Annotated in this window: 84 protein-coding genes and 1 other RNA gene; 64 read left to right on the top strand and 21 right to left on the bottom strand. The window is 41.0% G+C overall.

The genetic code is table 11. From position 1 onward, the window contains the following. The first annotated feature begins 394 nt into the window (after positions 1 to 394). The 7 genes from A1QC_RS02805 (at position 395) to nfsA (ending at position 7,911) form a co-directional block, all read left to right on the top strand. Complete coding sequence (locus A1QC_RS02805) at positions 395 to 2,464, top strand: FUSC family protein (protein WP_241796517.1); 2,070 nt, start codon at positions 395 to 397, stop codon at positions 2,462 to 2,464. 4 nt (positions 2,465 to 2,468) lie between these two features. Further along, complete coding sequence (locus A1QC_RS02800; RefSeq protein WP_026025737.1) at positions 2,469 to 4,085, top strand: TolC family protein; 1,617 nt, start codon at positions 2,469 to 2,471, stop codon at positions 4,083 to 4,085. Then, positions 4,085 to 4,294: a DUF1656 domain-containing protein gene (locus A1QC_RS02795; protein ID WP_017024492.1), complete on the top strand. Its 210-nt coding sequence runs from the start codon at positions 4,085 to 4,087 to the stop codon at positions 4,292 to 4,294. Before A1QC_RS02800 ends, A1QC_RS02795 begins: the two co-directional genes overlap by 1 nt. A gap of 17 nt (positions 4,295 to 4,311) precedes the next feature. Beyond that, positions 4,312 to 5,214 carry an HlyD family secretion protein gene (locus A1QC_RS02790; RefSeq protein WP_026025736.1) on the top strand — a complete coding sequence of 301 codons (903 nt, stop codon included), beginning with the start codon at positions 4,312 to 4,314 and terminating at the stop codon, positions 5,212 to 5,214. A 22-nt stretch (positions 5,215 to 5,236) separates the two neighbouring features. Beyond that, the gene (locus A1QC_RS02785) at positions 5,237 to 5,905 is read left to right on the top strand and encodes a potassium channel family protein (protein ID WP_017024490.1); all 669 of its coding nucleotides are present in this window, start codon (positions 5,237 to 5,239) and stop codon (positions 5,903 to 5,905) included. Positions 5,906 to 5,924: 19 nt separating this feature from the next. Then, on the top strand, positions 5,925 to 7,037 hold the full coding sequence (locus tag A1QC_RS02780; protein ID WP_017024489.1) for an AI-2E family transporter: 1,113 nt from the start codon (positions 5,925 to 5,927) through the stop codon (positions 7,035 to 7,037). Between the two features lie 151 nt (positions 7,038 to 7,188). Then, a complete protein-coding gene (gene nfsA, locus A1QC_RS02775; RefSeq protein WP_017024488.1) occupies positions 7,189 to 7,911 on the top strand; it encodes an oxygen-insensitive NADPH nitroreductase in 723 nt (240 codons plus the stop codon). Between the two features lie 87 nt (positions 7,912 to 7,998). Here nfsA and A1QC_RS02770 read toward each other — a convergent pair whose 3' ends face one another. From A1QC_RS02770 to rdgC, 3 genes are all read right to left on the bottom strand, one after another. Then, positions 7,999 to 8,253 carry a YfhL family 4Fe-4S dicluster ferredoxin gene (locus A1QC_RS02770; protein WP_017024487.1) on the bottom strand — a complete coding sequence of 85 codons (255 nt, stop codon included), beginning with the start codon at positions 8,251 to 8,253 and terminating at the stop codon, positions 7,999 to 8,001. A 3-nt stretch (positions 8,254 to 8,256) separates the two neighbouring features. Next, the gene (gene yegQ / locus A1QC_RS02765; RefSeq protein ID WP_017024486.1) at positions 8,257 to 9,723 is read right to left on the bottom strand and encodes a tRNA 5-hydroxyuridine modification protein YegQ; all 1,467 of its coding nucleotides are present in this window, start codon (positions 9,721 to 9,723) and stop codon (positions 8,257 to 8,259) included. 191 nt (positions 9,724 to 9,914) lie between these two features. Then, positions 9,915 to 10,826, bottom strand: coding sequence for a recombination-associated protein RdgC (gene rdgC / locus A1QC_RS02760; protein WP_017024485.1), 912 nt, complete (start codon positions 10,824 to 10,826; stop codon positions 9,915 to 9,917). Between the two features lie 256 nt (positions 10,827 to 11,082). Here rdgC and phoB point away from each other — a divergent pair, with 256 nt between their 5' ends. Genes phoB through A1QC_RS02745 form a run of 3 tightly spaced genes read left to right on the top strand, consistent with a single transcriptional unit; the run spans position 11,083 to position 14,094 of the window. Further along, positions 11,083 to 11,772, top strand: a complete 690-nt coding sequence (gene phoB, locus A1QC_RS02755; RefSeq protein WP_017024484.1) for a phosphate regulon transcriptional regulator PhoB — start codon at positions 11,083 to 11,085, stop codon at positions 11,770 to 11,772. A gap of 35 nt (positions 11,773 to 11,807) precedes the next feature. Continuing rightward, complete coding sequence (gene phoR / locus A1QC_RS02750) at positions 11,808 to 13,133, top strand: phosphate regulon sensor histidine kinase PhoR (RefSeq protein ID WP_017024483.1); 1,326 nt, start codon at positions 11,808 to 11,810, stop codon at positions 13,131 to 13,133. Between the two features lie 22 nt (positions 13,134 to 13,155). Continuing rightward, on the top strand, positions 13,156 to 14,094 hold the full coding sequence (locus tag A1QC_RS02745) for a phosphate ABC transporter substrate-binding protein PstS family protein (RefSeq protein WP_241796515.1): 939 nt from the start codon (positions 13,156 to 13,158) through the stop codon (positions 14,092 to 14,094). Positions 14,095 to 14,263: 169 nt separating this feature from the next. Here A1QC_RS02745 and ppx read toward each other — a convergent pair whose 3' ends face one another. Together ppx and ppk1 are read right to left on the bottom strand one after the other, a co-directional pair. Then, positions 14,264 to 15,847 carry an exopolyphosphatase gene (gene ppx / locus A1QC_RS02740; RefSeq protein ID WP_017024481.1) on the bottom strand — a complete coding sequence of 528 codons (1,584 nt, stop codon included), beginning with the start codon at positions 15,845 to 15,847 and terminating at the stop codon, positions 14,264 to 14,266. 1 nt (position 15,848) lies between these two features. Then, positions 15,849 to 17,933: a polyphosphate kinase 1 gene (gene ppk1 / locus A1QC_RS02735; protein ID WP_017024480.1), complete on the bottom strand. Its 2,085-nt coding sequence runs from the start codon at positions 17,931 to 17,933 to the stop codon at positions 15,849 to 15,851. A 207-nt stretch (positions 17,934 to 18,140) separates the two neighbouring features. Between ppk1 and A1QC_RS02730 the strand changes: the two genes are divergently transcribed. From A1QC_RS02730 to phoU, 4 genes are all read left to right on the top strand, one after another. Continuing rightward, positions 18,141 to 20,384 carry an ABC transporter permease subunit gene (locus tag A1QC_RS02730; RefSeq protein ID WP_017024479.1) on the top strand — a complete coding sequence of 748 codons (2,244 nt, stop codon included), beginning with the start codon at positions 18,141 to 18,143 and terminating at the stop codon, positions 20,382 to 20,384. Between the two features lie 33 nt (positions 20,385 to 20,417). After that, complete coding sequence (pstA, locus tag A1QC_RS02725; RefSeq protein ID WP_017024478.1) at positions 20,418 to 22,076, top strand: phosphate ABC transporter permease PstA; 1,659 nt, start codon at positions 20,418 to 20,420, stop codon at positions 22,074 to 22,076. A gap of 1 nt (position 22,077) precedes the next feature. Further along, the gene (gene pstB, locus A1QC_RS02720) at positions 22,078 to 22,896 is read left to right on the top strand and encodes a phosphate ABC transporter ATP-binding protein PstB (RefSeq protein ID WP_017024477.1); all 819 of its coding nucleotides are present in this window, start codon (positions 22,078 to 22,080) and stop codon (positions 22,894 to 22,896) included. 78 nt (positions 22,897 to 22,974) lie between these two features. Continuing rightward, entirely contained in the window at positions 22,975 to 23,673 is a 699-nt protein-coding gene (phoU, locus tag A1QC_RS02715) for a phosphate signaling complex protein PhoU (protein WP_017024476.1), read from the top strand. Here the strand turns inward: phoU and A1QC_RS02710 are convergent, their stop codons facing one another. Together A1QC_RS02710 and A1QC_RS02705 are read right to left on the bottom strand one after the other, a co-directional pair. Further along, entirely contained in the window at positions 23,674 to 24,417 is a 744-nt protein-coding gene (locus tag A1QC_RS02710; RefSeq protein WP_017024475.1) for a copper homeostasis protein CutC, read from the bottom strand. Between the two features lie 190 nt (positions 24,418 to 24,607). Then, positions 24,608 to 25,219 (bottom strand): peroxiredoxin C, encoded by a 612-nt coding sequence (locus tag A1QC_RS02705; RefSeq protein WP_017024474.1) that lies wholly within the window; start codon positions 25,217 to 25,219, stop codon positions 24,608 to 24,610. 196 nt (positions 25,220 to 25,415) lie between these two features. On the opposite strand from A1QC_RS02705, the gene A1QC_RS02700 reads away from it, so the two are divergent. The 6 genes from A1QC_RS02700 to secF all read left to right on the top strand — a co-directional run bounded on the left by A1QC_RS02700 (position 25,416) and on the right by secF (position 32,157). Then, complete coding sequence (locus A1QC_RS02700; RefSeq protein WP_017024473.1) at positions 25,416 to 26,321, top strand: hydrogen peroxide-inducible genes activator; 906 nt, start codon at positions 25,416 to 25,418, stop codon at positions 26,319 to 26,321. A gap of 264 nt (positions 26,322 to 26,585) precedes the next feature. Continuing rightward, the gene (queA, locus tag A1QC_RS02695; RefSeq protein ID WP_017024472.1) at positions 26,586 to 27,638 is read left to right on the top strand and encodes a tRNA preQ1(34) S-adenosylmethionine ribosyltransferase-isomerase QueA; all 1,053 of its coding nucleotides are present in this window, start codon (positions 26,586 to 26,588) and stop codon (positions 27,636 to 27,638) included. Between the two features lie 79 nt (positions 27,639 to 27,717). Then, positions 27,718 to 28,863: a tRNA guanosine(34) transglycosylase Tgt gene (tgt, locus tag A1QC_RS02690; protein WP_017024471.1), complete on the top strand. Its 1,146-nt coding sequence runs from the start codon at positions 27,718 to 27,720 to the stop codon at positions 28,861 to 28,863. A gap of 112 nt (positions 28,864 to 28,975) precedes the next feature. Further along, positions 28,976 to 29,311 (top strand): preprotein translocase subunit YajC, encoded by a 336-nt coding sequence (gene yajC, locus A1QC_RS02685; protein WP_017024470.1) that lies wholly within the window; start codon positions 28,976 to 28,978, stop codon positions 29,309 to 29,311. Between the two features lie 35 nt (positions 29,312 to 29,346). Beyond that, positions 29,347 to 31,197, top strand: a complete 1,851-nt coding sequence (gene secD, locus A1QC_RS02680) for a protein translocase subunit SecD (protein ID WP_039836239.1) — start codon at positions 29,347 to 29,349, stop codon at positions 31,195 to 31,197. Positions 31,198 to 31,206: 9 nt separating this feature from the next. Then, the gene (secF, locus tag A1QC_RS02675) at positions 31,207 to 32,157 is read left to right on the top strand and encodes a protein translocase subunit SecF (protein WP_017024468.1); all 951 of its coding nucleotides are present in this window, start codon (positions 31,207 to 31,209) and stop codon (positions 32,155 to 32,157) included. Positions 32,158 to 32,388: 231 nt separating this feature from the next. On the opposite strand, the gene suhB is transcribed toward secF, so the two are convergent. Next, entirely contained in the window at positions 32,389 to 33,192 is an 804-nt protein-coding gene (gene suhB, locus A1QC_RS02670; RefSeq protein ID WP_017024467.1) for an inositol-1-monophosphatase, read from the bottom strand. 177 nt (positions 33,193 to 33,369) lie between these two features. Here suhB and trmJ point away from each other — a divergent pair, with 177 nt between their 5' ends. The 19 genes from trmJ to der all read left to right on the top strand — a co-directional run bounded on the left by trmJ (position 33,370) and on the right by der (position 51,234). Continuing rightward, positions 33,370 to 34,101, top strand: a complete 732-nt coding sequence (gene trmJ, locus A1QC_RS02665; protein ID WP_026025734.1) for a tRNA (cytosine(32)/uridine(32)-2'-O)-methyltransferase TrmJ — start codon at positions 33,370 to 33,372, stop codon at positions 34,099 to 34,101. A 102-nt stretch (positions 34,102 to 34,203) separates the two neighbouring features. Then, positions 34,204 to 34,686, top strand: coding sequence for a Fe-S cluster assembly transcriptional regulator IscR (gene iscR, locus A1QC_RS02660; protein WP_069575532.1), 483 nt, complete (start codon positions 34,204 to 34,206; stop codon positions 34,684 to 34,686). Positions 34,687 to 34,762: 76 nt separating this feature from the next. Next, positions 34,763 to 35,977 (top strand): IscS subfamily cysteine desulfurase, encoded by a 1,215-nt coding sequence (locus A1QC_RS02655; protein ID WP_017024464.1) that lies wholly within the window; start codon positions 34,763 to 34,765, stop codon positions 35,975 to 35,977. Between the two features lie 33 nt (positions 35,978 to 36,010). Further along, positions 36,011 to 36,394, top strand: a complete 384-nt coding sequence (iscU, locus tag A1QC_RS02650; protein WP_017024463.1) for a Fe-S cluster assembly scaffold IscU — start codon at positions 36,011 to 36,013, stop codon at positions 36,392 to 36,394. 97 nt (positions 36,395 to 36,491) lie between these two features. After that, positions 36,492 to 36,815: an iron-sulfur cluster assembly protein IscA gene (gene iscA / locus A1QC_RS02645; RefSeq protein ID WP_017024462.1), complete on the top strand. Its 324-nt coding sequence runs from the start codon at positions 36,492 to 36,494 to the stop codon at positions 36,813 to 36,815. 124 nt (positions 36,816 to 36,939) lie between these two features. Then, the gene (gene hscB / locus A1QC_RS02640) at positions 36,940 to 37,455 is read left to right on the top strand and encodes a co-chaperone HscB (protein ID WP_017024461.1); all 516 of its coding nucleotides are present in this window, start codon (positions 36,940 to 36,942) and stop codon (positions 37,453 to 37,455) included. A gap of 52 nt (positions 37,456 to 37,507) precedes the next feature. Then, positions 37,508 to 39,358, top strand: coding sequence for a Fe-S protein assembly chaperone HscA (gene hscA, locus A1QC_RS02635; RefSeq protein ID WP_017024460.1), 1,851 nt, complete (start codon positions 37,508 to 37,510; stop codon positions 39,356 to 39,358). Positions 39,359 to 39,431: 73 nt separating this feature from the next. Continuing rightward, positions 39,432 to 39,770, top strand: coding sequence for an ISC system 2Fe-2S type ferredoxin (gene fdx / locus A1QC_RS02630; RefSeq protein ID WP_017024459.1), 339 nt, complete (start codon positions 39,432 to 39,434; stop codon positions 39,768 to 39,770). 31 nt (positions 39,771 to 39,801) lie between these two features. Continuing rightward, positions 39,802 to 39,993, top strand: coding sequence for a Fe-S cluster assembly protein IscX (iscX, locus tag A1QC_RS02625; protein ID WP_026025733.1), 192 nt, complete (start codon positions 39,802 to 39,804; stop codon positions 39,991 to 39,993). Between the two features lie 339 nt (positions 39,994 to 40,332). After that, positions 40,333 to 41,628 (top strand): aminopeptidase PepB, encoded by a 1,296-nt coding sequence (gene pepB, locus A1QC_RS02620; RefSeq protein ID WP_017024457.1) that lies wholly within the window; start codon positions 40,333 to 40,335, stop codon positions 41,626 to 41,628. A 111-nt stretch (positions 41,629 to 41,739) separates the two neighbouring features. Next, positions 41,740 to 42,168: a nucleoside-diphosphate kinase gene (gene ndk, locus A1QC_RS02615; RefSeq protein ID WP_017024456.1), complete on the top strand. Its 429-nt coding sequence runs from the start codon at positions 41,740 to 41,742 to the stop codon at positions 42,166 to 42,168. Between the two features lie 181 nt (positions 42,169 to 42,349). Further along, the gene (locus A1QC_RS02610; protein WP_017024455.1) at positions 42,350 to 43,468 is read left to right on the top strand and encodes a bifunctional tRNA (adenosine(37)-C2)-methyltransferase TrmG/ribosomal RNA large subunit methyltransferase RlmN; all 1,119 of its coding nucleotides are present in this window, start codon (positions 42,350 to 42,352) and stop codon (positions 43,466 to 43,468) included. Between the two features lie 38 nt (positions 43,469 to 43,506). Beyond that, a complete protein-coding gene (gene pilW, locus A1QC_RS02605) occupies positions 43,507 to 44,274 on the top strand; it encodes a type IV pilus biogenesis/stability protein PilW (protein WP_017024454.1) in 768 nt (255 codons plus the stop codon). Then, a complete protein-coding gene (gene rodZ / locus A1QC_RS02600; protein WP_017024453.1) occupies positions 44,264 to 45,247 on the top strand; it encodes a cytoskeleton protein RodZ in 984 nt (327 codons plus the stop codon). Before pilW ends, rodZ begins: the two co-directional genes overlap by 11 nt. Positions 45,248 to 45,254: 7 nt before the next feature. After that, on the top strand, positions 45,255 to 46,376 hold the full coding sequence (ispG, locus tag A1QC_RS02595) for a flavodoxin-dependent (E)-4-hydroxy-3-methylbut-2-enyl-diphosphate synthase (protein WP_017024452.1): 1,122 nt from the start codon (positions 45,255 to 45,257) through the stop codon (positions 46,374 to 46,376). A 36-nt stretch (positions 46,377 to 46,412) separates the two neighbouring features. Next, positions 46,413 to 47,681 carry a histidine--tRNA ligase gene (hisS, locus tag A1QC_RS02590; RefSeq protein ID WP_017024451.1) on the top strand — a complete coding sequence of 423 codons (1,269 nt, stop codon included), beginning with the start codon at positions 46,413 to 46,415 and terminating at the stop codon, positions 47,679 to 47,681. 36 nt (positions 47,682 to 47,717) lie between these two features. Beyond that, the gene (locus tag A1QC_RS02585) at positions 47,718 to 48,335 is read left to right on the top strand and encodes a YfgM family protein (protein ID WP_017024450.1); all 618 of its coding nucleotides are present in this window, start codon (positions 47,718 to 47,720) and stop codon (positions 48,333 to 48,335) included. A 12-nt stretch (positions 48,336 to 48,347) separates the two neighbouring features. Further along, a complete protein-coding gene (gene bamB / locus A1QC_RS02580; protein WP_017024449.1) occupies positions 48,348 to 49,505 on the top strand; it encodes an outer membrane protein assembly factor BamB in 1,158 nt (385 codons plus the stop codon). A 226-nt stretch (positions 49,506 to 49,731) separates the two neighbouring features. Then, a complete protein-coding gene (der, locus tag A1QC_RS02575; protein WP_017024448.1) occupies positions 49,732 to 51,234 on the top strand; it encodes a ribosome biogenesis GTPase Der in 1,503 nt (500 codons plus the stop codon). 597 nt (positions 51,235 to 51,831) lie between these two features. On the opposite strand, the gene A1QC_RS02570 is transcribed toward der, so the two are convergent. Both A1QC_RS02570 and xseA read right to left on the bottom strand, forming a co-directional pair. After that, on the bottom strand, positions 51,832 to 53,631 hold the full coding sequence (locus A1QC_RS02570; protein WP_017024447.1) for a sensor domain-containing phosphodiesterase: 1,800 nt from the start codon (positions 53,629 to 53,631) through the stop codon (positions 51,832 to 51,834). 63 nt (positions 53,632 to 53,694) lie between these two features. Further along, positions 53,695 to 54,948, bottom strand: a complete 1,254-nt coding sequence (xseA, locus tag A1QC_RS02565; RefSeq protein ID WP_431305833.1) for an exodeoxyribonuclease VII large subunit — start codon at positions 54,946 to 54,948, stop codon at positions 53,695 to 53,697. Between the two features lie 442 nt (positions 54,949 to 55,390). Between xseA and guaB the strand changes: the two genes are divergently transcribed. The 3 genes from guaB to A1QC_RS02550 all read left to right on the top strand — a co-directional run bounded on the left by guaB (position 55,391) and on the right by A1QC_RS02550 (position 59,700). Then, positions 55,391 to 56,854 carry an IMP dehydrogenase gene (gene guaB / locus A1QC_RS02560; protein ID WP_017024445.1) on the top strand — a complete coding sequence of 488 codons (1,464 nt, stop codon included), beginning with the start codon at positions 55,391 to 55,393 and terminating at the stop codon, positions 56,852 to 56,854. Between the two features lie 207 nt (positions 56,855 to 57,061). Next, positions 57,062 to 58,639 carry a glutamine-hydrolyzing GMP synthase gene (gene guaA / locus A1QC_RS02555; RefSeq protein ID WP_017024444.1) on the top strand — a complete coding sequence of 526 codons (1,578 nt, stop codon included), beginning with the start codon at positions 57,062 to 57,064 and terminating at the stop codon, positions 58,637 to 58,639. Positions 58,640 to 58,866: 227 nt separating this feature from the next. Further along, entirely contained in the window at positions 58,867 to 59,700 is an 834-nt protein-coding gene (locus A1QC_RS02550) for an ion transporter (protein ID WP_017024443.1), read from the top strand. Here the strand turns inward: A1QC_RS02550 and A1QC_RS02545 are convergent. Further along, positions 59,697 to 60,551, bottom strand: a complete 855-nt coding sequence (locus A1QC_RS02545) for a LysR substrate-binding domain-containing protein (protein WP_017024442.1) — start codon at positions 60,549 to 60,551, stop codon at positions 59,697 to 59,699. The two genes, A1QC_RS02550 and A1QC_RS02545, sit on opposite strands and share 4 nt — an antisense overlap. A gap of 176 nt (positions 60,552 to 60,727) precedes the next feature. On the opposite strand from A1QC_RS02545, the gene A1QC_RS02540 reads away from it, so the two are divergent. The 9 genes from A1QC_RS02540 to A1QC_RS02500 all read left to right on the top strand — a co-directional run bounded on the left by A1QC_RS02540 (position 60,728) and on the right by A1QC_RS02500 (position 71,567). Continuing rightward, positions 60,728 to 61,852 (top strand): S-(hydroxymethyl)glutathione dehydrogenase/class III alcohol dehydrogenase, encoded by a 1,125-nt coding sequence (locus A1QC_RS02540; protein ID WP_017024441.1) that lies wholly within the window; start codon positions 60,728 to 60,730, stop codon positions 61,850 to 61,852. Positions 61,853 to 61,923: 71 nt separating this feature from the next. After that, complete coding sequence (fghA, locus tag A1QC_RS02535; RefSeq protein WP_026025730.1) at positions 61,924 to 62,775, top strand: S-formylglutathione hydrolase; 852 nt, start codon at positions 61,924 to 61,926, stop codon at positions 62,773 to 62,775. Positions 62,776 to 63,609: 834 nt separating this feature from the next. Beyond that, a complete protein-coding gene (cyoA, locus tag A1QC_RS02530; protein WP_050990310.1) occupies positions 63,610 to 64,542 on the top strand; it encodes a ubiquinol oxidase subunit II in 933 nt (310 codons plus the stop codon). Position 64,543: 1 nt separating this feature from the next. Beyond that, the gene (gene cyoB / locus A1QC_RS02525; protein ID WP_017024438.1) at positions 64,544 to 66,589 is read left to right on the top strand and encodes a cytochrome o ubiquinol oxidase subunit I; all 2,046 of its coding nucleotides are present in this window, start codon (positions 64,544 to 64,546) and stop codon (positions 66,587 to 66,589) included. After that, on the top strand, positions 66,579 to 67,190 hold the full coding sequence (gene cyoC / locus A1QC_RS02520; protein ID WP_017024437.1) for a cytochrome o ubiquinol oxidase subunit III: 612 nt from the start codon (positions 66,579 to 66,581) through the stop codon (positions 67,188 to 67,190). Before cyoB ends, cyoC begins: the two co-directional genes overlap by 11 nt. Continuing rightward, positions 67,190 to 67,525 carry a cytochrome o ubiquinol oxidase subunit IV gene (cyoD, locus tag A1QC_RS02515; RefSeq protein ID WP_017024436.1) on the top strand — a complete coding sequence of 112 codons (336 nt, stop codon included), beginning with the start codon at positions 67,190 to 67,192 and terminating at the stop codon, positions 67,523 to 67,525. Before cyoC ends, cyoD begins: the two co-directional genes overlap by 1 nt. A gap of 7 nt (positions 67,526 to 67,532) precedes the next feature. Further along, entirely contained in the window at positions 67,533 to 68,405 is an 873-nt protein-coding gene (gene cyoE / locus A1QC_RS02510) for a heme o synthase (RefSeq protein ID WP_017024435.1), read from the top strand. A 493-nt stretch (positions 68,406 to 68,898) separates the two neighbouring features. Then, positions 68,899 to 69,570: a 2OG-Fe(II) oxygenase gene (locus A1QC_RS02505; protein ID WP_017024434.1), complete on the top strand. Its 672-nt coding sequence runs from the start codon at positions 68,899 to 68,901 to the stop codon at positions 69,568 to 69,570. Between the two features lie 224 nt (positions 69,571 to 69,794). After that, positions 69,795 to 71,567: a SulP family inorganic anion transporter gene (locus A1QC_RS02500; protein WP_017024433.1), complete on the top strand. Its 1,773-nt coding sequence runs from the start codon at positions 69,795 to 69,797 to the stop codon at positions 71,565 to 71,567. A 122-nt stretch (positions 71,568 to 71,689) separates the two neighbouring features. Here the strand turns inward: A1QC_RS02500 and ahpF are convergent, their stop codons facing one another. Beyond that, positions 71,690 to 73,258, bottom strand: a complete 1,569-nt coding sequence (gene ahpF / locus A1QC_RS02495) for an alkyl hydroperoxide reductase subunit F (RefSeq protein ID WP_017024432.1) — start codon at positions 73,256 to 73,258, stop codon at positions 71,690 to 71,692. A gap of 183 nt (positions 73,259 to 73,441) precedes the next feature. Then, positions 73,442 to 73,999 carry an alkyl hydroperoxide reductase subunit C gene (ahpC, locus tag A1QC_RS02490; RefSeq protein ID WP_017024431.1) on the bottom strand — a complete coding sequence of 186 codons (558 nt, stop codon included), beginning with the start codon at positions 73,997 to 73,999 and terminating at the stop codon, positions 73,442 to 73,444. A 288-nt stretch (positions 74,000 to 74,287) separates the two neighbouring features. Here ahpC and A1QC_RS02485 point away from each other — a divergent pair, with 288 nt between their 5' ends. After that, entirely contained in the window at positions 74,288 to 75,142 is an 855-nt protein-coding gene (locus tag A1QC_RS02485) for a PA4780 family RIO1-like protein kinase (protein WP_026025729.1), read from the top strand. A 147-nt stretch (positions 75,143 to 75,289) separates the two neighbouring features. Here the strand turns inward: A1QC_RS02485 and ssrA are convergent. Together ssrA and smpB are read right to left on the bottom strand one after the other, a co-directional pair. Further along, positions 75,290 to 75,656, bottom strand: a transfer-messenger RNA (tmRNA) gene (gene ssrA / locus A1QC_RS02480). A 160-nt stretch (positions 75,657 to 75,816) separates the two neighbouring features. Continuing rightward, positions 75,817 to 76,302, bottom strand: a complete 486-nt coding sequence (smpB, locus tag A1QC_RS02475) for an SsrA-binding protein SmpB (RefSeq protein ID WP_017024429.1) — start codon at positions 76,300 to 76,302, stop codon at positions 75,817 to 75,819. A 112-nt stretch (positions 76,303 to 76,414) separates the two neighbouring features. On the opposite strand from smpB, the gene A1QC_RS02470 reads away from it, so the two are divergent. Beyond that, positions 76,415 to 76,849, top strand: a complete 435-nt coding sequence (locus A1QC_RS02470; protein WP_017024428.1) for an SRPBCC family protein — start codon at positions 76,415 to 76,417, stop codon at positions 76,847 to 76,849. A 24-nt stretch (positions 76,850 to 76,873) separates the two neighbouring features. Then, positions 76,874 to 77,182 (top strand): RnfH family protein, encoded by a 309-nt coding sequence (locus A1QC_RS02465; protein ID WP_017024427.1) that lies wholly within the window; start codon positions 76,874 to 76,876, stop codon positions 77,180 to 77,182. Between the two features lie 144 nt (positions 77,183 to 77,326). Here A1QC_RS02465 and bamE read toward each other — a convergent pair whose 3' ends face one another. The 3 genes from bamE to nadK form a co-directional block, all read right to left on the bottom strand. Beyond that, the gene (gene bamE, locus A1QC_RS02460) at positions 77,327 to 77,692 is read right to left on the bottom strand and encodes an outer membrane protein assembly factor BamE (RefSeq protein WP_017024426.1); all 366 of its coding nucleotides are present in this window, start codon (positions 77,690 to 77,692) and stop codon (positions 77,327 to 77,329) included. Positions 77,693 to 77,954: 262 nt separating this feature from the next. Continuing rightward, positions 77,955 to 79,619, bottom strand: coding sequence for a DNA repair protein RecN (recN, locus tag A1QC_RS02455; protein WP_017024425.1), 1,665 nt, complete (start codon positions 79,617 to 79,619; stop codon positions 77,955 to 77,957). Positions 79,620 to 79,808: 189 nt separating this feature from the next. Beyond that, a complete protein-coding gene (gene nadK, locus A1QC_RS02450; protein WP_017024424.1) occupies positions 79,809 to 80,693 on the bottom strand; it encodes an NAD(+) kinase in 885 nt (294 codons plus the stop codon). Positions 80,694 to 80,844: 151 nt separating this feature from the next. On the opposite strand from nadK, the gene grpE reads away from it, so the two are divergent. The 3 genes from grpE to dnaJ all read left to right on the top strand — a co-directional run bounded on the left by grpE (position 80,845) and on the right by dnaJ (position 85,040). Next, on the top strand, positions 80,845 to 81,459 hold the full coding sequence (gene grpE / locus A1QC_RS02445) for a nucleotide exchange factor GrpE (RefSeq protein WP_017024423.1): 615 nt from the start codon (positions 80,845 to 80,847) through the stop codon (positions 81,457 to 81,459). A gap of 240 nt (positions 81,460 to 81,699) precedes the next feature. Continuing rightward, positions 81,700 to 83,604 carry a molecular chaperone DnaK gene (gene dnaK, locus A1QC_RS02440; RefSeq protein WP_017024422.1) on the top strand — a complete coding sequence of 635 codons (1,905 nt, stop codon included), beginning with the start codon at positions 81,700 to 81,702 and terminating at the stop codon, positions 83,602 to 83,604. Between the two features lie 293 nt (positions 83,605 to 83,897). After that, a complete protein-coding gene (gene dnaJ / locus A1QC_RS02435) occupies positions 83,898 to 85,040 on the top strand; it encodes a molecular chaperone DnaJ (protein WP_017024421.1) in 1,143 nt (380 codons plus the stop codon). 274 nt (positions 85,041 to 85,314) lie between these two features. Here the strand turns inward: dnaJ and A1QC_RS02430 are convergent, their stop codons facing one another. Then, positions 85,315 to 85,779, bottom strand: a complete 465-nt coding sequence (locus tag A1QC_RS02430) for a type IV pilin protein (RefSeq protein WP_026025728.1) — start codon at positions 85,777 to 85,779, stop codon at positions 85,315 to 85,317. Between the two features lie 102 nt (positions 85,780 to 85,881). On the opposite strand from A1QC_RS02430, the gene A1QC_RS02425 reads away from it, so the two are divergent. The 6 genes from A1QC_RS02425 (at position 85,882) to tadA (ending at position 90,666) form a co-directional block, all read left to right on the top strand. After that, positions 85,882 to 86,415, top strand: coding sequence for a GspH/FimT family pseudopilin (locus A1QC_RS02425; RefSeq protein WP_017024419.1), 534 nt, complete (start codon positions 85,882 to 85,884; stop codon positions 86,413 to 86,415). Next, positions 86,396 to 86,995, top strand: a complete 600-nt coding sequence (locus A1QC_RS02420; RefSeq protein ID WP_017024418.1) for a PilW family protein — start codon at positions 86,396 to 86,398, stop codon at positions 86,993 to 86,995. Before A1QC_RS02425 ends, A1QC_RS02420 begins: the two co-directional genes overlap by 20 nt. 2 nt (positions 86,996 to 86,997) lie before the next feature. Further along, a complete protein-coding gene (locus tag A1QC_RS02415) occupies positions 86,998 to 88,263 on the top strand; it encodes a hypothetical protein (protein WP_017024417.1) in 1,266 nt (421 codons plus the stop codon). Then, on the top strand, positions 88,253 to 88,657 hold the full coding sequence (locus A1QC_RS02410; protein ID WP_017024415.1) for a type IV pilus modification PilV family protein: 405 nt from the start codon (positions 88,253 to 88,255) through the stop codon (positions 88,655 to 88,657). The genes A1QC_RS02415 and A1QC_RS02410 overlap by 11 nt, the downstream gene beginning before the upstream one ends. Positions 88,658 to 88,771: 114 nt before the next feature. Then, positions 88,772 to 90,079, top strand: coding sequence for a hypothetical protein (locus A1QC_RS02405; RefSeq protein ID WP_017024414.1), 1,308 nt, complete (start codon positions 88,772 to 88,774; stop codon positions 90,077 to 90,079). A 68-nt stretch (positions 90,080 to 90,147) separates the two neighbouring features. Continuing rightward, positions 90,148 to 90,666, top strand: a complete 519-nt coding sequence (gene tadA, locus A1QC_RS02400) for a tRNA adenosine(34) deaminase TadA (RefSeq protein WP_017024413.1) — start codon at positions 90,148 to 90,150, stop codon at positions 90,664 to 90,666. Positions 90,667 to 90,743: 77 nt separating this feature from the next. Here tadA and A1QC_RS15595 read toward each other — a convergent pair whose 3' ends face one another. Beyond that, a complete protein-coding gene (locus tag A1QC_RS15595; protein ID WP_198926402.1) occupies positions 90,744 to 90,887 on the bottom strand; it encodes a hypothetical protein in 144 nt (47 codons plus the stop codon). Between the two features lie 201 nt (positions 90,888 to 91,088). Further along, positions 91,089 to 92,585 (bottom strand): membrane-bound lytic murein transglycosylase MltF, encoded by a 1,497-nt coding sequence (gene mltF, locus A1QC_RS02395; RefSeq protein ID WP_141705959.1) that lies wholly within the window; start codon positions 92,583 to 92,585, stop codon positions 91,089 to 91,091. A gap of 345 nt (positions 92,586 to 92,930) precedes the next feature. Here mltF and purL point away from each other — a divergent pair. Next, on the top strand, positions 92,931 to 96,743 hold a 3,813-nt coding region (purL, locus tag A1QC_RS02390; protein WP_017024410.1), incomplete at its 3' end, for a phosphoribosylformylglycinamidine synthase.

The following is a 96,743-nucleotide window of genomic DNA, read 5'->3' as shown; positions in this document are numbered from 1 at the left end:
TTTAGAAAAACAATTGGATTTGTATAAATGAAATTAAAAAGAATCTGATACTAATTATTAATATGTACTATTCTTTTATTAGTGAAATATTCATGGCTAATATGGGTTAGGCTTTAGTTGTTTTTACCGTGAATTAAATTGATAATTAAATGACAAATCTATTTTAATTGTTTCATTTCAATATGTTATAATGCGCTCATAATTTAACCATTGAACTGTAAATTACAATAACCAAGCGTTCCTAATGAGTATAACGTTTATTCTCGGTACAAAACCAAAGTGACCAATTACAATGCTGACTTCGTTTAACTGGCTTTTTCCATTTCATTTAAGTGACAAATTTAAATTCGCTTTTCGAGTTGCATTGAGTCTATCGTTAGCATATTTGATACCCATGTCTATGGGATGGCCGCACGGTTCAACAGCTGCAACAACAGTTATGCTTATTGCTTCTACAGGTGGAAGAAGAGAATCTTTATCTAAAGGTAGTATGAGGGTGGTCGGCACACTTATTGGTGCTGCAATTGGTTTGTGTTTAGTTGGTCTATTTGCACAAGACCGCTTTTCATACATGCTTTCTGTATCCATCATAGTGTCATTTATTTTTTATCTACGTAAAGCATATCGAGCGGATCCCACATTATTTATGCTTATTGGTGTTGTTATTTTAATGACATCAAATGGCGGTGATACGGATGGGGCGTTTTTATATGGTATAGATCGAGCATTTATGACTGCATTTGGAGTGGTTATTTATACCTTGGTCAGTGTCTTTATTTTTCCATTCCAAGCTGAAAAGAATCTTCACCAAACAGTCGTAAAGCTGAATCAATTACAAAGCGATATCTTTTCTTTGCTAACGGCTAATGTTTCAGATAAAAGTGAAAATGAAGAGAGTGAACAGAAAAGTCGGTCTTTAACAAAAAAAGTAAAGCAATTACAACAAGCTCAAACTTTACTGGAGACTTCTTACCATAACTTAAGTAAAGAATGCAGTGATATTTCGTCATACCGAAAAGAGTGGGATCACCTTGTCTTTTACTGTCAAAAAATCACAGAACAATTAGTTCTATTGGTGAATGAGAAACAATTATCTAATGAATCGATTTCATCATATTTACCTGAGTATGAACAAGCCACTCTCAATGTTACTGCTTTATTTGAATCTCTACAGAAGGCTTGGCTTGAAGAGTCAGATGAGATATTGAAAGAAATAAAGGTTGAGTTTGAGCAACCTACGGTGACAATTTCACCGTTAGACAAAGCGTCTGCTGTGATGTTATCAAACGCGATGAATACACTTCAGGAAAAGTTAATCCGTTTATCTAATACCATTAAATGTATCGACTCGGTTACTGAAACGATTAGTTATTCTGATTTTGTCCCTAAGAAAGTATCTAAGTTTTTATTGTGGGATATGGAAAACTTTAAGACGGCAATTAAAGTTTTCATCATGTACTGGTTTTCTGGGATGCTTTGGATTAATTTTAACCCGCCAGGTGGGTACACATTTGTCATTTTCTCAACTATGTACATGATGTTACTTTCATTTTTACCTGTGCATCCAATAATGTTACTTGCTTTATTTACTTTTAGCTTTGTGATCGCAATTCCATCTTATGTATTCATATTACCTCACCTGACATTAGGGATGGAGCTGGGAATATTTATCTTTGCTTATACGTTTATTGCCTTTTATGTCTTTAAACGACCAATCACTATATTATTTATGCTTGGATTTTTTGTCATGGGGATATCTAGTCCTATGCATTTAAACTTTGCTATTTTACTTTCTACTATGACGCTGTTTTATCTTGTAGTAGCTATGATATTCATATTCTATTACGTACCATTTTCGACTAAGCCTGAGCACTTGTTTTGTGTTGTACAAGAACGTTTCTTTCGACATTCATCATCAATATTAAAGTTAACAAAAATGTCTTTTCCAGAGACATTACTCAGTAAATTGAAATTAAAGATATCAATTGAAACCATGAATGTTAGTTTGAAGAAACTGACCCTATGGGAAAGTAAGCTGAATAAAAAATACTTTAATAAGACAGAGCAATGTCGATATGACGAATTTATCTCTTCATGTGATCTTCTTAAAAATAACATGAATAGCTTAGTCAGTTATGAAGCTCAATTTAAAGATAATGAATTAGTAAGGTTGGCTAAAAAAGATTTCCAAGAGTTAAATATGGCACAGCTTATTGTTTTGAAAATAGGTGAAGAAAATTCATCCAATTTGCACTTTCAAAAATATTCTCAACCTTATGAGTCAATTGAAGCTAAGCTTAATGCATTCTTTGAATCGATTGATTTAACTCAATATAGCGATAAGAAAGTTGCTGAGTTTTACATTTTTTTGAACAGTCAAAAAAATATCTATAAGTCGATTCTTCAGTGCCAAGTGGCGCATGACGGTATTGATTGGAAACATCTACAAGAAAAAAGGTTTTAACCACATGATGTTGTCACCCTATGTACAAAAAATTTTAATCATGACGTCAGTATTAAGTCTTACTGCTTGTACAGTGCTAGGCCCTGATTTTGAAGGGCCAGAACCAGTTGCTTTACCAAGCCATTGGACAAAACAAGACACCCAGCAAGCTCAGGTTGAAACCGAACGTTGGTGGACACAATTTAATGATCCTAGCTTAAATAGCTTAATTGATACCGCTACGAAGCAAAACCTTAATTTAGAAGCAGCAGGGTTGCGCATTTTGCAATCTAGAATGGTGCTGGGGATCAGTGATTCACTTCGTTACCCTCAAGTTCAACAAGTCTCTGGTAACTTAGCTCGAACGTACAACAATGAACATTCTTTTAATTCATCCAATTTGTCATTTGATGCTGGTTGGGAAATGGATGTGTGGGGGAAATACGCCAGAGGAACGGAATCTGCACAAGCTTCATATTATGCCATGATTGCTTCTTATCGAAATGTTGCCGTTAGCATTACAGCCGAAGTAGCAAGAAATTACTTAAATTACAGAACATTCCAAGAGCGTATTTTACTTTCAGAGCGGAATATTGAGATACAAAAGCGAGTTTTGCGTATAACACAAGCTCAGTTCGATTCTGGTGATGTGACCGAACTCGATGTGCAACAAGCAAAGACTCAGCTTTATAGTACTCAAGCGTCTTTGTCTGCATTGCAAATTGGCATGATGCAATCTAAGAATGCGTTAGCAGTATTGTTAGGTTTATTACCTGAACAAGTTTCACCGTTGCTTAATTCATCAGAAATACAGCAAAAAGTCGCAAAATATAACTCAGATTATAATGCTAATCGTTCACGGGTAACGGCGGGGTATGATGACGACTCTTTGATTCCAAAACCCCCAGTATTAGCAGCTACAGTTGATGCTTCATTGGTTTTGAGAAGACCAGATCTGCAAGTGGCAGAATTACAAGCACATGCTCAAAGTGCTCAAATTGGAGCTGCTAAAACGGAGTTATATCCAAGTTTTTCACTCTTTGGCGCTATTGGTATTAATAGTACGGTACCTGCTGGAGATAGCTTTAGTTTTAGTGATTCATTAACGTTAAGTGCTGGACCTTCATTCAGTTGGAATGTTTTTCAATATGGTCGTGTAAAAAATAATGTGCGTTTACAAGATGCAAAATTACAAGAAGCTTTAGTTAACTATAATCAAGATGTTTTAGAAGCGGTTCAAGAAGTGAGTACGGCTATGTCATCTTACTCGATTTATCAAGATCAAAAGAAACTTCGTTTTGATTCGGTAGAAGCTGCTGTTCGTGCTTTTAATATCTCTATGATCCAATATCAAAATGGGCAAATAACCTTTGAGCGATTATTAAATTCAGTAACTCGAATGACTCAAAATGAAGATGCTTACGCTCAAGTTAAAGGTAATTTAGCCAATCAAGTTGTTGCGCTGTATAAAGCGTTAGGTGGTGGCTGGCAGGCGACAACTGGTATGCCTTTTGTTAGTCAGAAAAATATCGATCAAATGAAAGATAGAACAGATTGGGGAGATTATTTAGATGATGCTCCAACATTACCTGACTCTGCTACAAGCTCACCAGAATCTATACAAAAAAAGGAGTCTGAATAATGTCGGCTCCTCATGAACTTTCTATTGGTGATGTGTATTTTTCGCCAATTTTATCGGTTTTAGTTTTATCAGTAATCTTTACTTGGATAACAGTGATGATTTTGAATAGAACAAGGATCGCTCGATTTATTGCGTATCCCTCTTTAACGTTCATTGCATTTTGTACTATTTATTTAGTCATCATTGATCGATTTTTTCTACAATTTTAGGTGTTGTTTTGAAAAAGATAAAAAAACTGTCAATTATATTAATCAACCTCGTAATTTTGGGTGGCGCGATTTATCTCGGCTATTCTAAATATGAAGAGTATTTCAATAACCCTTGGACTCGCGATGGGCAAGTACGCGCTAACGTCATTAAAGTCGCACCTCGAGTATCAGGGCCAATCACGCAAGTGAGCATAAAAGACAACCAATTTGTTCACCAAGGTGACTTACTTTTTGCCATTGATCCTAGCACTTACCAAGTCGCACTTGATCAATCAAAAGTATCTGTAGAGCAAGCTAAGAACAACGCCTATGGTAAAAAAGTGGAATTTGAACGTGTTCAAGAAATGCGGGATCGCGATAAAGGCTCTGTTTCTCATAAAGATTTAATTCGTAAAGAAATTGCTTACAAACAATCTTTACTACAAATTAAATCAGCTGAAGAGCAACTTAAATCTGCTGAATTAAACCTGCAATTCACCAAAGTCTATGCATCGGTAGATGGGTATGTTTCTAATGTTGATATTCGCACTGGAACACAAGCGGTTGCTAACCAACCACTATTGGCTTTAGTTGATATTAATAGTTTTTGGGTATTTGGGTATTTTAGAGAAAATCAATTGGAAAGCATTCAACCTGGCGCTGATGCGACCGTAACATTAATGGCTCATCCAGATACTCCGCTAAAAGCTCATGTGGAATCTATCGGTTGGGGTATCGCCCCGAAGGATGGAACGGTTGGTTACAACTTATTACCTAACGTAAACCCTGTTTTTCAATGGATTCGTTTAGCACAACGTATCCCAGTAAAAGTAGTGATTGATGAACTTCCAGAAAACATACATTTACGATTTGGATTAACGGCATCGATCATGGTTCATCAAGAAGATGAAAGTAGCACTCAACAAGCAACATCGAATTAATTAGACATTAGGTAAGTAGATAATGCGTAACAAAATTAGTAAAACAAATAATTTTTATTACATGACTTTTGCCTTGGTTGGGTTTTTGGTCTTTTCATCTTTAGCACAAGCCCTACCAAGTGATTTTGGATTTTTAGAGTACACGTTGGAAGGTTTGACGGTCCTAACCTTTTTGGTTTGTTTAGTCAGTTTAAGGTTTGGGAAACGTTGGAATCAGTTTTTGGGCCTTATTGTGGTTGGCTTTATTTCTGTGATTGCTATTGGGAGTATTTTTTCAATACAAGAGATGGACATTGCCATGCTTTTTTTAATGTTTATGTTCTTTTTTGGCATGTTTAAAGCGGTTTCAAAGCAAGTGCTCTTCACTGGTAACGTCGATATGAATAAGGTCGTTGGTTCTATTTCTTTATTTTTGTTACTCGGGCTTATGTGGACGGTAGCATATTTAATTATTTTAGAATTTATGCCGAATGCATTCACGGGTGTAAATGCAGTGCCTTGGGGAGAGAACTTCTCGCACATGGCTTACTTTAGTTTCGTAACATTAACCACTTTAGGTTACGGTGATGTCAGCCCTTTGACTCCCTTTTCTGAAGTAATTGTATATTTGGAAGCAATAGCAGGGGTTTTCTACATGGCCATAGTTGTGTCCAGTTTAGTGAGCTCAAGTATCAGTAATCAGGGTAAGTAACTTTAATTAGGTAAGTATGATGGATAAGCAATTAGAAGCACATAATAGTAAAGTTTTTATTAGTAACATGATCGAGTCGTCGATAAGAATTGGTTTGTTATTTGTCCTGTTATTTTGGACATATGACATTATCAAACCTTTTATTATTCCGGTGATATGGGGGGTGGTTATTGCTGTTGCTTTGATGCCTCTTACACAGAAATTAGAAAAATTGTTAAATGGTAAGCGTGGGCTTTCAGCGACACTATTGACCATTGTGGCGATCTTGTTAATTGTAGTACCATTCTTTATTTTATCGTCATCTTTATTTTCTTTTATAACTGATTTAGTTACCTCTCTGCATTCAGGTAGTTTTGTTATTCCAGGACCATCAGAGAGAATTGCACAAATTCCATTAGTAGGACATAAGATTTATGATGCTTGGGAATTATTTGCAACTAACTTAAAAAGTGCTTTGGTTCAGTTTTTACCTCAGATTAAATCTGCAGTAACTGGTACCGCATCTTTATTGGGTAGTGGTTTAGTGACTCTGTTGATGTGTATCATTTCATTATTGATTGCTGCAGGTTTTATGACTCATGCAGAATCATCAGCCAAAATGTTACGTACAGTTGCCGTTCGCGTTGTTGGTAAGTATGGTGAAGACTGGACTGAATTAACAGCTGCGACAATCCGTAGTGTGTTACTTGGGGTTGTTGGTGTTGCTTTCATTCAATCTATTTTAGTTGGTTCAGCTTTATTTGTTTTTGGTATTCCAGGTGCTGGGATATTATCATTAGGTGTGTTGTTTTTAGCTATCGCTCAGTTGCCTGCATTAATTATTGTCGCACCGACTATTTTCTATGTGTTTGCAACGCACGATACAACAGGTGCAGTGATTTTTACTGTATGGGCTTTGTTAGCTGGACTATCTGATAACTTTCTAAAACCAATACTAATGGGACGCGGAGTTGATGTTCCTATGCCTATTATTTTGATTGGTGCGATTGGTGGTATGCTTGCTGCCGGCATTATTGGTTTGTTCTTAGGTGCAGTTATCTTAGCTATTTGGTACCAGTTATTTACGACTTGGCTAAAAATGGGCGAAAATGAATCGCCACTTGCTCAGCAACATGAGAAGAAAGAAAGTTAATTAAATCTGATCTTGTGTGAAATAAATGGCCATGGCTGGTTTTAAGCTATGGCCATTTTTATTATCCCTCCCTTTTTCTTCTGGTTTTTATTTTTCTCTATCCATGCTTTACTGTGTTTATTATCAGCTTGTTATAGCGTTAGGAGATAGAATGAATCAAGTTATCGATACGATGTTAAGCCACCGTTCAATTCGAAAGTTTACGCGTGAGGCTATCACTCCAGAGCAATTAGACACAATTTTATCTGCTGGGATCTCTGCATCATCATCAAGTTTTTTACAGACAACATCGATTATTCGCGTTACCGATCCAGAGAAACGAACCGTTTTAGCTGAGTGTGCTGGTGGGCAACAATACGTAGAAACTGCGGCTGAATTTCTTGTTTTTTGTATCGACTATCAGAGGCACTTTCAGCTTTCGCCAGAGGTGAAGCCAGAATTCACGGAACTCACTCTTATTGGTGCTATTGATGCCGGAATTATGGCGCAAAACACTTTATTAGCAGCGGAGTCTTTAGGGTTAGGTGGTGTTTATATTGGTGGGCTTCGAAACAACCCTAAAGCTGTGGATGAGTTACTAGGTTTACCTAAATATTGCGCAGTTATGTTTGGTATGTGTTTAGGTCACCCAGATCAAGATCCGAAAATAAAACCACGTTTGCCGAAAAAAGTGATGGTTCATCAAGATGGTTATCAAGCATTATCAGAGGAAGCGATTGCTGAGTATGATGATGAAACCAGTCATTATTATCAAACCCGTGGCAGTAATCAAAAAGCGGGATCTTGGTCGGATCATATTAGTGAACGTTTGAGTAAAGAATCGCGCCCTTTTATTCGTGACTACTTGAATTCAAAAGGCTTAGCGACCAAATAAACCAATAGAAAGTTTAAGATGTGGTTCATGATAAAAAAGGGCAGGAAGTAAGGTATGCTTCCAGCCCTTCATACATAGCCTGATAAGTTATGCGAGATTCTGAATCACCACAAACTTTTCAAGCAACTGATCTTCCGTTTCAACATGCTCTGGATCGATAATAATACAGTTATTGATCGGGCACACTGATTGGCAAGTTGGTTTATCGTAATGTCCTTTACACTCAGTACATAAATTATGATCGATTTCATAAATGTCATCCCCCATTGAAATTGCACCATTGGGGCATTCAGGGTCACACATATCGCAATTTATGCACTTATCGGTAATTAATAAGGCCATCTATTATGCTTCTGTAGTCGCAGTTTGAGCTGCTTGGTTTGGGTTACGTGTATTTTGCCCTGTAGACAGATTACGCATTAACAAACCAAAGCTGAGATCCAAATCTTCTGGCACTGGAATAAAGACAAAGTGACCATTACCTTTAGCATCATCGACTTCTTGGAATTTACGGTTTTCCATCGCTTCAAGCGTGAAGATGATATTTCCACGAGGCGTCATCATTTCAATGCTATCACCCACCATAAATTTATTTTTCACTTCGACTTCTGCAAGGTGACCGTGTTTTTCTGATACGCGAGTTTTACCGGTAAACTCACCCACGAATTGTTGTGAATCAGAAACAGAGTAACCATAGTCGTAGTTTTGGTATGAGTCATGAGTATGGCGGCGTAAAAAGCCTTCAGTGTAGCCACGGTGAGCAAGGCTCTCTAGAGTGCCCATTAAGCTATCATCAAAAGGACGACCTGCGACAGCATCATCAATGGCTTTTCGGTAAACCTGCGCAGTACGAGCACAGTAGTAAAAAGACTTAGTACGACCTTCAATTTTCAGGGAGTGAACACCCATTTGAGTTAAGCGTTCAACGTGTTGTACTGCGCGAAGATCTTTCGAGTTCATGATGTAAGTACCATGCTCATCTTCAAAGGCTGCCATTTTTTCTTCAGGGCGATGCGATTCAGAAAGCAGAACCACTTCATCTGTTGGTTTGCCAAGACCTAGCGTGTTATCCGGGCGTTGTTCTTGGACTTCAATGCTAGTTGCAGCATTCGGATCAAACTGTTCTACGCTGTTTGCAGGATCAGCTGAAATGATTTGACCTGTTTCATCTTCTTTGCCCTTTTCAACATTGTATTCCCAACGACAAGCATTAGTACAAGTACCTTGATTTGGATCGCGTTTATTCATATAGCCAGACAGTAAACAGCGACCAGAATAGGCCATACACAATGCACCATGAACGAATATTTCCAGCTCAGTTTCTGGGCAATGTTCATGAATTTCTTCTATTTCTTCCAGTGAGAGCTCACGAGATAAAATCACGCGCTCAATACCTTGAGTCGACCAAAACTTCACGGTCGCCCAGTTCACAGCGTTCGCCTGTACAGAAAGATGAATAGCCATATCAGGAAAAGCTTCACGAACCATCATAATTAAACCAGGATCAGACATGATCAAAGCATCTGGTCCCATTTCTACAATCGGTTTTAAGTCGCGAATGAAGGTTTTCAGCTTAGAGTTATGTGGTTGAATATTGCATACCACATACAACTTTTTACCAAGCGCATGTGCTTCATCGATACCGATTTGAAGGTTTTCGTGGTTGAATTCATTGTTACGAACGCGAAGGCTATAACGAGGTTGCCCAGCATAAACAGCATCAGCACCATAAGCAAAAGCGTAGCGCATGTTTTTTAAACTGCCAGCAGGGGACAATAGTTCTGGAACGAAGTTAGATTCAGGTTTTAACATAGTTGTTTTCTCAAGGTCTGATTTCAGGTCAGATTCATACCACCAAGCGGTATAAATTTAGGGAGCGAATTTTACGCTATGTTTAGTGCAAAAGCGAGAAAAGCACAAGAATTGTAAGGAATAAAGAAAAGGGAAATGTAGAACAATAGAATAAGAGCGAGATAAGTATTCTCGCTCTTATTGGTAGAAAATTAATCTTGTTTAGGCAAGCCACCAAGCGCATCAAATAACTGTGGGAAGAAGTTTTCAAACTCACCACACATCAATATAAAATCAGCATCAAAGCGCTGTGCAGCATCTTCACGTGGAATGTCTTCGTTGGTGTCTTTCAATTCATCACTGAATTTTAAGCGCTTAACGCTGGCATCTGCAGCTAATACAAATTCAATATGATCTTGCCAATCTAAAGCCAGTTTAGTTACCACTTTATCGGCTGCAATATGATTTTGTATTTCTTCCGCACTCAATTCTTGTTTTTTACAACGGATGATCCCGCCATCTTCTTGCAGAGAATGGAACTCAGCTTCATCTAATAATTGAAAACCTTGCGGTAATTCACCTGTTTTCACCCACTCAGTTAAGCTGGTTTCTATCGCAACCTCAGGAATGGCTGGTACTACTGGCAAACTACCAATGGTTTTGCGTAGAAGCGCTAAGGCATCTTCGGCTTTTTTAGAGCTGCTAGAATCGACCAAGATTAAACCTAATTTTGGCATGATTAAAATGGGTGTGAAGTTGTGGCGACTGAACGCACGAGGCAGTAAATCAATGAGAATTTCATCTTTCAGATCGTCTTTTTCTTTTTTCTTTAAAGGGCGACCTTCTTGCTGCTCTAATAACTCTATCTTGTCTTGCAAAGAATCTTTAATTACAGAAGCGGGTAATAATTTTTCTTCTTTCTTTGCCTTAATGAGAATGTTGTCGCCAGCGATGTGTGTTAACACGTCTGAATGTTTATTGATAACGCTGGTCCAGCCAAATTTTTGCTTATCTTGGCTGCCACAAGGAGAGAAGGTAAATTCAGCGAGTTGAGACTCTAACTTATCGACATCGAAGTTGATTTCACGGTTGAAACGGTACACTAAACAATTTTTAAACCACATAATTCTCATGCTCAAGACTAGAAAGGTGAATCACATGATAGAAGATTTGAATCTTTAGTCAAAGATTGGCCGTTTGTGAGTGGAATAATTAGCCAAGGCATAACTGTTGTTAAGCCTTTAAGTTATGACAAATTAGCATGGGTTTGTTGACACTTGCATGAAATTTAGTTTGCATTAGTCACAAAAATGTCATACTTACAACACATAATGTGCATCGAATCATCATTAAATATTAGGCGCGAAAGGTATTTCGAATATGTCGAGAAGAATTTTGGTTGTTGAAGATGAAGCCCCAATCAGGGAGATGCTTTGTTTTGTATTAGAGCAGAAAGGCTATCAAACAGTTGAAGCGGAAGATTACGATACTGCAATAAATAAATTGTGTGAACCCTATCCAGACTTAATTTTATTAGATTGGATGCTTCCTGGTGGCTCTGGTATCAATTTTATTAAACACCTTAAACGCGAAGAGCTTACTCGAAATATACCAGTGGTGATGTTAACTGCTCGTGGTGAAGAAGAAGATAAAGTCAGAGGTCTTGAAGTCGGGGCGGATGATTACATCACCAAACCATTTTCACCGAAAGAACTCGTTGCACGTTTGAAAGCAGTTATTCGCCGCGTTACCCCAACGGCTTTAGAAGATGTGATTGATGTACAAGGATTGAAATTAGATCCTGTTTCTCACCGTGTAACAGCTAATGAAGCGGCTGTGGACATGGGGCCTACCGAATTCAAAATGCTGCACTTCTTTATGACACATCAAGAACGAGTTTATAGCCGCGAACAGCTGCTCAATAACGTTTGGGGAACTAACGTTTATGTTGAAGATAGAACCGTTGATGTACACATTCGTCGTTTAAGAAAGGCGTTAGAATTGGCAGGTCACGATAAATTAGTTCAAACAGTACGTGGTGCCGGTTATCGTTTCTCTACGCGAGCATAAGAAAAATAAATCCGATGAGCGGAGTATCTGACTGAATGGTTGAAAGGTTAACCTGGAAAAAGCTAGCTTGGTCGCTGGCTTTTTTTTACCTCCCTTGGGTTTTAATTGGGTGGTTTTTTGGCTTTATGGGCTGGCTGTTACTGGCCGCTACAGCTCTACAATTATTATGGCAATTGCATAATCAAGTTCGTTTATCTGAATGGTTATGGGACGAAAAGCGCCTGAGTCCACCTTCGGGAACAGGAAGCTGGGAGCCTTTATTTAATGGCATTTACCGCTTACAACAAAAGCAACGTAGACGTCGTAAAGAGCTCGCTAACTTAATACGTCGCTTTCGCAATGGGGCGGAATCCTTGCCGGATGCGGTGGTGGTTTTTCGTAGTGAAGGAAATATAGTGTGGTGTAATAAGCTTGCACAATCTTTACTCGGCTTCCGTTGGCCCGATGATTCTGAGCAACCCATTGCGAACTTAATTCGCACCCCTGATTTTATTAAATACCTTTCTAAACAAGATTTTACCGATCCTTTGGAAATGTTATCACCATTAACACCTGATCGTGTCCTCGAGCTGCGTATCGTACCTTATACCGATGGTGAGCACTTGATGGTTGTGCGTGATATTACGCAATTAAAACAACTTGAAGGTATGCGTCGAAATTTCTTTGCTAATGTCTCTCATGAATTAAGAACACCTATGACGGTGCTGCAAGGCTATTTGGAGATGACAGAAGATCCAGAGATTTTGGCTGGGCCAATGTGGTCGAAAGCGCATGGTGTGATGACAGAACAATTATCTCGGATGAATTCTTTGGTTGAGCAACTTTTAACGTTATCAAAAATAGAAGCGGCTCCGATCCATGATCTTGATGAAATTGTTAACATTCCCTCGATGTTAGAAATTTTAGAGAAAGAAGCTGTAGCCCTTAGTGGGCAAGAGCAACATAAGATAGTGTTCGATATTGATAAACAATTGCATGTTTATGGTGATGAAGATCAATTGCGCAGTGCCATTTCCAATTTGGTTTATAACGCCGTGAAATACACACCGGCAGGTGCAGATGTCTATGTTAAATGGCATGAAACGGCCAAAGGTGCTTGTTTATCGGTTAAAGACAGTGGTGATGGTATTGAACCTCAACACATTCACCGGCTGACAGAGCGTTTTTATCGCGTGGATAAAGCGCGTTCAAGAGAGACTGGTGGCAGTGGATTGGGGCTTGCTATTGCTAAGCACGCTTTAAGTCATCATGAATCTTACTTAAACATTCAAAGTGAAGTGGGTGAAGGCAGCTGCTTTTCATTTGTGTTGCCTACAAAGTTGGTTAGTCGTACGGGAATTGAAAGGGGAGATGATGCGTAAAACTTATTTAGCAGTGTTACTTATGTCGTTTTCTTTTTTGAGTTATGCAAATCCTACCTATACCGATGAGCTTCCGAGTTATCAAAAGGTTTCTGGTGTTTCTGATACCATTTCATCGGTAGGCTCTGATACTTTAGCCACACTCATGACATTGTGGGCTCAAGAGTTTCAATCTATTTACCCTAACATTAATATGCAAGTACAAGCCTCTGGTTCTTCGACTGCACCTACCGCATTAACGGAAGGGACGTCGCAACTAGGGCCAATGAGTCGTCCGATGAAAGCTAAAGAAATCGAGGCTTTTGAAAGGCAATATGGTTACCCACCAATACAACTTAAAGTGGCGATTGATGCGATAGGGATCTTTGTTCATAAAGATAACCCAATTAAAGGACTTAACTTTGAGCAATTGGATGCCATTTTTTCATCTACTATGCAATGTGGAGCGACGCGCTCACTCGATCGTTGGCAACAATTAGGCATTCAATCCGACTGGGCTCGATTAGGGTTTCAACTATTTGGTCGAAATTCGGTTTCTGGGACTTATGGTTACTTTAAGCAACATGCTTTGTGTGGTGGTGATTTTAAGCGTGGAGTGAATGAACAACCAGGATCGGCCTCAGTGGTTCAATCGGTTGCATCATCTATAAATAGTATTGGTTATTCTGGTGTAGGTTATCAAGTTTCTAAAGCGAGACTAGTTCCTTTAGCTCAAGAAGGGAGCGATTATGTAGCACCAACCAGAGATAATATCTTAACCGGGCATTATCCACTGGCTCGGTATTTGTATGTTTATGTGAATAAAAATCCACTTAAACCTTTGCCACGTAATGAAGCAGAATTTTTAAAGTTTATTTTTTCTAAGCAAGGGCAAATCGGCGTAGAAAAAGATGGCTATGTACCACTGTCATCAGAGTTAGCGGAATCAGAACTTAAGCTAGTTGGATTAAGTCTGAAGTGATCGCAAAGCTAATTATTATCTGCTCGTCCTGATAGATAATAACAACAGATAACGGCGTGGTTTTTCTGCAGATAAGCATGAAATTTCACGGAAATACCCAACTAAAATAGCCGAATCAGTAATGATTCGGCTATTTTAGTATTTATGAATAATAACGGTTAAGTGGCGTTTAAAATTTCAAATGCCAACCTGCATTTTTCCAGTAACTTTGTTCAGTTAAAAGATCGGCATGTAATAAGCGGTTTTCCTCTAACCATTCAGAATTGGAACTGGTGAGCTTCCATTTTTGGTAGTGGGCATTGTTCTCATCTTTTTCATGGTTACCATCCCCCACATCAACAATCGAAAGAGTTAAGGGCGCAAGCTCACTACTGCCTTTACGTTGACCATTAAGCACTATCGCTAAACGTAACATGGCAATTAACGGCAAGATTTGTTTCGGTTTATAAATAGAGAGTTCCGGCATTTCTTGTAGCTTTAATGCCTTTCGCTGGAAACGTACCAACGCCGCTAAAACTTGTTGCTGCTCTTGGTTAAAGCCTGGCATGTTGGTGTGTTGTAAGATGTACGCTGAATGGCGATGGAAACCTTTATAGCTAATGCTTAAACCCACCTCATGCAATAAAGCGCCCCAACTCAGTAAACTGCAAAGCTCACTGTTTGGTTCTATATCTAAACTTTTCCCCACTTGGTTTAAAAATAGCTCAGCTTGAGTACGCACATTATTAGCATGAACGAAATCGACTTGATGCTTGGTAGCCAAGTTTTCAGTGGTTCTCATTCTAATATCGGAACGTTGAAATCGTTCTTCCATTTCATACATTAACCCTTCACGTAAAGCGCCGTCGGAAAAATGCATACAATCAATCGAGAGTGATTTGAAGATAGCGTATAAAATCGCAACGCCTGCAGCAAAGACAGGCTTTCTATCATCGGTCAAGCCGTCTAGATTTATATCTTCAATTTGATCGAGCTGACATAATTCATCGATCAATTGTTTTAGGCGTTCAAGGGTAATTAAACCATCTTCATAACCAAGACCTATCAGCACTTCTCGAATGGCTTTGATGGTACCCGATGAGCCAAGCGCTGCGTCCCAGCCAAACTTTTTATAAGGTTGGCTTAATGATTCCAGTTTTTGTTCGACAGATAAAATTGCTTTAGAAAAGTTTTTCTTAGAAAGTTTGCCGTTATGAAAATACTTATTGGTATAACTGACGCAGCCCAGTTGTTTACTATTGAGTAAGTGAGGTTCGAAACCTTCGCCAATGATCATTTCGGTACTGCCACCACCAATATCGACCACTAATTTTTTTTCCCATTCTGGTTGAGTGTGGGCGACGCCTAAATAGATAAGACGAGCTTCTTCTACTCCCGGTATAACTTCGATTGGGAAAGGCAAAACATGCTTAGAGCGCGATAAAAATATATGAGCATTATTCGCTTGGCGTAGGGTATGTGTTGCTGCAATTCGAACATTTTCTGGGGAAAAATCGAGTAGTCTTTCCGCAAACATGGCAAGGCAATCTAAGCCTCTTTGTATTGAGGCATTATCAAGATTCATATAATCGTCTAAGCCATCAGCTAAACGCACTTGCTGCTTGTGGCGGCTAACAATTTGTAAACCATTTCCGATAACTTTTGCCACCACCATATGAAAACTGTTTGATCCAAGATCGATAGCCGCAATGTGTCTTATGTTAGGCTCTGTTGTGTTTGTTTCTTCCACATTCGGTTCGGTCATTGAGTTCATATTACTCCGTAGGCTCTGTTTTCTGACGTGCTTTCTTTTCAATTTGCTTTAAATAATCATAAATAGCAATTTGTGATCGTACTTTTTTTCGGTTACCGCGCGGCACATAAGTATTGCTCATCTCTTTATCAATGACTCGAGCTTTAACGGTATCAATAAAGTGTATATTTAAAATATCGATAATGCGCTGTTTTAAACGTGGAGAGTGCACAGGTGTTGCTACTTCAATTCGGTAATCGATATTTCTCGTCATCCAGTCAGCAGAAGAAATGTAGACTTTAGGATCGCCATCATTATCGGTCACCATTACTCGTGGGTGTTCAAGGAACCGGTCAATAATACTGATGATGGTGATGTTTTCACTGACCCCAGGGATCCCTGGAACTAAAGAACACATTCCGCGTATGATCATTTTGATCTTCACTCCCGCATTGCTTGCACCATAGAGTTTATTGACCAAACCTTTATCGACTAAGTTATTCACCTTTAAGGTGATGCCAGCTTTACGCCCTTCTTTAGCAATAGCAATTTCGCTATCAATCAATTTGTAGATTTGTTGGCGTGAATTACGCGGCGAAACCATTAATTGATTGAATCTAACTGGGCGGTAAGGATTTTCGATATAACCGAAGACATTGCGAACTTCATTGGTGATCAGTGGATCGGCGGTAAGCAATGCAAAGTCAGTGTAGATACGCGCAGTTTTTTCGTGGAAGTTACCTGTTCCAACATGGGCGTAGCGTTTTAATTCATCATCTTCACGGCGAGTAATTAATAATAATTTGGAGTGTATTTTAAGACCCGGGGCACCAAAAATAACGTGGACACCCGCATCGGTTAATAATTTTGCCCATTCGATATTCGCTTCTTCATCAAAGCGAGCTTGAAGCTCGACCACAACGGTGACTTTCTTTTTATTGTGGACGGCATCCATTAAAGAATTCATTAATTTAGAATTCTTAGCAACACGATAAATGTTGATTTTAATGCTGATCACTTTGGGATCGAACGATGCTTGGCGAACCAACTCGGTGATGTGATCAAAGCTATGGTATGGGTAATACAATAAAATATCTTGCGCGTTAATCGCTTCAAAACTATTGGGATAGCCATCAAAATCGGCACACTTGAGTGGTGGCAAAGGTTTGTTTTCTAAGTAATCACGTCCGACATTCGGGAAGCTCGTGAAATCTTTAAAGTTATGATATCGACCCCCGGGGATCAGGCTGTCATAGCTGGTCATGTTGAGTTTTTCACATAAAAACTTCAACAAATGTTCCGGCATATCACGTTGATACACTAAGCGAACTGGCATAGCGGTTAAGCGTTGATTGACACCATCGGACATTTGTTCAAGTAAGCTATGCTCAACTTCATGACGCAAATCGTACTCGGCATCACGAGTCATCGTCATGGTATAGCAATTGAGCTCTTCATATTCAAAGAAGCCTTTAAAAATATCATCTAGGCAAAAACGAATGATGTTATCTAATAAAATGATGGTTTTACGACGTTTGCCTTTTTGCTCCGGTACCATAATGAAGCGAGGAAGGTGATTTGTTGGTATATCAATCAGGGCAAAATTACGTTGTTCTTTATTGGTGATTTCGACCGCCAAATAAGAATGTTCATCTTTTAGGAAGCTTAAGACGTCGGTATCAGCGTTCATAAGAAAAGGCGTGATATGGGGAAGAACTTCACGCTCAAAATATTTTTTTATCCATTTTTGTTGGTATTCTTGCAGTTGTGATTCATTAACTAAAAAAATGCGGCGGCGAGCCATTTCGAGAATCAATTCGTTATAGAGCTCATCAAATCGTTGGTTGAGCCTCAATACTTTAGATTGCATTTTCGTTAATAAGTGTTTTGGGCTATCACTGCTTCCGCTTTCTTGACTGATCAAAATTCGGCGTTTGACGTCTGCAAAACGAACTTTGTAAAACTCATCTAAATTACTTGAAAAAATACCTAAAAACCGAACTCGTTCGATTAAGGGAACCGTTTTATCGGCTGCTTCTTGCAGTACACGTTCGTTGAAAGACAACCAACTAAGTTCTTTTTCAATGTAAAGTTTTTCTGAGCTCATTTTACTATCCAACTTGTAAAAATAGAGAAAAGGGAAGTTTCTATCCTAGAGTCCTTGGAATGTAGTGCTAAATTGTGACAGTTTTATTTCAGTGAGTGAAATTCCGCCCCCTAAATGTAATAAAATCAAGCATACTGCAAAGTGTAGTAATAAAAGTGTCACATATTCGACATATTATGTCATGAATCAAAAAAGGTAATGTGGAACATGGCTCAAGTAGATACTTTCTTTAAACAACGAGATAAAAGACGCTGGGTGACTGATCGCTTGGCGAGCTCGGTGATTAGACTTGGTGGTATCAGTGTATTACTGGCGCTTGTGTTACTTATTTTTTATCTCATTATCGTGATAGCACCAATTTTTTACCCAGCAAGCATCACATCGCTTGAGCACAAAACATTGCCCACATTTCAGGCAGAAAATCCTCCTGTTGCAGTTGGCATTGATGATGAAGGCAAAACCGCATTTACGTTTAGCAAACAAGGTCAACTTAGTTTTACGTATTTAGGCGAGAAAACGGGCAAGCCCGCCAAGTCATTATTAAAAATGAATATTACCACTGAGCCTACTGCTTTTAGATCGGCAGTTACGAATAGTCGTTGGTATGCTTATGCGACCCAGCGAGGGCAGATCATTGCAGTACACCCTAAGTTTTCGAATGTATTTACTGCTGATGGAAGGCACTCTTCTCCAAGCGTGAGTACGTTTGTACAAAATCCCGTTCAATTAGATAAGTCAGGGTTACCGATTACTTCTTTCGATTTTGCCATTAATGTTAATGACGCTATTTTTGTCGGCAGAAGTAGCAATGGAGATTGGCAGGCGGTAGCTTATTCTAAACCTAGCTTATTTAATCAAGCTCGAAGTGAGCCTAAATGGATTGAAAGGCGTTTACAAATGCCGCCATTAAAGATTCAGGTCAAAGATTATCGAGTGACGCCAGATGGTAAAACCTTGTATGTTTTATCTGAAAACGCCATTACGATACTAAAACGCCAAGCTAACCAATTTGAAGTGAGAGAAACTGTTCCTTTATCGACTACGGATAAAAACCGTCAAGGCGTTAGTTTAGAATTGTTGTCAGGGGCTTACTCTCTTTTATTGACAGATCAAAGCGGCCAAGTGTCGCAATGGTTTGATGTGCTAAAAAATGGTGAACGTCATTTTACTCATATTCGAGACTTTGCTTTATCTCCTAACGTTGAATTTTTACTACCTGATTATTACCGAAAAGGTTTTTATAGTTTCCACCAAAATGGTGTGGTGGAAAACTTTTACACCACATCACATGACCGATTATTGTCTAAACGTATCGAAGACAAGACGCCGTTAGCTGCGGGCACATCATCAAGTGAGAATTATTTAATTACTGCGAACCGAAACGGTTTGAATGTGTATACGGTCAATAATCCTCATCCTGAAATTTCATTTTCATCGTTATGGCAGAAAATATGGTACGAAGGTTACCCAAAACCTGAATACATTTGGCAATCAACGGCTGCTAGTAATGACTTTGAGGCTAAATTCAGCTTAGTTCCGATTGCCTTTGGTACACTTAAATCCGCTATTTTTGCGATGATTTTTGCTGTGCCTATTTCGATCTGCGGCGCGATTTATACCGCTTACTTTATGACGGCAAGAATGCGCCGCTATGTCAAACCTACCATTGAATTGATGGAGGCTTTACCTACCGTCATTATAGGTTTTCTTGCCGGATTATGGCTTGCCCCCATTATTGAAATGAATTTATTAAGTACGATTTTATTCATGCTGTTCTTGCCTATTGTGATTCTTCTTGCCGCATTGCTTTGGCATATGGCAAGGCAATTAATGGGTATCAAGGCACATCAAGGATGGATTGCATTAATGCTAATCCCAGTGGTCATCGGTTTCGGCTTGTTTGTTGTTGGATATGGGCATCATATCGAACATTGGTTATTTGGTGGGGATGTGCGTTTATTTATGGCGAATAATGGCATTAACTTTGATCAACGTAACGCGCTTATTGTTGGCTTTGCAATGGGATTTGCGGTAATTCCAACGATCTTTACTATTGCTGAAGATGCTATTTTTTCAGTGCCAAAACATTTATCTGATGGTGCGAGTGCGTTAGGGGCAACACCCTGGCAGTGTTTAACGACAGTGGTATTAGTAACGGCTTCTCCGGGGATTTTTTCGGCGGTGATGATGGGACTAGGACGGGCTGTTGGTGAAACCATGATTGTCTTAATGGCAACCGGTAATACACCTGTGATGGATTGGAATATTTTTGAAGGAATGAGAACACTTTCAGCCAATATTGCTATTGAAATGCCAGAATCAGAAGTCGGAGGTTCGCATTTTCGTTTACTTTTCTTATCTGCATTTTTATTGTTTGTGTTTACTTTTGTGGTGAACTCGATTGCTGAGCTCGTTCGTCAACGTCTAAGAGAAAAATACAGTGCCTTGTAATGTAAAAACGTCTGTCGTGAAGGCGTGACTATTATGATAAAAAATGGATTTGATTGGATAAAATCAGGTAACCCTTGGGTGTGGCTGACCGCTGGTGCAGTCAGTATTAGCCTTATTTCTGTATTGGGGTTGTTATTGTTAATTGGTTGGAAAGGGTTGGTCTACTTTTGGCCAACCCCTGTCTATCAATGGCAAGACGATAAAGGCGCTCTTCTTTTAGGGCAGATTTATCAGCGTGATTACGTGTCTTTGGATCAACTCTCCGATCATGATCGTCAGTGGCCTGATGCTGTGATTGACAAAGGGGAAGCTGAACGATTATCGATCAAAGTAGCAAACCGAGATCTCTACCCCCAAGATTTCCTTTCTGTTTTAGCTATTGACCTACACCAGCAACAAGTACCCAAAAATGTGGCGGTATTTGAAAGAACTCACAGTGGGGATTTCTTTGGCAGACCGATTATTCTGCTTGACGGAGAAAGTCATATTGAAAAAGATTTACCAAAGCATATTAAGTTGCTGATCAACAATGCGAATGACACTCGAGAACAAATCGATGATCTCCTGCAAGGGGACATGCATCAGGTGACATTGGAGCTTAATAAGCTAAATCTGCGAGTTAATACTCAATCAAAACACAATGCACTGACAGTAAAAGAACAAGGTGATCTTGTTCAGAGAAAAAAAACATTACAAACGCAATTTACTCAATTAGAGAAAAAGATAGCATCGCTACAAAACAGTTTGTCTCAACAGTTTATTGTGGTGGAAGACATGAGAGGTGAGCGTGTTTCTTTACCGGTGAATACGGTTTTAGATGCTTGGTATCCCAACAATATGAGCTTATCTGATAAAGTTGGGCATTGGCTGAATCAAGTGAAAAAATTTCTGCTTGATAACCCAAGAGAATCAAATTCGGAAGGGGGAGTATTTCCAGCTATTTTCGGTACGGTGTTGTTGGTTATCTTGATGTCTATCATGGTGATGCCACTTGGGGTTATTGCTGCTATTTATTTGCATGAATACGCGAGAAACACTGCGTTAACAAAATTAATACGCATATCTGTGGTGAATTTGGCAGGTGTTCCGTCGATTGTTTATGGCGTTTTTGGCCTTGGCTTTTTCGTTTACACCATAGGAAGTTCAATTGATGAATTGTTTTACTCTTCATCTTTACCCACCCCAACTTTTGGAACGCCTGGCTTGCTTTGGTCAGCTTTAACCTTGGCTATTTTAACATTACCTGTGGTGATTGTTGCAACAGAGGAAGGTTTAGCGCGAGTACCAAGCGCTGTTCGTCATGGTTCATATGCTCTAGGAGCCACTAAATTTGAAACACTATGGCGCATTATTCTGCCAATGGTAAGCCCTGCCATTATGACCGGGCTTATTTTAGCGGTTGCTCGTGCTGCCGGGGAAGTGGCGCCACTGATGTTAGTGGGGGTCGTTAAGCTTGCCCCGAGCTTACCTGTGGATGGGCAATTTCCATTCCTACATTTAGACCGAAAATTCATGCACTTAGGTTTTCATATCTATGATGTAGGGTTTCAAACTCCAAATATTGAAGCCGCTCGTCCTTTGGTGTTTGCTACATCATTCCTATTGATAAGTGTGGTGGTTGGGCTCAATATTACGGCTATTATGATCCGTAATAATTTACGTGAAAAATTTAGAACCTTAGGAAGTGATTAATATGTTTTCCATTAATTCGGCGTTAGGTTATGCCGAACCTCTCGATGTTAATCAACTTACCGATAACCAAACGGCCATTTCTATTGAAGGGCTGAATTTGTATTATCATCAAGCTCAGGCTTTAAAAGATATCACCATGAGGATTCCTAAAGGTCATGTGACGGCTTTTATCGGCCCCTCGGGCTGCGGCAAATCGACGTTATTACGCTGTATCAATCGCATGAATGATTTAGTGGAAGGTTGTCGAGTGGAAGGGGCCGTGAACTTGCATGGCAGTAATATTTACCACCCTAATGTGGATGTTGCGAGTTTGCGTCGTCGCGTTGGGATGGTATTTCAACGCCCGAACCCATTTCCTAAATCCATTTATGAGAATGTGGTTTATGGGCTTAGATTACAAGGTGTTAAAGATTCCCGCACTTTAGATGATGCTGTTGAACGTTCGTTACGGGCGGCGGCATTATGGAAAGAAGTCAAAGACAGGTTACATGAAAATGCGTTTGGCCTTTCTGGTGGTCAACAGCAACGTTTAGTGATTGCGCGAGCTATTGCCATTGAGCCGGAAGTATTACTCTTAGATGAGCCGACATCCGCTCTTGATCCCATTTCAACGTTAACGATTGAAGAGCTTATTTCAGAGTTAAAAACAAAGTATACCGTAGTGATTGTTACCCATAATATGCAACAAGCTGCTCGCGTAAGTGATCACACTGCGTTTGTTCACATGGGGCAGCTGGTGGAATACAGTGATACCGATTCAATCTTCACTTCGCCAAAAGTGAAAAAAACGGAAGATTATATTACTGGCCGATATGGCTAATATCGTAAAGGTTAAACAAGGAAGTCATTAGGATATTCATGATCACTGTTTGGTCAATTGGGTTTAAAAGGAAATAGTATGCAATTAGGTCGTCATATCTCAGGGCAGTTTAACGTTGAACTTGAATCGATAAGGACTCATGTTCTTGCGATGGGCGGCATGGTTGAAGAGCAAATTTCATTGGCATTGCACGCGTTGTATAAGCACGATTCTCAATTGGCGAGTAAGGTCAATCGTAACGAGAACAAAGTAAATCAGATGGAAGTGGCGATCGATGAGGCTTGTACTCGCATTATTGCTAAACGCCAACCCACAGCAAAAGATCTGCGCTTAATCATGGCGATCATCAAAACCATTACCGATTTAGAACGTATTGGTGATGTCGCAACTAAAATTGCCTACGTGGCGCAAGAGCAATTTCCAGCAAAACAAGATAGCTTGATTGTGTTGGTTGAAGCGTTTGGTCGCATGGCTGTTCATATGTTGCACCAAGTATTAGACGCTTTTGCTCGTATGGATGTTCAAGCTGCTGCTAAGGTTTATCACATGGATGATGAGTTGGATGCGGAGTATAAAAAAGTGCTGAATCAAACCATGAAGTTTATGATGGATGACCCTAGTTCTGTACCTAAAGTGATGCAAATAATTTCTTGTGCTCAAGCGATAGAAAGAGTCGGTGATCGTTGTCAAAATATTTGTGAGTACATCATCTACTTCGTGAAAGGCAAAGATGTACGTCACGATCCAGAATATTTGCAGTCGCTTCTTAACGAGTGATTAACAGGTTGTAATTGCGTGTTTAACTGCTTGGATAATCTTGGGGTTAGTCACAGGAATAGCAAAGTCATCTACAGAGTCTGAACCCATTTTGGCGCTGTCAGCAAGTACTTGCATGTGGCTTGGTCGAGTCGTCTTTCCAGACAAATGGACTTCATTAACTCCGGTGTGTTTAATGATGTTTGCTGCATTATCAATATTCACGCCCGCACCTGCCATAATTGAAAAGCGTCCCTTGGCCAATTTCACCATATCGGCAATAACATCGGTACCTTGCTCCGCAGTGCTAGCCAGCCCTGAAGTTAAAATACGTTCACAGCCTAATGCTGCAATATCTTCTATTGCTTGAGCATAATCACTGCATTGATCAATGGCACGATGAAACGTAACACCTAACTCCCCAGCTGCCTTCATTAAAGATTGAGCGGCTTGCATATCAATATTGCCTTGTGGGTTTAAAGTCCCAAATACCACACCTTGTAAACCCGCTTGTTTCGCCATGTGGATATCTTCGATCATGGATTCAATATCTTCTGTGCTGTAAAGAAAATCACCTTGGCGAGGACGGATCATCGCATAAACCGGCACGCTTGAGAGCTCAGCGGATTTTTTCATGAAACCATAGCTTGGTGTTAATCCCCCAAGGGCTAGGGATGAACACAGTTCAATGCGAGTAGCGCCACCGGAAATAGCAAGGTGAAGGGACTCTAAATTATCAATACAGACTTCCAATTGAATTGTCATGCGGCCTCTTGGCACTAAAAATGAAAACACTATTGTAGAAGATAAGGAGGGAAATAAAAATGATGGTGATCATGAAGGTATATAAGTCAGGAAGAATAGGGCTTCAAGGTATTGATATTGCTTGTTTTGTATTCTACAAACATAAAAAAGCCCACGCGAAGTGGGCTTTTTTGAGAATATCTAGGTTAGATTATTTCTTGCCTAGGTCATCTGAGTGCTCAGATAAGAATGCAGCAACACCTGTTGGCGATGCATCCATACCTGCTTTACCTTCTTCCCATTGTGCTGGACATACTTCGCCATTCTTCTGGTGGAAGTTTAGTGCGTCAACCATACGTAGCATATCGTCAATGTTACGACCTAGTGGAAGGTCGTTCACTACTTGGTGACGAACAACACCATCTTCGTCGATTAGGAAAGAACCACGGAAAGCAACGCCAGCTTCTGGGTGCTCAACATCGTAAGCTTTAACGATTTCGTGCTTAACATCAGCAACCAGTGGGTATTTAACTTGACCGATACCGCCATCAGCGATAGCAGTGTTACGCCATGCGTTGTGAGAGAATTGTGAATCGATAGAAACACCGATTACTTCAACGCCTTTCGCTTGGAAATCTTCAAAACGCTTGTCGAAAGCGATCAGTTCAGATGGGCAAACAAATGTGAAATCTAGAGGGTAGAAGAAAACTACCGCTTTTTTGCCTTTAGTGAACTCTGTAAAGTTGAATGCATCAACAATTTCACCGTTACCTAAAACTGCTGCAGCTGTGAAATCTGGGGCTTGACGACCTACTAATACCATTTTGTTGCTCCTAAATTTGGCTTTGATATATAAATACCCATGCGTCTTTGCGTGAGTATGTTTTAACGAGACAAACTATAGTACAAGTTATAGTATGAAAAAAAGCGAATTAAACCGATTAACTTAATCGAAAAAAACGATTATTGTTATTTTGTGATCTCATCGTAATTCTAACTGGAAATCATAGAAATTTAATATGACCAAGTGGCCTAGTTTAAAACAATTACATTATGTCGTGACCTTATATGAAACGCGACATTTTAGCGAAGCTGCGGAGCGTTGCTTTGTCAGCCAATCGACTTTAAGTAAAGGTATTCAAAATCTTGAAGAGCTCATTGGTTGCCCATTGTACGAAAAGAAAGACAAACGAAGTGCGCTTGTTTTTACATTGGCTGGTGAAAAAGTGGTGAAGCAAGGCCGAGAGTTACTTGCGAAAAGCCAAGACTTATTAGAATTAGGATCTTTATGCCAAGGCGGTAACATGCAAGGGCAGTTAAGGGTGGGGTGTATTCCAACCATTGCGCCTTTTTTACTAGGTAATTTGGTGCAAGAGATTAACTTACGGTTTCCACAATTAACGTTATTGCTACGAGAAGCCACCACCAGTAATTTATTAAAAGCCCTGCGTAATGGTGATTTGGATGTATTGATCTTGGCAATGCCGGTTGAAATCGATGGTATGGAATGTCGAATTGTTGGGCAAGATCCTTTTAGAATGGTGATCAGTCGCCAACAAGCCAATGAAATACGAACTCCGATTCGTTATGATGACTTGCCCGATGAGTCGGTATTTTTATTAGAAAATGAGCATTGTTTAACGGAACATGCGGTGTCAGCTTGTCGGTTGACCAAAAAAGAAAAAATAAATCCCTTCTCAGCGACCAGTTTGCATACTCTTGTACAAATGGTGGCAAATGGACTAGGGACGACCTTTATTCCTCAAATGGCGATTGATCATGGTTTACTTGATAATCAAAATTTAGTGGTGGTTGAACCGCCAGGTAAAAATGCTTATCGAGAAATAGGGTTAGTTTGGCGTCCTAGCTCGAACCGAACCGATACCTTTGAAATGCTTTCTGGCGTGGTCAAAGGATTACTCTGATTGGTTTGTTATTTCAGTGGTCAGTTTTTAGGTGTTTGATAACGGATTATAACGGTGAGCTAAACAGCCGGTTGTTGTATCCGTTTATTTTCTATTCATAACGATGTAAGACGATGATAATTAGAACCCTGTATGTTGATGTAAATCTACTCGAACATGCTATCAATTCTTGATATTACTGGCGGTAAGCCTATACTAGCGCTGAATTTATATACCGCTATTTTTGTACGTATTTATTGTTTAGCCTTAAGAAAGTGACCCTTCATGCAAGTATCTGATTTTGATTTTGACCTTCCTGATGAGCTTATCGCTCGTTATCCTCAGCCGCAACGCACCGCGAGCCGTTTACTTCAGTTAAATGGAAACACTGGTGAATTGAAGGATGGACAATTTACCGATGTGCTTGATTTAGTCCAAGAGGGCGATTTGGTTGTATTTAATAATACCAGAGTGATCCCCGCGAGAGTCTTTGGGCGCAAAGCGTCTGGTGGCAAAATTGAAGTGTTAGTTGAGCGTGTTATTGATGACAAAAGCATTCTTGCACATGTGAGAGCATCAAAATCTCCAAAACCGGGCAATGAACTTTTTTTAGGTGAAAATGATGAGTTTAAAGCCGTTATGGTGGCTCGCCATGATGCTTTATTTGAAATACGCTTTGATTCAGATAAAAGTGTATTGGATGTATTGAATGATGTCGGGCACATGCCGCTTCCTCCTTATATTGATCGCCCAGATGAAGATGCGGATAAAGAACGCTATCAAACCGTCTATAATGAAAAGCCGGGAGCAGTAGCTGCACCGACTGCGGGGCTACACTTTGATAATGAACTTTTAGATAAGATCAAGGCCAAAGGTGTGGAATTTGCTTATGTGACCTTGCACGTTGGCGCAGGAACATTTCAACCGGTTCGAGTGGACGACATTAATGACCATCACATGCATTCAGAGTATGTGGAAGTTCCACAAGAAGTGGTGGATGCGATTGCCGCAACTAAAGCCCGAGGTGGTCGAGTTATTGCTGTTGGCACGACATCGGTTCGCTCTTTAGAAAGTGCAGCGCAAGATGCCAAGCAAAAAGGCACTGAACTTGCGCCATTTTTTGGTGATACTGAAATCTTCATCTACCCAGGTTATGAGTATCAATTGATCGATGTTTTGATCACTAATTTCCACTTACCTGAATCAACACTGATTATGTTAGTGAGTGCTTTTGCCGGCTATGAGAACGTCATGGCAGCTTATCAGCACGCAGTAAATAAAGAATATCGCTTCTTTAGTTATGGGGATGCGATGTTTGTAACTAAACGAGACTCGTGATTACGAATCTCGTTACTCGAAACTCGATAAGCGAGTTTAGATTTCCGTTGGACTGTTTTTCCGACATTTTGGAGGTTTCGTGGAATACGAACTAATTAAAAAAGATGGTGTAGCTCGTCGCGGACGTTTAACGTTCAAACGAGGCTCTGTTGAAACGCCCGCATTTATGCCTGTAGGTACTTACGGTACTGTTAAAGGCATGACGCCTGAAGAAGTAAAAGATACTGGAGCGGAAATACTGCTTGGTAACACTTTCCACTTATGGCTTCGCCCTGGTCAAGAAATCATGAAGTTGCATGGTGATTTGCATGACTTTATGAATTGGCATGGCCCAATTTTGACCGACTCAGGTGGTTTCCAAGTCTTTAGTCTAGGCGCTATGCGTAAGATTACGGAAGAAGGGGTTCATTTCCGTAATCCAGTCAATGGTGATCGCATCTTTATGGATGCTGAAAAATCGATGGAAATCCAAAAAGATCTTGGTTCTGATATCGTGATGATCTTTGATGAGTGTACGCCATACCCTGCGACTCATGAAGAAGCTAAGAAATCGATGGAAATGTCATTGCGTTGGGCACAACGGAGCCGTGACCATTTTGATAAATTAGAAAACCCGAACTCACTATTTGGCATCGTCCAAGGTGGTGTGTATGGCGATTTACGTGATGTATCGGTCAAAGGCCTAACTGAAATTGGTTTTGATGGTTATGCGGTTGGTGGACTTGCCGTTGGTGAGCCAAAAGAAGATATGCATCATATGCTTGAACATACTTGCCCTCAACTGCCGGAAGACAAACCTCGTTACTTAATGGGGGTTGGCAAACCGGAAGATTTAGTTGAAGGTGTACGCCGTGGTATTGATATGTTCGACTGTGTAATGCCGACACGTAACGCGCGTAACGGGCATCTGTTTGTGACAGGTGGCGTGGTTAAGATCCGTAATGCATCACATAAAACGGACACATCACCTCTCGATCCACATTGTGACTGTTACACTTGTAAGAATTATTCAAAGTCGTATTTGCATCATCTTGATCGCTGTAATGAAATTTTAGGTGCACGCCTAAATACCATTCATAACTTACGTTATTACCAACGTTTGATGGCTAGTATTCGTAAAGCAATCGATGAAGATCGTTTTGATGAATTTGTACAAGAGTTTTATGCACGACGTGATCGCGAAGTGCCACCACTACAAAAAGAAATAAGAAGCAGCGCACAATAAGCTGAAATTCTTAACTTTGTGAGTGAGTTAAGTTCTCGCTTTACCTTGAAAAAGGGAAAGCGAAACCCAATTATTAAACCAATTATTAAATTATAGAAAAGGAAATGTTTTAATGAGCTTATTTATTTCTCAAGCACACGCTTCAGCTGCTGGTCCTTCTGCTGGTGGTGGTTATGAAATGTTCATCATGCTTGGCATGTTTGCTGTCATCTTTTACTTCATGATTTACCGCCCACAAGCGAAACGTGTAAAAGAGCACAAAAACTTAATGGCATCTATGGGTAAAGGCGACGAAGTACTTACCAGTGGTGGCTTAGTAGGTAAAATTGTTAAAGTTTCAGACGACAATGACTACATTTTGTTAGCACTGAATGAAAATAACGAAATTACAATTAAAAAAGACTTCGTTACGGCTGTGCTACCTAAAGGTACGCTTAAATCTCTTTAATTATAGCTAGCTATAAAAGCTAAAGGATACTCGCTGTGCTAAACCGTTACCCGTTATGGAAATATCTGATGGTGGCTGCAGTCATTCTCATCAGTGCGCTGTATGCGCTTCCAAATCTTTACGGTGAAGATCCAGCTGTACAAGTCACTGGGGCGCGTGGCGCCTCAGTTGACATGTCAACACTGGATACTGTTAATACCGTATTAAAAGAAAAGAATATCGACCCAACTTCAGTGGCCTTAGAAAATGGCTCTGTGCTTGTTCGATTTAAAGATACTGATGCACAAATTAGTGCGCGTGATTTGATCACTCAAGCAATGGGTAAAGATTTTGTTGTTGCTTTAAACCTAGCTCCAGCAACTCCCGCTTGGATGGATAGCATTAGCGCAACACCGATGAAACTAGGTCTAGATTTACGTGGTGGTGTTCACTTCTTAATGGAAGTGGATATGGATGCTGCGATGGATAAATTGGTTGGCCAACAAGAAGAATCTTTCCGTAGTGAACTTCGCGATGAGCGTATTCGTTATCGTGGCATTCGTCCAACAGATCAAGATGGTGTTGAAATTGTTTTACGTAATGCAGAGCAATTAGAAAAAGCCAAAAGCCTTCTTGCTGATAAACACCGTGATATGACCTTCACTGAAGGCAATAATAACGCACTTATTGCTAAGTTTACTGACGCTCGTTTACTTGAAATTCGTAATTATGCCGTTGAGCAAAATATCACGATTTTACGTAACCGTGTAAATGAATTAGGTGTAGCAGAACCATTGGTTCAACGCCAAGGTGCAAGCCGTATTGTGGTTGAATTGCCAGGCGTTCAAGATACCGCTCGTGCAAAAGAAATTTTAGGTGCGACAGCAACGCTTGAATTCCGCGAAGTGGATGATAAAGCCGATTTGGCCGCTGCGGCTGACGGTCGTGTTCCACCTGGCAGTGAGGTGAAGTTTGATAAAGATGGTCGCCCAGCTGTATTGAAGAAACGTGTGATTTTAGGTGGCTCAAGCATCACCGATGCAAGTTCAAGTGCAGATGAATATGGTCGCCCACAAGTGAACATTTCATTAGACAGTGAAGGTGGCAGTAAAATGTCAGACTTCTCTAAGAAAAACATCGGTAAGTTGATGGCAACCGTATTCACAGAATACAAAGACAGTGGCCGTCGTAATGCTGAAGGTAAAGTTGTACTGACTAAACACGAAGAAGTGATTAATCAGGCGACAATTCAGTCTGCATTAGGTCGTAGCTTCCGTATTACCGGTATCGATTCTCAAGCTGAAGCTCATAACCTTGCTTTACTATTGCGTGCAGGTGCTCTAATTGCGCCTATTTCTATTGTTGAAGAGCGTACAATTGGTCCATCAATGGGGCAGCAAAATATCGATAAAGGTATGCAAGCCTGTATTTGGGGTTTAGTCGCGGTAATGTTATTTACTCTGCTTTACTACCGTACATTTGGTCTGATTGCCAATATGGCACTTGTGGTTAACTTGGTGTTGATCATCGGTATTATGTCGTTAATTCCAGGGGCGACAATGACGCTACCCGGTATTGCCGGTATTGTATTGACGGTCGGTATGGCGGTGGATGCGAACGTACTGATATTTGAGCGTATACGTGAAGAGCTAGCGGAAGGGCGCAGTCCTCAACAAGCGATTCACCAAGGTTACGCTAATGCCTTTAGTACGATTGCCGATGCAAATATCACGACATTGATTACAGCTATTATCTTGTTTGCGGTTGGTACTGGCGCAATTAAAGGTTTTGCGGTGACTTTATCTATTGGTATTTTAACTTCTATGTTTACAGCCATCATTGGCACACGTTGTGTGGTCAATTTGATGTATGGCGGCAAGCGTAATCTGAAAAAACTGTCGATCTAAGGAATAGTCATGTTTCAAATATTGAAAGCTCGCCAAGCGATCGACTTCATGCGTTGGTCTAAGTTTGCCTTTGTGTTTTCTGGACTCATGATCGCAGCGTCTTTGTTCACAATTTCAACCAAATGGTTTAATTGGGGCTTGGATTTTACCGGTGGCACGTTAATTGAAGTTTCGTTTGAACAACCAGCGAACTTACCTGTACTACGTGAAGCGCTTGCAAAAGATGGCTTTGCCGATGCAACAGTCCAAAACTTTGGTTCAGCCCATGATGTGATGGTGCGTATGCGCCCTCGTGAAGGCACTAAAGGTGAAGTGGTTGGCAACCAAGTTTTAGAGTCGTTAAAAAAAGGAAGCGGTGACCAAGTTGAGCTGAAGCGTATTGAATTTGTCGGTCCGAATGTGGGCGGTGAATTAGCAGAAGCTGGTGGTTTAGCTATTCTAATTTCGCTACTTTGTATTTTGATGTACGTATCTATGCGTTTTGAATGGCGTTTATCTGCTGGTGCGGTATTAGCATTAGCACATGATGTCACGATTACTTTAGGTGTATTCTCCTTCTTACAAATCGAGATTGATTTAACAATTGTTGCCGCTTTGCTAACGGTAGTCGGTTACTCATTGAATGATACCATCGTAGTATTTGACCGTATCCGTGAAAACTTCCGTAAAATTCGTAATAGCGAACCATGGGAAGTAATGAACCATTCAATTACCCAAACGTTAAGTCGTACCTTGATTACCTCTGGTACTACGTTGTTCGTGGTTATTGCATTGTTTACTCAAGGTGGTGCGAACATTCATGGCTTTGCATTAGCCTTGCTGTTGGGTATTACAGTCGGTACGTATTCATCGATTTACGTTGCGTCTGCATTAGCCTTGAAACTTGGTTTGACTCGTGAGCATTTAATGCCAGTTCAAATTGAGAAAGAAGGTGCTGATCAAGATACAATGATGCCTTAATAGGTCATCTTTAATAAAAATGAAAGGCTTTGAATTTAGGTTCAAAGCCTTTTTATTTTTAAGGCTGTTTATCGAATAGTTAATCATTTTGAATGATGGTTATTTTTGAGTTGAATGTCGAGCTATGAGAAATGAAAAGTGAGAACAGCTGTATCTAAGTTTCTGATTCCTTAAATAAAAAAGCCCGCTGAATATTTCAACGGGCTTTTTATCAAATGATGTTGAGATGAATTATTTCATCATGCCTTCATTAGCATGTTCACGAACGTGTTTAAGAATGTTCTTCACGCCACGAGCACTTGAACCAACAAGGTTGCCTGATGCTAGGTAGTTAGTACCACCAGAGAAGTCTGTTAAGATTGCGCCAGCTTCACGTGCAATCAGTTCACCTGCAGCGATATCCCAAGGTTTTAATCCTAGCTCGAAGAAACCATCAACACGGCCAGCAGCAAGGTAGCATAAATCAAGAGCAGCTGAACCAGTACGACGGAAGTCTGCACACTCTGTGAATAATCCACCAACAATTTTAACAAAGCTTTCAGCGTGTTGTTTTTGCTTGAATGGGAAGCCAGTCGCTAGAATTGCGCCGTTCAAATCTTTAATAGGATTGATACGAAGGCGAGCGTTATTTAACTGTGCGCCAGAACCGCGCTGTGCTGTGAATAGTTCATTACGGATAGGATCATATACACAAGCAACTTCTGTTTTACCGCGCATACGCACCGCGATAGAAACAGCAAAGTGTGGGAAGCCTTTCACGAAGTTATTAGTGCCATCCAGTGGGTCAATGATCCATTGAACATCTGTATCTTTACCGTCAATAGAACCGCTTTCTTCACCAATGATGCAGTGATCAGGGTAAGATTTTTTGATGGTATCAATAATCAGTTGTTCTGCTTCTTTGTCGATATTAGTGACAAAGTCATTCTGACCTTTTTGAGTTGTTTCAATTTTGTCAGTATTTTCTGCAGATTTGGCAATATGATTGCCAGCCATTCGTGCAGCACGAATTGCAATATTTAGCATAGGATGCATATAGTTTTCCCAACGGATGTTAAAGAACGAAAAAGCGGCGAGCAGTATACCAGAGTTTATCCAAATAGAAAGCGTCTATTTTTTGTTCAGTTGTTGATCTGAGAATGGAAGGAAAAGGTCATTTTATTTTGAGTTATGGTATCATCCTGCCAATTTTTCACGTTAACGATGAATACCATGTTAGATAATGTAAAAGTAATTTTAGTGGGAACATCCCATTCAGGTAATATTGGATCTGCCGCGAGAGCGATGAAGGTCATGGGTTTAACTGAAATGGTTCTAGTCTCTCCCCAATGTTCGGTTGATGAACAGACGATGTCTTTAGCTTCTGGTGCTGGTGATGTTGCCCAACATGCAAAAATCGTTGATACCCTAGAAGAAGCTGTTTCTGATTGTGCTTTGGTTGTAGGTTCAAGTGCGCGCTCTCGCACTCTTGAGTGGCCGATGTTGGAGCCAAGAGAGTGTGGCGTTAAATTTATTCAAGAAGCTGAAAAAGGCAAAGTAGCTTTAGTCTTTGGCCGTGAAAGAACAGGTTTAACAAATGATGAACTACAAAAGTGTCATTATCATGTTTGCATACCCGCTAACCCTGAATATAGTTCATTAAATCTTGCTATGGCCGTTCAGACTTTAAGCTATGAAATACGTATGGCTTGGCTGGAAAAAGAAGCGCAACAATATTCAGCTCCAGTTGAAGAGGAGTATCCTCGGCATAAAGAATTGGAATTGTTTTATCAGCACCTTGAAAATGTCATCCTCGATACCCAATTTATAGCTAAAGATAAACCCAATTTAGTGATGAATAAATTGCGTCGTCTTTTCAGTCGCGCTAGACCTGAATTGCAAGAATTGAATATGTTAAGAGGTATCTTAACCTCAGTTGAGAAGTCGATTTCGGATAAAAAATAGGCACTTGCGAATACTTGACTAAATTAGTAGGTTTAATACTTGACTAAATTACTATGGTATGAAAATATAGTGTCCACATACTTACTGTGGATACGGTGCGATATGAGACTCACATCAAAAGGAAGATACGCGGTAACAGCCATGCTGGATGTAGCTTTGCATTCAAATCAAGGGCCTGTACCGTTAGCAGATATTTCAGAACGCCAAGGGATTTCATTATCTTACTTGGAACAACTTTTTTCTCGATTACGTAAAGCTGGCTTAGTGGCGAGTGTACGTGGTCCCGGCGGTGGTTATCGCTTAGGGTTGGACGCAGATGATATCGCGGTCGGCTCTGTTATAGCCGCAGTTGATGAATCAGTTGACGCAACAAAGTGTCAAGGCAAAGGGGATTGCCAAGGTGGCGTTCGTTGTTTAACGCATACGCTATGGCATGATCTCAGTTCTCGTATTAGCGAGTTCTTAGATGGTATTACGCTTGGTGAATTAATGCGTAATAGCGAAGTACTTGATATTTCAGAGCGTCAAAATATTGAACTTGTAGTGAACAATAGCTTTGGTAACAAGAGTTACGCTTCAAACTAATCATGACAAAGCAGGCACTACTGGTATACATGCTCGCCCTTTTAGTGAGCAACAAGCTTTTACATTGGAGTAAAGAATGAAACTGCCTATTTATTTTGACTATTCAGCGACATGCCCGGTCGACCCACGTGTCGCTGAAAAAATGGTTCAATTTATGACGATGGATGGCACCTTTGGTAATCCAGCATCGCGTTCACACCGTTTCGGTTGGCAGGCAGAAGAAGCCGTTGATCATGCTCGTGAGCAAATTGCTGACATTCTAAACGCTGATCCTCGCGAAATCGTATTTACTTCTGGAGCGACAGAGTCAGATAACCTTGCGATTAAAGGTGTTGCTCACTTTTATGCGAAACAAGGTAAGCACATCATTACGTGTAAAACAGAGCATAAAGCGGTACTGGATCCTTGTCGTCAACTAGAACGTGAAGGTTATGAAGTAACGTATCTTGAGCCTGAAAGTAATGGTTTGATTGATCTCGAAAAATTCAAAGCCGCATTGCGTGACGATACCGTTTTAGTTTCGATCATGCATGTAAATAACGAAATTGGTGTAATTCAAGATATCGCTGCGATTGGTGAACTTTGTCGCGCCAATAAAACGGTTTTCCATGTTGATGCTGCGCAATCAGCAGGTAAGTTACCGATTGATACTCAAGCCTTAAAAGTTGACTTGATTTCACTTTCTGCTCATAAGATTTATGGTCCTAAAGGTATTGGTGCGCTTTACGTTCGTCGTAAGCCACGTATTCGCCTTGAAGCGCAAATGCACGGCGGTGGTCATGAGCGTGGTTTCCGCTCAGGTACGCTTCCAACTCACCAAATCGTGGGTATGGGCGAAGCATGTGCTGTTGCAAAACAAGATATGCAAAAAGATTATGATCACGCCCTAATGTTACGTAACCGTCTATTAGATGGCATCAAAGACATGGAAGCGGTCACAATCAACGGTGATTTGGAGCAACGTCTACCAAATAACCTCAACGTAAGTTTTGCGTTTGTTGAAGGTGAATCATTATTAATGGCACTGAAAGATCTTGCTGTTTCTTCAGGTTCTGCATGTACATCTGCAAGCCTTGAACCTTCATACGTTTTACGCGCATTAGGTCTTGATGATGAATTAGCGCATAGCTCAGTTCGTTTCTCATTTGGCCGTTTTACAACAGCAGAAGAAATTGATTACGCAGTTGAACAGATCCGCGTAGCAGTAGATAAACTCCGTGACATGTCACCACTATGGGACATGTACAAAGAAGGGATTGATTTGAACACTGTTGAGTGGGCTCATCACTAATCTCAAGGAAGTCGAGAATTCGAGGTATAGATTATGGCGTATAGCGAAAAAGTAATTGAACATTATGAGAACCCACGTAACGTTGGTTCTTTCGATAAAGAAGATCCTTCTATCGGTAGTGGTATGGTGGGTGCTCCAGCTTGTGGTGACGTAATGAAACTGCAAATCAAAGTATCACCTGAAGGCATTATTGAAGATGCGAAATTCAAAACGTATGGTTGTGGTTCTGCTATTGCCTCAAGTTCACTTGTAACTGAGTGGGTAAAAGGTAAAAGCTTAGACGAAGCGGCTTCAATTAAGAACTCTGAAATCGCTGAAGAACTTGCACTACCACCAGTAAAAGTACACTGCTCAATTCTTGCAGAAGATGCAATTAAAGCTGCCGTGTCTGATTACAAAAAGAAACATCAGCAGTAATAACAAAATAAGGGGAGGGTAATGCCTTCCCTTATGCTGTTTAGGTATAATATTTTCATTTAAACATCGATTTTTCCGATAACTACAAGGTTGAAGTATGGCCATCACCATGACAGATGCGGCAGCGGATCGCGTTAGAAGTTTCTTAGACAACCGCGGCAAGGGCTTAGGTCTTCGTTTAGGCGTAAGAACCACCGGCTGTTCAGGTATGGCGTATGTACTCGAGTTTGTTGATCAGCTTAATGAAGAAGATCAAATCTTTGAACATGAAGGTGTGAAAGTGATTATTGACCCTAAAAGTTTAGTGTACCTTGATGGTACCGAACTTGATTTTGCCAAAGAAGGCTTAAACGAAGGCTTCAGGTTTAATAATCCAAATGTAAAAGGTGAATGTGGTTGCGGCGAAAGCTTCAACGTTTAAATTTTACTTTTGGGTATTGATGGCACTCTAATATACCTAATGAAATCTGGGTATTGGGTGCCATTGCCATTTAATAAACTCGGTTATTTTCCATAATCGATGAATATATCGGACACTAATCGCTATGAACCACTTTGAATTATTTGGCTTATCCAATCAGTTTGAACTGGATAGCAATACGCTGTCTGAAAAGTTCCGTGATCTTCAACGTCGCTTTCACCCAGATAAATTTGCGTCGTCATCTGAAAGAGATCGTTTACTGGCAGTTCAAAAAGCCGCTGAAATCAACGATGCTTATCAAACTTTAAAATCTCCAATCTCTCGCGCAGAATACATCTTATTGATACAAGGTGTGGATATTCGAGCAGAACAACAAACCATGAGCGATCCTGAGTTCTTAATGGAACAGATGGAATTACGTGAAACGATCGAAGACATTCCTCATTCCTCTGATCCAGACTCTGCTTTATTTGATTTTGATAATAAAGTACAAGGAATGTATCAGGAGCATCTCAAGCGTCTTCAATCTGAATTAGTAGCCAAACAATGGGATGTCGCAGCAGATAGCGTACGCAAACTTAAATTTGTGAATAAATTACGTTATGAAATAGAGCAGCTAGAAGACAAATTGTTAGGATAAGGCGACGATTAAAGCCGATTCATAAAGCTCATAAATAAAGGACAGTGCAACAATGTTACTTCAAATTGCAGAACCAGGCCAAAGCGCCGCTCCTCATCAACATAAATTTGCAGTCGGTATTGATTTGGGCACCACCAATTCGCTTGTTGCCGCTGTGAGAAGTGGTTCTTGTACCCCTTTAGTTGATGAAAATGAAAAAGCGATATTACCTTCCGTTGTGCATTATTCTTCCGAAACTATTTTAGTCGGTCATGAAGCAAAATTACGTGCGCAACAAGATCCTAAAAATACCATTAGTTCAGTAAAACGATTGATTGGTCGTTCTTTACTGGACGTACAATCTCGTTACTCAGATTTACCCTATCAGTTTAAAGCCAGTGATAACGGTTTGCCTTTAATTGAAGTTCCAACCGGTCAGGTAAATCCTATTCAAGTGTCGAGTGAAATTCTGAAAAGTTTGGCTGAACGCGCTGAGAAAACGTTAGATCATGAACTTGAAGGGGTAGTAATTACTGTCCCTGCTTACTTTGATGACGCGCAGCGTGCCGGCACTAAAGACGCCGCAGAACTGGCTGGTTTGAAAGTACTACGTTTACTTAATGAGCCAACTGCTGCTGCGATTGCTTACGGGCTCGATTCTGGCCAAGAAGGCGTGATTGCTGTTTATGACTTAGGCGGTGGCACATTTGATATCTCTTTATTGCGCTTATCAAAAGGTGTTTTTGAAGTATTAGCAACTGGTGGTGACTCTGCCCTTGGTGGGGATGATTTTGATGATTTATTGTTGGATTATTTTAAACAACAAGTTGGCATTGCTGAAAAGTTAGGTGCAGAACAGCACCGAGTACTTTTGGATGCTGCCACACAAGCAAAAATTCAATTATCTGATGCCGACTCTGTGAATGTGGAAGTCTTAGATAAAACCATCGTTTTTACGCGTGCGCAGTTTGATCAATTGATTCAGCCATTGGTTAAAAAAACTTTACTATCATGTCGCCGAGCTTTGAAAGATGCGGGAGTGAATAGCGATGAAGTTGCTGAAGTAGTGATGGTCGGCGGTTCTACTCGTACACCTTTTGTTCGTACAATGGTTGGTGAGTTCTTTGGTCGCACTCCACTGACAAGTATTAACCCTGATGAAGTGGTAGCGATTGGTGCCGGTATTCAAGCTGACATCTTAATCGGCAACAAACCAGATTCAGACATGTTGTTATTAGATGTAATCCCCTTGTCATTAGGCATTGAAACCATGGGCGGATTGGTGGAAAAAATCATTCCACGTAACACCACTATTCCCGTTGCTAAAGCGCAAGAATTTACCACATTTAAAGATGGTCAAACGGCCATGCTTGTACATGTGGCACAAGGTGAGCGTGAAATGATCGACGACTGCCGTTCATTGGCTCGTTTTACCTTAAACGGTATCCCACCAATGAAAGCTGGTGCTGCGCATATTCGTGTTACCTACCAAGTCGATGCAGATGGTTTATTATCTGTCACTGCGATGGAAAAAAGTACAGGTGTACAATCGGATATTCAAGTTAAACCTTCTTACGGTTTGAGTGATACTGAAATTGCCGACATGCTTCGTGCCTCAATGACACACGCAAAAGAAGACATGCAAGCTCGCGCCTTAGCAGAGCAAAAAGTCGAAGCTGACCGTGTGATCGAAGGGTTGCTAGTTGCTTTACAAGAAAATGGTGAAGAGCTTCTAAGCGTTACTGAATATCAATCTATCGAAGCATCGTTGAAAACATTAATTCAACTGCGTAATGGTGATGATGCTGATGCGATAGAGCAAGGTATTAAAGAGACGGATAAGCTTAGCCAAGAATTTGCTTCTCGTCGTATGGATGTTTCCATTCGTGCAGCATTGTCCGGTCAATCGGTCGATGATATTTAATTTCAACTCATGATGATTATTTTTGTGGACGGTCAATACGTATTACCAGTCACAAGTTCTAGCAGGATAAATTATGCCTAAGATTATAGTGTTACCTCATGTCGATTTATGCCCAGAAGGTGCAGTACTTGAAGCTCAAACGGGTGAGACGGTATTGGATGTCGCTCTTAAAAATGGTATTGGCATTGAGCATGCGTGTGAAAAATCATGCTCTTGTACGACTTGTCATTTAGTGATTCGTGAAGGTTTTGATTCGCTTGAAGAAAGTGATGAACTGGAAGATGACATGTTGGATAAAGCTTGGGGCTTAGAGCCTGAATCTCGCTTGGGCTGCCAAGCAAGAGTAGCCGATCAAGACCTAGTGGTTGAGATCCCTCGTTATACGATTAACTTGGCATCAGAAAAACACTAATATCAGAATTAAAGGAGTTAAGCTTATGAGCTTGAAATGGACGGATTCACAAGACATTGCTATTGAGCTGGCTGAGAAGTTTCCAGATCTAGATCCACAAACAGTTCGTTTTACTGATATGCACAAATGGATAACCGAGCTTGAAGATTTTGATGATGAGCCAAATCGCTCGAATGAAAAAATTCTGGAAGCCATCTTGTTGTGTTGGCTAGATGAAGTGTGATAACAGTTGATATGATTAAACTAAAAGCCTCTATTGAGGCTTTTATGCTATATGGGTGTTTACATGCGGGGTATATACCCAGGTTTGTAGGGATTTTTTGGTATAAAGCCCACAAGAATTAGGGCGATTGAGTGATACTTGTGATCATATACATTATGATATAGCTTAGTTTTCAAGTTTTAAATTTGCGCTGCAGCGAGTTTCATCAAGCGTTGAAGCGTGAGTATCTATCAGTTTTAAGGCTCTCTGAATTTAGCCTTATTAATTTTCATGTCATGACACGCCAGTAATGTTTGAAAGAGATTTTGATACTCTTTTCGATCTAGGCAAGGAGTAATAATGTCAACACAGATGTCCGTCGCTATCTCTCGTCAATCAGCAGATGCACAATGGGGCGAAAACGCCATTCTTTCATTTGGCGCAGAAGGTGCGATTGTCCATGCTTCTTCAGTAGCGGCAATTGATAACGTTCAACGTGCAGGCCGTAAGTTAGATTCTCAAGGCATTAAAAAAGTAGCCTTGATTGGTGAGCAATGGGATATCGAATCAATTTGGGCTTTTATCCAAGGCTTCCGTTCATCAAAAAAAGGTAACCTAGTTACTTGGCCTGAACTTGAAAAAGAGCAACAAACAGAATTAGAAGCTCGTGTAAAAGTTACCGATTGGGTACGCGATATTATTAACAAAAGTGCAGAAGAAGTTGCACCACGTCAATTGGCTTCAATGGCTGGCGAGTTTATTAAATCATTAGCGCCAGAAGGTACGGTAAGCTACCGTATCGTAAAAGATAAAGATTTACTGACTGAAGGTTGGGAAGGTATTTATGCAGTAGGAAGAGGCTCTGAGCGCACTTCTGCAATGCTGCAATTAGACTTTAACCCAACAGGTGATGAGAATGCCCCGGTATTTGCTTGTTTAGTGGGGAAAGGTATCACTTTCGATTCAGGTGGTTACAGTATTAAAGCATCGGGCTTTATGGATTCAATGAAAGCGGATATGGGTGGATCAGGTACTATCACTGGTGGATTAGCGCTAGCGATTGCTCGCGGTTTGAATAAGCGGGTGAAATTGATCCTTTGCTGCGCCGAAAATATGATTTCAGGACGAGCACTAAAACTTGGCGATATCATTACTTATAAGAATGGTAAAACGGTTGAAGTGATGAATACTGATGCGGAAGGACGCTTAGTACTGGCTGATGGCTTATTGTTTGCCAGTGAGCAAAAACCGCAATTAATCATTGATTGTGCTACGTTAACCGGAGCTGCGAAAAACGCGCTAGGTAATGATTATCATGCATTGCTCAGTTTTGATAATAAGCTTGCTCAAAAAGCCTTGAAAAATGCGGAATCAGAATCGGAAGGATTGTGGCAATTACCATTAGCGGATTTTCATCGCTCTATGTTGCCATCGAACTTTGCGGATATGTCTAACATCTCAAGTGCAGGTTATGCACCTGGGGCCAGCACCGCCGCTGCATTTTTATCTTACTTTGTCGAAGATTACAAAAAAGGCTGGCTACACTTTGATTGCGCAGGCACATACCGTAAAACCTCAAGTGATAAATGGTCTGCTGGTGCGACGGGCATGGGCGTAAGAACCTTAGCTCGTATTTTAGTGGAACAAGCTAAATAGAATCTTCGCTCAGAATAATGAGTCGTGTAATTCAGTAGCAAAGCACAAACACAACATTAGTAAAGAGAGGCTATCCTCTCTTTTAAATAAAAATAAAACTAAGGATAACTTATGGCTTTAGAAAGAACGTTCTCAATCATTAAGCCCGACGCGGTAGAGAGAAATCTAATCGGTGCAATCTATCAACGTATGGAAAAAGCTGGATTGACTATCATTGCGGCAAAAATGCTTCGTTTGACAGAAGAGCAAGCAAGTGGTTTTTATGCTGAGCATGAAGGAAAGCCATTTTTTGAACCTCTTAAAGAGTTCATGACGTCTGGACCTATCATGGTTCAAGTGCTTGAAGGTGAAAATGCGATTGCTCGTTATCGCGAACTGATGGGAAAAACTAACCCAGAAGAAGCAGCTTGTGGCACATTACGCGCCGATTATGCGGTAAGTATGCGCTTAAACTCTGTACATGGTTCAGACAGCCCTGAATCAGCAGCACGAGAAATTGAGTTCTTCTTCCCTGCATCGGAAATTTGCCCACGTTCATAAAGTTACGGTGAATTGGCAGAAAACCACTATAATTAAGAGGCTATTTGGCCTCTTTTTTTATGGCTAGTATTTGACTTTTTATTACTAGTTTTTATGACAACTAAGCCGACAAACCTTGTTGTGAATGTATAAAGGCTGTACAATTCGCGCCCTTAATTATTGTTCCATTAGTGAGAAAACCATGACCATGACAAAAGTAAATTTGCTGGACTTTGATCGCAAAGGTCTACGCCAGTATTTTTCTGAAGAGCTGAACGAGAAAGCTTTCCGTGCCGATCAGATCATGAAATGGATCTACCATTTTGGTTGTGATGATTTCTCGAAAATGAACAATATTAATAAAACGTTACGAGCTAAATTAGAAGCACGTTGTGAAATTCGTGCACCTTATGTTTCGGAAGCCTTGCATTCAAATGATGGCACGATTAAATGGGCTATGCGTGTTGGCGATCAAGACGTGGAAACCGTTTATATTCCAGAAGATGATCGTGCAACGTTATGTGTATCCTCACAAGTCGGCTGCGCATTAGAGTGTAAGTTCTGTTCAACAGGCCAACAAGGTTTCAACCGTAACCTGAAAGTTTCTGAAATTATTGGACAGGTTTGGCGTGCTGCGCGCGAAATTGGTTTGCAAAAAGAAACGGGTCGTCGCCCAATTACCAATATCGTTATGATGGGTATGGGGGAGCCGTTGCTGAACATGAAAAATTTGCTCCCAGCATTGGAGATCATGTTAGATGACTTAGGCTTTGGTCTATCAAAACGTCGTGTAACCGTTTCAACATCTGGTGTTGTCTCTGGGCTGGATCAAATGACAGGCAACATAGATGTTGCGTTAGCCATTTCATTGCATGCGCCAACTGATGAATTGCGTAGTCAAATTATGCCAATTAATGATCGTTGGAATATCGAAGCATTTTTAGAGTCGGTTCAACGTTACATTGCTTCTTCTAACGCTAACCGCGGTAGAGTAACGATTGAGTATGTGTTACTCGATCATGTTAATGATGATATGCAACATGCAAGACAGCTCGCAGAGTTGTTAAAAGATACCCCCTCAAAAATTAATTTAATTCCATTTAACCCTTATCCTGGGTCACCATATAAAAAGCCGAGCAATTCTCGTATCGATCGTTTTCAGAAAACATTGATGGAATACGATTATACCGTCACGGTTAGAAAAACGCGTGGTGATGATATTGATGCGGCATGTGGACAGTTAGTTGGTGATGTTATCGATCGAACAAAACGCACCAAACAAAAACAACAAGGGGAACCAATCCCAGTGAAAGCTATCTAACCAATTAGGTAACTTCGGGCCCCTTGAAAGATAGGTAGATGCCCATGTTATTAGTTAATAGGATAGTTTTGACTTTAGTAGTTAGTTTATCAGTCGGTTGTGTTACAGTGACGGATAAGCCAAATACTGCTAAGTTTGATAGTATAAAAGCCTCAGAAGCTAGAATCTCATTAGGTTTGGGATATTTAGAAGATGGGAATATGGTTAAAGCTCGTGAAAATCTTGAAATGGCAGTGCAGTATGCGCCATCTTATTATCGAGCATTGAACTCCATTGCTTATTACTATCAAAAAGTAGGGGAAAACGAATTAGCTGAACAAGCCTATGAAGACGCATTGGATAGTTCTCCTAAAAATGGGGATGTATTGAATAACTACGGTGCGTTTTTATGTCGACAAGGCGAATATGAAAAAGCAGATAAATATTTTAACCGTGCGATAGAGCAGCCGTATTACTACCTAGTGGCAGCCAGCTATGAAAATGCAGGTTTATGTGCATTAAAAAGTGGCGATGCAGAGAAGGCCGAAGGGTATTTTTCAAGGGCTCTAGATCATGATCCCGGCAGATCTCAGTCATTATTGCAATTGGCAGAGTTGGAAATCGAAAAGGACGAGTTTTCCGATGCAAGGGTTCGTTTATTTAAGTTTAATAAGAGATATGGGTACCGTCCTGTTAGTCTAGGTTTATTAATAAAATTAGAACACAAAGCTAATAATCCTGAACTAGTGTCTAAGTATGGCAACATATTGAAGACAAAATACCCAGACTCTGTTCAATATCAGAAGTACAGGCAGAATGAGTACTGAAAACAATACGGAAATAGAATTAGAAACCCCAACAGAGAAAAATGGATTACTTCCGGGCGAAATGCTCCGTAAGCGAAGAGAAGAATTAGGCCTTAGCCAGCAAGATATCTCTGAGCGATTACGTTTGAAAGTTTCAGTGATTGAAAGTATCGAAAGTAACCATTTTGACTCACATCAAGTAGCCACTTTTATTCGTGGCTATTTTCGATCTTATGCTAAAGCGGTTGGGATCAGTGAAAAAGAAATTTTATCTGCACTAGAACAATCTGGGCGAGGGCAGCACAAAGAGCAGCCAATGCACAGTTTTTCTCAAAAAAATAAGCTGCAAAAACACGATAATCACATTATGCGAATAACGTGGGGAATGCTTATTGTGATTTTGGGGATATCTTCTATCTGGTGGTGGCAAAATCATCAACAAGATACACTTGCCCCTTCTGCGTATTCACAATCGTCTGCAGACAGCAGTAGCGATGATCAAAATGATGACTTTAGTCGTATTGGAAGCGATGATTCTTCTTCAACTGAATCAGAATCTACAGAGCAAGCATCGGATGCATTGAGTGGTGATGTGACTGGGTCTATGGATGATTTTTCAGCGCAGTCATCAGCATTACCAACCATGCCTCAATCGGGCGAAGAACTGCATACTGATGCTTCCGATGAGACAGCATCGGTGAACACGAATAGTACTGAGAAAGCAGAAATTAAAGAGCTGGCTTCTTCTGAAACCGCCAATAAAACGTTAGCAATGGCGTTTAAAGATGATTGTTGGATTCAAGTAAAAGACAGCAGCGGTGCCATCTTGTCGACAGGGCTTAAAAAAGCAGGCCAGTCTTTAACTCTTGACGGTAAAACGCCTTATTCTATTATTTTGGGTGCCCCTGAAGGGGTTTCTATTACTTTAGCCAATGAACCTGTTGATCTTTCTAGATATACTGCAGGTAAAGTGGCTCGATTGACATTACCGTAGATATATTATGCACCACGAATCTCCTATTAAACGTCGCTCGTCGACACGAATTAATGTTGGTAACGTGCCTATTGGTGACGGTGCCCCTATTGCCGTTCAATCTATGACCAACACTCGCACCACTGATGTGGAAGCGACAGTGGCACAGATCCGAGCATTAGAAAAAGTTGGCGCAGATATTGTTCGAGTTTCAGTACCGACAATGGATGCAGCAGAAGCTTTTAAAGTGATCAAACAACAAGTGAATGTTCCACTGGTTGCCGATATTCATTTCGATTACCGCATTGCTTTAAAAGTGGCGGAGTATGGCGTTGATTGCCTACGCATTAATCCAGGAAATATTGGTAATGAAGAACGCATTCGTTCTGTGGTTGATTGCGCGCGCGATAAGAACATTCCAATTCGAATCGGTGTGAATGGCGGATCGTTAGAAAAAGAAATTCAGTTGAAATATGGCGAGCCAACGGCAGAAGCGTTAGTTGAATCTGCAATGCGCCATGTTGACATTCTTGATCGCTTAAACTTCGATCAATTCAAAGTAAGTGTTAAAGCTTCCGATGTATTCCTAGCGGTGGAATCTTATCGTCTTTTAGCTAAACAAATTGCTCAACCTTTACACTTAGGTATCACTGAAGCCGGTGGGGCTCGTGCGGGTTCAGTAAAATCGGCAGTGGGCTTAGGCATGCTATTAGCTGAAGGCATTGGAGATACTTTACGGATCTCTTTGGCGGCGGATCCTGTTGAAGAGATCAAGGTTGGGTTCGATATTCTAAAATCTCTCCGTATTCGTTCTCGTGGAATTAATTTTATTGCTTGTCCGACGTGCTCTCGTCAAGAGTTCGACGTTATCAATACAGTTAACACGCTTGAACAGCGACTAGAAGACATTATTACCCCAATGGACGTATCCATTATTGGTTGTGTGGTTAATGGCCCTGGTGAAGCAGAAGTCTCTCATATGGGTATCGCTGGTGGTAACAAGAAAAGTGCATTCTATGAAGATGGCAAACGCCAAAAAGAGCGCTTTGATAACGATAATGTTATTGATCAATTAGAAGCGAAGATCCGCGCGAAAGCGGCAATGCTAGATACCAATAACCGTATTGATATTAGCCACATTGACAAATAACGACACCCACGATAATTAAAGTGAACGGTATAGACTGTGAGTAAAACAATTCAAGCAATTCGAGGCATGAATGATTGCCTTCCGACACAATCTCCACTTTGGCACAAAGTTGAAGATGCAGTTAAAAATGTAGTCAGTTCTTACGGTTACAGTGAAATTCGTATGCCAATCGTTGAGGTGACGAATCTATTCAAACGTGCTATCGGTGAAGTCACCGATGTGGTTGAAAAAGAAATGTACACATTTGAAGATCGTAATGGTGACAGTTTAACCTTACGACCTGAAGGTACTGCAGGTTGTGTACGTGCTGGTATCGAAAATGGTTTAATTTATAATCAAGAACAACGCTTATGGTATATGGGGCCAATGTTTCGACATGAGCGCCCGCAAAAAGGCCGTTACCGTCAGTTTCACCAAGTTGGTGTTGAAACGTTTGGCCTGCAAGGTCCGGATGTCGACGCTGAGCTTATTATGATGACAGCGCGTTTATGGCGTGAGCTAGGTATCGATAAACACGTACGTTTAGAACTAAACTCAATTGGTTCTGTCGAATCACGTGCAAACTATCGCGCAGTATTGATTGAATTCTTAGAACAACACATTGATGTGTTAGATGAAGATTGCAAACGTCGTATGTATACCAACCCATTGCGTGTTCTTGATACTAAAAACCGTGATATACAAGCCATATTAGTGGATGCGCCGCAATTGGCCGATTACCTTGATGATGATTCAAAGGAACATTTTTCAGGTCTTTGTGCTCTATTGGACGCAGCCGGTATCAAATACCAAGTTAACCAACGTCTTGTTCGTGGTTTAGATTATTACAATAAGACGGTTTTCGAGTGGATCACTGAAAGCCTAGGCGCTCAAGGTACAGTGTGTGCTGGTGGCCGCTATGATGGTTTAGTCGAACAACTTGGCGGAAAACCTTCGCCAGCTGTTGGTTTTGCCATGGGGTTAGAGCGCTTAGTATTAATGCTTGAAACCTTAGAATTAAATGATGTTCGCAATGCGGTCGATGTGTATCTTGTTACCGCAGGTGAAGGTACTTTAATTAATGGTATGAAGTTAGCAGAAGAGCTTCGTGAAAACGTTCCAGGTCTTCGTCTTATGACTCACTTTGGTGGTGGTAACTTTAAAAAACAATTTAAACGTGCAGATAAAGTTGGTGCATCGATTGCATTGGTTCTGGGCGAAAATGAAGTTTCAGAAAACACCGTCGTAGTGAAAGATTTAACTGGGGGCGAGCAACAAACCCTAGCGCAATCTGAATTGGCGGCTTATTTAGCGAATGCTATTTAATTAATCATTTATAGAATTTTGGAAAGAGGACAGGACGTGAGCATCTTCGACGCTGATGAAGAACAACAAGTAGAAGCAATTAAAGATTGGTGGCGAGCGAACGGTAAGGCCGTTGTTATCGGTGTTGTTGTAGGGATTGGCGGTATTATTGGCTGGCGCTACTATCAAGACACGATTACGAATGAGCAAGAAGCCGCTTCTCATGGTTACACTGCGTTGATTGAAAATATTCAAACAAATGGTGTTGCTGCAGAGAAATCTGCACAAGAGTTTATCGATGCTAATGATAAAACATCTTATGCTGTTTTGACGTCTTTACAGTTAGCAAAAGTGCAAATTGATGCGAATAAGTTAGATGATGCATTGACTCAACTTCAATGGGCTCAAGCTCATACAGATGATGAAACGCTAACACCAATCATTGCTTACCGTACAGCGCGTGTACTTTCAGCTCAAGGAAAGTATGACGATGCGATTGCTAAGATTAATTCAGTAAAATCTGAATCTTGGAAAGCGCGTAATCAAGAATTGATGGGTGACATTTATCTGCTAAAAGGTGATAAAGAATCGGCCGTAAAAGCTTACACACAAGCACAACAAGATGGTTCGACCGATCAAGCGTTACAAATCAAAATTGATGATCTTGCGAAGTAAAGGATGTCTTGCATGAGAAAAATGTTCAATCGTAGTTTAGCACTAACGGTCATTACACTTGGATTACTAGGTTGTTCAAGTGAAGAAGACACAATTGTGATGTCACCTTTACCGGTAGTTAAAAGTGAATTTACACCGAGTACGGAATGGACTGCATCTGTTGGTGATGGGGTTGGGCACTTTTTCTCTAAATTGTCACCAGTTTATGCTTACGACAAAGTGTTTGTCGCCAGCCGTGATGGCGAGATCAAAGCTTTAGATCCAGAAACAGGTAAAACTTTATGGAAAAAGGATCTTGGTGAAGACAAGCCAGCTCGTTTATCTGGTGGATTAACAGCATCCTATGACAAGCTCTATATTGGCTCTGAAAATGGTCAAGCTTACGCTTTATCGGTTGATGATGGCTCTATTGTTTGGCAGAAAACTGTTGATGGTGAAGTCTTAGCTAAACCATTAGCCGATGAAAGCCTTGTGATGTTTCACACCAGTAAAGGTTCATTGGTTGCTCTGAAACAAGATACAGGTGATAGTGCATGGGAAATCAGTAATGAAGTACCTAACTTAACTTTACGTGGTGACAGTTCTCCTGTTTCTGTTTCCGGTGGTGTTTTCTGGGGTATGTCGAATGGTCGTTTAGCTGCAGCGCTGATTGAAAAAGGTCAGTTATTATGGCAACAACCAATTGGCACACCAAAAGGTTCAACTGAAATCGATAGATTAGTTGATGTTGACTCGACACCATTAATTATTGGCTCTAGCCTTTATAGTGTTGGTATTAATGGGCAATTGGTTGGTATCGACTTACGTTCAGGTACGCCAATTTGGAAGCGCACTTATTCTTCAGCCACAGATTTAGCCAGTGACGGTAGCCGTATTTTTGTTATTACGGACAAAGATCATATCTCAGCCGTTGATGTTCGAAGTGGCACACAGCTTTGGAATAATGATTCATTGCAGTACCGTCAACTTACATCACCAACTATCATTAATGATTACTTGGTGGTTGCGGACAATGAAGGTTATTTACATTGGATTGATCGCACCACGGGTAAATTTGTTGCTCAGCAACTGATTGATGATGAAGGCATTGCTGTCGCACCAGTTCAGCTTGATGATGGCTTTGTTGTAATGACTCGTGATGGCGAAATAAAGAAAATGCAGATCCGTTAGGGATCGTGATATAATCTGCGACCCTGATTTATCAGTGTATGAGTAATCGGCTCCTATCCAATTTGGATATATAGGAGCCGTTGTTATTCTTAGCCATAAAGTTTCATGAATGAATTCATAGAATGGCTAAGAAAAGGTTGTTGATGAAGTAGTTATAGGTAAGAGGTAATGTGAATGACACTTACCTATAACTGCTGTAGTTATTTTAGAAGATTTTGAGGTAAATATGATTCCTGTAGTGGCTCTAGTTGGGCGTCCAAACGTTGGTAAATCTACGTTGTTTAATCGTCTTACACGCACGCGTGATGCATTGGTTGCAGACTTTCCGGGCTTAACTCGGGATCGTAAATATGGCCAAGCAAAATCCGGTGAACACGAATTTATTGTGATTGATACCGGTGGTATTGATGGCACTGAAGATGGTGTTGAAACTAAAATGGCAGAACAATCACTCGCTGCGATTGAAGAAGCGGATGTTGTATTGTTTATGGTCGATGGACGCGCTGGTTTAACCGTGTCAGATGAAGCGATTGCTCGCCATCTGCGTATGCGTGAAAAACCAACCATGTTAGTTGTTAACAAAGTCGATGGTGTGGATGCTGATGCAGCAAGTGCTGAATTTTGGCAATTGGGTATGGATAAAATCTATCAAATTGCAGCGGCACATGGCCGTGGTGTAATGAGCCTGATTGACAAAGCATTGAAGCCATTTTCAGACCAATTGGCGGAAGAAGAAGCCAAGTTAAAAGCTGGAATTGAAGACCTAACAGACATTGTTGACGAAGAAGAAGAACAACTAGAATATACTGAAGAACAAGCGGAAGCTGAATTTAAACGCCTGCAAGATCAACCGATCAAATTAGCGATCATTGGTCGACCAAATGTGGGTAAATCAACACTGACTAACCGTATTTTAGGTGAAGAACGTGTTGTGGTCTACGATATGCCGGGTACCACGCGTGATTCTATTTATATCCCAATGAAGCGTGATGAGCGTGAATACGTTTTGATCGATACTGCTGGTGTTCGTCGCCGTAAGCGTATTAATGAAGTAGTTGAGAAGTTCTCGGTGATCAAAACGCTCAAAGCAATCGAAGATGCCAACGTTGTTTTGGTGATTATCGATGCGCGTGAAAATATTTCGGATCAAGATCTTAGCTTACTGGGTTTTGCTCTTAACGCTGGTCGTTCTATTGTTATTGCGGTTAACAAATGGGATGGCTTAGATAGCGATGTTAAAGAAGCAGTGAAAAAAGAATTAGACCGTCGTTTGGGTTTTGTTGATTTTGCACGCATTCACTTTATTTCTGCATTACATGGTACAGGTGTAGGTCACTTATTCGAGTCTGTACAAGAAGCGTATAAGTCCGCAACTACACGTGTTGGTACATCGGTACTGACTCGTATAATGAAGATGGCGCAAGATGACCACCAACCACCATTGGTCCGTGGCCGTCGCGTGAAGATGAAATATGCACATGCTGGTGGCTATAACCCACCAATTATCGTTGTGCATGGTAACCAAGTGAAAGAATTACCCGATTCTTACAAACGTTATTTAATGAACTACTTCCGCCGCTCATTGGAAATCATGGGGACACCAATTCGGATCCAATTCCAAAATAGTGAAAACCCATTTGAAGGCCAAGTAAATAAATCAAGCGTTACAGAGGCGCAAAAACGTAAGCGCATGGTTAGTTTGATTAAACGCGGTCGCAAAAAACAGTAATAATATTTATTGTTTCAGATGAAAATGAAATACCACTTCAAGTCGAAGTGGTATTTTTTTATCTTCAATGCTCCAATCATCGGTTATGGAGTAGTTTTTATCAACCCAAGCTTGTCCATTTTCAGCATTCTAGGCAGTATATTCAATAGAAGCCGCTGATTATGATCATCACCTTCATTTGCCAGAATTTCATAGTTATAAGCCTTAATTTTTTAATAGTACTTTATAGAAGCACAGAATAATGGAGCAACAAAATGGTAATCAGAAGAGTATGAACTGGAAATGGCTTCAACTGTGAAGCAATGATCTTTCAGTTTAATAGTCTTTTGAGTGGTTTTTACAATATTGAAAATATTGGATCGTTGGGTTTTCAATAAATAATTTAGATTAATGTTCTATTTTAAATTGAAATGCAGAACATGTAACTTATGCTTTCGGGATATGGTGATATAAATATTCTTAATGGGGTAGATCGCTGATCAAGAGGAAGAAAGCATAGGATCGGAGAAAGATCTAAAATGTGATAAGAAGGTGGTACACCGCAGCGACCTTATGTTGGTATAGATCGCTGAGTGTAAATATTGAAGTGGCTAAGTACTATTTTTTCTTGGCAGTAATGATGTACTTTTTCTCAAATTCAGTTTGCCCCATTGGACGATTCCAATAGTAGCCTTGCATAAAGTCACATTTTAGGAATTGAAGATGGCTGCAAACATCTTGGCTTTCAACGCCTTCTGCGACGATTTGAAGATCAAGCAATTTACCGAGTGACAGAATACCTTTGACCAATTGGCTCGATTTTTGAGACTTATTAAGATTGAAGATGAAGCTTTTATCAATTTTAACAACATCAATCGGGAAATCGTGCAAGTGGCTGAGGGATGAAAATCCGGTTCCGAAATCATCGAGCGCAATTTTCACACCTGCTTTTGCTAATTTTTGACAATGGCTCATTACTTGGGCTTCATTACTCAACAATGCCGTTTCTGTAAATTCGAGCAATATTGACGAAGGATTAATATTTTGGGCTTTTAACTTGCCGATAACTTTATCAGCGAAATCATCTTGGCACAGTTGAGTGCTTGAAATATTGATGCTGACATAAAAATCCGGATTAGGTTGTTGTTCTTTTTGCCAACCATGTAAGCAGCGTAACGCTTCATCTATGATCCAATCGCCCAATGGGTTCATAGCGCCACATTGTTCTGCTAATGGAATGAATTCATCTGGGTATATCATCCCGAATTTCGCATTTTTCCAACGCACTAAAGCTTCACATCCGACGACTTCGTCAGTGAGTGCTGAAATAATAGGCTGATAATTTAAGTAAAACTCTGAGTTTGCAAAGGCAGAAGAAAATTGTTGGGTAACTTCGTAATAGTGTTTTCTTTTTTCTTGTTGCTCTGGATTGAAAATATGGAATGTTTTGCCAGTTGATGTGCCTTGGGTACAAGCCACCGTCGCCATATCAAGCAGTTCTGAAAATGAAAACTCTTTATCGTAAGAAAACGCACAGCCTATGCTGATAGGCACTGTGATGCTTTTTTTATTTAATGCGATAGGGTGTGAAAATAATGCGTGTAATTGGGAAGCTAATTGTTCTGCTTCGCCCTGAAGATCATCGCCTTTTTGCGTCTCTTGCACCAAGATCATTTCAGAGTTACTGATGTAATAAATATCAGCATTGCTTGGCAAGATAGCTTTAACTTGTTGATAAAACACTTTGGTGAGTCGTTGTGCATCCAGTAAACCTAAGTTATCTCGAATATCATAAGCTTGAATATTACGAATAAATAAAATGGTTAAATGTCGGTAATCTTTATTTTCATAAGCATGTTGAGCTTGAGATTGTGTCGGCAAGTTTGTTAATGAATGATAATGATCCCTTTGTTGGATCTCTTGACTTAGTTTTTGGTTCTCATCTTGAAGAGTAAGAGACGTTTCAATCGAACGGCCCAATAAAGACATAAGTTGAGTGATTTTACTATCAAAGTAACGCTCTTTACGATCAAGAATACAAAATGTGCCATAACACTCTCCATTTGGAGAATGAATAGGAATGCCGTAGTAAGCTACCATGCCGATTTTTATATCTGGGTTATTCTTCCATTCGTCTTGTTGCAGCGCGTTTCTGACATGGAGAGGTAAACCTGTAGTAGCGACATGGTGACAATACAGATCATCTGAAATCGGTTCTTTATCACCAACATGGTATGGATTGTCGTCACCACGGCTACTGACCAAAACTTCCATGCATTTAGAATCACCACGCATGATAAGAGCGGCAGGTACTTGAGCAATTTCTGCTACTAGATCCACTATATCTTGCCAAAGTGGTGGCAAAGTATTGGATGAATCGGTCGCATTTGCTGATGATGAAAAAAATTTATTGGTCATAGGCCATCAATCGAGTAAATAGAATCCAACTTTTTTTAACACAAACATTGTCTTAAAAAAGGATCACTTGACTATAGAGTATACGATACCATCAGAAAACGTGGTGTTAATTTTTTGACCAGAATGTAATTGTTTAGATTGGGTGATCAATGTCCCACTATCATCTTTAGTGATTGAATAACCTCTTTTTAATGTTGAAAGAGGGCTAACGGTGTCTAATTTCTCTGCTCGTAAAGCCAGCTGATGCTTATTTTGGGTTAATCGATTTTCAATTGCCTGAATAAGTCGATCTTGCTTTTGTTGTAAGCTGTACTGATGGCGACTTAATGTATTAATCGGTGAATAAAAGCTGAGGCGTTGCTGGGTACGATCCATTTGGTTGTGTAGGATGTCTGTTTTTTTACGCATGGCACGTTGTAGGCGTGCGAACAAATCATCCAAACGTTGGCTTTGCTTCTCTAATTGATAACGAGGGTGCTGTCTTTCAAGTTGATGGGTGAGGCGGTTAAGTTGAACTTTTTGCTCGCTTAAATAGTGCTTCCATGCGCTTTGCAGCCTTTGTTGTTTTGTTGTGATCGCTTGATCTTTATGGCTGTTATCTCTGCTCACTATTTCCGCGGCGGCAGAGGGAGTAGGGGCTCTGACATCAGCCACAAAATCAGCAATCGTGACATCTATCTCATGACCAACGGCGCTTACAATCGGTATTTGACTTGATGCTATGGTTCTTGCCACTATTTCATGGTTAAAACACCACAAATCTTCTAGCGAACCACCCCCACGGCCAACAATCAAAATGTCGCATTCATTACGGCTGTTTGCTCGTCCAATCGCTTGCGCTATTTTAAAGGGGGCTTCTTCCCCTTGCACTACGGTTGGGTAGACAATTACCGGTAAACTTGGATCGCGACGTTTTAATACATCTAAAATGTCATACAATGCCGCGCCCGTTTTGGAGGTAATGACGCCAATGCATTTGGGGTTTTGTGGTAAAGCTTGCTTTAAACTTTGGGCAAACAAGCCTTCACCAGCTAATTTCATTTTTAACTCATCGAACATTTGTTGCAGGCGACCATCCCCTTCAGGCTGCATACTTTCGATAATCAGTTGGTAATCACCACGCGGTTCATATAATGATAATCGAGCCTTAACCAACACTTGATTACCATTGGTGGGTTTAAATGTAACGCGTCGGTTATTTCCTTTGAACATGGCGCACTTCACCTGAGCGCGTGAATCTTTTAACGAGAAGTACCAATGCCCTGAAACGGGCGCGGAGAAATTAGACAGTTCACCAACGAGCCATACGATCCCCATTTCATTTTCTAGCAGCATTCTGACTTCTGCATTTAATCGTGAAACGGTAAATATGTTGGGATTACTATTAGAAGGCATTGGCACGGTTAATCTCGTAAATTTAACGATAAAAGATGCTTTTAGTATAGCTGTAATCAGTCTATAAATGCGAATCTATAGGCTGACACTCATGCAAATCCGGTTGTTTGCAGTAATAATTATGCAAATAAACAAGCATTGAATTCATTTAGTCTCAATTCATCAAACTTTCACATAAAAAACTCATAAAAACGGCTAGTCAAACGATTGCGCGAGGCGTATAATCCCGCTGCAATATCAAATCCCAAATTCATTTTGTTATGCGAAACGACGAAATGGCTTTATCGCTTAAGGTTTTGTGTTTATTTAAGCCAATACCAACAGTGGGATTTATCCTTCTAACACTCTTATGTGAGATATTGCAATGTTACGAATCGCTAAAGAAGCTTTAACGTTTGATGACGTTTTACTTGTCCCTGCACACTCCACTGTTCTTCCAAATACAGCTGATCTTCGCACTCAGTTGACGAAAAAGATCACTCTTAATGTACCTATGATCTCTGCCGCTATGGATACGGTAACAGAAGCTCGTCTGGCCATTGCTCTCGCTCAAGAAGGCGGAATCGGTTTTATTCATAAGAATATGTCGATTGAACAGCAAGCCGAAGAAGTACGTTTGGTGAAAATCTATGAAGCCGGTGTAGTAAGCAACCCTGTGACTATTCGCCCAAATGCGACCATTTCTGAAATGAAAGTATTGGCAGAAAAAAATGGTTTTGCAGGCTTCCCCGTGGTAACAGAAAATAATGAACTGGTGGGTATTATTACCGGCCGTGATGTTCGCTTTGTTACTGACCTAAGCAAAACTGTTGAACAAGTGATGACACCAAAAGATCGTTTAGCGACGGTAAAAGAAGGTGCACAACTAAAAGACGTTCAAAAATTAATGCAAGAACGCCGTATTGAGAAAGTATTAGTGGTTAATGATGCTTTCCAACTTTCAGGCATGATCACCGCTAAAGATTTCCAAAAAGCAGAACGTAAACCGAATGCTTGTAAAGATGAGCAAGGTCGCCTACGTGTTGGCGCAGCCGTTGGTGCTGGCGCGGGTAACGAAGAGCGCGTTAAAGCGTTAGTTGAAGCCGGTGTGGATGTTCTACTTATCGACTCATCTCATGGCCATTCTCAAGGCGTATTGGATCGCATTAAAGAAACTCGCGCATTATTCCCAGATCTACAAATCATTGGTGGCAACGTAGCAACTGCTGCTGGTGCTCGTGCATTAATTGATGCGGGTGTCGATGCGGTAAAAGTTGGTATCGGCCCAGGTTCAATCTGTACTACTCGTATCGTAACCGGTGTTGGTGTTCCACAAATTACCGCTATTTCAGAAGCCGCAAGTGCTGCTGCTGAGTTTGGTATTCCTGTTATTGCTGATGGCGGTATCCGCTTCTCTGGCGATATTTGTAAAGCGATTGCCGCTGGCGCATCTTGCGTAATGGTAGGGTCAATGTTCGCTGGTACTGAAGAAGCACCGGGTGAAATCATTCTTTACCAAGGTCGTTCATACAAGTCTTACCGTGGAATGGGCTCATTAGGCGCAATGTCTCAAGGTTCATCGGATCGTTATTTCCAATCAGATAACGCGGCTGACAAACTGGTTCCTGAAGGCATTGAAGGCCGCACTGCTTATAAAGGTCGCCTCAAAGAGATCATCCACCAACAAATGGGTGGCTTACGTTCAAGCATGGGCTTAACCGGTAGTGCTACGATTGAAGATATGCGTACTAAGGCCGAGTTCGTTCGCATCTCTGGTGCGGGCATGCAAGAGTCGCATGTGCATGACGTGCAAATCACAAAAGAGGCTCCGAATTACCGTCTAGGTTAATTTGGGTTTCTGCGCAGAACGTTCGATCTCATGATTAAAGAAGCGCCATGACTGCTGTCAACAGCGTATCTTTTTCTAGAACTCGAATCTTCTGCTTTGAAATGTGATGTAAAAAATTTAAAGGTGTGAGTTGTTGGAGTGAAGCAAAGATATGCTTTTCAAAACTCGCACCACTATCAACCTTGATAAGATTATTAGAGAAAACTAATGACGACTAACATTCATGCGCAGCGCATTTTAATTTTAGATTTTGGTTCACAGTACACTCAATTGATTGCTCGCCGTATCCGTGAAATCGGTGTTTATTGTGAATTGTGGAGCTGGGATGTTGATGAAGCGGATATCCGTGAATTCAATCCTAACGGTATTATTTTATCTGGTGGCCCTGAAAGTGTTACCGAAGCGGGTTCACCTCGTGCGCCTGAATATGTGTTTAACGCTGGCGTTCCGGTATTTGGTATCTGTTACGGCATGCAAACCATGTCTGAGCAATTGGGCGGTAAAGTTGCCGGTTCTAATGAACGTGAATTTGGCTACGCTCAAGTAAAATCCGTTGCTGATTGTGCATTGTTCAAAAACATTGAAGATGCCATCTCTGAAGACGGCAAGCCTCTGCTTGATGTATGGATGAGCCATGGTGACAAAGTGGTTGAGATCCCAAGTGATTTCACCAAAGTTGCTCAAACGGATACTTGTCCATACGCTGCAATGGCCAATGATGAAAAACGTTTCTACGGCGTACAATTCCACCCAGAAGTAACTCACACGCGCCAAGGTTTGCGTATGCTTGAGAACTTCGTACTGGATATTTGTGGTTGTAGCAAGCTCTGGACACCATCTTCTATTATCGAAGATGCTATTGCTCGCATTAAAGAACAAGTCGGCGATGATGAAGTTATTCTTGGCCTATCTGGCGGTGTGGATTCTTCAGTTGTTGCTATGCTTATCCACCGTGCGATTGGTCCTAAACTAACTTGTGTGTTCGTTGATAACGGTTTATTGCGTTTAAATGAAGCTGAACAAGTGATGGATATGTTTGGCGATCACTTCGGCCTTAATATCATTCATGTTGATGCGGAAAACCGTTTCTTAGATGCACTTGGCGGCGAAGCAGAACCAGAAGCAAAACGTAAGATCATCGGGCATGTATTCGTTGAAATTTTTGATGAAGAATCAAAGAAATTGCAGAATGCGAAATGGTTAGCACAAGGTACGATTTACCCTGATGTGATTGAATCTGCTGCCTCGAAAACAGGCAAAGCACATGTGATTAAATCTCACCATAACGTTGGCGGCTTGCCAGACGATATGGAAATGGGCTTAGTAGAACCATTGCGCGAGCTGTTTAAAGATGAAGTGCGTAAGATTGGCCTTGAGCTTGGTCTGCCGTACAACATGCTTTACCGCCACCCATTCCCAGGGCCTGGTTTAGGCGTTCGTGTGCTGGGTGAAGTGAAGAAAGAATACTGTGATTTATTGCGTCGCGCGGATGCTATCTTTATTGAAGAGCTTCACGCGGCCGATCTTTACAACAAAGTCTCTCAAGCATTCACGGTATTCCTACCAGTACGTTCAGTTGGCGTAATGGGCGATGGCCGTAAATACGATTGGGTAGTTTCACTGCGTGCGGTAGAAACCATCGACTTTATGACCGCGCATTGGGCACACTTACCTTATGATTTCCTTGGTAAAGTATCAAACCGTATCATCAATGAAATCGATGGTATTTCTCGTGTGGTTTATGATATTTCTGGTAAGCCACCTGCCACGATTGAGTGGGAATAATCACTAAAATTGTTCGACCTTAACTATCTAGTTTAGTTAAGTAGGCAAAACAGACCGCCTGATCATTGTTTGATCGGGCGGTTTTTTATTGGCTGTATCGAGAAAGTGTTAAAGAGTGTAATACCCTGTTACTTCAAACCACTTTCCACTATCGATAAATACAATATTATGATTGCTAGAATTCTATCAATTAAAGTAAACCAAATTTTCATTAAAGGAAGACAGGATTGGATCAGGTTACAACATTTCAGCATTTGCAGAACGCATTTAGACGTATCGATCAAAGCAAAACATTTCAACTGTTTGTAATTGCAGTCATTCTGATTTCAGCCTTAACGGTTGGCGCTCATACTTATGAGTTGAGACCTTCAATGGAATCGGCCTTGAATATAATGGATATGGCGATCACTATCTTTTTCTTGGTGGAATTGGTGATCCGTTATTTAGCCAGCGATGGGATCCGAGCCTTCTTCAAGAAAGGCTGGAATATATTCGATTTAGTGATTGTATTAGGCAGCTTATACCCTGCGGCTGGCTCAACGATTTTCGTCGCGCGTTTATTGCGAATCTTCCGCGTATTGCGTTTGGTTTCCATGGTGCCGGAATTACGGGTGCTGGTGAATGCATTAATCAAAGCCATTCCTCAAATGGGTTACATTGGTTTGTTGATGTTCGTGATCTTCTATATTTACGCCGCGATAGGCAGCATGTTGTTTGGGGATATTAACCCAACATTGTGGAGTGATGTGTCGATCTCGATGCTGACCTTGTTCCGTGTCGCGACGTTTGAAGATTGGACGGACGTGATGTATGAAACCATGGAAGTGTATTCATTAAGTTGGATTTACTACTTAACCTTCATCTTCTTAACCGCGTTTATCTTCTTAAATATGATGGTAGGTACGATTTTAGAAGTGATGTCAGAAGAACATAAACTGTTGCGTGAAGAACAAAACCCAGATGCAGACACCATGGCAACCTCGCAAGAGATCCAAGCTTTACATCAAAAGATTGACCAACTACAAAGCACATTAAGTGAGATGAATAAAAATCGTCACTAAGCTAAATGTTGATCTAAATAGTCGAGCAGTAAGCGCACTTTAGTGGAAACGTGGCGGTTGTGTGGGTATATCGCCCATACGCCGTCATCTTTGGGTTGGTGTTGCTCAAGTAATGATACTAGCTGCCCTGATTGCAGATAACTCTCCACGTAGTAATCAGGCAGTTGCACTATCCCAATTCCTTTCAATGCCGCATCTAACAAACCATAGCCATTATTGCATTTCAAACTGCCAGTTACCGTTAACTTACGGGAATGAAAGCGCCAGTAATCTAAGGTTCCTAATAAACAATTATGTTGTTTGAGTTCAATTAAGTTACTTGGTGTACCATGCTTGCGGATATAACTGGGCGCAGCACATAAGTATTGCGTTCGTTGTCTTAGCTTTTTCGCCATCATGCTGGAATTTTCCAATACACCCAATCGAATCGCGAGATCGACTTTTTCTTCGGTTAAATCAACAGTTTGATTGGTTAGCCATAATTCAATAGAGAGCTCGGGATAGAGCAAACAGAAATCATTAATGAGTGGTGCAACATGGCTTTCACCGTAAGCAATGGGTACTGATATTTTCAGTTGCCCTTGCGGGGTATGGTGCAAATTGGTGACGGCGCGTTCCGCTTCAGCAAGATCATCTAAGATCACACGACAGTGCTGGAAGTATTCTTTGCCAATGTCGGTGAGGTTCACTTGGCGGGTGGTGCGATACAACAATTGTGTTCCTAAGCGAGTTTCTAATTGATTGACCTGACGACTCACTTGAGCCGTAGAAATCGCCAGTTGTTTTGCTGCGAGAGTAAAGCTGCCTGTTTCGGCCACTGCAACAAATTCGCTCACACCTTGCCAGTTCATGGTTATCACCTATTTGTATTAATGCTTCATTTATTATGATGATTATTACTAATATGTAAAAGTGTTTTACCTAATTACGGGATTATCATTAGCCAAGATTGGACTATACTCATCTCAAATTAGAAGAACGACTCAAGTTCTTCACCGTCATTAGTTTTTGAATTAAAGGGAATATCATGACTGCACAAGTAATTAAATCACGCGCAGCGGTTGCGTGGAAAGCGGGCGAGCCACTTAAAATGGAAACTGTGGATGTGATGCCACCTCAAAAAGGTGAAGTTCGCGTGAGAATTGTGGCGACCGGTGTTTGTCATACCGATGCGTTTACCCTTTCTGGTGATGATCCGGAAGGTGTATTCCCCGCGATTCTTGGTCATGAAGGTGGCGGTATTGTGGAATCGATTGGTGAAGGCGTGACATCCGTGCAAGTCGGGGATCATGTGATCCCACTTTACACCGCAGAATGTGGCGTGTGTAAATTCTGTACATCGGGTAAAACTAACTTGTGTTCAGCGGTACGTGAAACTCAAGGTAAAGGGTTAATGCCAGATGGCACCACACGTTTTTCCATTAATGGCGAGCCAATTTTCCATTACATGGGCTGTTCTACGTTTTCTGAATACACAGTTCTTCCTGAAATTTCTTTGGCGAAAGTCAATCCAAAGGCACCGCTTGAAGAAGTCTGTTTACTCGGTTGCGGTGTGACCACTGGTATGGGCGCGGTTGCCAATACCGCCAATGTTCAACCGGGTGATACGGTTGCCATTTTTGGTTTAGGCGGCATTGGTTTGTCTGCGGTGATTGGTTCTGCAATGGCGAAAGCTGGCCGTATTATTGCTATTGATATTAATGAATCCAAGTTTGATTTGGCTAAGCAATTAGGCGCAACCGATGTAATCAATCCAAAAGACTTTGATAAGCCAATTCAAGAAGTGATTGTTGAAATGACCGACGGTGGCGTGGATTACTCATTTGAATGTGTCGGCAATGTTCATCTTATGCGTTCGGCGCTTGAGTGTTGTCATAAAGGATGGGGTGAATCGATCATCATAGGCGTGGCTGGGGCTGGCCAAGAAATCTCAACGCGTCCATTCCAATTAGTGACTGGCCGCGTATGGAAAGGATCAGCATTTGGTGGCGTAAAAGGTCGTTCTCAATTACCGGATTACGTAGAGCGTTACATGAATGGTGAGTTTAAGTTGAATGACTTTATAACCCATACCATGTGCCTTGAAGACATCAATAAAGCGTTTGAATTGATGCATGAGGGTAAGAGTATTCGCAGCGTCATTCATTACTAAACAAATATCGGTTTTCGTTACTCGTATGTTGAAACAGAACGGGTAACGAGCCTTCGATAAACGAGGAACGGATATTAATGGAACGGTTAAATTCAAATAAGTCTTTTGGTGGATTGCAGCAGCAGTTTGAGCATGATTCGAAAGTGCTGAACTGCTTGATGCGATTTTCGGTGTATTTGCCACCACAAGCGACCAATGAGCATAAAGTACCTGTGTTGTATTGGTTATCGGGCTTAACTTGCTCGGATGAAAATTTTGTGCAAAAAGCGGGCGCGCAGCGTATGGCGGCGGAATTGGGAATGGCAATTGTCATGCCAGATACCAGTCCGCGTGGTGATGACGTGGTCGATGATGAAGCGTACGATCTTGGTAAAGGGGCCGGTTTTTATCTTAATGCCACTCAAGAACCTTGGGCGAAACATTACCAAATGTATGATTACGTTGCCTATGAACTGCCAGCATTAATTGAAGCCAACTTCCCTGTGAATAACAAACGTGCGATTTCAGGACACTCTATGGGAGGACATGGAGCGTTAACTATTGGCTTGCGTAATGCACCACGGTTTACCTCTATTTCAGCCTTTAGCCCAATTGTTAGCCCATTAAATTGCCCGTGGGGACATAAGGCTCTCACTCATTACTTAGGGGACGATCAAGCCTTGTGGGTGAAATACGATGCCGTTGAGCTGATGAAAAAAATTAAAGGTGATACCTCAAATTTACCACCGATCAAAGTCGATCAAGGCTTGGCAGATAACTTTTTGGAAGAGCAACTAAAGCCGCATTTATTACTCAATGCGGCCAACCAAGTTAACTACCCAATTGAGCTAAATACCCATTCTGGTTATGACCATAGCTACTTCTTTATTGCGAGCTTTATTGATGAGCATTTGCAGTTTCATGCGCGCCATTTATTTAAGTAAAGCGTAACCAATAAACAGAAAAAGGGCAGCGATTAAGCTGCCCTTGTTATTATTATGTGGTATTCGCATTTTGATGTGATTACAGATAAGCATAATCCGCAGAAAAAATACAAAAGGAATATTCTCTCAATCTAATTAGCCTCAGCTTTAGATAAGAGAGCCTGAACATCATCATAACCATTTGAATTTATTTCTATCGGGTCTATTACGTTGATTTTAACTTGGTTAGGCTCGAAAATATCGCTGTTGTGTGGCTCTGGTTATCCAAATTAGAGGTTAATTAATAATTCGATCTTGTTCACATATTATTGATAGGATTTATAACGATAACTTATGTTTTTATAAAGGAGCTTTTAGGCTCTTTTTTTATGTTTAAAGAAAAGGAATTATTATTTAAATTTGAATTTATGTCTCTAAATGTTGCGAAAATGAACTTAAAATGCTGCTATTTTTTGGGGTGGTCATTGGTTATAGTGCAGTCTGTTAAGTGCGTATAGTTTTTCCTTTTCCTCTTGTGATTTCATTTTTGGTAAATAAGATCTTATTTTTGAGTGGTGAGTTATTGATTTAATGTAAGCATAATGCCAAAAGTGTAACTAAATGTATTCACTTGTAACAAGTGTGGTTTTAGTGTGCTGGTTTTGTGCTTGAAATTCATCTTGTTCGTTAAGTTTTACGTACTGATATTTTGAGTGTGAATATAAAAAGCAGTAAACGTTAGCTAACTTGCGGGTATAAGTAGTTAACGTTCAATAAAGCTGCGTTGTTTACCATTTCGGTTGTCTCGTTCGCACCCACAGTGTGACAACAACCCTTAAACATCGAGAAATAAGAATGGAAGCCTCAAGATATAAAAATATCTTGTCACGAGGAGGATTGCTCGGCGCGATTCTGCTTTTGTCAGGATGTGAATCTGCTTTGCTTGATCCGAAAGGGATCGTTGGCATTCAAGAAAAAGAACTGATTATTACTGCGCTATTATTGATGTTAATCGTCGTGATCCCAGTGATTTTGATGACGGTTTATTTTTCTTATAAATATCGTTCAACCAATACCGATGAAAAGTACGACCCCGAATGGGCTCACTCCACCAAAATTGAAATTGTGGTGTGGACGGTTCCGATCATTATTATCGTTATTTTAGGCTTAATCACTTGGCGTACTACTCATGAATTAGAGCAATCTAAACCTTTGGTGAGTGACGTTAAACCAATGACAATTGAAGTGGTTTCTTTGGATTGGAAATGGTTATTCATCTATCCAGAACAACATATTGCTAGCGTGAACTATGTGGCTTTTCCTAAAGATGTCCCTGTTAAATTCAAAGTCACATCAGACAACATCATGAATTCCTTTTTCATTCCTCGTTTGGGCAGCCAAATTTATGCGATGCCAGGCATGATGACCAGTGTGCATTTAATGGCTAATGAAGCTAATGACTACAAAGGAATTTCTGCCAGTTACAGCGGTGGTGGTTTCTCTGGAATGAAGTTTACTGCGCATGTTACCGAAACTCGTGATGAGTTTAATCAATGGGTGCAAAGTGTGAAAGACAAACACGATGCGTTAGTGATGACGGATTTTGATGGCTATCGCCAGCTTGCTAAGCCAAGCGAAAATGTTCCTGTTACTTATTATTCAAGCGTTCCAGAGCATTTGTTTTCTGATGTCGTGAAGCAATATAAAGGATCATTAAACTCAAGTGATGAAGGCATGAGTGAAGGACATCATATGGACATGGCAAAACATGAAAGGGTAGGAAATTAGTATGTTAGGAAGACTTTCTCTCGACAGCGTGCCATACCATGAGCCGATTATTGTGGTGACACTAACGGTTATCGCTTTGGTTGGGCTTGCAGTGGTTTCAGCCATTACTTATTACGGTAAATGGCAATATTTATGGTCGGAATGGTTTACTTCGGTTGACCATAAAAAAATTGGTTTTATGTACATTGCGGTTGCACTGATCATGCTGATTCGAGGTTTCTCGGATGCGATTATGATGCGTAGCCAACAATTGCTTTCATCAGCAGGTGAAGCAGGGTATTTACCACCGGAACATTACGACCAAATCTTTAGTGCCCATGGCGTTATTATGATTTTCTTTGTGGCGATGCCAATGATCATCGGTTTGATGAATATTGTGGTACCACTGCAAATTGGTGCACGTGATGTCGCGTTCCCTTATTTGAATAACTTGAGTTTTTGGTTATTTGTTGTCGGCGTTATTTTAACTAACCTTTCGTTAGGCGTGGGTGAGTTTGCACGTACCGGTTGGCTGGCTTATCCACCACTTTCTGGAATCAAAGCAAGCCCAGGTACGGGGGTCGATTATTGGATATGGGCACTGCAAATATCTGGTGTGGGTACCACGCTTTCTGGTGTGAACTTCTTTACCACTATTATGCGTATGCGTGCGCCATCGATGCCTTTGATGAAGATGCCAGTATTTACTTGGGCTTCATTATGCGCCAACGTATTGATCATCATTTCATTTCCAATTCTTACCGTCACCATTGCGCTATTAACGCTTGATCGCTACATCGGTACCCATTTCTTTACCAATGATATGGGCGGCAACATGATGATGTACGTCAACCTGATTTGGGCATGGGGACACCCTGAAGTGTACATTCTGATCTTGCCGATATTCGGTGTGTACTCAGAAGTGGTCGCGACCTTCTCTCGTAAAAAATTATTTGGTTATACCTCATTGGTATGGGCAACAGTGGTGATTACAGTACTTGCCTTTGTGGTTTGGTTACATCACTTCTTTACCATGGGCTCGGGCGCTAATGTTAATGCGTTCTTTGGTATTGCCACCATGATTATCTCGATTCCAACTGGAGTTAAGATCTTCAACTGGCTATTTACCATGTATCGCGGCCGTGTTGAATTTACTTCTCCCATGTTATGGATGATTGGTTTTCTTATCACCTTTACCGTTGGCGGAATGACTGGCGTACTTATGGCCGTTCCTGGCGCAGACTTTGTATTGCATAACAGTGTGTTTTTAATTGCTCACTTCCATAACGTCATTATTGGTGGTGTGGTATTTGGTTGTTTTGCTGGTGTCACTTATTGGTTCCCGAAAGCGACCGGTTTCATGTTGGATGAAAAATGGGGTAAACGTGCGTTCTGGTGTTGGATCATTGGTTTCCTATTTGCCTTTATTCCACTTTATGCATTGGGCTTCATGGGTATGACTCGTCGTTTAAGTCAGCATATCGATCCTGAATATTTCCCATTATTGGCAACTGCAGCATTCGGTACTTTCATTATCTTCTGTGGTGTGGCGTGCCAAGCGATCCAGTTTGTTGTGAGTATTCGCAACCGCGAGCAGAACTTAGATCTAACTGGTGACCCATGGGATGGGCGTACTTTAGAGTGGTCAACGTCTTCACCACCGCCATTTTATAACTTTGCTAAAACACCGAAAGGCGATGAAATTGATGCATTTTGGTATCAAAAACAACGTGGTGAAGCGGGCGTTGAAGTGACTTTGGCTGCCGAAGAAGAGTATTCGCCAATCCACATGCCCAAAAATACCGCGACAGGTATTTATATCTCTGGTTTCTCATTGGTATTTGGTTTTGCCATGATCTGGTACATCTGGTGGTTAGCGGTTGTAGGATTTGTTGGCATTGTCGTAAGTGCGATTGTGCACAGCTTTAATGAAGATCGTGATTACTACGTGTCAGTGGATGAAATTAAAGCGATTGAAGCGGCCAATAAAGAGAGATTAAGAAAAGCACAAGCTCAGAGAAATTCTACTCAAGCTGATGAAGATATGGAGGCTGATTATGCAAGCTAATACCGCGCTTGAGCATGGGCATCATGATGACCACGATCACCATGATGCCAATGAAATGAAGCAATATGGTTTTTGGATTTACTTAATGAGTGACTGCATTTTATTTGGCTCTTTATTTGCCACTTATGCAGTGCTTATGAACGCGACTGCTGGTGGCCCAACAGGGAAAGATATTTTTGAACTGCCATTTGTGTTCGTTGAAACCATGTTATTGCTACTCAGTAGTATTACCTTTGGTTTTGGCATTATCGCCATGAAACGTGAAGATGTTGCAGGCTTAAAGCGTTGGTTGCTTATTACTGCACTATTAGGTTTAGGCTTTATCGCGATGGAAGTGTATGAGTTTCATCACTTGATTGGAGAAGGATTTGGCCCACAACGTAGCGCGTTCTTATCTGCTTTCTTCACATTGGTCGGCACACATGGTTTACACGTTACTTTTGGTTTGATCTGGTTGTCTGTTTGTTACTTTCAACTAAGCACTAAAGGGTTGAACGATTTAATGAAAGGCCGTTTTTACTGTTTAAGTTTATTTTGGCACTTTTTAGATATCGTTTGGATTTGTGTGTTCACTATTGTGTATTTGTTGGGGGTGATCTAATGGCAAATCAATCAGTATCAAATAACGGTAACACTCATCAAGATTCAGGAGCAAAAGGCTATATTACAGGCTTTGTACTGTCGTTAATCTTAACCATGATCCCGTTTTATTTTGCTTACACTGGCGTATTGTCACGAGAAGCTACTATCGAGATTCTGATTATTACGGCGGTACTTCAATTAGTAGTACACCTATTCTACTTCTTGCATATGGATAGCTCTGAAAAGGGTATCTTCAATATGGTGTCGTTTGTGTTTACCGCTGTGATTGTGTTTATTGTTATCGCTGGATCCATTTGGATCATGTGGAACTTAAACCACAATATGATGATGTAGGCGCATTATGTTTAAAGAATACATATCAATCACTAAACCCGGCATCATTATGGGGAACTTGATTTCGGTATTAGCGGGTTTTTTCCTCGCCGCCAAATCGGAACCGGTTAGCTTGTTGTTGCTTGTGTGTACTATGGTGGGTGTCGCTTTCGTTATCGCTTCAGGATGTGTGGTGAATAACATTTTTGATCGCGACATTGATTTGAAAATGTCTCGCACTAAAAACCGTATTTTAGTCCAAGGTGGGATCAATATTGATCATGCTTTCTTATTTGCGATTGTATTGTTGCTGGTGGGCACAGGATTATTGTACAAAATGGCCAATCCGCTGTCGGCCGTAATGGTTTTAATGGGGTATGTGTTTTACGTGTTCTTTTACACCATGTGGTACAAGCGTACTTCTGTTTATGGAACCTTGGTGGGGAGCGTCTCGGGCGCTATCCCCCCATTAGTTGGTTACCTTGCCGTAACCAACTACATTAGCTTGGAAGCGGTGCTGTTGTTTAGTTTATTCTGTTTATGGCAAATGCCGCATTCGTATGCGATTGCCATGTTCAGAATGCAAGACTATGAAGAAGCGGAGATCCCAGTATTGCCAGTCGTTAAGGGCATTCAAAAAGCGCGTCAACACATGATGGCGTATGTCGTTGCTTTTTCACTGGTTGCACTGGGTTTATATGCTTTTGGTCATACTGGATATGAGTACTTAGCAGTCGCCGCCATCTCTTGCTATGGCTGGTCAAAAGTTACTTTTAGAAGCATGGATGAGTCTAACTATATTCAATGGTCTAAGTCGGTGTTTAAAACATCGCTACTAGTGGTTACTGCATTTAGTGCTGTTCTGGGTATGGAGCTAGTACCGTTTGGTGTGATGTTTTAAATGCACTCGTAGTAGACAATAAGCAATATGACCAATACGTTTACGGTAATGTTATATTTCATTAATGATGGTTTTGTTTTTCATCAATGTAAGCATAATGAGCTAAATGTTACTGAATGTTTAAGTTTGTGGTGTGATTGTTTATTTGGCTTATGGCTATAAATATCCAATATTAAAGCCATCAATGACTAATCAATCTGTGTATATGGTAACGGCGTCACTGAGTTCGATTTTTTTGAATTTTCGTTCTCAATTGGAATAGTGATGTTTACCGATGTAAATCTAGTGATAACTCCAAGTTTGCTAGTAAAACGAAAAACACCAAGCCTCCCCAGTTTGGTGTTTTTTTATGTTTGGATAATGCTGCAAATGTGTGAATTTTATCTCGCTTAAACCTCAAACTAAACATACACTCAGCCTTTATTCTGACCTCTTTGGTTTTCTCTGTGTAATAGAAGAGAAGGAGAGGCAGCGTGTGTTTTTGAGGTAAAAAATGAACGTTGTTTTAACTGAAGAATTTGCTGCTAAGCAGTTCGATGATGAATTATTATTCGATCTAATGTCCACCAATATTGCCACTCAAGGTTATAGTATTCACCCTAATTCGCTTCCACCTACATTGCTTTACAAATTGCATCAACATGTTCAAACCATGCCCGATAATAACTTCAAGCGTGCCGGGATTGGCCGTGAAGATAATTTGATGGTGAATAATTTTGTACGCAAAGATGAAGTGTGCTGGATTAATGGCGAAAGCGATGCTGGAAAAGCATGGCTTGATTGGGCTGCTGATCTACAGCGTTACTTAAATCGCCACTTATTCTTAGGGCTCTTTTCATTTGAAAGTCATTTTGCCCATTATTCTCCAGGTGATTATTACAAAAAGCATAAAGATGCCTTTAAAGGTCAAGCCAATAGAGTATTGAGTGTGGTTGTATATTTAAACCCTGATTGGATTGCAGATGATGGGGGGGAATTGGTGATGTACCATGATGAAACGCAAGAGGAAATCTTGAAAGTTACGCCAGGTTTTGGAACCATTGTTGCTTTTTTAAGTGAGGAATTTCCTCATGAAGTATTACCTGCAAGCCGTGATCGTTATTCGATTGCGGGTTGGTATAGAGTGAATTCATCTGGTATCGATAAAGTCGATCCACCTCGGTGATTTCATTCAAGTTTTTTATGGGTCAGTCGAATTTTCGGCTGACCCTTTTTTATTTAACATTAAGAAAAATAAATAAAAATTGAGAATAGAATGTTAGATACCAAATCGACTCTATGCGATATTATTACCTATAGTTATGAGCAAAGAGTATGAATTTGTTAGCTAACCTGAGATTAGTTATACATAGCCCCTAAAGTTAAGAATTCAGTTAAGGGTGGATTGAATTGAAAAGTAATTTTGTAGAAGAATGGTTACCCGGATTACAACAATTAAAACAATACGATAAAGCGTGGTTAGCGGATGACTTAAGAGCGGCTTTGTCGGTTGTCGCTGTTGCGCTTCCTGTTGCTATTGCTTATGCACAGTTAACCGGTGTGAGTGCTATTGTCGGTTTGTATTCTTGTGTGCTGCCTATGTTAGTTTATGCCTTAGTTGGAACCTCCAAGCAGTTAATTGTTGGCCCTGATGCCGCAACGTGTGCAGTAATCGCTGCAGTTGTGACCCCTTTAGCGGCAGGTGATACGATCAAGCATTGGCAGTTAGTGATCACGATGACGGCTATGACAGGCGCGTGGTGTCTAATTGCGAGTAAATTTAAGCTTGGTGTTTTTGCGGACTTTCTATCCCGACCGATTTTATTAGGGCTACTCAATGGTGTAGCCATTACGATTGTGGTTGGGCAATTTTTTAAAGTCTTCGGTATTACCTATAATCAACCTTATTTAATTGAACAGATATGGGAAGCGCCTTCTCAACTTGTTTATGTGCATTGGCAAACCTTGATGGTTAGTGCTATGACGGTTGGGGTATATATTGCGTGCAAAAAACTTCGACCGACTTGGCCTGCGGCGATGTTGGCGATCATTGTTGCTAGTGTATTTGTTTGGCTTGGTGATTTTGAAGCAGTAGGTGTTCATGTCGTTGGTATGGTGCAAGGTGGTTTACCGGTATTCCAAGCCCCTGAATTTGATATAGGGATCAGCCGTGAGTTGGTGATGCCTGCGCTGAACTTAGCCATGGTGAGCTTTGTGAGCATGATGCTGACCGCGCGCAGTTTTGCCGCTAAAAATGGCTATGATATTGATGCGGATAAAGAGTTTCGCGCGTTAGGGTTAATGAACTTAGCTTCAGCTTTTTCACAAGGATTTGCTATTAGTGGGGCGGATTCTCGTACTGCGGTGAATGATGCTAATGGTGGGAAAACACAGCTAGTGTCTATTATTGCTGCGATTATCATTGCCATTATTGCGGTACTTGCATATCAACCATTGAAGTTCATTCCTGTGGCGGCATTAGGTGTGGTTTTGATTATTGCCTCTTTATCTTTGATTGACTTAAAAGGTATTTGGATTTTACGAAAACGTAATAAAGATGCGTTTTATTTATCAACCATTACCTTCGTTGCCGTGTTAGTGATTGGGGTGATTCCAGGAATTACCTTGGCAGTATTGTTGGGTTTATTCCAATTTTTACGTATTGTGATGAGACCAACCGATCAGGTTTTAGGCTTGGACGGAAAAGGTACAATTAGAAGTTTAGGGAGCTCTGGTAAAGCTCAAGCGATTCCCGGCCTCATTATTTATCGTTTTAATTCGCCGTTAACTTACTTTAATGCTGCGCATTTTAAGCGTCGATTAATGCATCACATAGCAGAAGCAGGAAGCAATGATGTAAATTGCGTGATCATTGATGCAGTTGCTAGTTTTACTCACCTTGATCTAAGTGTCATGGCGGTTGTTGATGACATTCAAACCATTCTTAAAAAACGAGGTATTCGCTTAGTTTTTGCAGGCCATAAGCGTCGTTTAAAGCAATGGTGTGAATTGTCAGGAGTTAAGGTTGGTGAAGATGGTATCCGGATCCGTGCCGACATGTACCTTGCTATCAAGATGAGTGGTTGTTATCAAGAAGCGCTTCATGGTGGACAAGTGCCTGAAGTGAAAAAAGAGAAAGATCTAGATGCTGATCAAACTGAGCACAAGATTGTAGAAATTTAATCATAATAAACCTTCATAGATAATTGTATTGGGAGAAAACGAGCTCAAATGAGAGCTCGTTTGAGTTTTAGGGTGGGGAGCCCTAAATTAACCTGTTTATATTAATAGCCTGTTTATCGTAATTAACCGTCTTGACGAATCAGATAATCAAAGGCACTTAAGCTTGCTTTTGCACCGTCACCCATCGCAATGATGATTTGCTTGTAAGGTACTGTGGTTGCGTCACCGGCTGCAAATACGCCTGGCATACTGGTTTCACCACGGTCGTTAACAATGATTTCACCACGCTCGGTCAGCTTTACATCACTGTCTTTAAGCCATTCTGTGTTAGGTACTAAACCAATCTGAACAAAGATACCTGAAAGTTCGACTTCTTTAATTTCATCAGTGTGACGATCTTTGTATTTTAAACTTGTTACTCGTTTACCATCACCAATGACTTCAGTGGTTTGTGCCATGGTAATGATGTCGATATTTGGCAGTGAATTCGCTTTGTTAATCAAAACTTGGTCGGCACGTAATACATCGGCAAATTCAAGCACGGTAACGTGTTCAACGATACCAGCTAGATCAATGGCAGCTTCAATACCAGAGTTACCCCCACCAATAACAGCGGTTCTTTTTCCTTTAAATAATGGGCCATCACAGTGTGGGCAGTAAGCAACACCTTTGTTGCGATATTCTTGCTCACCCGGAACATTCATTTCACGCCAGCGAGCCCCTGGGCTCAAAATAATACTTTTACTTTTCAAGGTAGCGCCACTTTCAAGACTGACATGAATAAAACCATCGTCAGTAAATGATTGACCCATTACTTTGTCAGCTTGTTGCTCAGTAATGACATCAACGTCATATTCTTTTAAATGCTCAGCTAAATCGGTTGCTAAACGTGGACCTTCGGTACGCTTAACCGAAATAAAGTTTTCAATTGCCATGGTATCCATGACCTGACCACCAAAGCGTTTGGCGACCACACCGGTACGAATTCCTTTACGGGCAGCATAAAGTGCCGCTGCGCTACCGCCAGGACCACCACCCACAACGAGTACATCGTATGGGTTTTTCTCATTCAAGCTTGCAGCGGCTTTCTCTGCTGCGCCATCATCAACCTTGGCTAATATCTCATTAAGAGTCATACGACCTTGACCAAATAACTCACCATTAATGAACACACTTGGCACTGCCATAATGTCGCGATCTTTCACTTCCGATTGGAATAGCGCGCCATCAATCATTGTCACGCGAACGTTTGGATTGATCGCAGCCATCATATTGAAGGCTTGAACCACATCAGGACAGTTTTGGCACGATAACGAAATGAAAACTTCAACATCGAGCTTTTTATCTAGTTGAGAAATTTGTTCGATTACCTCAGCTTCTAACTTGATAGGATGACCGCCAGAATGTAATAGCGCTAATACTAATGAGGTGAATTCATGTCCCATTGGTAAGCCAGCAAAGCGAAGCTGAGTATCTTTTTCTGGGTTTGATATTGTCATTACAGGCTTGCGAATACTGGCTGAGTCATCGCGTTGAACTGTAATGAAATCACTTAATTCTGCAATCTCATTAGCTAAAGCAAGAATATCTTGAGCGGCTTTACTTTCATCTAGACTAACCACTAATTGGACATCTTGTTTTACATTTTGGAGGTATTGCTTTAATTGTTCTTTAATTGCTATATCTAACATTTTTGATGATACCTTGGATCAGTGATTACTCTGGATAAGTCTTTTATTGACAGCTAAAGGTGAGAGCCAGCCGGTGTATTGGTCGTCGGTAATACGCCCAGCCAACTCTCAAATTTTTATGCTTTTATCTTCAAATAAAGCATATAGCCTTCAATTATTTTGGCTACGAAGCCTAATTAGAAATTAGATTTTACCTACTAGGTCTAGAGAGGGCGCTAGTGTTTCTTCACCTTCTTTCCATTTCGCAGGGCAAACTTCGCCTGGGTGAGCAGCAACATATTGCGCAGCTTTCACTTTACGCATCAAGTCTTCTGCATCACGACCAATACCTTCAGCTGTGATTTCCATCGCTTGAATTGTACCTTCTGGGTCAATAAGGAAAGTGGCGCGGTCAGCAAGGCCTTGACCTTCACGCATAACACCAAAGTTGTTGGTGATGTTGCCCGTTTGATCGCCTAGCATGTAGTAATTAATTTTACCGATAGTCTCAGAGCTGTCGTGCCATGCTTTGTGAGTGAAATGTGTATCGGTTGATACTGAGTACACTTCTACGCCACGTTTTTGTAGTTCTTCGTAATGATCGGCTAAATCACCAAGTTCTGTCGGACAAACGAAAGTAAAATCTGCAGGGTAGAAGAAAAATACTGCCCATTTTCCTAGTACATCTTTTTCAGATACTTCAACAAATTCACCATTTTTGTATGCCGTTGCGTTGAATGGTTTGATTTGAGTGTTAATCATAATTTTATATTTCCTATATTGTCGCTGAATAATTAGCTGAGTTATGTATTAAGCAGTTCGCTGCTTTCGGAAAGTATATTCACATGTTCATGTCTCTCGTTAAAGACGATTGTTCTTATTGAATTGATAGGTAAAACTTATCTTTAATGTTTGGAGGCCGATTAAGTCGAGTGAGTTGCATTTACATAATTCGACTGGATAGCAGCAAAAATATCTATAAGCACTCAAATAAGATAAACTGCTTACTCACCCTTCTCATTAATTCAAAAAAGTAGTCCCATTCCTGTAATGAAAATACCAAAACAAATGCAATCTTTAGTTGAAGATGGCGTCGTTGATGACGTGGTTAGTCAGCTAATGAGTGGTAAAGAAGCGTCCGTTTATATCGTTCGCTGTGGTGACGAAATTCGTTGTGCCAAAGTGTATAAAGAAGTGAATCAGCGCAGCTTTAAACAAGCGGTGCAATATAGAGAAGGGCGCAAAGTTAAAAACAGCCGCCGCGCTCGTGCTATGGAAAAAGGGTCTAAGTTTGGACGTGGCGAACAAGAGTCCGTATGGCAAAGTGCAGAGGTTGATGCATTGTACGCCTTGAAAGCCGCTGGAGTTCGAGTCCCTGAACCTTATGGCGTGGTTGATGGCGTATTGCTAATGGAATTAATCACCGATGATGAAGGCTTTGTAGCCCCACGTTTGAATGACGTTACGATGTCAGCAGAGCAAGCGTTAGAAGATCATGCCGAAATGATCGAATACATTAAACGCATGCTCTGCGCAGGTATTATTCATGGGGATTTGTCTGAATTTAACGTGTTGGTGGATGAATATGGCCCCGTTATCATTGATTTACCACAAGCGGTGAATGCCTCGGCTAACAATAATGCGGAATGGATGTTTGCTCGCGATGTAAACAATATGCGTAGCTATTACGGGCAATATGTTCCTGAGCTAGAAAAAACTGAGTATGCCAAAGAAATGTGGCAGCTTTACCAAGTAGGGGAATTGTTTCCAGATACTCAGTTAACCGGTTTATTTACAGAGTCGGATGAACTTGCCGATGTTGAAGCTATTTTAGATGAAATTGATGCAGCAAGGCTTGAAGCGGAAACCCGTGAATTGAGAAAGAATGAATCAGAGCAAGAGTAGCTATCAAATAATACCTATGCTCTCCTGACTCGATAATCACGGGTATTGGTGTATAGGAGGCATGAGTTCAACTCCCGCCAGCGCATTCCACTAAACTAAAATCAAAAAGGCCACTAACTCAATGAGCTAGTGGCCTTTCCAATCGATTGGTGGAGCTGGCGGGATTTGAACCCGCGTCCGAAAATCATTCACCGTTGGTACTACATGTTTAGTCGATCTTTAATTTCACCACCGACCTGCGAACCGACACGCTAGCTGATGGCTATCCTGAATTATTTTTAATGCTTTGTCTCTCAGGCTGGAGACGCCACACGAGTTCGTTTGGGTTTGACTCTCTGTTGTTCCCCGTCTTACAAACGGAAGCTAGGGCAGAAAGGCTCTCAGCAGGTTATTAAGCTGCTAGTGCGTAGTTTTCGTCGTTTGCGACTATTTTTTTGCGGCTTTTTACGTGGCAAACCGCCCCACGACATGCACCTAAGACTTCAAAATTCCCGTCGAATCCTAAATCAGCCCCAAGTTTTCCACTTGTTTCGTTTTGAACTACTCATCAAAACAACAAGCTAGCGTTATTCACGCCTTGTATCTTATTACTTAAAGCGCATAGTAACATAAAACCTTTCGGAGTCTAGTTACTTACGATTTAAGTGGTTAACTTTAAATCAATTGTTATTGGCTTAGCGCAAACTACTCTTCATGATGCGAGCTTTATCGCGCTGCCAATCTTGGTTTTTCTGATCGTCACGTTTATCGTGAAGTTTTTTACCTTTCGCAACGCCAATTTTCATTTTGACCCACGATTTTGACCAGTAAAGTGATAGGGCAACTAACGTCATCCCTTCACGGTTCACTCGACCAAATAAATTATCTAACTCACGACGATTCAATAACAGTTTACGAACACGTGTTGGATTCGCCACAATATGGGTAGAGGCTTGATTAAGTGGTATGATTGACGCGCCACTTAGGAAGGCCTCACCATCGCGAAGAAAAACATAGCTTTCTGCGATATTGGCTTTACCTTGACGTAAAGATTTGACTTCCCAACCTTGTAGCTCTAGACCGACTTCAATTTCGTCATCAACGAAATATTCGTGTCGAGCTTGCTTGTTGAGAGCGATAGTATTACTACCGGCTTTTGATTTTGATTTTTTCTTTGCCATAATGGCGACATTATACGGATTGCTTTTATTTTGGCGAATCCTTTTATTCGTTTCTTGTTAATATTTTCTTTATTTTCGGGAATTTGCTGAGTGCATCAAATTAGGAAGTAGTATGCCGCAGGTTAATCGTTCAGCTTTGGTTTCGTTTAGTGCCAAGCAAATGTATGATTTAGTCAACGATGTTGAAAAGTATCCAGAGTTTTTACCTGGTTGCTCAGGTTCTAAGTTAATTGAATGCAGTGAAAACGCCTTAGTTGCTTCGGTTGATGTATCTAAAGCTGGGATAAAAAAGACATTTACTACATCAAATACTATGATTTCAGGTCGCCGCATTGATTTGGAATTGGTTGATGGTCCTTTTCAATCTTTGACAGGGTTTTGGCTGTTTACCCCATTAGATGATTTTGCCTGTAAAGTGGAATTAAATCTTAACTTTGAATTCTCCAACAAGTTAATTGAAATGGCGTTTGGTAAGGTTTTTAATGAGCTAACCAATAATATGGTGAATTCATTCACTCTTCGTGCGAAAGATGTTTATAAAAACTGATCGAAATGCAAATAGGACAAAGATATGAGTGATAGCTCGATGATTCATGTGGAAGTTGTTTATGCATTGCCCCATGAACAAAAAGTATTTGATTTGGCTGTGGACTCTGAACTGACAGTTCAAGAGATTATAGAGCAATCTGGTGTCTTGGCTGCGTACCCAGAAATAGATTTAAAAGAGAATAAAGTCGGGGTATTTAGTCGTAATGTTAAGTTAGATGCCACTATTAGGGACAAAGATAGAATTGAGATTTATCGACCTTTACTGGCTGACCCTAAAGACATTAGACGTAAACGCGCCGAGCAGGCAAAAGAACAAGCTAAAAAGAAATAAAGCGATATAAATAGATAAATGGCCCTTACTGTGAAGTGAGGGCCATTTTATTTATATGTGAATTTGGTATGTAAACTAATAACGATTGCATCAAATACAAGTAACGCTAGCTTAAAAAGCTATTTTTGAATACTTGTATGGTCATTAGTTTAATGGTGTATTGAAATCTGGATTGACATCAAAATCACCGGTGGCGCTCGCGAGTTTCTGTGATTGGCTATCAAACTTCACTATAAAGTTTTTTTGCTCAGGATCATCATGGCCATGGGTGAAATGATAAATGTAATACCATGTGTCTGGGTACCCATTTTGAACCAACATTGGTGACCCTAGAACATAACGTACTTGTTCTTTGGTCATGCCAATGCGTAATTTTTCCACATCCGGTTGTTCTACATAGTTACCTTGAGCAATATCGATACGATATACCAAAGGCTCAAGTAGACTACAGCCAGACAATAAAAGGGTTGAAACTAAAGGGATAATCGCCATCCACTTTTTAAAATGCATAATAGTTTTCTTTGAGTTAGAGGCTATAAACTGACTCGATGATAAACAAGCACAGCCAAGAAGTAAAAGCCCACAGTGTTAAAGATGCAAATAAGACATAAAATTTTGAGTTTTGTTGCAGAAAATTTGTATAAAGCACCTTAAACGAAGGGTTTATATCGCAAATGGCTTTAACCATTTAAGAAAAATAGACTTAAATGGTTAAAGGTAGAGTTGTTTTAATTAGGTTTAAATGTCACGTTGTTGGTGAAGTGCCCGTGAATTAGGCGGCTATTAAAAGCTCTTTCGCATTGGCTTTTGTGGATTCAGTAATGGTACTGCCACCCAATAAACGAGCAAGCTCATCAATGCGTTGGCCTTCATCGAGTTGATGAATACGAGTTTCCGTTTTACCTGCTTTTGTTTGCTTAGCGACAAACAATTGTTGATGGCCGCTGCCAGCAACTTGAGGTAAATGGGTAACACATAATACTTGGGTTGATTCACCTAATTGACGTAACATTTTACCAACCACACTAGCAGTTGGACCACTGATACCAACATCAACCTCATCAAAAATAAGGCTTGGTGTTTGTACTTTTTGTGCAGTAATAACTTGAATCGCCAATGAAATGCGAGATAGCTCACCACCTGATGCGACTTTCGCCAACGCTTGTAATGGCTGCCCTGGGTTGGTCGATACAAGGAAATTAATGCTATCAATACCAAGTGGTGCCGCGTGTTTTTCATCTGCGGTCACCTCAATGCAAAATTGGGCTTTTTCCATGCTCAGTTCATGCATGCTTTGTGAAATCAGTTTATTTAACTCTTTTGCATAACGACTGCGACTCTTACTCAATTTTTCCGCAGCTTGGATGAACACATCATGTTTAGCCGCTACGTTTTGTTCAAGCTGCTCAAATTTTTCTTCTGAGCAATCTAATGCGTCTATTTGTGCTTTTATTTCTTGATGATGCTGGTATAGATCTTCCGCATGCACGTGGTGTTTGCGTGCCGTTGTCATTACTTTGCTGAATCTGTCTTCGACTTCTGCAATTCTTGCCGGATCAACATCGATACTATCAGCATAATGGCGGAGTTCTGAATTAGTCTCTTCCAGCTGAATTATGGCTTCTGAGAGCAGTGTAGGTAAATGGGATAGCTTAGGGTCTAATTCCGCCAATTCTGCTAACGAGTGGCTGACCGAATTTAGTAGGCCTAATGCATTCACTTCTTCGCCTTCATAAAGTTCATTGATGGCTTGTTGACAAGTGACCGCGATTTGCCCACTGCTTGAAAGCACTTTGTGCTCTTGTTCTAGTTCTTCAAATTCATTTTCAGCCAAAGCGAGCTCGTCTAGCTCTTTCACTTGGTATTCTAATAACTGCTTTTGGGCGAGATTATCTTGGCTATTGGCTCGTAATGTTTTGAGTTGATTTTGCAATTGGCGCCAATCGGAATAGGCTTTTTTACTAGTTTGAATCAACTGTTGGTGTCCAGCATATTGATCGAGCAATGTAAGTTGATGCTCTTGCTTCATCAATTGATGATGAGCGTGTTGGCCATGAATATTTACTAAGGTTTGGCCTAGCGCTTTTAATTGAGATAATGGCACAGGGTTACCATTGATGAACGCACGAGATCGACCTTCATTAGTGATAATACGACGAATAATACATTCGCTGCTTTCAAGCAATTCATTATCTTCTAACCAACGAGTGGCATTGATGTTGTCATCTAAAGTAAAAGACGCCGTTATATCGGTTTTTTCTTCGCCCGGACGAACCATATTGCTATCGGCACGACCGCCTAAACATAAGCTTAAAGCATCAATCGCAATTGACTTACCTGCGCCAGTTTCACCGGTGATGGTTGTCATTCCTTTGAAAAGCTCTAGCTGCAAAGACTTAACAATCGCAAAATTATTAATACTTAAATGAGAGAGCATAAACCCACCTTTAAAAGATAATGAAAGTTACTGTATGTAAAAACAGTATATACTGGCTTTTTATACAGTAAAGTTTTTTTGTGTGAATTTTTATTTTTGATAAAAAAATGCCCTAATGAACGCAGAATCATTAGGGCATCCTTCCTCGTTTCGAGTCACAATTAATGTCGTTCCCGAGTATCCAGTAGGTTAGAACAGCTTACTCGACCAGCCAAGCTTGTTACGAAGAACATGGTAATAACTGTAATCTTCTGGATGAATAAGCTTCAAAATACTCGGGCTTTGGAATATATGAATCTCATCACCAGGGGAGACGGGTAAAGAAATCTGCCCATCACAACTGACTTCTTGAGTTCCGCGATTATCAGGGGATACCACTAACTTAATATTGCGATTGCCATCCACTACTAATGGGCGACTTGAGAGGGTATGTGGAAACATTGGCACCAGTGAAATGGCATTTAAACTGGGTGATAAAATGGGGCCGCCACCAGAAAGTGAATACGCCGTTGAGCCAGTTGGTGTTGAAACAATTAAACCATCAGAGCGTTGTGAGAACGCAAAGCGATCATCAATGTACACTTCAAACTCAATCATGTGGGCAATTTTTCCGGGGTGAAGCACTACTTCATTTAATGCAGAATTGTGGCTTTTGACTTGATTATGACGATGTACTTCCGCTTCTAATAAAAAGCGCTCTTCGACTAAGTAATGGCCTTTTAATACGCGCCCTAAACAGCCATGAAAATCTTCGGGGTTAAGATCGGTTAAAAACCCCAAACTGCCTCGATTGACACCGATCACAGAGATATCAAAACGCGATAACACTCTTGCCGCGCCAAGCATGTTACCGTCTCCACCGACCACAATGGCAAGATCGGCAGCTTGTCCAATGTCGATTAAACTGGTGAAAACTTCTTTTGGCAATTCATCTAAAATATCGATGAGGCGATCATCAACCAATACTGAATAGCCTTGTTCGGTTAGCCAAATAAACAATTCTTTATGGGTTTGCACTGCTTTATGATTGCGTGGCTTACCAATAATTGCGATGACGTTGAAAGGCTTTTGCATAATATGTCGACTCTTTGACTAAGGATGTGCATTTTGCGCTTGAATCACAAATCTTCGTCCCCATAATAAGGGAAGTATAAAACTATGCGAGTATTTTGTGCCGATTCCGTTAGGCCAAGCGTATGGTGTTGATTAATTTCTTGGAGATATCATGACAGATAAACAAAATAAGCCAAACGAAGAAGAACTAAGAGCAGACGAAGTGCTTGAAGTAGAAGATGTTCTTGACGGTGAAACTATCGGTGGTGAAGGCGATATTGACTGGAACGAACAAGAAGAACTGAACAATGAAGGCTCTTTAGTCGCAGAACTTGAAGCGGCATTAGTAGCAAGCCAAGTGCAAGTAAAAGAGCAGCAGGATTCAGTATTACGTGCTAAAGCTGAAGTTGAAAATATGCGTCGTCGCAGCGAACAAGAAATCGATAAAGCGCGTAAATATGCGTTGAATAAGTTCGCGGAAGAATTGTTACCGGTTATCGATAACCTAGAGCGTGCACTTCAAGCAGCCAATCCAGAAGATGAAGCAGTGAAAGCGATTCTAGAAGGCGTGGATATGACGCACAAATCTTTTGTTGATACCGTGGCGAAATTTGGTTTAGTGGCGATCAACCCTGAAGGTGAAGCATTCAACCCTGAACTGCATCAAGCGATTGGCATGCAAGAAAGCCCAGATCACGAATCGAACACTGTGATGATCGTGATGCAAAAAGGTTATGAATTAAATGGACGAGTGATTCGCCCTGCAATGGTAATGGTTGCGAAATAATCCTTTTCGTTAACAAAATAAAAAGTGTCGAGTATTAAAAAACTCGACATTTTTTTTGTTTCAACCCCTTGAAAAGCATTTTGTCGCCCTTATCTATTTAGCATACAGAAAACGTATAGCGAAATGGAAAACAAATTAGCTTACAGGGTTGAATCCCAATTCTGAGCCCCCATCTAATTGATATGAAAAAGCTGGGTACAGCAAAAATTGAATAACTGAAATTCTTTGGAGAATGTTCTAATGGGTAGAATCATTGGTATTGATTTAGGTACAACTAACTCATGTGTTGCGGTATTAGACGGCGACAAACCACGCGTAATTGAAAATGCTGAAGGCGAACGCACAACAGCATCAGTAGTAGCTTACACAGATGGCGAAACATTAGTAGGTCAACCTGCGAAACGCCAAGCTGTCACTAACCCTGAAAATACATTGTTCGCAATCAAACGTTTGATCGGTCGTCGTTTCGAAGACGAAGAAGTTCAACGTGATATCGAAATCATGCCTTACAAAATCATTAAGGCTGATAACGGTGATGCATGGGTTGAAGCGAAAGGCCAAAAAATGGCTGCTCCTCAAGTATCTGCTGAAATCTTGAAAAAAATGAAGAAGACTGCTGAGGATTTCCTTGGTGAAGAAGTAACGGCTGCAGTTATTACTGTTCCTGCTTACTTTAACGATGCTCAACGTCAAGCAACAAAAGATGCTGGCCGTATCGCAGGTCTTGAAGTGAAACGTATCATCAACGAACCAACAGCAGCAGCACTTGCTTATGGTCTTGATAAGCAAGGTGGCGATCGCACTATCGCGGTTTATGACCTTGGTGGTGGTACATTCGATATTTCTATCATCGAAATTGATGAAGTTGAAGGCGAGAAAACATTTGAAGTTCTTTCTACTAATGGTGATACACACCTTGGTGGTGAAGACTTCGACACACGCCTAATCAACTACTTAGTTGCTGAATTCAAAAACGAGCAAGGCATCGATCTGAAAAAAGATCCACTGGCTATGCAACGTGTGAAAGAAGCGGCTGAGAAAGCGAAGATTGAACTATCTTCTGCACAACAAACAGACGTGAACCTACCATACGTAACGGCAGATGCGACTGGTCCTAAGCACATGAACGTAAAAGTAACACGCTCTAAACTAGAATCTCTAGTTGAAGATCTTGTTCAACGTTCTCTTGAGCCATTAAAAGTTGCTCTAGCAGATGCAGACCTAAGCGTAAGCGAAATCACTGACGTAATCCTAGTTGGTGGTCAAACACGTATGCCAATGGTTCAGAAGAAAGTTGCTGAATTCTTTGGTAAAGAAGCACGTAAAGACGTAAACCCTGATGAAGCAGTTGCAGTTGGCGCAGCGGTTCAAGGTGGCGTTCTTGCGGGTGACGTAAAAGACGTACTTCTACTAGACGTGACTCCTCTATCTTTCGGTATCGAAACGATGGGCGGCGTGATGACGAAGTTGATTGAGAAAAATACAACGATTCCAACTAAAGCGAATCAAGTATTCTCAACTGCTGAAGACAATCAAAGCGCAGTAACGATTCACGTATTGCAAGGTGAGCGTAAGCAAGCATCTTACAACAAATCTCTAGGTCAATTTAACCTAGAAGGTATCAACGCTGCGCCACGCGGTATGCCGCAAATCGAAGTAACTTTCGACTTGGACGCAGATGGTATCTTGAACGTGTCTGCGAAAGATAAAGCGACCGGTAAAGAGCAAAAAATCACGATTCAAGCGAATGGTGGCTTAAGCGACGAAGAAATCGAGAAAATGGTACAAGAAGCTGAAGCTAACAAAGAAGCGGACAAAAAGTTCGAAGAGTTAGTGACTACTCGTAACCAAGCTGACCAAATGATTCACGGTACTCGTAAGCAAATGGAAGAAGCAGGTGACGCACTTCCAGATGAAGATAAAACGAATATCGAAAAAGCGATTGGTGAGCTAGAGCGTGTTAAGTCTGGTGACGATAAAGCCGCTATCGATGAGAAAGTTCAAGAGCTAGCAGCTGCTGCTCAAAAACTGATGGAAATCGCTCAACAAAAAGCACAGCAAGCTGAAGGTGGCGAACAAGCTAAACCTGAAGACGATGTAGTCGACGCTGAGTTTGAAGAAGTTAAAGACGAAGACAAAAAATAATCAATCATGATTAGTGAGTCGAGTCAGCCACTCTTCATTGCGGTGAAAAGTGGCTAACAATAAACTGCGGGCGTTTAGAGTTTGACTCTCACGCCCGCAATTTTCGATCTGCTAGATAGTAAATTTGCGACAAACAAGTTTTTGAGCCTTGTCCCGCTAGATAATCACTTCTACTGAAAGGTTTAAGCCTGAATGGGTATATCGGATTATCTAGCTAGATATAGCTTTTCTATAGTCAAAAATACAATACCAATGAGCTTTGCTTGTTGGCCTAAGAAATTGGTGAACCGAGCATGTCAAAACGTGATCTTTATGAAGTATTAGGTGTCGAACGTGGTGCATCAGAGCGTGATATTAAGAAGGCGTACAAACGCTTAGCGATGAAATTTCACCCAGACCGCAATCAAGAAGCGGATGCATCTGAAAAATTCAAAGAAGTTAAAGAAGCGTACGAAATTTTAACTGACCCGCAAAAGAAACAAGCATACGACCAATACGGTCATGCAGCCTTTGAGCAAGGTGGCATGGGCGGCGGAGGCGGTGGCTTCGGTGGTGGAGGCGGCGGCTTCGAAGATATGTTTGGCGATGTTTTTGGTGATATCTTTGGCGGTGGCCGTCGTGGCGGCGGTCAACGTGCGCAGCGTGGTTCAGATCTTCGTTACAACATGGAATTGTCTTTAGAAGAGGCAGTACGTGGTTGTGAAAAAGAAATTCATATACCAACGCTAGCAGAGTGTGAGGTTTGTGATGGCAGTGGCGCCAAAGCAGGCTCAAGCTCACAAACATGTGGTACCTGTCATGGTCATGGTCAAGTACAAATGCGCCAAGGTTTCTTTGCAGTGCAGCAGGCGTGTCCAACGTGTCATGGCAAAGGCAAGATCATCAAAGACCCATGTAATTCTTGTCATGGTGAAGGGCGTAAGCAGAAAAACAAAACACTGAATGTTAAAATTCCAGCCGGTGTTGATACTGGTGACCGCATTCGCTTGAGCGGAGAAGGTGAAGCCGGTGAGCAAGGCGCACCCGCTGGTGATTTGTATGTTGAAGTCCATTTACGTAGACACCACATTTTTGATCGTGACGGCAACAATCTACACTGTGAAGTACCTGTAAGCTTTACGCTTGCAGCTCTAGGTGGTGAAGTTGAAGTACCAACACTTAATGGTCGCTTTAAACTAAAAGTACCAGCAGAGATGCAAACAGGACGTATGTTCCGTATGCGTGGTAAAGGTGTGAAATCCGTACGCAGTGGCGCAGTGGGTGATTTGATCTGCAAACTGGTAGTGGAAACGCCTGTGAAATTAAGTTCACGCCAAAAAGAGTTATTACGCGAATTAGAAGAATCGTTTGATGGTGAAACTGCTAATAAGCATAAACCAAAATCAGAAGGGTTCTTTAACGGTGTGAAGAAATTTTTTGATGATTTAACTAGTTAGTCGTATTTTTCCTAGTTATGTATGAATAGACAAAGCCTCCAGAGTGAACTGGAGGCTTTGTTGTTTTATAGGGATCATATTCAGTACGTTGCGGGTAGATTCCTGCTCTCGCTTAGGCTCGGCAGGAATGACGGTTAAAACGTGTGCCTATGGTATTGGAAAACGTTATCAGACTTTGGTTTTTGATGTCGATATAAACCTGATTACGTTCTTAAAGTTGTCATCCCTGAAGCGGCGAAGGAGCTATCAGGGATCTATATTCAGTGTGTCGTGATCAATTCCAACAACCATCAACCTCTACGTTGTCTTTCTTCGCACTACCGACAGAAGCTGCATTCATAGCTAAGGTGCCACATTTATCGTTTGTCTGGCCTACTGTGGATTGCGGTGTTGCTTTAATGGTGTAAAGGTTAATACCACTGCCCCCAGAAACAATCGATAATTTATAGCGATCAGTATCATTCTGACAGCCTAAGTTAGAATCACATTCACCGGTTGTATTATCGACAATTGTATAGTCGTAGCTGCCATTTTGAGTTCGATGTTGTTCTAGTGCCAATTGTATTTTCATCATGTCCGTCATGGCTGATGCTCGATGACTTTTCAAAACATGATCTTGATAACTTGGGTAAGCAATTGCCGATAAAACACCAATGATCGCGACTGCAATCAATAATTCGATCAATGTCATTCCTTTTTGTTTATCAACTCTCTTCTTGCATCGATTTGTTCGAATCATTTCTATTACTTCCTGTTAGAGACTTATGCCATTTTTGATAAGTGTTAGCATCACTTCAAGTTGAAAAATCACGATGTAACTAGTTGCAGAGGTTTTTGGGGAATGGCTCGAGGGTTTACGTTAATTGAAATGCTGATTTCGATTGTAGTGCTAGCAGTTTTGCTGGCGGCTGCCGTTCCGTCATTCAGTGGGATCAGTGAAAAAGCCAAAATGGAACGATTAGCGGAAGAGCTGCAAGGTTTCTTTGTTCAGACTAAATCGGAAGCGGTATTGCGTAATCAATCTCTATGGTTAAACCTAGTGCAAACTGGAACCCCATACAGTGGCGAGTGGGTTTTGGCGACAAGAACGATTTCAACAGCCACCACCACATTATCGGGCGCGGAAAATAATGCGGTTATGTTGTTAAGTGGGAAGCCCTTTAAGAATATTACTGTGAATTTTCCATTGGCAAATGGGGCGGCCACACTGGCCCAAATAGAGTTTGATCCTGTTAATGGGAAGCCTAAGTTATCATCAAGTATTTCTTTTTATGTCGACGCCAATAAAACCCTCAATTTAGTATTCCATAATATTACAGGGCGAATTCGAGTCTGTGGTGACGGAGGATCATTTTATGGTTATCCAGAATGTTAGATTGAGAAGGCTGAAGTTCCAAAAAGGCATATCACTCATCGAGTTAATGATTGCCTCTGCCATCGGTATTATTGCTCTAATGGCGGTAGGGAGTGTATTTCTTTCCGGTCAAAAATTAGCATTAGAAAGAAGTCAAAAATTACTAGTACTACAAAGTATTAATGAGGCACTTAGATATATCAAAGAAGATAGTCAAAGGGCTGGATTTAATGGCGTAGAAGGACAATCGTTAATGCTGTCTGGGGCAAGTAGTGTTATCCAAACCACTTCAGCGAGTGTGGCTTATACCTATAAAGCACCAGATAACACTTATACCCAAACATCATTCTTGTATGAAGATTCAAAACTGAAAGTTTGTGAAAACAGCAATGAAGCTAGCCCTATCACAACGGTATGTATTCCAACCTTATCGTTACTCGATTATGACAGAATAAATGTGGATGGCTTTCATGTTTCAGGAGCCGGTCTAGGCAGCACAGTAAGTTCTGCATTCATTACTATTACCCTTACAGCGTCATTACTGGATGGTTCCCATCAACAAACCATGTCGACCCAAATTAAACAAAGGAACTGGCAGTAATCATGGCACCTTTACTTTTCCTGTCTCGTAAACATAAACAACAAGGCGCGGCGACGTTATTGGTTGCGGCTTTATTACTACTGGCTGCTTTAGTGATTACTTTGGCGAGCTATAAGAGTGTCTTTTTTCAAGCCAAACGAGCTCAGAATGAAATTGAGGCGCGGCAAAACCAATGGGCATTAGAAGGAGGCTTAGAATGTGTTTATACAAAAGCACATATAGATAGAGACTTCTTGGCGCTCACAACTAATACTTCTAGTTATTTACAATCTGAATGTGTTGATCATTTCAAAACGACCAATATTGAGGTAACAAACTTGGGGGGAAAAAAACTATTGATTGAACCCCAAGTGGTGGATGAAACATCTATCGTAAAGCTTGGAAAAGTATTGGATATGTCCTCAAGTCGTAGTGCAGGAGCGATTAAAGCAACAGCTGATTTATTTATCCGAGGTGCAACAGAGTTCTCTCCTCCTGATCCTGGTAATGAAACTATCTCTGGTTGGGAGTGTTCTGCGATTAGATATAAAAGTTATCTCGACTTTGATGGTAATCTTCAAAATAAGGGGGTGGGATCAACCATACCAAGTCCTTCTTCAGATTTTTCGTCGAGTTTGGATTGTTTATCTGATTATTCAACACAGAATCCAGCTGAACTTAAAAGTGATATTCAACAAGATTCAAGTCTTGAACCATTTAAGGAGTTATTTGGCGTAGAGCCTATGAATTGGACACAAGTTAGAGATAACCTAGCTTTAGACTTTCAGGTTATTAACAATCCCGGAGTCGACTGTGACAATCAACTTCTCAATGTTATTAGTCCTACAAACACTAGAATTTGGATTGAAGGTTCTTGTGAGTTATCAGATGCTCTAGGCAGTGTTGCTACTGCAACTCAAGCTACCAGTGGAGTTTTATTATTTATCCATAATGGAATATTTTCAATAAAAGGTAGCGGGGTGTTTAAGGGAGCTTTATTTCACTACAACAGTGGTTTTAATATCACAAGTACAAGTTGGGATGGCTTTGATAATAAAGCGACTAGTAATACAGTAGCAGCTTATTTTAATTATGCAGCAAGCTTAGGTGGGGTAGCTTATGTACAAGATGGGTCATTTTCCTTTACGGGTGGACAAATTCTAGATATGAGCGGTCAAATTGCTTTTTTTAACAATGGACTTAAATTTAGCTATAACAGTGATGTCCTTGATTCTATTTTTGGAATGACTCCTCCCAAATGGCTAAAAGGATCATGGAATGACTTCTAAACAAAAAGGCTTCAGCTTAATTGAAGTATTGATCACTTTTATTATTCTCATCGTCGGCATTATGGGCCTTGTGAAACTGCAAACCTATATGGAAAGACAAGCGGACTTTGCTGAAAACAGCATCAAAGCTCTGCACTTGGCAGAGTCTCAATTAGAGTTTTTTCGAACTCGTTCTATCAGTGGTGCAAGCGGAACAATCGCGTTTTCTTCTATATCCGAAGGGACGTATTCAATAGTTTCAGGTTCTTATACCACTACATGGACAGTCACAGACTCTCTATCTGGTGCATTAAAAACGGTTGATATAGAAACAGGGTGGGATACCCGTTGGAATGATCGACAATCCGTTGCGTTGAAAACCATGATCTCTCAATACAATGAATTTGATAACTGAGTCGAATTTATTGTTAGAGTTATTATTAACTCAACCAGATTAATTTAAAAAACAAACTTATCAATTAAGATTTATTTGCCTTTAACAATAATAAATAAAGCAAAGGAATCTTAAATGAACATTAATCAAAAGGGGGCATCCAGCCTTCTTTTCACTGGTTTACTTTTAATTGCTGCTCTTACCTTGTCACTGGCCTCTTACAAGGCAACCTTTTTCCAAGCGAAGCGGATACAAAATGAAATAGAAGCTCGTCAAAATACATGGCTTGGAGAAGGCGCGATTGAGTGCGCGTTTGCAAAAGCTCAGGCTGATCGTAATTTATCCGATTTAATGCAAGCAGATTACCTCAAAGAGGATTGCCTCGAGCCATTAAATTTAACAAGCATTAATATTTCTGACCTTGGTGGAAAAAAGTATTTAGTCTCACCGATTGTACAAAGTACTGCTAATCAAAATACAGTACACAAAGTCATGAACTTTAGTAACAATCGTCTTGCTGGGGCAATTCAATCAACCGCAGATTTATTTACACAGGCTTCGACCACGATTAGCCCGCCAGATCCCGGAGTTGAAACAGAAGCAGGATGGGAGTGTGTGGCTGTTCGTTTTAAAAGTATATTTTCACCGGGGGCGGGGGTGAATAACCAAGGGGTAGGGGCGACAATAGAACCACCTTATACTGGGTTTGATAATAATGGAAAAGATTGCTTAGATTCACACAAAACTCGTTCTGCTTCTGAGCAGCACCAAAAACAAGATTTAATGCAGGATCCGGATTTAAAACCTTTTGAGGCGATGTTTGAAGTGTCAAAAGAGAAGTGGCAACAAGTGCGTGATAATCCGAAATATAACTTTGTGATTGTATATGGAAATACAGCAATAGACGGTTCGTTAGCCGCTCGAGTCAGTGAGTGTGGTCAAAAGGTTAAAGAGTTAGTTCAGCTTGGTCATACACATATTTGGATTGAAGGCTCGTGTGAAATCGGTGGCAGTGATTTATCCACTATGGCTCAATCATCGCAACGCACTGATGGCGTTCTATTACTGGTTCATAATGGTGTTTTTTCATTAATAGGTTCTGGTAATTTTAAAGGTGTGCTATTTCAGTTTAACGATGGATTTCAACCTTCAAGTGCCGATTGGAATGGTCTTGATGCGAATCACCATTTAAGCAGCCCCGGTGTGACTGTGTTTGATCATCAATTAAAAAAATCCTATGGTACACCTTACCCAGCCGCTAACACGGCGGCGTACTATCAAAGTGGTTCGTTTAATTTTACTGGCGGACAGTTTCTGGATATGGATGGTCAATTAGCTTTATTTCATGACTCATTAAATTTTAGTTATAACGAGGATGTGATTGATGCTGTGTTTGGTAGCACACCGCCAAGTTGGTTAAAAGGTTCCTGGCGAGACTTTTGATACTAAGGCTAATTATCCTTTAAGAGTTCGCGTATAATCCCCACTCCATAATAAAAGAGAGCTGAGTTGTGGTTGAGCCGATAACCCCTGAATTTACTGAACAAGATAAAGCTTTTATGCACAGAGCTATCGAACTGGCTGCGGTTGCAGAGTCGCATAATGAAGTGCCTGTAGGGGCAGTTTTAGTGAAAGATGGTGAGATCATTGCTGAAGGTTGGAACGCAGCGATTGGTCAACATGATGCGACAGCGCACGCTGAAATTGTCACCATTCGTCAAGCGGGTCAAACGTTACAAAATTACCGACTATTAGATACCACTTTATATGTCACGTTAGAACCTTGCCCTATGTGTGCAGGGGCTTTATTACATAGCCGGGTTGGGCGCATAGTTTTTGGTGCTTATGACTTAAAAGCTGGCGCGGCGGGTACGGTTTTGGACTTATTTAAAAGTCAAGCATCTTACCATTATGCTGAAGTCGCTGGTGGTTTATTAGAAGAAGAATGCCGTCATCAATTACAGGCTTTTTTTAAACGTCGCCGAAAAGAAATTAAAGCGAAAAAATTAGAGCAGAATTCAGAAGAATAGTCAGGTTAGGTTAACGGCAAACTCTATATGGGGTTTGCCGATTTCTGTTGGTTATTATTAAGGTTGCCCGAAAGCGATTAAGCAGGGTAGTCCGACCAAAAAACATAACTACGGTGACGCCATAGCACTTGTTTTTTATTGTTGGCTAACATGCGCTGCCTGCGGGTAGAACTCGATTTACGATGTAAAAACTTATTGGTGGTTCTTTTCTTAGAGAACATTCGTATGTCTCCTTATATATGTGATGGTTTTATTGTTTTGTCAGCAGCCTTTATAGCGCTTATTTATGACATCTCCATTACAGTTGTAGCACAGTTTATTTTTTCCAGCTAATGATTTTTCATTCAATCTTAGGCGTATTCTTCATTCAAAAAAAAGGCGAAGATCGGTTGGATCTTCGCCTTTTCTATAGTGCTATAAACTCAATTGGGCAGCGATATGTCGCCTTCATCATTACTGGAGTCTGCAGCACTGATTGCTTGGGTTTCGTTGGTTTCGATCACCTGAAAATCGGTATCTAAGTTATCGTCTTTTATCGGCTTTTGGTTTTGAGATTCATAGCCAATGATAGTTTGATAGTAGCGACGTATATTTTCTACGTAGTTTTTCGCTTCATCTCCTCGAGCGAAACCGTAATACGTATATTTATAAAAGCCGGGTAACCTAAGTTTTGGTAATCGTTCTTTTACTTCAGTCCAAGAGTCAGGGTTGCCTTTTTGAATGCGAGTAATTCGTCGTGCGTCCATTACATGTCCGAAACCAACATTATAAGACGCTAATGCAAACCAAATTTTTTCGTGTTCAGGGACTGAGTCTGGAATTCGTTTAACCATTTTACGTAAATATCCAACGCCACCACGAATGGATTCATCTGGATTTAAACGGTTTTTTACACCCATTATTTTAGCCGTAGATTGCGTTAGCATCATCATGCCGCGAACTCCAGTCGGAGAGGTCGCTTCAGGGTTCCAGTGTGATTCTTGGTAAGACAAAGCGGCAATTAAACGCCAGTCGAACTCTTTGGAATACTTTTGGAAGAGCTTTTTGTATTTCGGTAATTTGCTGTCGAGTGAGCGGATAAAAGCACGCGTATCCACATAGTCAAAGCTTTGAATATGGCCAAAATACTTCTCTTCTAAATTAGCAAGTTCGCCGGATTGGTTTATCTCACCAAAGAACTCAAGCATAAGAGCGTAGAGTGAATCATCATCGGTTTTACGGATGAACCATGAAATAGGTTGATCTTCGGTTAATTCAAAAGCCAACGCGAGGTTAGGGTGTAAACGTTGGTTCACTGAAAGAGTCACTGAATCGACAATCGTAAAATCAATTTTCCCCTCCGATACCGATTTGAGCAAATCGGTAGAATCCGAAGTTTTAGTGACTTCCCATGTTAAATCTGGATTGTCTTTCGCGATAGCATGCAAGGCGTGCTCTGATTGTGAGCCTTCGACCACGGTCAGTTTGCCTTTCTTGTCGATCAGCTGTTGTAAATTACGTGGACGCCACGAACCTTTTTTATAGATCACCTGCTGGCTAACGTAATAATAAGCAGGACCAGGGCTAAATTCGCTTAGCCTTTCCGGTGTGTGACTAAGCCCCGCCGCGATGAGATCAACCTCATTATTTTTCAATGCAGGAAGTAAACCAGTTAAATGGTAAGCAGGTTTAATTTCTAATTTTACTCCTAATTCATCGGCAAAACGTTTCGCTAATTCATATTCCAGGCCCGTTGGGCCATCTGGGCCAATAAAATAAGACAGTTGGTTGTTAAGTGTTCCAACTCTTAATACGCCACGTTCTTGAATTTTCTCTAAGTCAGTTTGAGACTTAGGATCTGGTTTACAGCCTGTTAGACCAATAAGAATAAATAACAGGCAAACCAAACGTTTAAAGTAAGAATGAGAGTAAAAATCAATCAAAAGGTAATCTCACATAAATGATGGTGGCTACTTTATACCAAATAGCCGTCACATCAGCAAAGTTACTCGGTGGTAAATGAAAAGCTAAGGTCATATTGAAAAGGAAAGAAGGCCTCATGTGCTTGAATTTTAACCTTGATTAGAAAATAAAAAAGTTTTTAAATAAAAAATTGCGCAAACGGTTGCTTTTGCTGTTACTTCGGTCACGGATTTACTCTATAATATGCCGCAAAAGGATAAGGTGAAATTGAAATAAAGTTCAGGTATTACAGCTAACATTCTGAATTGATTTCAATATCACTTTTCTTTTTTTAAAACCAACAGCCAAAGAGACCTAAGTACATGAGAATTTTGCGTGGATCCCCCGCTTTATCCGAATTTCGTGTCAACAAGCTTTTAGAGCTTTGTCGTGAGTTAAACCTACCTGTGTCTGGTATTTATGCTGAGTTCATGCATTTTGCTGACCTAACCTCTGAGCTTGACGATATCGAGTCAGGCAAGCTAGAAAAACTACTTACGTACGGTCCAACGATCGAAGATCATGAGCCGAAAGGTCAACTGCTGTTGACGACTCCTCGCCCGGGCACTATTTCGCCTTGGTCATCTAAATCAACGGATATTGCTCATAACTGTGGCTTAGGCAAAGTAAAACGCCTTGAGCGCGGTACGGCTTACTACGTTGAAGCGACAACCCCATTATCTGAACTGCAATTAGTTGAGCTTAAAGCCCTATTGCACGATCGCATGATGGAAGTGGTGTTTAGCGATTTTGAACAAGCGGCAGCGTTATTCCAAGTTGCAGAGCCTGCGCCTGTATCTGAAGTGGATTTATTAACGGGTGGACGTGCGGCGCTTGAAGAAGCCAACGTAACACTAGGTCTTGCATTAGCAGAAGATGAAATCACGTATTTGGTCGAAAGCTTTACTGAAAAGTTAGGTCGTAACCCAACCGATATTGAATTGATGATGTTTGCCCAAGCGAACTCTGAGCATTGTCGCCATAAAATCTTCAACGCAGGTTGGACGATTGATGGTGTAGAGCAAGAAAAATCGCTTTTCAAAATGATCAAAAACACCATGGAAGTGACGCCAGATAACGTATTGTCAGCGTATAAAGATAACGCGGCGGTTATGGTTGGTTCAACGGTTGGTCGTTTCTTCCCCGATCCAAAAACTCGTCAATATGGTTACCATCAAGAGCTTGCACACATCTTGATGAAAGTAGAAACCCATAACCATCCAACAGCTATTTCTCCTTGGCCGGGCGCATCAACTGGCTCTGGTGGTGAAATCCGTGATGAAGGCGCAACGGGTATTGGTGGTAAACCAAAAGCGGGTTTAGTCGGCTTTTCGGTGTCTAACCTTAAAATTCCAAACTTCGTACAACCTTGGGAAACCGATTTTGGTAAACCAAGTCGTATCGTAACCGCATTGGATATTATGCTAGAAGGTCCACTAGGTGGCGCTGCATTTAACAATGAATTTGGTCGTCCAAACCTATTAGGTTATTTCCGTACTTACGAAGAAAAAGTAAATTCTCATAACGGTGAAGAGATCCGTGGTTACCACAAACCAATCATGCTTGCTGGTGGCTTAGGTAATATCCGAGATGAACACGTACAGAAAAAAGAAATCCCAGTTGGCGCAAGCTTAATCGTATTAGGTGGCCCGGCGATGAACATTGGTCTTGGAGGCGGCGCGGCTTCTTCTATGGCTTCTGGTCAATCGGCTGAAGATCTCGATTTTGCTTCTGTTCAACGTGAAAACCCAGAAATGGAACGTCGTTGCCAAGAAGTGATCGACCGTTGTTGGCAATTAGGAGACGCAAACCCAATTGCCTTTATCCACGATGTGGGCGCGGGCGGTATTTCGAATGCATTACCAGAGCTTGTCGATGATGGTGAGCGTGGTGGTATTTTCCAACTGCGTGATGTACCTAATGATGAACCTGGCATGAGCCCATTAGAGATCTGGTGTAACGAATCTCAAGAGCGTTATGTTATGGCGGTTGCGCCTGAAAATATGGCGACCTTTGATGCGATTTGTAAGCGTGAACGTGCCCCTTATGCAGTGGTTGGTGTGGCAACTGAAGAGCGTGACTTGAAACTTGAAGATTCACATTTCGACAACACGCCAATCGATATGCCAATGGATGTTCTTTTAGGTAAAACCCCTAAAATGCACCGTGATGCGCAAACGCTAAAAGCCAATAACCCAGCGATTGATCGCACTGGTATTGAGCTTAATGAAGCGGTAGAGCGAGTATTGCGTCTTCCAACTGTGGCAGAAAAGACCTTCCTTATCACCATTGGTGACCGCTCGGTAACGGGTCTAGTCGCTCGTGATCAAATGGTTGGCCCTTGGCAGGTTCCTGTCGCAAACTGTGCAGTAACCGCGGCAAGTTACGATTCATACCACGGCGAAGCAATGTCACTTGGTGAGCGTACGCCTGTTGCATTACTTGATTTCGGCGCGTCAGCACGTTTAGCGGTGGGTGAGTCCATCACGAACATTGCAGCGACCGATATTGGTGATATCAAACACATTAAATTATCGGCGAACTGGATGTCTCCAGCCGGTCACCCAGGTGAAGATGCTGGCTTGTATGAAGCGGTAAAAGCGGTGGGTGAAGAGCTTTGTCCAGCGTTAGGTCTGACGATTCCGGTCGGTAAAGATTCAATGTCGATGAAGACCAAATGGCAACAAGATGGTGAAGAGCGCGAAGTGACGTCGCCATTGTCATTGGTTATCACCGCTTTTGCTCGTGTTGAAGATGTACGTAAAACAGTGACACCTCAACTTCAAGTGACGAAAGGCGACACTAGCCTGATCTTGGTTGATTTAGGTAATGGTAAAAACCGCATGGGCGCAACAGCGCTGGCGCAAGTTTACAAACAACTTGGTGATAAACCTGCCGATGTGGATAACGTCGAGCAATTAAAAGGCTTCTACACAGGCAAGCAAGCCGTGGTGCGTGAGAATAAGCTTCTGGCTTACCACGATAAAGGTGATGGTGGTTTATTTGTGACTCTTGCTGAAATGGCGTTTGCCGGCCACTGTGGCGTGAAGGCGGATATTGCAGCGTTAGGTGAGGATACCTTAGCCGCATTATTTAACGAAGAATTAGGCGCAGTGATTCAAGTTCGTAACGACGATCTTGAAGCAGTTCAAGCAACACTGGCAGCGAATGGCTTAGCGGAATGTTCACATGTCATTGGCGCAGTTGAAGCGTCGGATTCTGTTGTGATCACCACTGGTGACACCGTGGTACTTGAGCGTAACCGCAGCGAGCTTCGCACCATTTGGGCCGAAACTACCCATAAAATGCAAGCAATGCGTGATAACCCTGCGTGTGCTGATCAAGAGCATGCAGCAAAAGCCGATAACAACGATCCGGGTCTAAACGTTAAATTGACGTTCGATATCAATGAAGATATTGCCGCGCCTTATATTTCGACTGGCGCAAAACCAAAAATGGCAATTTTGCGTGAGCAAGGCGTTAACTCACATGTTGAAATGGCGGCTGCTTTTGACCGCGCAGGTTTTGAAGCAACCGATATTCACATGAGCGATATCTTAACGGGACAAGCCGCGCTTGAAGAATACCAAGGCCTTGTAGCTTGTGGTGGCTTCTCTTACGGTGATGTACTTGGCGCTGGTGAAGGCTGGGCGAAGTCAGTCTTGTTTAATGACAATGCGCGTGAGCAGTTTGCAGGCTTCTTTGAGCGTGAAGATACCTTCTCGCTAGGTGTGTGTAACGGTTGTCAGATGTTGTCTAACTTGCGTGAACTTATTCCAGGTGCTGATTTATGGCCGCGTTTTGTTCGCAATGAATCCGAGCGTTTTGAAGCCCGCTTTAGCTTAGTGGAAGTGCAGAAATCAGATTCTGTATTCTTCAGTGGCATGGCAGGATCTCGCATGCCAATCGCTGTGTCTCATGGTGAAGGTCGTGTGGAAGTGCGTAACAATGAGCACCTACAAGCGATTGAAAATTCAGGTACGGTGGCGTTGCGTTACGTGGATAATCTGGGTAACCCAACTCAGCAATACCCAAATAACCCGAACGGTTCACCGAATGCGATCACAGGCTTAACTACGGCTGATGGTCGTGTCAGTATAATGATGCCACACCCTGAGCGTGTATTCCGCACGGTA

Origin of the sequence: Vibrio rumoiensis 1S-45 (assembly GCF_000286955.2) — a bacterium.
In the GTDB taxonomy this organism is placed as follows: Bacteria; Pseudomonadota; Gammaproteobacteria; order Enterobacterales; family Vibrionaceae; genus Vibrio; species Vibrio rumoiensis_A.
Note: the sequence above shows the minus strand (reverse complement) of the source record. Positions and strands in the feature narration are given on the sequence as shown.

Bases quoted from the DNA above. Each gene is read 5' to 3' on its own strand.
- xseA (WP_431305833.1), bottom strand. From the start codon at position 54,948: ATGGGGATCGTATGGCTCGTTGGTGAACTGTCTAATTTCTCCGCGCCC.
- nadK (WP_017024424.1), bottom strand. From the start codon at position 80,693: ATGCAAAAGCCTTTCAACGTCATCGCAATTATTGGTAAGCCACGCAAT.
- cyoB (WP_017024438.1), top strand. From the start codon at position 64,544: ATGTTAGGAAGACTTTCTCTCGACAGCGTGCCATACCATGAGCCGATT.
- ispG (WP_017024452.1), top strand. From the start codon at position 45,255: ATGCACCACGAATCTCCTATTAAACGTCGCTCGTCGACACGAATTAAT.
- dnaK (WP_017024422.1), top strand. From the start codon at position 81,700: ATGGGTAGAATCATTGGTATTGATTTAGGTACAACTAACTCATGTGTT.
- queA (WP_017024472.1), top strand. From the start codon at position 26,586: ATGCAAGTATCTGATTTTGATTTTGACCTTCCTGATGAGCTTATCGCT.
- A1QC_RS02470 (WP_017024428.1), top strand. From the start codon at position 76,415: ATGCCGCAGGTTAATCGTTCAGCTTTGGTTTCGTTTAGTGCCAAGCAA.
- cyoD (WP_017024436.1), top strand. From the start codon at position 67,190: ATGGCAAATCAATCAGTATCAAATAACGGTAACACTCATCAAGATTCA.
- pilW (WP_017024454.1), top strand. From the start codon at position 43,507: ATGCCCATGTTATTAGTTAATAGGATAGTTTTGACTTTAGTAGTTAGT.
- A1QC_RS02415 (WP_017024417.1), top strand. From the start codon at position 86,998: ATGGCACCTTTACTTTTCCTGTCTCGTAAACATAAACAACAAGGCGCG.
- cyoA (WP_050990310.1), top strand. From the start codon at position 63,610: ATGGAAGCCTCAAGATATAAAAATATCTTGTCACGAGGAGGATTGCTC.
- phoR (WP_017024483.1), top strand. From the start codon at position 11,808: ATGGTTGAAAGGTTAACCTGGAAAAAGCTAGCTTGGTCGCTGGCTTTT.
- trmJ (WP_026025734.1), top strand. From the start codon at position 33,370: ATGTTAGATAATGTAAAAGTAATTTTAGTGGGAACATCCCATTCAGGT.
- A1QC_RS02780 (WP_017024489.1), top strand. From the start codon at position 5,925: ATGGATAAGCAATTAGAAGCACATAATAGTAAAGTTTTTATTAGTAAC.
- A1QC_RS02655 (WP_017024464.1), top strand. From the start codon at position 34,763: ATGAAACTGCCTATTTATTTTGACTATTCAGCGACATGCCCGGTCGAC.
- A1QC_RS02770 (WP_017024487.1), bottom strand. From the start codon at position 8,253: ATGGCCTTATTAATTACCGATAAGTGCATAAATTGCGATATGTGTGAC.
- A1QC_RS02505 (WP_017024434.1), top strand. From the start codon at position 68,899: ATGAACGTTGTTTTAACTGAAGAATTTGCTGCTAAGCAGTTCGATGAT.
- nfsA (WP_017024488.1), top strand. From the start codon at position 7,189: ATGAATCAAGTTATCGATACGATGTTAAGCCACCGTTCAATTCGAAAG.
- A1QC_RS02465 (WP_017024427.1), top strand. From the start codon at position 76,874: ATGAGTGATAGCTCGATGATTCATGTGGAAGTTGTTTATGCATTGCCC.
- A1QC_RS02430 (WP_026025728.1), bottom strand. From the start codon at position 85,779: ATGATTCGAACAAATCGATGCAAGAAGAGAGTTGATAAACAAAAAGGA.
- recN (WP_017024425.1), bottom strand. From the start codon at position 79,619: ATGCTCTCTCATTTAAGTATTAATAATTTTGCGATTGTTAAGTCTTTG.
- yegQ (WP_017024486.1), bottom strand. From the start codon at position 9,723: ATGTTAAAACCTGAATCTAACTTCGTTCCAGAACTATTGTCCCCTGCT.
- bamE (WP_017024426.1), bottom strand. From the start codon at position 77,692: ATGCATTTTAAAAAGTGGATGGCGATTATCCCTTTAGTTTCAACCCTT.
- A1QC_RS02425 (WP_017024419.1), top strand. From the start codon at position 85,882: ATGGCTCGAGGGTTTACGTTAATTGAAATGCTGATTTCGATTGTAGTG.
- hscB (WP_017024461.1), top strand. From the start codon at position 36,940: ATGAACCACTTTGAATTATTTGGCTTATCCAATCAGTTTGAACTGGAT.
- A1QC_RS02795 (WP_017024492.1), top strand. From the start codon at position 4,085: ATGTCGGCTCCTCATGAACTTTCTATTGGTGATGTGTATTTTTCGCCA.
- A1QC_RS02540 (WP_017024441.1), top strand. From the start codon at position 60,728: ATGACTGCACAAGTAATTAAATCACGCGCAGCGGTTGCGTGGAAAGCG.
- A1QC_RS02700 (WP_017024473.1), top strand. From the start codon at position 25,416: ATGACCAAGTGGCCTAGTTTAAAACAATTACATTATGTCGTGACCTTA.
- dnaJ (WP_017024421.1), top strand. From the start codon at position 83,898: ATGTCAAAACGTGATCTTTATGAAGTATTAGGTGTCGAACGTGGTGCA.
- A1QC_RS15595 (WP_198926402.1), bottom strand. From the start codon at position 90,887: ATGTTCTCTAAGAAAAGAACCACCAATAAGTTTTTACATCGTAAATCG.
- cyoE (WP_017024435.1), top strand. From the start codon at position 67,533: ATGTTTAAAGAATACATATCAATCACTAAACCCGGCATCATTATGGGG.
- ahpC (WP_017024431.1), bottom strand. From the start codon at position 73,999: ATGATTAACACTCAAATCAAACCATTCAACGCAACGGCATACAAAAAT.
- ppk1 (WP_017024480.1), bottom strand. From the start codon at position 17,933: ATGAGCTCAGAAAAACTTTACATTGAAAAAGAACTTAGTTGGTTGTCT.
- phoB (WP_017024484.1), top strand. From the start codon at position 11,083: ATGTCGAGAAGAATTTTGGTTGTTGAAGATGAAGCCCCAATCAGGGAG.
- pstA (WP_017024478.1), top strand. From the start codon at position 20,418: ATGATAAAAAATGGATTTGATTGGATAAAATCAGGTAACCCTTGGGTG.
- A1QC_RS02410 (WP_017024415.1), top strand. From the start codon at position 88,253: ATGACTTCTAAACAAAAAGGCTTCAGCTTAATTGAAGTATTGATCACT.
- A1QC_RS02570 (WP_017024447.1), bottom strand. From the start codon at position 53,631: ATGACCAATAAATTTTTTTCATCATCAGCAAATGCGACCGATTCATCC.
- A1QC_RS02805 (WP_241796517.1), top strand. From the start codon at position 395: ATGTCTATGGGATGGCCGCACGGTTCAACAGCTGCAACAACAGTTATG.
- ppx (WP_017024481.1), bottom strand. From the start codon at position 15,847: ATGAACTCAATGACCGAACCGAATGTGGAAGAAACAAACACAACAGAG.
- rodZ (WP_017024453.1), top strand. From the start codon at position 44,264: ATGAGTACTGAAAACAATACGGAAATAGAATTAGAAACCCCAACAGAG.
- phoU (WP_017024476.1), top strand. From the start codon at position 22,975: ATGCAATTAGGTCGTCATATCTCAGGGCAGTTTAACGTTGAACTTGAA.
- fdx (WP_017024459.1), top strand. From the start codon at position 39,432: ATGCCTAAGATTATAGTGTTACCTCATGTCGATTTATGCCCAGAAGGT.
- A1QC_RS02730 (WP_017024479.1), top strand. From the start codon at position 18,141: ATGGCTCAAGTAGATACTTTCTTTAAACAACGAGATAAAAGACGCTGG.
- A1QC_RS02485 (WP_026025729.1), top strand. From the start codon at position 74,288: ATGAAAATACCAAAACAAATGCAATCTTTAGTTGAAGATGGCGTCGTT.
- bamB (WP_017024449.1), top strand. From the start codon at position 48,348: ATGAGAAAAATGTTCAATCGTAGTTTAGCACTAACGGTCATTACACTT.
- A1QC_RS02785 (WP_017024490.1), top strand. From the start codon at position 5,237: ATGCGTAACAAAATTAGTAAAACAAATAATTTTTATTACATGACTTTT.
- smpB (WP_017024429.1), bottom strand. From the start codon at position 76,302: ATGGCAAAGAAAAAATCAAAATCAAAAGCCGGTAGTAATACTATCGCT.
- A1QC_RS02705 (WP_017024474.1), bottom strand. From the start codon at position 25,219: ATGGTATTAGTAGGTCGTCAAGCCCCAGATTTCACAGCTGCAGCAGTT.
- A1QC_RS02610 (WP_017024455.1), top strand. From the start codon at position 42,350: ATGACCATGACAAAAGTAAATTTGCTGGACTTTGATCGCAAAGGTCTA.
- A1QC_RS02545 (WP_017024442.1), bottom strand. From the start codon at position 60,551: ATGAACTGGCAAGGTGTGAGCGAATTTGTTGCAGTGGCCGAAACAGGC.
- A1QC_RS02800 (WP_026025737.1), top strand. From the start codon at position 2,469: ATGATGTTGTCACCCTATGTACAAAAAATTTTAATCATGACGTCAGTA.
- A1QC_RS02420 (WP_017024418.1), top strand. From the start codon at position 86,396: ATGGTTATCCAGAATGTTAGATTGAGAAGGCTGAAGTTCCAAAAAGGC.
- pstB (WP_017024477.1), top strand. From the start codon at position 22,078: ATGTTTTCCATTAATTCGGCGTTAGGTTATGCCGAACCTCTCGATGTT.
- cyoC (WP_017024437.1), top strand. From the start codon at position 66,579: ATGCAAGCTAATACCGCGCTTGAGCATGGGCATCATGATGACCACGAT.
- guaB (WP_017024445.1), top strand. From the start codon at position 55,391: ATGTTACGAATCGCTAAAGAAGCTTTAACGTTTGATGACGTTTTACTT.
- der (WP_017024448.1), top strand. From the start codon at position 49,732: ATGATTCCTGTAGTGGCTCTAGTTGGGCGTCCAAACGTTGGTAAATCT.
- yajC (WP_017024470.1), top strand. From the start codon at position 28,976: ATGAGCTTATTTATTTCTCAAGCACACGCTTCAGCTGCTGGTCCTTCT.
- A1QC_RS02710 (WP_017024475.1), bottom strand. From the start codon at position 24,417: ATGACAATTCAATTGGAAGTCTGTATTGATAATTTAGAGTCCCTTCAC.
- iscA (WP_017024462.1), top strand. From the start codon at position 36,492: ATGGCCATCACCATGACAGATGCGGCAGCGGATCGCGTTAGAAGTTTC.
- A1QC_RS02405 (WP_017024414.1), top strand. From the start codon at position 88,772: ATGAACATTAATCAAAAGGGGGCATCCAGCCTTCTTTTCACTGGTTTA.
- rdgC (WP_017024485.1), bottom strand. From the start codon at position 10,826: ATGTGGTTTAAAAATTGTTTAGTGTACCGTTTCAACCGTGAAATCAAC.
- ahpF (WP_017024432.1), bottom strand. From the start codon at position 73,258: ATGTTAGATATAGCAATTAAAGAACAATTAAAGCAATACCTCCAAAAT.
- iscU (WP_017024463.1), top strand. From the start codon at position 36,011: ATGGCGTATAGCGAAAAAGTAATTGAACATTATGAGAACCCACGTAAC.
- guaA (WP_017024444.1), top strand. From the start codon at position 57,062: ATGACGACTAACATTCATGCGCAGCGCATTTTAATTTTAGATTTTGGT.
- pepB (WP_017024457.1), top strand. From the start codon at position 40,333: ATGTCAACACAGATGTCCGTCGCTATCTCTCGTCAATCAGCAGATGCA.
- suhB (WP_017024467.1), bottom strand. From the start codon at position 33,192: ATGCATCCTATGCTAAATATTGCAATTCGTGCTGCACGAATGGCTGGC.
- iscR (WP_069575532.1), top strand. From the start codon at position 34,204: ATGAGACTCACATCAAAAGGAAGATACGCGGTAACAGCCATGCTGGAT.
- hscA (WP_017024460.1), top strand. From the start codon at position 37,508: ATGTTACTTCAAATTGCAGAACCAGGCCAAAGCGCCGCTCCTCATCAA.
- secF (WP_017024468.1), top strand. From the start codon at position 31,207: ATGTTTCAAATATTGAAAGCTCGCCAAGCGATCGACTTCATGCGTTGG.
- grpE (WP_017024423.1), top strand. From the start codon at position 80,845: ATGACAGATAAACAAAATAAGCCAAACGAAGAAGAACTAAGAGCAGAC.
- ndk (WP_017024456.1), top strand. From the start codon at position 41,740: ATGGCTTTAGAAAGAACGTTCTCAATCATTAAGCCCGACGCGGTAGAG.
- A1QC_RS02745 (WP_241796515.1), top strand. From the start codon at position 13,156: ATGTCGTTTTCTTTTTTGAGTTATGCAAATCCTACCTATACCGATGAG.